The sequence below is a fragment of the Streptomyces sp. NBC_00353 genome (genome assembly GCF_036108815.1).
Taxonomy (GTDB): domain Bacteria; phylum Actinomycetota; class Actinomycetes; order Streptomycetales; family Streptomycetaceae; genus Streptomyces.
The window spans coordinates 4,922,479-5,036,344 of record NZ_CP107985.1; the positions used below are offsets into that span (position 1 = coordinate 4,922,479).

Annotated in this window: 105 protein-coding genes, 1 tRNA gene, 4 pseudogenes and 1 riboswitch (2 of these 111 running past the window's edge); of the genes and pseudogenes, 66 read left to right on the forward strand and 44 right to left on the reverse strand. The window is 69.9% G+C overall.

Going from position 1 to position 113,866, the window contains the following annotated elements:
• The 3 genes from OHA88_RS22195 to OHA88_RS22205 form a co-directional block, all read left to right on the forward strand.
• Nucleotides 1–964, forward strand: partial view of a DUF2891 domain-containing protein gene (locus OHA88_RS22195; protein WP_328626794.1) — the 3' portion only. The gene continues 65 nt to the left of window position 1, outside the view; 964 of the gene's 1,029 nt are visible here — the last part of the coding sequence; the start codon falls outside the window, past its left edge; it ends in the stop codon at nucleotides 962–964.
• A gap of 107 nt (nucleotides 965–1,071) precedes the next feature.
• Nucleotides 1,072–1,785 carry an HD domain-containing protein gene (locus tag OHA88_RS22200; RefSeq protein ID WP_267003421.1) on the forward strand — a complete coding sequence of 238 codons (714 nt, stop codon included), beginning with the start codon at nucleotides 1,072–1,074 and terminating at the stop codon, nucleotides 1,783–1,785.
• Nucleotides 1,786–1,880: 95 nt separating this feature from the next.
• Nucleotides 1,881–3,107 carry a Cmx/CmrA family chloramphenicol efflux MFS transporter gene (locus OHA88_RS22205; RefSeq protein ID WP_328626795.1) on the forward strand — a complete coding sequence of 409 codons (1,227 nt, stop codon included), beginning with the start codon at nucleotides 1,881–1,883 and terminating at the stop codon, nucleotides 3,105–3,107.
• A gap of 28 nt (nucleotides 3,108–3,135) precedes the next feature.
• Here the strand turns inward: OHA88_RS22205 and OHA88_RS22210 are convergent, their stop codons facing one another.
• Nucleotides 3,136–3,411 (reverse strand): DUF4031 domain-containing protein, encoded by a 276-nt coding sequence (locus tag OHA88_RS22210; protein ID WP_093779569.1) that lies wholly within the window; start codon nucleotides 3,409–3,411, stop codon nucleotides 3,136–3,138.
• On the reverse strand, nucleotides 3,408–3,776 hold the full coding sequence (locus OHA88_RS22215) for a hypothetical protein (RefSeq protein ID WP_328626796.1): 369 nt from the start codon (nucleotides 3,774–3,776) through the stop codon (nucleotides 3,408–3,410). The genes OHA88_RS22210 and OHA88_RS22215 overlap by 4 nt, the downstream gene beginning before the upstream one ends.
• Before the next feature lie 134 nt (nucleotides 3,777–3,910).
• Here OHA88_RS22215 and OHA88_RS22220 point away from each other — a divergent pair, with 134 nt between their 5' ends.
• The 3 genes from OHA88_RS22220 to OHA88_RS22230 all read left to right on the forward strand — a co-directional run bounded on the left by OHA88_RS22220 (nucleotide 3,911) and on the right by OHA88_RS22230 (nucleotide 7,466).
• Nucleotides 3,911–4,831 (forward strand): MurR/RpiR family transcriptional regulator, encoded by a 921-nt coding sequence (locus tag OHA88_RS22220; protein WP_267003431.1) that lies wholly within the window; start codon nucleotides 3,911–3,913, stop codon nucleotides 4,829–4,831.
• A gap of 62 nt (nucleotides 4,832–4,893) precedes the next feature.
• Entirely contained in the window at nucleotides 4,894–5,871 is a 978-nt protein-coding gene (murQ, locus tag OHA88_RS22225; RefSeq protein WP_326605084.1) for an N-acetylmuramic acid 6-phosphate etherase, read from the forward strand.
• Between the two features lie 53 nt (nucleotides 5,872–5,924).
• Complete coding sequence (locus OHA88_RS22230; protein WP_328626797.1) at nucleotides 5,925–7,466, forward strand: PTS transporter subunit EIIC; 1,542 nt, start codon at nucleotides 5,925–5,927, stop codon at nucleotides 7,464–7,466.
• A gap of 53 nt (nucleotides 7,467–7,519) precedes the next feature.
• Here the strand turns inward: OHA88_RS22230 and OHA88_RS22235 are convergent, their stop codons facing one another.
• The gene (locus tag OHA88_RS22235; RefSeq protein ID WP_267003437.1) at nucleotides 7,520–7,753 is read right to left on the reverse strand and encodes a hypothetical protein; all 234 of its coding nucleotides are present in this window, start codon (nucleotides 7,751–7,753) and stop codon (nucleotides 7,520–7,522) included.
• The gene (locus OHA88_RS22240; RefSeq protein WP_328626798.1) at nucleotides 7,743–7,994 is read right to left on the reverse strand and encodes a hypothetical protein; all 252 of its coding nucleotides are present in this window, start codon (nucleotides 7,992–7,994) and stop codon (nucleotides 7,743–7,745) included. Before OHA88_RS22240 ends, OHA88_RS22235 begins: the two co-directional genes overlap by 11 nt.
• A gap of 113 nt (nucleotides 7,995–8,107) precedes the next feature.
• Here OHA88_RS22240 and OHA88_RS22245 point away from each other — a divergent pair, with 113 nt between their 5' ends.
• The 3 genes from OHA88_RS22245 to OHA88_RS22255 all read left to right on the forward strand — a co-directional run bounded on the left by OHA88_RS22245 (nucleotide 8,108) and on the right by OHA88_RS22255 (nucleotide 10,258).
• Nucleotides 8,108–8,950, forward strand: a complete 843-nt coding sequence (locus tag OHA88_RS22245) for a helix-turn-helix domain-containing protein (RefSeq protein ID WP_328626799.1) — start codon at nucleotides 8,108–8,110, stop codon at nucleotides 8,948–8,950.
• Entirely contained in the window at nucleotides 8,931–9,143 is a 213-nt protein-coding gene (locus tag OHA88_RS22250; protein ID WP_328626800.1) for a DUF397 domain-containing protein, read from the forward strand. Before OHA88_RS22245 ends, OHA88_RS22250 begins: the two co-directional genes overlap by 20 nt.
• A 215-nt stretch (nucleotides 9,144–9,358) precedes the next feature.
• Nucleotides 9,359–10,258, forward strand: coding sequence for a hypothetical protein (locus OHA88_RS22255; RefSeq protein ID WP_443044271.1), 900 nt, complete (start codon nucleotides 9,359–9,361; stop codon nucleotides 10,256–10,258).
• Nucleotides 10,259–10,424: 166 nt separating this feature from the next.
• Here the strand turns inward: OHA88_RS22255 and OHA88_RS22260 are convergent, their stop codons facing one another.
• Nucleotides 10,425–11,699, reverse strand: coding sequence for an LAETG motif-containing sortase-dependent surface protein (locus OHA88_RS22260; RefSeq protein ID WP_328626801.1), 1,275 nt, complete (start codon nucleotides 11,697–11,699; stop codon nucleotides 10,425–10,427).
• Between the two features lie 460 nt (nucleotides 11,700–12,159).
• Here OHA88_RS22260 and OHA88_RS22265 point away from each other — a divergent pair, with 460 nt between their 5' ends.
• On the forward strand, nucleotides 12,160–12,828 hold the full coding sequence (locus tag OHA88_RS22265) for an HAD family acid phosphatase (RefSeq protein ID WP_328626802.1): 669 nt from the start codon (nucleotides 12,160–12,162) through the stop codon (nucleotides 12,826–12,828).
• 99 nt (nucleotides 12,829–12,927) lie between these two features.
• On the opposite strand, the gene groL is transcribed toward OHA88_RS22265, so the two are convergent.
• The 4 genes from groL to thrC all read right to left on the reverse strand — a co-directional run bounded on the left by groL (nucleotide 12,928) and on the right by thrC (nucleotide 17,201).
• The gene (groL, locus tag OHA88_RS22270; RefSeq protein ID WP_030933074.1) at nucleotides 12,928–14,550 is read right to left on the reverse strand and encodes a chaperonin GroEL; all 1,623 of its coding nucleotides are present in this window, start codon (nucleotides 14,548–14,550) and stop codon (nucleotides 12,928–12,930) included.
• Between the two features lie 351 nt (nucleotides 14,551–14,901).
• Nucleotides 14,902–15,108, reverse strand: a complete 207-nt coding sequence (locus OHA88_RS22275) for a cold-shock protein (RefSeq protein WP_003967346.1) — start codon at nucleotides 15,106–15,108, stop codon at nucleotides 14,902–14,904.
• Between the two features lie 454 nt (nucleotides 15,109–15,562).
• Nucleotides 15,563–15,841: a MoaD/ThiS family protein gene (locus OHA88_RS22280; RefSeq protein WP_030933077.1), complete on the reverse strand. Its 279-nt coding sequence runs from the start codon at nucleotides 15,839–15,841 to the stop codon at nucleotides 15,563–15,565.
• A 58-nt stretch (nucleotides 15,842–15,899) separates the two neighbouring features.
• On the reverse strand, nucleotides 15,900–17,201 hold the full coding sequence (gene thrC, locus OHA88_RS22285) for a threonine synthase (RefSeq protein ID WP_328626803.1): 1,302 nt from the start codon (nucleotides 17,199–17,201) through the stop codon (nucleotides 15,900–15,902).
• Nucleotides 17,202–17,218: 17 nt separating this feature from the next.
• Nucleotides 17,219–17,345: riboswitch (SAM riboswitch) on the reverse strand.
• Nucleotides 17,346–17,497: 152 nt separating this feature from the next.
• On the opposite strand from thrC, the gene OHA88_RS22290 reads away from it, so the two are divergent.
• Together OHA88_RS22290 and OHA88_RS22295 are read left to right on the forward strand one after the other, a co-directional pair.
• Nucleotides 17,498–18,448 (forward strand): glucosyl-3-phosphoglycerate synthase, encoded by a 951-nt coding sequence (locus tag OHA88_RS22290; RefSeq protein WP_326605075.1) that lies wholly within the window; start codon nucleotides 17,498–17,500, stop codon nucleotides 18,446–18,448.
• A 54-nt stretch (nucleotides 18,449–18,502) separates the two neighbouring features.
• Nucleotides 18,503–19,897, forward strand: coding sequence for an alpha,alpha-trehalose-phosphate synthase (UDP-forming) (locus tag OHA88_RS22295; RefSeq protein WP_328626804.1), 1,395 nt, complete (start codon nucleotides 18,503–18,505; stop codon nucleotides 19,895–19,897).
• A gap of 18 nt (nucleotides 19,898–19,915) precedes the next feature.
• Here the strand turns inward: OHA88_RS22295 and otsB are convergent, their stop codons facing one another.
• The 3 genes from otsB to OHA88_RS22310 form a co-directional block, all read right to left on the reverse strand.
• Entirely contained in the window at nucleotides 19,916–20,770 is an 855-nt protein-coding gene (otsB, locus tag OHA88_RS22300; RefSeq protein ID WP_328626805.1) for a trehalose-phosphatase, read from the reverse strand.
• 152 nt (nucleotides 20,771–20,922) lie between these two features.
• Complete coding sequence (locus tag OHA88_RS22305; protein WP_267003460.1) at nucleotides 20,923–21,201, reverse strand: DUF3263 domain-containing protein; 279 nt, start codon at nucleotides 21,199–21,201, stop codon at nucleotides 20,923–20,925.
• Nucleotides 21,202–21,233: 32 nt separating this feature from the next.
• Entirely contained in the window at nucleotides 21,234–22,499 is a 1,266-nt protein-coding gene (locus tag OHA88_RS22310) for an ABC transporter substrate-binding protein (RefSeq protein WP_443044274.1), read from the reverse strand.
• Between the two features lie 276 nt (nucleotides 22,500–22,775).
• Between OHA88_RS22310 and OHA88_RS22315 the strand changes: the two genes are divergently transcribed.
• From OHA88_RS22315 to OHA88_RS22335, 5 genes are all read left to right on the forward strand, one after another.
• Nucleotides 22,776–23,684 carry an SIS domain-containing protein gene (locus OHA88_RS22315; RefSeq protein ID WP_328626806.1) on the forward strand — a complete coding sequence of 303 codons (909 nt, stop codon included), beginning with the start codon at nucleotides 22,776–22,778 and terminating at the stop codon, nucleotides 23,682–23,684.
• A gap of 102 nt (nucleotides 23,685–23,786) precedes the next feature.
• Entirely contained in the window at nucleotides 23,787–24,719 is a 933-nt protein-coding gene (locus OHA88_RS22320; RefSeq protein ID WP_328626807.1) for an ROK family protein, read from the forward strand.
• Nucleotides 24,719–25,873: an N-acetylglucosamine-6-phosphate deacetylase gene (gene nagA / locus OHA88_RS22325; protein WP_328626808.1), complete on the forward strand. Its 1,155-nt coding sequence runs from the start codon at nucleotides 24,719–24,721 to the stop codon at nucleotides 25,871–25,873. Before OHA88_RS22320 ends, nagA begins: the two co-directional genes overlap by 1 nt.
• 167 nt (nucleotides 25,874–26,040) lie before the next feature.
• Nucleotides 26,041–26,970: a 1-phosphofructokinase family hexose kinase gene (locus tag OHA88_RS22330; protein WP_328629766.1), complete on the forward strand. Its 930-nt coding sequence runs from the start codon at nucleotides 26,041–26,043 to the stop codon at nucleotides 26,968–26,970.
• A 71-nt stretch (nucleotides 26,971–27,041) separates the two neighbouring features.
• Nucleotides 27,042–27,890: a class II fructose-bisphosphate aldolase gene (locus OHA88_RS22335; RefSeq protein WP_328626809.1), complete on the forward strand. Its 849-nt coding sequence runs from the start codon at nucleotides 27,042–27,044 to the stop codon at nucleotides 27,888–27,890.
• A gap of 112 nt (nucleotides 27,891–28,002) precedes the next feature.
• Here OHA88_RS22335 and OHA88_RS22340 read toward each other — a convergent pair whose 3' ends face one another.
• Together OHA88_RS22340 and cdgB are read right to left on the reverse strand one after the other, a co-directional pair.
• Nucleotides 28,003–28,998, reverse strand: a complete 996-nt coding sequence (locus OHA88_RS22340) for a CBM35 domain-containing protein (protein WP_328626810.1) — start codon at nucleotides 28,996–28,998, stop codon at nucleotides 28,003–28,005.
• 175 nt (nucleotides 28,999–29,173) lie between these two features.
• Entirely contained in the window at nucleotides 29,174–30,835 is a 1,662-nt protein-coding gene (cdgB, locus tag OHA88_RS22345) for a diguanylate cyclase CdgB (protein WP_328626811.1), read from the reverse strand.
• Nucleotides 30,836–31,219: 384 nt separating this feature from the next.
• Here cdgB and OHA88_RS22350 point away from each other — a divergent pair, with 384 nt between their 5' ends.
• The gene (locus OHA88_RS22350) at nucleotides 31,220–31,726 is read left to right on the forward strand and encodes a flavin reductase family protein (RefSeq protein ID WP_323181195.1); all 507 of its coding nucleotides are present in this window, start codon (nucleotides 31,220–31,222) and stop codon (nucleotides 31,724–31,726) included.
• 16 nt (nucleotides 31,727–31,742) lie between these two features.
• Here OHA88_RS22350 and arfB read toward each other — a convergent pair whose 3' ends face one another.
• A complete protein-coding gene (gene arfB / locus OHA88_RS22355; RefSeq protein WP_030979457.1) occupies nucleotides 31,743–32,168 on the reverse strand; it encodes an alternative ribosome rescue aminoacyl-tRNA hydrolase ArfB in 426 nt (141 codons plus the stop codon).
• 191 nt (nucleotides 32,169–32,359) lie between these two features.
• On the opposite strand from arfB, the gene OHA88_RS22360 reads away from it, so the two are divergent.
• From OHA88_RS22360 to OHA88_RS22375, 4 genes are all read left to right on the forward strand, one after another.
• Nucleotides 32,360–32,935 (forward strand): TerD family protein, encoded by a 576-nt coding sequence (locus OHA88_RS22360; RefSeq protein ID WP_030933124.1) that lies wholly within the window; start codon nucleotides 32,360–32,362, stop codon nucleotides 32,933–32,935.
• Between the two features lie 307 nt (nucleotides 32,936–33,242).
• Nucleotides 33,243–34,745, forward strand: coding sequence for a M4 family metallopeptidase (locus OHA88_RS22365; RefSeq protein ID WP_328629767.1), 1,503 nt, complete (start codon nucleotides 33,243–33,245; stop codon nucleotides 34,743–34,745).
• A gap of 192 nt (nucleotides 34,746–34,937) precedes the next feature.
• Nucleotides 34,938–35,459: a GNAT family N-acetyltransferase gene (locus OHA88_RS22370; protein WP_328626812.1), complete on the forward strand. Its 522-nt coding sequence runs from the start codon at nucleotides 34,938–34,940 to the stop codon at nucleotides 35,457–35,459.
• Nucleotides 35,460–35,595: 136 nt separating this feature from the next.
• On the forward strand, nucleotides 35,596–37,194 hold the full coding sequence (locus OHA88_RS22375; RefSeq protein WP_328626813.1) for a M4 family metallopeptidase: 1,599 nt from the start codon (nucleotides 35,596–35,598) through the stop codon (nucleotides 37,192–37,194).
• A gap of 24 nt (nucleotides 37,195–37,218) precedes the next feature.
• Here OHA88_RS22375 and OHA88_RS22380 read toward each other — a convergent pair whose 3' ends face one another.
• From OHA88_RS22380 to OHA88_RS22390, 3 genes are read right to left on the reverse strand one after another with little or no spacing between them, the layout of a single operon-like run.
• Complete coding sequence (locus OHA88_RS22380) at nucleotides 37,219–38,619, reverse strand: M1 family metallopeptidase (RefSeq protein ID WP_328626814.1); 1,401 nt, start codon at nucleotides 38,617–38,619, stop codon at nucleotides 37,219–37,221.
• A gap of 47 nt (nucleotides 38,620–38,666) precedes the next feature.
• Nucleotides 38,667–39,269, reverse strand: a complete 603-nt coding sequence (locus OHA88_RS22385) for an ankyrin repeat domain-containing protein (protein ID WP_328626815.1) — start codon at nucleotides 39,267–39,269, stop codon at nucleotides 38,667–38,669.
• A gap of 32 nt (nucleotides 39,270–39,301) precedes the next feature.
• Nucleotides 39,302–39,859: a GlcG/HbpS family heme-binding protein gene (locus OHA88_RS22390; protein WP_328626816.1), complete on the reverse strand. Its 558-nt coding sequence runs from the start codon at nucleotides 39,857–39,859 to the stop codon at nucleotides 39,302–39,304.
• A 252-nt stretch (nucleotides 39,860–40,111) separates the two neighbouring features.
• Between OHA88_RS22390 and OHA88_RS22395 the strand changes: the two genes are divergently transcribed.
• The 3 genes from OHA88_RS22395 (at nucleotide 40,112) to OHA88_RS22405 (ending at nucleotide 42,659) form a co-directional block, all read left to right on the forward strand.
• Complete coding sequence (locus OHA88_RS22395; RefSeq protein ID WP_328626817.1) at nucleotides 40,112–41,416, forward strand: sensor histidine kinase; 1,305 nt, start codon at nucleotides 40,112–40,114, stop codon at nucleotides 41,414–41,416.
• Nucleotides 41,413–42,039 (forward strand): response regulator transcription factor, encoded by a 627-nt coding sequence (locus OHA88_RS22400; protein WP_326628428.1) that lies wholly within the window; start codon nucleotides 41,413–41,415, stop codon nucleotides 42,037–42,039. The genes OHA88_RS22395 and OHA88_RS22400 overlap by 4 nt, the downstream gene beginning before the upstream one ends.
• A 122-nt stretch (nucleotides 42,040–42,161) precedes the next feature.
• On the forward strand, nucleotides 42,162–42,659 hold the full coding sequence (locus tag OHA88_RS22405) for a hypothetical protein (protein ID WP_267003488.1): 498 nt from the start codon (nucleotides 42,162–42,164) through the stop codon (nucleotides 42,657–42,659).
• 27 nt (nucleotides 42,660–42,686) lie between these two features.
• Here the strand turns inward: OHA88_RS22405 and OHA88_RS22410 are convergent, their stop codons facing one another.
• Nucleotides 42,687–43,388, reverse strand: coding sequence for a pentapeptide repeat-containing protein (locus OHA88_RS22410; RefSeq protein ID WP_328626818.1), 702 nt, complete (start codon nucleotides 43,386–43,388; stop codon nucleotides 42,687–42,689).
• A gap of 99 nt (nucleotides 43,389–43,487) precedes the next feature.
• Here OHA88_RS22410 and OHA88_RS22415 point away from each other — a divergent pair, with 99 nt between their 5' ends.
• Both OHA88_RS22415 and OHA88_RS22420 read left to right on the forward strand, forming a co-directional pair.
• Nucleotides 43,488–44,687 (forward strand): NAD(P)-binding protein, encoded by a 1,200-nt coding sequence (locus OHA88_RS22415; protein WP_328626819.1) that lies wholly within the window; start codon nucleotides 43,488–43,490, stop codon nucleotides 44,685–44,687.
• A 46-nt stretch (nucleotides 44,688–44,733) separates the two neighbouring features.
• A complete protein-coding gene (locus OHA88_RS22420; RefSeq protein WP_328626820.1) occupies nucleotides 44,734–45,735 on the forward strand; it encodes a zinc-binding dehydrogenase in 1,002 nt (333 codons plus the stop codon).
• Between the two features lie 17 nt (nucleotides 45,736–45,752).
• Here OHA88_RS22420 and OHA88_RS22425 read toward each other — a convergent pair whose 3' ends face one another.
• Nucleotides 45,753–46,226, reverse strand: a complete 474-nt coding sequence (locus OHA88_RS22425) for a GNAT family N-acetyltransferase (protein WP_267003496.1) — start codon at nucleotides 46,224–46,226, stop codon at nucleotides 45,753–45,755.
• 55 nt (nucleotides 46,227–46,281) lie between these two features.
• Complete coding sequence (locus tag OHA88_RS22430; RefSeq protein WP_425897865.1) at nucleotides 46,282–47,220, reverse strand: aminoglycoside phosphotransferase family protein; 939 nt, start codon at nucleotides 47,218–47,220, stop codon at nucleotides 46,282–46,284.
• A gap of 9 nt (nucleotides 47,221–47,229) precedes the next feature.
• On the opposite strand from OHA88_RS22430, the gene OHA88_RS22435 reads away from it, so the two are divergent.
• From OHA88_RS22435 to OHA88_RS22545, 23 genes are all read left to right on the forward strand, one after another.
• Nucleotides 47,230–47,892: a rhomboid-like protein gene (locus tag OHA88_RS22435; protein ID WP_326628437.1), complete on the forward strand. Its 663-nt coding sequence runs from the start codon at nucleotides 47,230–47,232 to the stop codon at nucleotides 47,890–47,892.
• An 83-nt stretch (nucleotides 47,893–47,975) separates the two neighbouring features.
• On the forward strand, nucleotides 47,976–49,376 hold the full coding sequence (locus OHA88_RS22440; RefSeq protein ID WP_267003498.1) for an NAD(P)/FAD-dependent oxidoreductase: 1,401 nt from the start codon (nucleotides 47,976–47,978) through the stop codon (nucleotides 49,374–49,376).
• 201 nt (nucleotides 49,377–49,577) lie between these two features.
• A complete protein-coding gene (locus OHA88_RS22445; RefSeq protein ID WP_328626822.1) occupies nucleotides 49,578–49,910 on the forward strand; it encodes a hypothetical protein in 333 nt (110 codons plus the stop codon).
• A 22-nt stretch (nucleotides 49,911–49,932) separates the two neighbouring features.
• Nucleotides 49,933–50,244: a pore-forming ESAT-6 family protein gene (locus tag OHA88_RS22450; protein ID WP_328626823.1), complete on the forward strand. Its 312-nt coding sequence runs from the start codon at nucleotides 49,933–49,935 to the stop codon at nucleotides 50,242–50,244.
• Between the two features lie 86 nt (nucleotides 50,245–50,330).
• Entirely contained in the window at nucleotides 50,331–50,723 is a 393-nt protein-coding gene (locus OHA88_RS22455) for a DUF6507 family protein (protein ID WP_326605050.1), read from the forward strand.
• On the forward strand, nucleotides 50,720–53,353 hold the full coding sequence (locus OHA88_RS22460) for an ADP-ribosyltransferase (RefSeq protein WP_328626824.1): 2,634 nt from the start codon (nucleotides 50,720–50,722) through the stop codon (nucleotides 53,351–53,353). Before OHA88_RS22455 ends, OHA88_RS22460 begins: the two co-directional genes overlap by 4 nt.
• A complete protein-coding gene (locus OHA88_RS22465) occupies nucleotides 53,350–53,766 on the forward strand; it encodes a hypothetical protein (RefSeq protein WP_328626825.1) in 417 nt (138 codons plus the stop codon). The genes OHA88_RS22460 and OHA88_RS22465 overlap by 4 nt, the downstream gene beginning before the upstream one ends.
• A 32-nt stretch (nucleotides 53,767–53,798) precedes the next feature.
• Nucleotides 53,799–54,200 (forward strand): hypothetical protein, encoded by a 402-nt coding sequence (locus OHA88_RS22470; RefSeq protein ID WP_328626826.1) that lies wholly within the window; start codon nucleotides 53,799–53,801, stop codon nucleotides 54,198–54,200.
• Nucleotides 54,201–54,202: 2 nt separating this feature from the next.
• A complete protein-coding gene (locus OHA88_RS22475) occupies nucleotides 54,203–54,610 on the forward strand; it encodes a hypothetical protein (protein ID WP_328626827.1) in 408 nt (135 codons plus the stop codon).
• 120 nt (nucleotides 54,611–54,730) lie between these two features.
• On the forward strand, nucleotides 54,731–55,063 hold the full coding sequence (locus OHA88_RS22480) for a hypothetical protein (RefSeq protein WP_267003501.1): 333 nt from the start codon (nucleotides 54,731–54,733) through the stop codon (nucleotides 55,061–55,063).
• Nucleotides 55,064–55,122: 59 nt separating this feature from the next.
• Nucleotides 55,123–55,434 (forward strand): pore-forming ESAT-6 family protein, encoded by a 312-nt coding sequence (locus OHA88_RS22485; RefSeq protein WP_328626823.1) that lies wholly within the window; start codon nucleotides 55,123–55,125, stop codon nucleotides 55,432–55,434.
• Nucleotides 55,435–55,544: 110 nt separating this feature from the next.
• Complete coding sequence (locus OHA88_RS22490; protein ID WP_326605050.1) at nucleotides 55,545–55,937, forward strand: DUF6507 family protein; 393 nt, start codon at nucleotides 55,545–55,547, stop codon at nucleotides 55,935–55,937.
• Nucleotides 55,934–58,819 carry a hypothetical protein gene (locus OHA88_RS22495; RefSeq protein ID WP_328626828.1) on the forward strand — a complete coding sequence of 962 codons (2,886 nt, stop codon included), beginning with the start codon at nucleotides 55,934–55,936 and terminating at the stop codon, nucleotides 58,817–58,819. The genes OHA88_RS22490 and OHA88_RS22495 overlap by 4 nt, the downstream gene beginning before the upstream one ends.
• Before the next feature lie 15 nt (nucleotides 58,820–58,834).
• On the forward strand, nucleotides 58,835–59,704 hold the full coding sequence (locus OHA88_RS22500; protein WP_319740391.1) for an immunity 49 family protein: 870 nt from the start codon (nucleotides 58,835–58,837) through the stop codon (nucleotides 59,702–59,704).
• A 200-nt stretch (nucleotides 59,705–59,904) separates the two neighbouring features.
• A complete protein-coding gene (locus OHA88_RS22505) occupies nucleotides 59,905–60,771 on the forward strand; it encodes an immunity 49 family protein (RefSeq protein ID WP_328626829.1) in 867 nt (288 codons plus the stop codon).
• Nucleotides 60,772–60,941: 170 nt separating this feature from the next.
• Complete coding sequence (locus OHA88_RS22510) at nucleotides 60,942–61,802, forward strand: immunity 49 family protein (RefSeq protein ID WP_093773454.1); 861 nt, start codon at nucleotides 60,942–60,944, stop codon at nucleotides 61,800–61,802.
• Nucleotides 61,803–62,129: 327 nt separating this feature from the next.
• Entirely contained in the window at nucleotides 62,130–62,360 is a 231-nt protein-coding gene (locus tag OHA88_RS22515) for a toxin-antitoxin system YwqK family antitoxin (protein WP_328626830.1), read from the forward strand.
• 666 nt (nucleotides 62,361–63,026) lie between these two features.
• A complete protein-coding gene (locus tag OHA88_RS22520; protein ID WP_030929537.1) occupies nucleotides 63,027–63,338 on the forward strand; it encodes a hypothetical protein in 312 nt (103 codons plus the stop codon).
• 108 nt (nucleotides 63,339–63,446) lie between these two features.
• A complete protein-coding gene (gene eccD, locus OHA88_RS22525) occupies nucleotides 63,447–64,787 on the forward strand; it encodes a type VII secretion integral membrane protein EccD (RefSeq protein WP_313938503.1) in 1,341 nt (446 codons plus the stop codon).
• Between the two features lie 54 nt (nucleotides 64,788–64,841).
• A complete protein-coding gene (locus OHA88_RS22530; protein ID WP_328626831.1) occupies nucleotides 64,842–66,380 on the forward strand; it encodes a hypothetical protein in 1,539 nt (512 codons plus the stop codon).
• 37 nt (nucleotides 66,381–66,417) lie between these two features.
• On the forward strand, nucleotides 66,418–70,392 hold the full coding sequence (gene eccCa / locus OHA88_RS22535; protein ID WP_328626832.1) for a type VII secretion protein EccCa: 3,975 nt from the start codon (nucleotides 66,418–66,420) through the stop codon (nucleotides 70,390–70,392).
• 88 nt (nucleotides 70,393–70,480) lie between these two features.
• Nucleotides 70,481–71,899 (forward strand): DUF6177 family protein, encoded by a 1,419-nt coding sequence (locus OHA88_RS22540; RefSeq protein ID WP_328626833.1) that lies wholly within the window; start codon nucleotides 70,481–70,483, stop codon nucleotides 71,897–71,899.
• Nucleotides 71,900–72,085: 186 nt separating this feature from the next.
• On the forward strand, nucleotides 72,086–73,429 hold the full coding sequence (locus OHA88_RS22545; RefSeq protein ID WP_328626834.1) for an esterase-like activity of phytase family protein: 1,344 nt from the start codon (nucleotides 72,086–72,088) through the stop codon (nucleotides 73,427–73,429).
• 322 nt (nucleotides 73,430–73,751) lie between these two features.
• On the opposite strand, the gene OHA88_RS22550 is transcribed toward OHA88_RS22545, so the two are convergent.
• The 3 genes from OHA88_RS22550 to OHA88_RS22560 all read right to left on the reverse strand — a co-directional run bounded on the left by OHA88_RS22550 (nucleotide 73,752) and on the right by OHA88_RS22560 (nucleotide 78,154).
• Nucleotides 73,752–74,894 carry a hypothetical protein gene (locus OHA88_RS22550; RefSeq protein WP_328626835.1) on the reverse strand — a complete coding sequence of 381 codons (1,143 nt, stop codon included), beginning with the start codon at nucleotides 74,892–74,894 and terminating at the stop codon, nucleotides 73,752–73,754.
• 754 nt (nucleotides 74,895–75,648) lie between these two features.
• A complete protein-coding gene (locus tag OHA88_RS22555) occupies nucleotides 75,649–76,665 on the reverse strand; it encodes a YncE family protein (RefSeq protein WP_328626836.1) in 1,017 nt (338 codons plus the stop codon).
• A gap of 724 nt (nucleotides 76,666–77,389) precedes the next feature.
• The gene (locus OHA88_RS22560) at nucleotides 77,390–78,154 is read right to left on the reverse strand and encodes a hypothetical protein (RefSeq protein ID WP_328626837.1); all 765 of its coding nucleotides are present in this window, start codon (nucleotides 78,152–78,154) and stop codon (nucleotides 77,390–77,392) included.
• A gap of 210 nt (nucleotides 78,155–78,364) precedes the next feature.
• Between OHA88_RS22560 and OHA88_RS44650 the strand changes: the two genes are divergently transcribed.
• The 3 genes and pseudogenes from OHA88_RS44650 to OHA88_RS22575 form a co-directional block, all read left to right on the forward strand.
• Nucleotides 78,365–78,703, forward strand: coding sequence for a hypothetical protein (locus OHA88_RS44650; protein WP_425898640.1), 339 nt, complete (start codon nucleotides 78,365–78,367; stop codon nucleotides 78,701–78,703).
• 374 nt (nucleotides 78,704–79,077) lie between these two features.
• Nucleotides 79,078–79,195: pseudogene (locus tag OHA88_RS22570) on the forward strand (helix-turn-helix domain-containing protein); the annotation flags it as partial.
• Nucleotides 79,195–79,856, forward strand: a pseudogene (locus OHA88_RS22575) (tyrosine-type recombinase/integrase); the annotation flags it as partial. The pseudogenes OHA88_RS22570 and OHA88_RS22575, both read left to right, overlap by 1 nt.
• A 48-nt stretch (nucleotides 79,857–79,904) precedes the next feature.
• On the opposite strand, the gene OHA88_RS22580 reads toward OHA88_RS22575, so the two are convergent.
• A tRNA-Thr gene (locus OHA88_RS22580) sits at nucleotides 79,905–79,978 on the reverse strand.
• A gap of 240 nt (nucleotides 79,979–80,218) precedes the next feature.
• On the opposite strand from OHA88_RS22580, the gene OHA88_RS22585 reads away from it, so the two are divergent.
• The 3 genes from OHA88_RS22585 to OHA88_RS22595 all read left to right on the forward strand — a co-directional run bounded on the left by OHA88_RS22585 (nucleotide 80,219) and on the right by OHA88_RS22595 (nucleotide 82,768).
• A complete protein-coding gene (locus OHA88_RS22585) occupies nucleotides 80,219–81,355 on the forward strand; it encodes an ABC transporter ATP-binding protein (RefSeq protein WP_267003535.1) in 1,137 nt (378 codons plus the stop codon).
• Nucleotides 81,356–81,590: 235 nt separating this feature from the next.
• Nucleotides 81,591–82,007, forward strand: a complete 417-nt coding sequence (locus OHA88_RS22590; protein WP_267003537.1) for a hypothetical protein — start codon at nucleotides 81,591–81,593, stop codon at nucleotides 82,005–82,007.
• A gap of 35 nt (nucleotides 82,008–82,042) precedes the next feature.
• A complete protein-coding gene (locus OHA88_RS22595; protein WP_267003539.1) occupies nucleotides 82,043–82,768 on the forward strand; it encodes a nucleotidyltransferase family protein in 726 nt (241 codons plus the stop codon).
• An 84-nt stretch (nucleotides 82,769–82,852) separates the two neighbouring features.
• Here the strand turns inward: OHA88_RS22595 and OHA88_RS22600 are convergent, their stop codons facing one another.
• The 7 genes from OHA88_RS22600 to OHA88_RS22630 form a co-directional block, all read right to left on the reverse strand.
• Complete coding sequence (locus OHA88_RS22600) at nucleotides 82,853–84,445, reverse strand: DoxX family membrane protein (protein ID WP_328626838.1); 1,593 nt, start codon at nucleotides 84,443–84,445, stop codon at nucleotides 82,853–82,855.
• Nucleotides 84,446–84,825: 380 nt separating this feature from the next.
• Entirely contained in the window at nucleotides 84,826–85,782 is a 957-nt protein-coding gene (rlmB, locus tag OHA88_RS22605; protein ID WP_030929505.1) for a 23S rRNA (guanosine(2251)-2'-O)-methyltransferase RlmB, read from the reverse strand.
• Between the two features lie 81 nt (nucleotides 85,783–85,863).
• A complete protein-coding gene (cysS, locus tag OHA88_RS22610; RefSeq protein WP_326605032.1) occupies nucleotides 85,864–87,267 on the reverse strand; it encodes a cysteine--tRNA ligase in 1,404 nt (467 codons plus the stop codon).
• A gap of 91 nt (nucleotides 87,268–87,358) precedes the next feature.
• Nucleotides 87,359–87,763, reverse strand: a complete 405-nt coding sequence (locus OHA88_RS22615) for a PPOX class F420-dependent oxidoreductase (protein ID WP_267003546.1) — start codon at nucleotides 87,761–87,763, stop codon at nucleotides 87,359–87,361.
• A gap of 241 nt (nucleotides 87,764–88,004) precedes the next feature.
• Complete coding sequence (gene ispF / locus OHA88_RS22620) at nucleotides 88,005–88,502, reverse strand: 2-C-methyl-D-erythritol 2,4-cyclodiphosphate synthase (protein ID WP_267003548.1); 498 nt, start codon at nucleotides 88,500–88,502, stop codon at nucleotides 88,005–88,007.
• Nucleotides 88,492–89,238 (reverse strand): 2-C-methyl-D-erythritol 4-phosphate cytidylyltransferase, encoded by a 747-nt coding sequence (ispD, locus tag OHA88_RS22625; protein ID WP_326628481.1) that lies wholly within the window; start codon nucleotides 89,236–89,238, stop codon nucleotides 88,492–88,494. The genes ispF and ispD overlap by 11 nt, the downstream gene beginning before the upstream one ends.
• Before the next feature lie 299 nt (nucleotides 89,239–89,537).
• Nucleotides 89,538–90,020 (reverse strand): CarD family transcriptional regulator, encoded by a 483-nt coding sequence (locus OHA88_RS22630; RefSeq protein WP_006380568.1) that lies wholly within the window; start codon nucleotides 90,018–90,020, stop codon nucleotides 89,538–89,540.
• Nucleotides 90,021–90,617: 597 nt separating this feature from the next.
• Here OHA88_RS22630 and OHA88_RS22635 point away from each other — a divergent pair.
• Entirely contained in the window at nucleotides 90,618–91,328 is a 711-nt protein-coding gene (locus OHA88_RS22635; protein WP_328626839.1) for a DUF461 domain-containing protein, read from the forward strand.
• 70 nt (nucleotides 91,329–91,398) lie between these two features.
• Here the strand turns inward: OHA88_RS22635 and OHA88_RS22640 are convergent, their stop codons facing one another.
• Nucleotides 91,399–92,079 (reverse strand): response regulator transcription factor, encoded by a 681-nt coding sequence (locus OHA88_RS22640; protein WP_030977814.1) that lies wholly within the window; start codon nucleotides 92,077–92,079, stop codon nucleotides 91,399–91,401.
• Nucleotides 92,076–93,350 (reverse strand): sensor histidine kinase, encoded by a 1,275-nt coding sequence (locus tag OHA88_RS22645; protein ID WP_328626840.1) that lies wholly within the window; start codon nucleotides 93,348–93,350, stop codon nucleotides 92,076–92,078. Before OHA88_RS22645 ends, OHA88_RS22640 begins: the two co-directional genes overlap by 4 nt.
• Nucleotides 93,351–93,544: 194 nt before the next feature.
• Here OHA88_RS22645 and phoU point away from each other — a divergent pair, with 194 nt between their 5' ends.
• The gene (gene phoU / locus OHA88_RS22650) at nucleotides 93,545–94,222 is read left to right on the forward strand and encodes a phosphate signaling complex protein PhoU (protein WP_267003557.1); all 678 of its coding nucleotides are present in this window, start codon (nucleotides 93,545–93,547) and stop codon (nucleotides 94,220–94,222) included.
• Nucleotides 94,223–94,770: 548 nt separating this feature from the next.
• On the opposite strand, the gene OHA88_RS22655 is transcribed toward phoU, so the two are convergent.
• Complete coding sequence (locus tag OHA88_RS22655; protein ID WP_328626841.1) at nucleotides 94,771–96,081, reverse strand: MDR family MFS transporter; 1,311 nt, start codon at nucleotides 96,079–96,081, stop codon at nucleotides 94,771–94,773.
• Between the two features lie 195 nt (nucleotides 96,082–96,276).
• On the opposite strand from OHA88_RS22655, the gene OHA88_RS22660 reads away from it, so the two are divergent.
• Nucleotides 96,277–97,038 (forward strand): phosphoglyceromutase, encoded by a 762-nt coding sequence (locus OHA88_RS22660; protein ID WP_326628486.1) that lies wholly within the window; start codon nucleotides 96,277–96,279, stop codon nucleotides 97,036–97,038.
• A gap of 80 nt (nucleotides 97,039–97,118) precedes the next feature.
• Here OHA88_RS22660 and OHA88_RS22665 read toward each other — a convergent pair.
• Nucleotides 97,119–97,682: pseudogene (locus tag OHA88_RS22665) on the reverse strand (tyrosine-type recombinase/integrase); the annotation flags it as partial.
• Nucleotides 97,683–97,864: 182 nt separating this feature from the next.
• On the opposite strand from OHA88_RS22665, the gene OHA88_RS22670 reads away from it, so the two are divergent.
• Nucleotides 97,865–98,041 carry a hypothetical protein gene (locus tag OHA88_RS22670; protein ID WP_328626842.1) on the forward strand — a complete coding sequence of 59 codons (177 nt, stop codon included), beginning with the start codon at nucleotides 97,865–97,867 and terminating at the stop codon, nucleotides 98,039–98,041.
• A gap of 372 nt (nucleotides 98,042–98,413) precedes the next feature.
• Here the strand turns inward: OHA88_RS22670 and OHA88_RS22675 are convergent, their stop codons facing one another.
• Together OHA88_RS22675 and OHA88_RS22680 are read right to left on the reverse strand one after the other, a co-directional pair.
• Entirely contained in the window at nucleotides 98,414–98,542 is a 129-nt protein-coding gene (locus tag OHA88_RS22675) for a hypothetical protein (RefSeq protein ID WP_328626843.1), read from the reverse strand.
• 348 nt (nucleotides 98,543–98,890) lie between these two features.
• Nucleotides 98,891–100,897 carry an Ig-like domain repeat protein gene (locus tag OHA88_RS22680; protein WP_328626844.1) on the reverse strand — a complete coding sequence of 669 codons (2,007 nt, stop codon included), beginning with the start codon at nucleotides 100,895–100,897 and terminating at the stop codon, nucleotides 98,891–98,893.
• Nucleotides 100,898–101,345: 448 nt separating this feature from the next.
• Here OHA88_RS22680 and OHA88_RS22685 point away from each other — a divergent pair, with 448 nt between their 5' ends.
• On the forward strand, nucleotides 101,346–101,747 hold the full coding sequence (locus OHA88_RS22685; protein WP_328626845.1) for a DUF4265 domain-containing protein: 402 nt from the start codon (nucleotides 101,346–101,348) through the stop codon (nucleotides 101,745–101,747).
• A 247-nt stretch (nucleotides 101,748–101,994) separates the two neighbouring features.
• Here OHA88_RS22685 and OHA88_RS22690 read toward each other — a convergent pair.
• A pseudogene (locus OHA88_RS22690) lies at nucleotides 101,995–102,261 on the reverse strand (tyrosine-type recombinase/integrase); the annotation flags it as partial.
• Between the two features lie 216 nt (nucleotides 102,262–102,477).
• Between OHA88_RS22690 and OHA88_RS22695 the strand changes: the two are divergent.
• On the forward strand, nucleotides 102,478–102,687 hold the full coding sequence (locus OHA88_RS22695; RefSeq protein WP_328626846.1) for a hypothetical protein: 210 nt from the start codon (nucleotides 102,478–102,480) through the stop codon (nucleotides 102,685–102,687).
• Between the two features lie 34 nt (nucleotides 102,688–102,721).
• On the opposite strand, the gene OHA88_RS22700 is transcribed toward OHA88_RS22695, so the two are convergent.
• Nucleotides 102,722–105,946 (reverse strand): FG-GAP repeat domain-containing protein, encoded by a 3,225-nt coding sequence (locus OHA88_RS22700; protein WP_328626847.1) that lies wholly within the window; start codon nucleotides 105,944–105,946, stop codon nucleotides 102,722–102,724.
• 305 nt (nucleotides 105,947–106,251) lie between these two features.
• Between OHA88_RS22700 and OHA88_RS22705 the strand changes: the two genes are divergently transcribed.
• The 3 genes from OHA88_RS22705 to OHA88_RS22715 all read left to right on the forward strand — a co-directional run bounded on the left by OHA88_RS22705 (nucleotide 106,252) and on the right by OHA88_RS22715 (nucleotide 108,721).
• Nucleotides 106,252–107,916, forward strand: coding sequence for a serine/threonine-protein kinase (locus OHA88_RS22705; protein WP_328629768.1), 1,665 nt, complete (start codon nucleotides 106,252–106,254; stop codon nucleotides 107,914–107,916).
• Nucleotides 107,917–108,233: 317 nt separating this feature from the next.
• Complete coding sequence (locus tag OHA88_RS22710) at nucleotides 108,234–108,482, forward strand: hypothetical protein (protein WP_030929472.1); 249 nt, start codon at nucleotides 108,234–108,236, stop codon at nucleotides 108,480–108,482.
• Nucleotides 108,479–108,721, forward strand: coding sequence for a hypothetical protein (locus OHA88_RS22715; RefSeq protein WP_313938475.1), 243 nt, complete (start codon nucleotides 108,479–108,481; stop codon nucleotides 108,719–108,721). Before OHA88_RS22710 ends, OHA88_RS22715 begins: the two co-directional genes overlap by 4 nt.
• 43 nt (nucleotides 108,722–108,764) lie before the next feature.
• Here OHA88_RS22715 and OHA88_RS22720 read toward each other — a convergent pair whose 3' ends face one another.
• Nucleotides 108,765–109,550: a hypothetical protein gene (locus OHA88_RS22720; protein WP_328626848.1), complete on the reverse strand. Its 786-nt coding sequence runs from the start codon at nucleotides 109,548–109,550 to the stop codon at nucleotides 108,765–108,767.
• 157 nt (nucleotides 109,551–109,707) lie between these two features.
• Here OHA88_RS22720 and OHA88_RS22725 point away from each other — a divergent pair, with 157 nt between their 5' ends.
• Nucleotides 109,708–110,721, forward strand: coding sequence for a phosphotransferase family protein (locus OHA88_RS22725; protein ID WP_328626849.1), 1,014 nt, complete (start codon nucleotides 109,708–109,710; stop codon nucleotides 110,719–110,721).
• 18 nt (nucleotides 110,722–110,739) lie between these two features.
• On the opposite strand, the gene OHA88_RS22730 is transcribed toward OHA88_RS22725, so the two are convergent.
• From OHA88_RS22730 to mshA, 3 genes are all read right to left on the reverse strand, one after another.
• The gene (locus OHA88_RS22730; protein ID WP_328626850.1) at nucleotides 110,740–112,431 is read right to left on the reverse strand and encodes a glycosyl hydrolase family 28-related protein; all 1,692 of its coding nucleotides are present in this window, start codon (nucleotides 112,429–112,431) and stop codon (nucleotides 110,740–110,742) included.
• A gap of 121 nt (nucleotides 112,432–112,552) precedes the next feature.
• A complete protein-coding gene (locus OHA88_RS22735; RefSeq protein WP_328626851.1) occupies nucleotides 112,553–113,062 on the reverse strand; it encodes a YbjN domain-containing protein in 510 nt (169 codons plus the stop codon).
• A 126-nt stretch (nucleotides 113,063–113,188) separates the two neighbouring features.
• On the reverse strand, nucleotides 113,189–113,866 hold the 3' portion of the coding sequence (mshA, locus tag OHA88_RS22740) for a D-inositol-3-phosphate glycosyltransferase (RefSeq protein ID WP_328626852.1). 675 nt of this gene lie beyond the right edge of the window; 678 of the gene's 1,353 nt are visible here — the last part of the coding sequence; its start codon lies off the right edge, out of view; the stop codon is at nucleotides 113,189–113,191.

Consider the following 113,866-nt stretch of genomic DNA (forward strand, 5'->3'; position numbering starts at 1 on the left):
ACGCGAGTACCCCAACGCCCCTGCCCACCTGTACGCCGGCCCCGAGGAACTGGTCGCGCCCCGCACCCTGCACCCCGCCTTCTACGGGGGGTACGACTGGCATTCCACCGTGCACATGCACTGGCTGCTCGTCCGCCTGCTGCGCCGCTTCTCCGCCACCGGCGACCTCCCGGCCACGGTCACCACCCGTGTCCACGAGGTACTGAACTCCCACCTCACCCCGGAGAACCTCGCCGTCGAGGCGGCGTACCTCCGCAAGCGCCCGCACTTCGAACGCCCCTACGGCTGGGCGTGGCTGGTGGCGCTGGCAGCGGAGTGCCGCGCGCTCGCCACCCCCGAGGGCGACCGCTGGGCCGACGCTCTCGCCCCCGCCGTGGAGACGGTCGGTGAACTCCTCACCGCTTGGCTGCCCAAGGCGACGTACCCGATCAGGCACGGAATCCACCCCAACAGCGCCTTCGGCCTGGGCATGGTTCTGGACGCGGGCGAGCGCGCCGGTCTGTCCCGCCCGGTGCTCGACGCGGTGGCGGAACGGCTGCGCACCTGGTTCGCCGAGGACCACGACGCCCCCGCCCACTGGGAGCCGTCCGGGCAGGACTTCCTCTCCCCCGCCCTGACCGAGGCGGACGCGATGCGCCGGGTGCTGCCCGTCGCGGAGTTCCGGACCTGGCTGGCCGGGTTCCTGCCCGGGCTGACGGACTCTCCGCTGCTCACCCCGCCCGTGGTCTCCGACCACTCGGACCCGCAGATCGGCCACCTCCTGGGCCTCACCATGAGCCGGGCAGCGGCCCTCCGTACGATCGCCGACGCGCTGGGCGAGGGCCCCGCCCACACCGCTCTGACCGCTTCGGCCGAGGCTCATCTCGCCGTCGGCCTGCCGTCGGTCTCCTCCGGTGACTTCAGCACGGACCACTGGCTGGCCACCTTCGCCGCACTGGCCCTGGACACCCCGCCCGGCCACTGACCGGTCCGGCACACCGCACAACGACCGGGGCGGCCCTCGACGGGCCGCCCCGGTCCCGGCGACGCGGCCCGGTCCTCCGGCGGCCGGCCGGCCCTTAGGGTCGTCCCATGACCGACAGCTCGCGCGAAAGCAGTGCCTCCGCGGCCGCCCACGAGGCGGGCAGCGTCCACGAGGCGGGAACTGCCGCCGACGTCCTCCGTGGCCGCTGGCACGCGGCCCTCGTCGCCGTCCGGGGCGGCGCCCCCACTCCCGATCCGCGCCCCTACGCCGACAACTTCCTTGCCCGTTGGGCCGAACCGCAGCGCCGCTACCACACCACGGCCCATCTGACGGCGGTCCTCGACCGCATCGACACACTGGCCGGCCACGCCGCCGACCCGGACGCCGTCCGCCTCGCCGCGTGGTTCCACGACGCGGTGTACCGCCCGGACCGCTCCGAGAACGAGGAGCGCAGCGCCGCTCTGGCCGAGCGCGCCCTGCCCGAGGCCGGTGTCCCGGACGACATCACCGCCGAAGTGGCGCGACTGGTCCGGCTCACCGTCACTCACGACCCGGCGGCCGGCGACACCAACGGCGAGGTGCTGTGCGACGCGGATCTGGCGATCCTGGCGGCCGCCCCCAAGGAGTACGCGGAGTACGCGGCGCAGGTACGGGAGGAGTACGGCTTCGTCCCCGACGACGCGTTCCGGGACGGCCGGGCAGCCGTACTGCGTCAGCTGCTGGGGCTGCCGAGGCTGTTCCGTACGCCGCACGGGATCGCGGAGTGGGAGCCGCGTGCCCGGCAGAACCTGCTCACGGAGCTCGAGCTGCTCACCCGTTGAGACAGTCGGCACGATCCGCCGATACGGGAATGTAACGGACTGCATCGTCGTTGGCACCTGTCATGCCCGACTCTGCCGTTCGTCATCGCACCCGTATGCCCTTGGCCGTATACATTTTGGGGCTCTCGGTTTTCGCCCTGGGTACGAGCGAGTTCATGCTCTCCGGGCTGCTGCCGCCGATCGCCGACGACATGAATGTGTCCATCCCCCGGGCCGGGCTCCTGATATCCGCCTTCGCCATCGGCATGGTGATCGGTGCACCCCTGCTCGCCGTGGCCACGCTCCGGCTGCCGCGCCGGACCACCCTGATCACACTGATCTCGGTCTTCGGCCTCGGGCAGGTCGCGGGTGCGCTTGCTCCGACGTACGAGGTGCTCTTCGCGTCCCGTGTGGTGAGCGCCTTCGCGTGCGCCGGGTTCTGGGCCGTCGGTGCGGCGGTCGCCATCGCGATGGTGCCGGTGAACGCGCGGGCCAGAGCGATGGCCGTGATGATCGGCGGGCTGTCGATCGCGAACGTCCTCGGCGTACCGCTGGGGGCGTTCCTCGGTGAGAACCTCGGCTGGCGGTCGGCGTTCTGGGCGGTCGGTGCGGCGTCGGCGGTGGCTCTGGCCGGTGTGGCGACGCTGATCCCACGCATCCCGCTCCCTGCGGAGAAGCCGCAGCTCAAGCGGGAGATGTCCATCTACCGTGACCGTCAGGTGTGGCTGTCGATCATGGTCACGGCGCTGGCGGCGGGCGGGGTCTTCTGCGCGTTCAGCTATCTCGCGCCGCTGCTGACGGATGTCGCCGGGCTGGACTCGGGCTGGGTGCCGACGGTGCTCGCGCTGTTCGGGGTCGGTGCGCTGATCGGCACGACGATCGGCGGCCGGGTCGCGGACGCGCACCTCTTCGGGGTGCTGATGAGCGGCATCGCGGCGTCGACGGTCTTCCTGGTCGCGCTGGCGCTGTTCGCCTCGAACCAGGTCGCCGCGGTCGGGCTCGCGTTCCTGCTGGGCCTGTCGGCGTTCTACACGGCCCCGGCACTGAACGCCCGGATGTTCAACATCGCGGGCGCGGCCCCGACCCTGGCGGGTGCGACGACGACTGCCGCGTTCAATCTGGGCAACACGGGCGGCCCCTGGCTGGGCGGCACGGTGATCGACGCGGACTTCGGGTTCGCGGCGACGGCCTGGGCGGGCGCGGCGATGACGGTGCTGGCGCTGGTGGGGGTGGTGTGCTCACTGCGGCTGCAGGGCGGGGGCAGGTCGCGCCGGGTGACCGGTTCGCCCGCGGCGGCGGCTTCGCCGGAGGCGTCCGTGGAAGCGCCTGCCCCGGCGGTGTGACCCCGGCGGCCGCGTCGGCCGCATCCGTTCAGCTGCCGGGAACCGGGCGTCCCTTGGGGCGTCGCAGCCCCGCGTCCGTCAGCCGGCGCACCAGTTCCTTGGAGCCGATCTCGCGGGCCCCGGCCCGCACCGCGTCCGCGTACCGGGTCTCCGGTACGTCGTAGTGGTCGCGCTCGAAGGCCTTCGGCGGGCAGCCGATCGAGGCGGCGAAGGCGTGCAGCTCCTCGAACGAGACATCGCTCACCAGGTGCGACCAGAGGCGTCCGTGACCCGGCCAGTCCGGCGGGTCGATATAGACCGTCACCGGCGCAGCACCCCGCTCAGCGCGCCGACGCGCGCCACCATCACGGTCGCCTTGGTGCATACCCAGCGCGGGTCCGGCCCCAGTTCGGGTTCGACGTCGAGGGCGTGCGGGTCGCCGGCGTCGCAGACCGGGCAGACCGGCCACCGGCCGTAACGCTCCAGCAGCGCGTCCTGGACGTCCTGGGCGACCAGGCCGACCAGGTACTCCACGCCGTCCGGCCACTGTTCGACCCACCAGCGCCGGTGCGTCACCGCGTCCTCGACGAGGGAGACGATTTCGGCCTCGGCGACGTCGCCGGCTGCGAGATCGGCCATCACCAGCGCGCGGGCGGTATGCAGCGCCTGCTCCAGGCGGTTCAACTCCATGGAGTCATTCTCACCCCGCATCCAACCGGCCTTCGCCGTAGGACGGCCTCCGTCACAGACAGATTCTCGGTACCGCCAGAGGTCGGGACCAAAGAGGGGTTGACGGGTCGCAGGGTTGAAAATATCTTTCAAATGTGACCAATGACCTGAAGGAAAGTTTCAGCGGTGATTCTCCGCCCGCACCGGCCGCCCTCGCGGCCAAGGTGCGGACGCTCGCGCCGTCCATGACCCGCTCCATGCAGCGGGTCGCCGAAGCCGTCGCCGGTGACCCCGCCGGCTGCGCCGCCCTGACGGTCACCGGTCTCGCCGAGCTCACCGGCACCAGCGAGGCGACCGTGGTCCGCACGGCCCGCCTCCTCGGCTACCCCGGCTACCGTGATCTGCGCCTCGCCCTGGCCGGGCTCGCCGCCCACCAGCAGTCCGGCCGCGCCCCCGCTGTCACGGCGGACATAGCGGTCGACGACCCGATCGCCGATGTGGTCGCCAAGCTCGCCTTCGACGAGCAGCAGACCCTCGCCGACACGGCCGCCGGGCTCGACACGGTACAGCTCGGCGCCGCCGTCGCCGCCGCGTCGACCGCCCGCCGGATCGACATCTACGGCGTGGGCGCCTCCTCCCTCGTCGCCCAGGACCTGGGGCAGAAGCTGCTCCGGATCGGCCTGATCGCGCACGCCCACATGGACCCGCACCTGGCTGTGACCAACGCCGTGCAGCTCCGCTCCGGCGATGTGGCGATCGCGATCACCCACTCCGGCTCCACGGTCGATGTGATCGAACCGCTCCGGGTGGCCTTCGACCAGGGGGCGACGACGATCGCGATCACCGGCCGCCCCGACGGCCCGGTGACGCAGTACGCGGACCACGTGCTGACGACCTCCACCGCCCGCGAGAGCGAACTGCGCCCTGCCGCGATGTCGAGCCGTACGAGCCAGCTGCTCGTCGTGGACTGCCTGTTCATAGGCGTCGCCCAGCGGACGTACGAGACGGCCGCCCCGGCGCTGGCCGCCTCCTACGAGGCGCTCGCCCACCGACACACCCCTCGCAGCACCCGCTGACCACAACGCCGTACCCGCTGAACCGCACGAGACACGAGATCGAGAAAGCAGAGCCGCTGTCCATGACCTCCACCACCGACGCCAACGCCGCGACGCCCGGCCGGGACTCCGAGTACGGGGAGCTGCGCGCCGAGCTCGCCACCCTCACCACCGAGGCGTTCCGGCCCGAGCTCGCCGAGATCGACCGGCTGGACACGCTGGAGATTGCCCGGATCATGAACGGCGAGGACCGGACCGTCCCGACCGCCGTCGCCGCCCGGCTGCCCGAGATCGCAGCGGCGATCGACGGCACGGCCGCCCGCATGGCCCGTGGCGGCCGGCTGATCTACGCGGGCGCGGGCACCCCGGGCCGGCTCGGCATCCTGGACGCCAGCGAGTGCCCGCCCACGTTCAACACCGACCCGTCCGAGGTCATCGGCCTGATCGCGGGCGGACCGTCCGCGATCATCACGGCCGTCGAGGGCGCCGAGGACAGCAAGGAGCTCGCCGCCGCCGACCTCGACGCCCTGGACCTCACCCCCGACGACACGGTGGTCGGCATCTCCGCCTCCGGCCGTACGCCGTACGCGATCGGGGCCGTCGAGCACGCCCGCGCCAAGGGCGCGCTGACCATCGGCCTGTCCTGCAACGCGGACTCGGCGCTCGGCGCCGCGGCCGAGCACCCCGTCGAGATCGTCGTCGGTCCCGAGCTGCTCACCGGCTCGACCCGGCTGAAGGCCGGTACGGCGCAGAAGCTCGTCCTCAACATGCTGTCCACGATCACGATGATCCGACTCGGCAAGACGTACGGAAACCTGATGGTCGACGTCCGCGCCTCCAACGAGAAGCTGCGCGCCCGCTCCCGCCGGATCGTCGCCCTCGCCACCGGCGCCTCCGACGAGGAGATCGAGGCCGCGCTCGCCGCCACCGACGGCGAGGTGAAGAACGCGATCCTCACCATCCTCGGCCAGGTCGACGGTCCCACCGCCGCCACACTCCTGTCCGCGTCCGACGGCCACCTCCGTGCCGCCCTCGCGGCTGCACCACGCACCACCACCTGACCCCATCCGGGGAACCGCTCCGACACCCCCCGCACAGCAAGGCACCACGCACCATGGCTACAGAAGACAAGAACCGCGCCACTGCCGCCGCGATCCTTCCGCTCGTCGGTGGCGCCGCGAACGTCAGCTCCGTCGTCCACTGCATGACCCGGCTCCGGCTGGGCCTGCACGACCGCTCGCTCGTCGACGACGAGGCCCTCAAGGCGCTCCCCGCCGTCATGGGTGTGGTCGAGGACGACACGTACCAGATCGTCCTCGGCCCGGGCACCGTCGCCCGGGTCACCCCGGAGTTCGAACAGCTGGTGCGGGAGGCCCGCGAAGCCGCCCCCGAACCGGCCACCGCGGCCGAGCCGGCCACTGCCACCGCCACTCCCACCGCGGCCGAACTCGCCGCCCAGGGCGCCGCGATCAAGGCGGCGCGGAAGGCGAAGAACGCCACCCCGTTCAAGCTCTTCCTCCGGAAGATCGCGAACATCTTCGTCCCGCTGATCCCGGCCCTCATCGGCTGCGGCATCATCGCGGGTCTCAACGGTCTGCTGAAGAACCTGGGCTGGCTGACGTCGGTGACGCCGGCGCTCGGCGCAATGGCGTCCGGCTTCATGGCGCTGATCGCCGTCTTCGTCGGCTACAACACGGCGAAGGAGTTCGGCGGCACGCCGATCCTCGGCGGTGCGGTCGCCGCGATCATCGTCTTCCCCGGCGTCGCGGACATCGAGGCCTTCGGCCAGAAGCTCTCCCCCGGTCAGGGCGGTGTGCTGGGCGCGCTCGGCGCGGCGGTCCTCGCGGTGTACGTGGAGAAGTGGTGCCGCCGCTGGGTCCCGGAGGCACTGGACGTCCTGGTCACCCCGACGCTGACGGTGCTGATCTCCGGCCTCGTGACGATCTTCGGCCTGATGTACGTGGCCGGTGAGGTCTCCACCGCGATCGGCGACTTCGCCAACTGGCTGCTGTCCAACGGCGGTGCGGGCGCGGGTCTGGTCCTCGGCGGCTTCTTCCTCCCCCTGGTCATGCTGGGCCTGCACCAGGCGCTGATCCCGATCCACACCACGCTGATCGAGCAGCAGGGCTACACGGTCCTCCTCCCGATCCTCGCCATGGCGGGTGCGGGCCAGGTCGGTGCGGCCCTCGCGGTCTACCTCCGTCTCCCCCGCAACGAGTCGATCCGCAGGACGATCAAGTCGGCTCTCCCCGCCGGTCTGCTCGGCGTGGGCGAGCCCCTGATCTACGGTGTCTCGCTCCCCCTCGGCCGCCCGTTCATCACGGCGTGCGTGGGCGGTGCGTTCGGCGGGGCGTTCGTCGGCTTCTTCAACCAGCTCGGCAGCGCGGTCGGCTCCACGGCGATCGGCCCGTCCGGCTGGGCCCTGTTCCCGCTCCTCGACGGCAACCACGGCCTGGGCACGACGATCGCGATCTACGCGGGCGGCCTGCTGGTCGGCTACCTGGCGGGCTTCGTCGCCACGTACTTCTTCGGCTTCAGCAAGGACCTGCTGGCGGAGTTCAACGTGTCGCAGGAGCCGGCGGTTTCGGCGGTCGCCGCAACCGGCGGCCCGGCTGCCCCGGTCACCGACCCGGCACCGGAGCCGGCCCGCGCCTGATCCCGTGACGCAACGGAGGGCGGCACCCGCACGGGTGCCGCCCTCCGTGTGTCTCACGGCAGCCGCCCCTCCCGGTTGACCTCCCTGACCCTGGCCCGCAGCGCATCCCCGGGCGAGGCCGGCTGCACGGACTCCGGTGGGCAGTCCCACTCGGCCCCTCCACCTGGCGGCCGCAGCTGCACGTACGGTCCGACGCACCCCATCACGCGCCCTACTCGCCCGTCCCGCGAGTCCACCGCGTACGTCCCGGGCTCCGGCGTACACGGTTCGAGTCCCTCACCCGTCATGACCGGCCTCCCCGTCACACTTCTTCTCCAGAACGGCGCTCAGCTGCAGCGCCGTGTCGATGTTGCAGCGCCCCAGATCCACCAGCGGCGCGGGCTCGTTCCCCGAGCACGACACCGGATCGATCCGCAACGACGGCAGCGTGAGCCCTACGCCCTTCAACCCCTGTCTCAGCGTCTCCACCGCGTCCTCCGCCTCCTGCACTCTTCCGGCGGCAACCCGTCGTCGCTCCGTACTGGTCATCCTGCACACCTTCCACGCTCGGTAATCGCAATGCCTACCCAGCGTGTCCGACGCCCGACTAGCCTGGAAGTGGCGCAGGTCCAACAACCGCAGGTGTGTCACAGGGAGTTGCCATGCCGGGCCCCAAGAAACTCGACCCGTCCTCCTCGCCCCGCGCCCTCCTCGGCGCCGAACTCCGCCACCGGAGGGACAGTGCCGGCCTCTCACAGGAAGAACTCGGGCTCCCGCTCTTCGTCAGCGGCTCGTTCATCGGCCAACTGGAGTCCGGTACGCGCCGGATGCAGTTGGACCAGGCCCAGAAGTTCGACGAGATCCTGACGACGGACGGGTTCTTCGTGCGGAACTGCGTCGCCCTGAAGAAGTCGAAGTACCCGGACCACTTCGCGGAGGCGGCGGAGGCGGAGGCCGTCGCGAGGACCATCAAGGAGTACGCGCCGCAGTTGATCCCCGGGCTGTTGCAGACGGAGGCGTACGCACGGGCGGTGTTCCGGGGAGGACTGCCGATGGCAGCGGAGAGCGCGGTCGACGACCTGACCAGAGTGAGGCTGGATCGCGCGCAGCTGCTTTCCGATCCAACAACGCCCTTGTTTTGGTCGGTGCTGGATGAGGCGGTCTTACGTCGGAAGGTCGGCGGACCGGCAGTGATGGCAGAGGCGCTCAACCACATCCTGAAGCTGGCACGCGAACACCGGATCATCGTGCAGGTACTGCCGTTCAACGCGGGCGCACACATGGCCATGGAAGGCCCGCTCAAGCTGATGTCCTTCGATGACGCGCCCCCGCTCGCCTACCTTCAGGGCCTGGGCACAGGGAAGTTGCACGACGATCCCGCCACCGTCAGGCACTACGAACTGACCTACGATCTGGTGGCGGCCAGCGCATTGTCACCGGAAGCGTCCCTGGCCCTGATCGAGTCGGTGGCGGAGGATTACGCCCATGAAGCTCAGCAGTTCTGACTACTACGACCTGGCCACGGCAACCTGGCACAAGTCCTCGTACAGCGGAGCAAGCGGTGGCGACTGCCTGGAAGTCGCCGACGGCCACCCCGGCGTCGTCCCCGTCCGCGACTCCAAGGTCCCCGACGGCCCGGCGCTCGTGTTCCGTACGGCGGCGTGGTCGTCCTTCGTCGCGGATCTCAAGCGCAACTGAGGCCCGGGGCTCAAGCCCCGTACTCCGAGCGCTCTTTTCGAGGAAGGGGTGGAGGGCTTCAACCCACCCACCCTCCCCAGCAGGCAAGTTCACTTTTCGTGACCGGCTTGCCACGCACGGTGCGGACGCTCTAGCGTTCCGAACAACGAACGACCCCTGCCGGTGCTGGAACACCGAACAGGGGCCTGACCAGCAAGATCGAAAAGAGCGATCCCATGGCTGACAGTCAGCTTAGTGCTGCCTCGTGCGCACCGCACGTACCCCCGCACAGCCCGCGCACACCGCCGCACCCGATGGCCAACCCGGGCTACGGCAAGCGGTCCGCGTCCGGCCAACGGCCCCGTACCGCACACGACTTCGCGCACCTTCCGCCGCGTGAGGCCGCCGTCACCGCCTATGTCGACCGGCTGCCGGACGGCGCCGACATCTCCGTGAAGACGCTGGCCAAGGTGTTGCCGTACGGGCAGTGCGCACTGCGGACCGCGCTGAACAACCTCCAGCGGGCCGGGCATCTGCGCCGAGGCAGCGAGCACGTCATCGGCTCGGGCAGCGCACGCTGGGTGACGCGTACGTTCTTCTCCCGCACGCCTCGCGACGACGGCTGGTGGGCTGCGTTCACCAGGGGCGACGTTCCGCCGGAAGAACGGCGGCCGACCCGTTCCCGGGCATTCGTCCTGCTGGCCGCGCTCGGCCGTACCGCACCCGCGCTGAGCCTGTCGTCGACGGACTGCACGGCGCTGGAGCCGTATGTCACAGCGTGGTTCGACCGGGGCGCCACCGAGGTACAGCTGCTGCACGCACTGACCGACGGGTTGCCGGTCCCGGTGCATCACGCGGCGGCACTGGTCCGCAGCCGCCTGACCACCAAAATGCCACCCGAACGGGCCGCTCCGCCCACCCCATCCGCCGCGCTGCGGGTCCTCGAGTGCGCGAAATGCGGCACACCGGGCCGGGCGGAGACGCTGCCCGGCGGCGAGTGCGGGCCATGCCGAGGTGAGCAGGCCTCCGTACCGCCGGGCAGCCGCGGGATCCCGGCCGACGGGGTCCGCGACCGGATGGCCGAGGTGCGGGCCGCAATGGTCCCCCGCCCCAACAGGCAGGGCGTAATCACGTGACGCTGAGGCCGCGACTCCGGACTCCGGGCCCGCAGGCGACGGTCTGCAGGTGGCTGCGCGCCGGGGCGGCCGTGTCACCGCAGCGGGCCCGACACCGCTCGGTGTCGGGCCCGCTGGACGGTCAACGCGTGGGCCGGGGTGCCTGGTCGGCACCCCGCCTCATGCGTCAGGCGTGGGAGCCGGCCTTGCGACGGCGTACGACAAACACCGCGCCCGCGCCGATCGCCAGGGCCGCGCCGCTCGCGAGGGCGAGCTGCGACGTCGCGGAGGACGAGCCCGTGGCGGCGAGGCTGCCGTTCACGGGGCTGGCCGACGCACCGCCCTGCGGCTCGACGTCCGAAGTGTTCGGCTCGGTCGTGCTCGGCTTGGCGTCGTCGACCTTGCCGGGCTTGCTGCCCGCGGCGGCGATCAGGAACTCGTAGCCCTCGAGGTCCGGGTTCCCGCCGCAGGTTCCGTTGTCGTTGAAGTAGTCACCGGCGACGAAGGTGACGCCGTTGCCCGCGGGGGCCGAGGCGTCGACGGTGAGGCGCATCTTGACGTCGGCGTGGGCGCCTGCCTTCAGCGGGCTGACGGCGTCCATGTAGTGCTCGTTGTCGACGGTCTTCCACGTCGAGGACGAGGCGGACGACCACTGCAGGTGCACCAGGTCGTCGATGTCCTTGAGCCCGCTCTTGTCGGTCGCGTGGACGTAGGCGAACGGAAGTACCTCGTCCATCGTCTTGTCGGTGCCGTTGGTCACCCGGAGATTGAAGGTGACCTTCGTACCGGCGACGACTGTGGACGGCAGACCCGTGACGACCGTGGTGAGCTTGGCCTCGGGGACGCAGTCCTCGCCGCCCTCGCCCGCCTCCTCCTTCGCCTTGGCCAGCGCCTCGTCGGCGGCGGTCTTGTCAGCGAGCGCCGCCTCGGTGGCCTTCTGCGCCTGGTCCAGCTTCCGGGTTGCGGCGACCCGCTCGTCGTCACGCGCGTCCAGGGCTTCCACGACCTTGGCATCGGCGGCGGTCTTGGCATCGGCAGCGGCTGCGGCGGCGGCTTCCGCCTCGGTGAGAGTCGTCGCCGCCGCGGTCTTCTCCTCCTCGGTGGCTGTCTCCGGGAGGGCGTCGACCGCCGCCTTGGCGTCGACGACCGCCTGGTCGGCGTCGGTCTTCGCGGTGGCGGCGTCGGCCGCCGCGGCCTCGGCGGCCTTGGCTGCCACGGCCAGGGGAGCGGTGTCGGACAGGACCGCTTCCAGAGCCGCGTAGGCGGCACTCTGGGCCTCTACGGCGTCGTCGTACGCCTCCTGCGCTGCGGCGGCGGCCTTTTCCAGCTCCGCGATGGACGGCTTCTCCTGCGTCTGCGCTGCCGGCTTGTCGTCGGCGAACGCGGGGGTGACCGACAGCAGGAGGACAGGCGTGGTCACTGCGGCGGCAACAGCTGTGGCAAGAATCCGGCGAATCTTCACAAGAGCCCTTCGGAGTCCGAGAAAGAGAAGAAGGGGTCGCAGCGGAATGGGACACGCAATGCGACTTGAGGCGATCGTATGCCCGAGGCAACGATCGACCGTCACGAGTTTTTCACCCGTTCCGATCAACACCACAACACCGGGAGAGACAGAAGAGACGAAAGGGTGTAGTTGCTTTCGCCGCCTGCACTTTCGCTGTGAGGAATGCCACATGGCCCTGGACGCGTCGTTCTACGCCTCTCCGGCCCGCCCCATCCGGCGAGCGCCTGCACCTTTGCGCAGGCAACCCCGCCGCCGCCACTGAGCTCACAACCTGGAGGGCCGGCAGGAGAGTTGGGGCGTTGGTGCGTCCATTTCATGGTGCGTCCATGAAAAGTTTCCTACCGGCCAGTAGACATGAGACTCGGCCTCATCGAGGGTTGGGCGCGTGCATGTCAACCTCGACACAGGAGGCACCCTCATGAGCCGAAGCCGTACCCGGTCCGCCCGTACGGCGGGCGTCGCCGCCGCGGCCGCCGTTCTCGCCCTCGTCGCGCCCGCCACGGCCGCCCAGGCCGCCCCCGTGTCGTCGCCCACCGCCGGGGCCACCACCGCGTCCTGGGCCCCCGGCGGCAATGCCGCCATCCTGGGCATCGACTACGCCACCTGGCAGCGCGATGTCGCCGCGGTCATCGACGTGGCCCGCCCCTACATCCAACAGCGCATCGCACAGACCCCCGCGGGCCAGAAACCGGCGATCGTCCTCGACATCGACAACTCGTCGCTGGAGACGGACTTCCACTACTTCTGGACGTTCCCGACCCCCGCGATCGCCAAGGTCCGCGATCTGGTCCGGTACGCCGACTCCCAAGGCGTCGCCATCTTCTTCGTCACCGCCCGCCCGGGCATCATCGCCTCGCTGACGCAGCACAACCTCACCGCGGTCGGCTACCCGGTGACCGGCCTCTATGTCCGCGACCTGCCCGACCTCTTCGACGAAGTCAGCACGTACAAGACCGCCAAGCGCGCCGAGATCGAGGCCCGGGGCTACACGATCATCGCCAACATCGGCAACAACGACAGCGACCTGGTCGGCGGCCACGCGGAGCGGACGTTCAAACTCCCGGACTACGACGGCAAGCTCTCCTGACCGCTGACCGGCCGTCACCGCCGCGGACATGGCATCGGCCCCCGGGACCAGTACAGGTCCCGGGGGCCGATGTGCGACCAAACTACTGATCCGTCAGGATCAGAAGTCCATGTCACCGCCCGGCATGCCGCCCGGAGCGGCCGCAGAGGCCTTCTCCGGCTTGTCGGCGATGACGGCCTCGGTGGTCAGGAACAGCGCGGCGATCGACGCGGCGTTCTGCAGAGCGGAGCGCGTGACCTTCGCCGGGTCGAGAATGCCCTCGGCGATCATGTCGACGTACTCGCCGGTCGCGGCGTTCAGACCGTGACCGATCGGCAGGTTGCGCACCTTCTCGACGACGACGCCACCCTCGAGACCACCGTTGACGGCGATCTGCTTGAGCGGGGCCTCCAGCGCCAGCTTGACGGCGTTGGCGCCGGTCGCCTCGTCACCCGAGAGCTCCAGCTTCTCGAAGACGGCGGAGGCCTGCAGCAGCGCCACGCCACCACCGGCGACGATGCCCTCCTCGACGGCCGCCTTCGCGTTGCGAACGGCGTCCTCGATGCGGTGCTTGCGCTCCTTGAGCTCGACCTCGGTGGCGGCACCGGCCTTGATGACGGCCACGCCGCCGGCCAGCTTCGCCAGGCGCTCCTGGAGCTTCTCGCGGTCGTAGTCCGAGTCGGAGTTCTCGATCTCGGCACGGATCTGGTTGACACGACCCTGAACCTGGTCGCTGTCACCGGCACCGTCGACGATCGTGGTCTCGTCCTTGGTGATGACGACCTTGCGGGCGCGGCCCAGCAGGTCCAGGCCGGCGTTCTCGAGCTTGAGACCGACCTCCTCGGAGATGACCGTGCCACCGGTGAGGATGGCGATGTCGCCGAGCATGGCCTTGCGGCGGTCACCGAAGCCCGGGGCCTTGACGGCAACGGACTTGAAGGTGCCACGGATCTTGTTGACGACCAGGGTCGACAGGGCCTCGCCCTCGACGTCCTCGGCGATGATCAGCAGTGCCTTGCCGGACTGCATGACCTTCTCCAGCAGCGGAAGGAGGTCCTTCACGTTGCTGACCTTGGAGTTGACGATCAGGATGTACGGGTCGTCCAGGGACGACTCCATGCGCTCCATGTCGGTGGCGAAGTACGCCGAGATGTAGCCCTTGTCGAAGCGCATACCCTCGGTGAGCTCCAGCTCCAGACCGAAGGTCTGGGACTCCTCGACGGTGATGACGCCTTCCTTGCCGACCTTGTCCATCGCCTCGGCGATGAGCTCGCCGATCTGGGTGTCGGCGGCGGAGATGGAGGCCGTCGAAGCGATCTGCTCCTTGGTCTCCACGTCCTTGGCCTGCTCCAGCAGAGCGGCGGAGACGGCCTCGACGGCCTTCTCGATGCCCCGCTTGAGGGCCATCGGGTTTGCACCCGCGGCTACGTTGCGAAGGCCCTCACGGACGAGCGCCTGGGCGAGAACGGTGGCGGTGGTCGTACCGTCGCCGGCGACGTCGTCCGTCTTCTTGGCGACTTCCTTGACCAGCTCTGCGCCGATCTTCTCGTACGGGTCCTCGAGCTCGATCTCCTTGGCGATGGAAACACCATCGTTGGTGATCGTGGGCGCGCCCCACTTCTTCTCGAGGACGACGTTGCGGCCCTTGGGGCCAAGGGTGACCTTGACGGCGTCGGCGAGCTGGTTCATCCCGCGCTCGAGACCGCGCCGTGCCTCCTCGTCGAACGCGATGATCTTGGCCATGTGAAGTGGTCCTCCCGGACAGGGGTGGATTTCTCCGGACCGAGTGGCGCCCGCGACGGACGGCCTGCCTGCCCGGTGGTTCCTTGCCCCACCAAGCCTGCGGGCCTCACCGGCCCGGTCCAAGTTCTGTCACTCTCACCTGGAGAGTGCTAACGCAATGATTAGCACTCGACCCCCACGAGTGCAAGCGCCCCCGGCGGTTGTGGACAACGTGCGGACCGGGCGACGGCGCGCGGGATGCCGCGGGCATGCCACGCGGGGCGACGGTCGGCATCACGCGTGAAGGGCCCGTCCCCCTGGGGGTACGGACCCTTCATGCGTGAGTGGTGTCGTTGGCCGACCGCGCCGAGCTCAGCCGACGGCGAGCTTGACCATGTCCGCCTGCGGCCCCTTCTGGCCCTGCGAGATCTCGAATTCAACTCGCTGACCCTCTTCGAGGGTGCGGTACCCGTCCATCTGGATCGCGCTGTAGTGGACGAAAACATCCGCACCACCGTCGACCGCGATGAAGCCGTACCCCTTCTCCGCGTTGAACCACTTGACGGTGCCCTGAGCCATGCCTAACTCCCCTATTACTGGCCCTTGCACAGGACCGCACTTCGCGGGCCCGGGTCAGAACTCACCCTCCGACAGGAGAGGGTGCGTGCGCCGGAACGCGTCGACCGCGGCCGAATGTATCTGCCCAACTGCCCTCTGCAACAGGTCAATCGGACGAGAATTCTGGGCAGCACCGAACGCCCGAATATGCGGAATTTATGCGATTCCAGGGCAACTCGGGCCGGGCAAAGGCCACTTATGGCGCAAGGAGTTCGAACACTTTGGCTGCATCTTGTCGCGGGCGGACGCATTCTCATATGCGGTCGGCACGGGCAGCGGAGGGGACTTCCCAACTGTACCGCGCTTAACCATGCAGAATTGCCCCCTCCGCTTACCTCGCAGAGGGGGCAATTCCGGTGACGCTGTGAAGTCGGCCGCGGGGCCCACGGAGAGTCCGCGCCGGGGCGACGGAAGGTCAGCAGCCGCCCGCGACGGCCGGGATGATCGAGATGCCGGCGCCGTCCGGGGTGGCCGCCTCCAGGCCGCCCTCGAAGCGCACGTCGTCGTCGTTGACGTACACGTTCACGAACCGGCGCAGCTTGCCCTGGTCGTCCAGGACACGCGCGGCGATGCCCGGGTGGTTCTGCTCCAGCGACTCGATCACCTGGGAGAGGGTCGCGCCCTCGGCCGGGACCTCGGCCTGACCGCCCGTGTAGGTGCGCAGGATGGTGGGGATACGGACCTTGACGCTCATGTGGGTGCCTTCCTTGCGTCTCGGGTGGACGTCACGGGTGGACGTCCCGGTGGTCGGATCAGCTGCGGGCCAGGCCGGCGTCGCGGAACGCGTCGAGGCTGGGCCGGATGGTCGCCGTCGGACCGGTGGTCGGGGCCACCGCGTCCAGCGTCTTCAGACCGTCACCGGTGTTGAGGACGACGGTGGTGAGCGTCGGGTCCAGCAGGCCGGCCTCGATCAGCTTCTTCGTCACGCCGACCGTCACCCCGCCCGCCGTCTCCGCGAAGATGCCCTCGGTGCGCGCCAGCAGCTTGATCGCGTCGACGACCTGCTCGTCGTCGACGTCCTCGACGGCGCCGCCGGTCCGGCGGGCGATGTCCAGGACGTACGGGCCGTCGGCCGGGTTGCCGATCGCCAGCGACTTGGCGATCGTGTTCGGCTTCTGGGGGCGCACGACGTCGTGACCGGCCTTGAAGGCGGTGGAGACCGGGGAGCAGCCCTCGGCCTGGGCGCCGAAGATCTTGTACGGCTTGTCCTCGACGAGACCGAGCTTGATCAGCTCCTGCAGACCCTTGTCGATCTTCGTGAGCTGCGAGCCGGACGCGATCGGGATGACGAGCTGGTCGGGCAGCCGCCAGCCGAGCTGTTCGCAGATCTCGTACGCGAGCGTCTTGGAGCCCTCGCCGTAGTACGGGCGCAGGTTGACGTTGACGAAGCCCCAGCCCTCGCCGAGCGGGTCACCGATGAGCTCCGAGCAGAAGCGGTTGACGTCGTCGTAGTTGCCCTCGATGCCGACCAGTTCACCGCCGTACACCGCGGCCATGACGACCTTGCCCTGCTCCAGGTCGTGCGGAATGAACACGCAGGACCGCAGGCCGGCCCGGGCGGCGGCCGCGCCCACGGCGCCGGCGAGGTTGCCGGTGGAGGAGCAGGAGAGAGTGGTGAAACCGAAGGCGCGGGCGGCCTCGACGGCGATCGCGACGACGCGGTCCTTGAAGGAGTGCGTCGGGTTGCCGGAGTCGTCCTTGACGTACAGGCCGCCGGTGACGCCCAGTTCGCGGGCGAGGTTGTCGGCCTTGACCAGCTTGGTGAAGCCGGGGTTGATGTTGGGCTTGTCCGCGACATCGGCGGGGACCGGCAGCAGCGGCGCGTAACGCCAGATGTTGTTCGGCCCGGCCTCGATGCGCTTCTTCAGCTCGTCCGGGGAGCCGCTCGGCAGGTCGTACGCCACTTCGAGCGGCCCGAAACAGGTCGCGCAGGCGAAAATGGGACCGAGCTCGAAACGCTCTCCGCACTCGCGGCAGGAAAGTGCCGCGGCGGGACCGAGGTCGACAGCTTCGGCGGAAGAATTAGTGCTCACTGCAACGGTCTGCGTAGCCATGATGGCGAGGCCCTTTCTCCTCATCTTCCTCGCGACGCATTTCGCCACGAGACGGAATTGGCACCTTCCCCACCTGACCTCGCGGTCGGCAGGAGGGTTGCCGGGACTTCAACGGGCCGTTCCCTCAGTCCCTCTGGATGAGCGCTGTGGCACTGGATCATCGATCCAGGCGTTTATCGGCGGAGGACCCCGGCATGCAAGGGTCATCCGCGTTGTTCAAGACTGTAACCGAAGCATCGGACGGTTGAGATAGCCGTCCGAACCGCGAGATGGATCACATACAGGGAGTATCGACCGTGCTGGAAGAGGTCGAACGCTGGCTGACCAGACGTTCCTGGTCGGCCGCCGACCGTCCGCTGGACCGGCTCGTCGCCGCCAGGGCCAGGGATCCGCGGCGCGGGAGTGTGAGCGTCGTGCTGCCCGCCCTGAACGAGGAGGCGACGGTCGGCGCGATCGTCGAGACGATCCGGGTCGAGCTCATGGAGAAGGTCCAGCTGGTCGACGAGCTGCTGGTGATCGACTCCGGGTCGACGGACGCCACCGCGGAGGTCGCCCGGAAGGCGGGCGCCCGGGTGGTGCACCGTGACGACATACTCCCCCGGATACCCGCGCTGCCCGGCAAGGGCGAGGTCCTCTGGCGATCACTCCTGGTCACCGACGGTGACATCGTCTGCTTCATAGACGCCGACCTGAAGGACTTCTCCGCGGATTTCGTCTCCGGCATCATCGGCCCGCTGCTCACCGATCCCGAGGTGCAGTTCGTGAAGGCGATGTACGACCGCCCGCTCGGAGACACAGCGGGCCAGGGCGGTCGCGTCACGGAACTGGTGGCCCGCCCGCTGCTCAATCTGCACTGGCCGCAGCTGGCCGGCTTCGTCCAGCCGCTGGGCGGCGAGTACGCGGTGCGGCGCTCGCTGCTGGAGCGGCTGCCGTTCCCGGTCGGTTACGGAGTGGAACTCGGCCTGCTCGTGGATGCGCTGCACACCGTGGGACTGGACGCGCTGGCACAGGTCGATGTAGGGGTCAGGAAACACCGCCACCAGGACGGGCAGGCGCTGGGCCGGATGGCGGCGGCGATCTACCGGACGGCACAACTGCGCCTCTCCCGCGGCCACTTGGTACGACCGTCCCTCACCCAGTTCGAACGGGGCGAGACCGGCTTCGTACCACGCACGCACGCCGTGGACACGGAGGAACGACCGCCGATGCAGGAGATCAGGGAGTACGTTTCGCGCCGCGCCGCCTGAGGTGGCCTGACTTCGCACGTTTGGGCGGTTCGCGATCGGGCTAGATTCCGCAACATGGTCTCCGAGCACGTGATCACATCTGCCGCCCAGGTACTCGTCGCCTCCAACCGCGGCCCGGTCTCGTACGCACTGAGCGAGGACGGCTCGATCAGCGCCAAACGGGGCGGCGGCGGACTCGTCTCCGGGCTGAGCGCCGTCGAGGACAAGCTGTGGGTCTGCGCGGCGCTCGGCGACGGGGACCGGGAGGCGGTCCGGCGCGGGATCGCCGAGCCGGGCGTACGGATGCTCGACATCGACGCCGATGTGCACGCCGACGCGTACAACGGCATCGCGAACTCGGTGCTCTGGTTCGTCCACCACATGCTGTACCAGACGCCGCTGGATCCCGTCTTCGACGTGGAGTTCCGCCGGCAGTGGGCGTCGTTCGAGGCGTACAACCTGGCCTTCGCACAGGCGCTCGCCGAGGAGGCGGGCGAGGGCGCGGCGGTGCTGGTGCAGGACTACCACCTGGCCCTGGTCCCCGGCATGCTCCGCGACCTCCGCCCCGACCTGCGGATCGGCCACTTCTCGCACACCCCGTGGGCCCCGGTCGACTACTTCCGCCTGCTGCCCGACGACATCGCGGAGCAGCTGCTGCGCGGCATGCTCGGCGCGGACCGGACGGCGTTCCTGACCCGGCGATGGGCGGACGCGTTCACCGCCTGCTGCACGGAGGTCCTGGGCGGCACCGGCCGGACGAGGATCGGCGTGCACGGCCTCGGCGCGGACGCGGACTTCCTGCGCCGTCGCGCGCACCAGCCGGACGTGGACGAACGCATGGCGATCCTGCGGGAGCAGGTGGGCGGCACCGGCCGGAAGACGATCGTGCGGGTCGACCGTACGGAACTGTCCAAGAACATCGTGCGCGGGCTGCTGGCGTACCGGGAGCTGCTGAACACCCGCCCGCAGTGGCGCGAGCGGGTGGTGCATGTCGCGTTCGCGTACCCGTCGCGGCAGGACCTGGCGGTGTACCGGGAGTACACGGCCGAGGTGCAGCGGCTGGCGGACGACATCAACGAGGCGTACGGAACACCCGATTGGACCCCGGTCCTGCTGCATGTGAACGACGACTTCGCGCGCTCGCTGGGGGCGTACCGGCTGGCGGACGTGGCGCTCGTCAACCCGATCCGCGACGGCATGAACCTGGTCGCGAAGGAGGTCCCGGTGGTCTCCGACCAGGGCTGCGCGCTGGTGCTGTCGCGGGAGGCGGGGGCGTACGAGGAGCTGGGCGCGGACGCGATCGTGGTGAACCCGTACGACGTGTCGGCGACGGCCGCCGCGCTGCACGAGGCGCTGACGATGCCGGACGGGGAGCGGGCGGAGCGGTCGAAGCGGCTGGCTGCCGCGGCGACTGCGCTGCCGCCGCAGCGGTGGTTCCTGGAGCAGTTGGAGGCGTTGCGGCGGGACTGACCGTTCGGCGGCGATCGTTCAGAGGCGCCGGGCGAGGGCCGCGAGGAAGTCGACCACGGCCGCCGGACCCGGCAGCAACAGGTCCGCCCGCTCGGCCAGTTCCGGCACTTCCGCGCTTCCGCTGCACACCAGCAGACCGGGGATGCCGTCGGGGCCCTCCGTGCGGAGCTTCTCCACCGCGGCGTACGCGGCGAGGTCGCCCAGGTCGTCCCCGGCGTACAGGACGGACTCGGCGTCCGTCTCCCGTACGTACTTCGCGAGCGCCACGCCCTTGTCCATGCCGGGCGGGCGCAGTTCCAGGACGAGGCGCCCCGGCTCGACGATCAGTCCGTGCAGGGCCGCGAGCTCGCCCAGCGGGCCGCGCAGCGCGTCGAATGCGCCCTGCGGGTCGGCGGCGCGGCGCGTGTGGACGGCGAGCGCCTGCCCCTTCTCCTCGATCCATGTGCCGTGCCAGGAGTCGAACCGGTGCAGAACGCCCGGGAGTTCGGCACGGACCGCCGCCACACCGGGATGCGGGGCGGGGGCGTGGACGGTGCCGGACACGGCGTCCCAGCGTTCGGCGCCGTAGTGGCCGAGCACGACGAGGTGGTCGAGGCCCGGGACGCCCGCGAAGCCGCCGTGCCGGACCGCGACGCCGGCCGGGCGGCCGGTGATCACGGCGACGGAGGCGACCTTCGGGGCGAGCGCGGCGATGGCCGGGACGGCGCCGGGGTGGGCGCGGGCCTGCTCCGGGTCCGGGACTATGTCGGCGAGGGTGCCGTCGAAGTCGAGGGCGACCACGGCACGGTCGGGACGGGCCAGGAGGGCGGCAAGGCCTTCACGGCCGGCCGGCGTGGTGGGGGTGGGGAGGGATCGCTCTGGGTTGCTGCCCATGGGGCGAGCCTATCGGGGGCGACGGAGCGCGGCTACGGCTGCACCTGCGGCAGGCCCGTTCCCCTGCCCCGCCCCTTCCCGGGACCCGGGGCTCCGCCCCGGACCCCGCACCTCGAACGCCGGAGGCCGGTCCTTCCGGAGCGACGCCCGGGCTAACGCCTCCCCCGCCGGGCCTCCCGCACGCGCCGCAGCCGGTTGACCGTCACCGGGTCCTCCTCCAGCGCCCGCCGGTCGTCCAGCAACGCGTTCAGCAGCTGGTAGTAGCGCGTCGGCGAAATCCCCAGCCCCTCGCGGATCTCCCGTTCCTTCGCCCCGGGCCCGGGCCACGACCGCCGTTCCACGGCCAGCACCGCACGCTCCCGCTCGGAGAGCCCCGGCTGCGTCGTGTCCGGGGTCTCCGCACCGTGGGAGTCGTTCTCGGAAGCGGTCATATCAGCCAACATAATGCCCGCGCCGCGGCCTGCTACTCCGCCGCTTCCGCCGTCGCCGCCCCCCGCGCGATCTCGGACAGCACACCCGCCGGACTGCCGCCCGGCTCCACCGCCTTGCCGATGTTCTGCTTGATCAGCTCGCTCGTCCGCGCCCACGACGTATTGCCGACGGGGTAGAACTCCGAGTTCGGCAGCGCCTCAAGGAACTTCCGCAGCGGCTTGTGCTTGGCGTCCGTCTCCATCACCGCGGACGCGCTGTCGGTGACCGGCAGCAGGTCGTACTCGTCGGCGAAGGCCACCACGTTCTTGTCCTCGAACATGTAGTCGAAGAATTTACCGATGGCTTCGCGGTGGTTGTTCTGCTTGAAGCCCATGATCCAGTCGGCGACGCCCATCGACCCCTCGGTCGGGCCGGTGATACCGGGCAGCGGCACCATGCCGACCTGGACGCCCTTCCGCTCGGCCTCCTGCATCAGCGTGGGGTGCCCGTTGAGCATCCCCACCTTGCCGCTCGTGAATGCCTCGAACGCCTGCGCCCGGTCCAGCTTTCCGGGGGCCACCGGACCGACCAGCCCCTTGTCGACCAGGTTCGTCTTCAGCCAGTCGAACGTCTTGATGTTCTCGGGCGAGTCGATGTCGTACGAGCCGACGTCGTCCGTGTAGCCGCCGCCCCCACTGAGCAGCCACATCATGGTCTCGGCCTGGGACTCCTCCTGACCGAGCGGCAGCGCGAACGGGTAGGTGACGCCACGCTGCTTGAGCACCACGGCGTCGTCACGGATGTCGTCCCAGGTCTTCGGGGCGTCCAGGCCCGCCCGGCTGAAGTACTTCTTGTTGTAGAAGAGCAGCCGGGTGCTGGCGACGAACGGCAGTCCGTACTGGGTCTGGTTGTACTGGCCCGCATCGGCCAGCCGGGGCAGGAAGTTCGCCTGCGTGCGGATGGCGAGCATGTCGTCGGCGCTGTAGAGCTTCCCGGCCTTGGCGTAGTCCGCGTAGGCACCGATCTGCGCGATGTCCGGGGCCTGCCCCTTCTTCACCATCTCGGCGACCTTGCGGTCGACGTCCTTCCACGAATAGACGTTGACATCGACCTTGATGCCGTCGTGGGACGCCTCGAAGTTCCTGGCGAGTTCGTCCCAGTACTTCGTGGAGCTGTTCGCCGCACTGTTGCCGTAGTCGGCCGCGACGAGTTTGAGGGTGACGTCCCCCGCTGCGCTGCCGGTGCCACAGCCCGACAACGTTGCCGCCATGCCGAGTGCGGCTACCGCCGCGGTCAGTGCCAAGTAGTGCCGCTGCACAGCCAGTCCATCCTCATCGATTCGGTGACCACCCGACCGTCCGGATGAGCTGCGATTTTTACCCATGTCGCCAAGGGCGGTCTACACCAGAGAAGTATCGCTTCTGCAACGTAACCGGACCTGTGTCCGGATGGTCCGGGGTGTCATTGCACGGGAACGGGACCCGCTGTTAAGTACATCTCGGCACACGGCACTTCGTGGTCTGTACCTTTCCGCGCCCACTGTTCCGCACCGCCCCGTCGTTACTGTTCCCCACGCACCGAGGAGCCGTCCAGCATGTCCCGTACCGCATCAGAGATTGCCACCCAGCCCAGTTGCTGGCGGCGCGCCGCGGAGGCAGGGGCCGCGTTCGACGGACTGCCGCGGCCGGGTGAGCGGGTCGCCGTCACCGGGTGCGGCACCTCCTGGTTCATGGCTATCGCGTACGCGGCGCTGCGCGAGGCGGCCGGGCAGGGCGAGACCGATGCGTTCGCCTCCTCGGAGTTCCCGGCGGGGCGTCCGTACGACCGCGTCGTGGCGATCACCCGCTCCGGCACGACGACCGAGGTCCTCGACCTCCTCGGTGAGCTGCGCGGCAAGGTGGCCACCGTCGCACTGACCGCCGACCCGAGGACGCCCGTGATGGACGCCGCCGACGCCGTGGCCGTACTGGACTGGGCGGACGAGGAGTCGGTCGTCCAGACCCGGTTCGCCACCACCGCGCTGGCCTTCCTGCGAGCCGGCCTGGAGGCGGCAGGTCCGCTTCCGGCGGGGGTGAAGACGGTCGCCGAGGCAGCGGTCGACGCGGAGCTCGCGGTGACGGAGCCGCTGGCGGAGGCGGTCGTCGCGGCCGAGCAGTGGACATTCCTGGGGCGCGGCTGGACGTACGGGCTGGCCCAGGAGGCCGGGCTCAAGATGCGCGAGGCGGCAGGTGCCTGGACCGAGTCGTACCCGGCGATGGAGTACCGCCACGGACCGATCTCGATCACCGGTCCGAACCGGGTCGCGTGGGTGTTCGGCGCACTGCCCGAGGGACTCGCGGGCGAGGTCGCGGGGGTGGGCGGCACGCTGGTGGCCCATGTCACGGCCGACCCGATGGCCGATCTGATCCGGGCCCAGCGGCTCGCGGTCGAGATCGCGGAGTCGAAGGGGTACGACCCCGACCACCCGCGCAATCTTTCGCGCAGCGTGATCCTGGCGCCCTGAGCCGGGGGCCGCGCCGACCGCTCTCATCGTTTTGTATGGATGCGCAACAAACAACGAGAGTGGACTAGACCTATCGGGGTCCGGCGGGCGAAACTGTTTCCCGTGAAACACGTCATCGCCCTCGATGTGGGCGGCACCGGAATGAAGGCCGCCCTGGTCGGGGCCGACGGCACCCTGCTGCACGAGGCCCGGCGCGCGACCGGCCGGGAGCGCGGGCCCGACGCCGTCGTGGAGTCGATCCTCGCCTTCGCCGCGGAGCTGCGCGCCCACGGCGAGGAACAGTTCGGCGAGAGTGCCGCCGCGGCCGGTGTCGCCGTGCCGGGCATCGTCGACGCGGAGAACGGGATCGCGGTCTACGCCTCGAACCTCGGCTGGCGCGACGTACCGATGCGGGACAAGCTCGGCGAGCGGCTCGGCGGAGTGCCCGTCGCGCTCGGCCACGACGTCAGGACCGGTGGCCTCGCCGAGGGCCGGATCGGCGCGGGCAAGGGCGCCGACCGCTTCCTCTTCGTGCCGCTGGGCACCGGTATCGCCGGGGCCATCGGCATCGCAGGCAGCATCGAGGCCGGTGCGCACGGATACGCGGGCGAAATCGGGCACATCGTGGTCCGGCCGGACGGGCCGGACTGCGGCTGCGGACAGCGCGGCTGTCTGGAGACCCTGGCCTCCGCCTCCGCGGTCAGCCGCGCCTGGGCCGCCGCCTCGGGCGACCCGGAAGCCGATGCGGCGGACTGCGCGAAGGCCGTCGAGTCGGGCGATCCCGCGGCCGTACGGGTCTGGCAGAACGCGGTCGACGCGCTCGCCGCCGGGCTGGTCACCGCGCTCACCCTGCTCGACCCGCGCACGCTGATCATCGGTGGCGGGCTCGCCGAGTCGGGGGAAACCTTGTTCGTACCACTCCGTGCGGCCGTCGAGGAACGCGTCACGTTCCAGAAGCTGCCCCACATCGTCCCGGCGGCCCTCGGGGACACCGCTGGATGCCTGGGCGCAGGGCTGCTCGCCTGGGATCTTCTCTCCACGGAGGTATCCGCCTGATGGCCGGACGCGCAGACAGCACGGTTCTCGCAGGGGCCAGGGTGGTTCTTCCCACCGGGACCGTCGAGAACGGGCGGGTGATCGTCGAGGGCACCCGGATCGCCGGCAGTCCACATGAAGACGCCCGGACCGTCGATCTGACCGGCCACTGGGTCGTGCCCGGCTTCGTCGACATGCACAACCACGGCGGCGGCGGCGCGTCCTTCACCTCCGGCACCGTGGACGAGGTCCTGACCGGCGTCCGCACCCACCGCGAGCACGGCACCACCACCCTGGTCGCCTCCACCGTCACCGGCGAGATGGACTTCCTCGCCCAGCGGGCCGGCATCCTCTCGGAGCTCGTCGAGCAGGGCGATCTGGCCGGAATCCACTTCGAGGGCCCGTTCATCTCGCCGTGCCGCAAGGGCGCGCACAGCGAGAAGCTGCTGCGCCACCCGGACCCGGCCGAGGTCCGCAAGCTGATGGACGCGGCGCGCGGCACCGCGAAGATGTTCACGCTCGCCACCGAACTGCCGGGCGGCATCGAGTCGGTGCGGCTGCTCGCCGAGCACGGGGTGATCGCCGCGATCGGGCACACCGACGCGACGTACGAGCAGACCGTCGAGGCGATCGACGCGGGCGCCACCGTCGCCACCCACCTGTTCAACGCGATGCCGCCGCTCGCCCACCGTGAGCCCGGCCCGATCGCCGCGCTCCTGGAGGACGAGCGGATCACCGTCGAGCTGATCAACGACGGTACGCATCTGCACCCGGCCGCCCTGGAGCTGGCCTACCACCACGCGGGCGCCGCCCGCGTCGCCCTGATCACGGACGCGATGGACGCGGCCGGCTTCGGTGACGGTCAGTACCAGCTGGGCCCGCTCGCCGTCGAGGTCAAGGACGGCGTCGCCCGGCTCGTCGAGGGCGGCTCGATCGCGGGCTCCACACTCACCCTGGACACCGCGTTCCGCCGGGCCGTCACCCTCGACAGGATCCCGGTCGACGACGTCGTGCAGTCCATCTCCGCCAACCCGGCGCGCCTGCTCGGCGTGTACGACAAGGTCGGCTCGCTGGAGCCGGGCAAGGACGCCGACCTGGTGGTCCTGGACGCGGACTTCACGCTGAAGGGCGTCATGCGCAAGGGCGATTGGGTCATTGAGCCCCATCTTGGCTGATTCGGCCCATTATTGACGACGGGTCGAATACGTAACGAAGAGAAGGCGGTTGGCCCCGAGGTCTGGGCCGACCGCCGTCTCTTTGGCATGATCGCTTCGTAAACAGCAGGGAAAGCGCGTTCTGGCAAGGGATCCGCGCTCCGGCACGGATCGAAGGGGTGACCGAGGTGATCCTCACGGTCACGCTGAACACGGCACTCGACCTGACGTACGGCGTACCGGCGTTGGTCCCGCACACCAGCCACCGCGTCGGCGACATCTCCGAACGCCCCGGCGGCAAGGGCCTCAACGTGGCCCGGGTGCTCTCCGCACTCGGCCACGAGACCGTGGTCACCGGCTTCGCCGGAGGCGCCACCGGAGCCGTCCTCCGCGACCTGCTGGCCGGCCTCCCGCCGCGCGACGCCCTCGTCGCCGTCGCCGGGAACACCCGCCGTACGATCGCCGTCGTCGACGCGTCCACCGGCGACACCACCCAGCTCAACGAGCCGGGCCCGCTCGTCACCGCCGGGGAATGGGGCGCCTTCCTCACCACGTACCGAAAGCTCCTCGGCGAAGCGGACGCGGTCGCCCTCTGCGGCAGCCTGCCGCCCGGCATCCACGTCGGGGCGTACGCCGAACTGGTCCGCCTGGCCCGCGCCGCCGACGTCCCCGTCCTCCTCGACACCAGCGGCGAACCGCTGCGCCGGGGCATCGCCGCCCGCCCCGACCTGATCAAACCGAACGCCGACGAACTCGCCCAGCTCACCGGCTCCCGCGAACCGCTGCGCGCCACCCGCGACGCCCGCCGCCGCGGCGCGCACGGCGTCATAGCCTCGCTCGGCGCGGACGGCATGCTCGCCGCCACACCCGACGGCACCTGGCGGGCCACGCCGCCCGCCAGGGTCGCGGGCAACCCGACCGGAGCGGGCGACTCCGCAGTGGCCGGACTGCTGTCCGGGCTCGTCGAGGGCCTGAGCTGGCCGGACCGGCTGCGCAGGGCGGTGGCACTGTCAACGGCGACGGTGCTGGCCCCCGCGGCCGGGGAGTTCGACCGGGCGGCGTACGAGGAGCTGCTGTCGCGCGTCCGTGTCGAGGAGTACGCACCGACGACGGCCTGAGCCGCGGAACCGCCCGGCACCATCCCTCAGTCCAGCACCATCCCGCACCATCAGAAGTTTCAGGGGGCAGCATGCCGCTCGTCAGCACCGGTGAACTCGTCTCGGCGGCCCAGGCCGACCGCCGCGGGATCGCCGCCTTCAACGTCATCACGCTGGAGCACGCGGAGGCCATCGCCGCGGGCGCGGAGCGCGCCGGGGCGCCCGCCATCCTGCAGATCTCCGAGAACGCCGTGAAGTTCCACGGCGGCCGGCTCTCCGCCGTCGCCGCCGCGGCGGCCGCCGTCGCCCGTGCCTCCAGCGCGCCGCTCGCCCTCCACCTCGACCACGTCGAGTCCGTCGACCTGCTGCACCAGGCGCACGCGGAGGGCTTCGGCTCGGTGATGTTCGACGCCTCGAAGCTTCCGTACGAGGAGAACGTGCAGGCCACGGCCGATGCGGTGGCCTGGGGCCACGAGCGCGGGATCTGGATCGAGGCGGAGCTCGGCAAGGTCGGCGGCAAGGAGGGCGAGGCCCCGCTCGACGCCCACGCCCCCGGCGTCCGCACGGACCCGGCCGAGGCAGCCGCCTATGTCGCGGCGACCGGCGTGGACGCGCTGGCCGTCGCGGTCGGCTCCTCGCACGCCATGACGGAACGCACCGCCGCCCTGGACCACGCCCTGATCGGGCAGCTGCGCGACGCGGTGACGGTCCCGCTGGTGCTGCACGGCTCCAGCGGCGTCCCGGACGACGAGATCCGCCAGGCGGTCGCCTCGGGCATGCGCAAGATCAATGTGGGCACCGCCCTGAACACGGCATTCACGGGCGCGGTGCGCGCCTACCTGGCCGAGAACCCGACGGGCGTCGACCCGCGCAAGTACCTCGTCCCGGGCCGCGAGGCGATGGCCGCGACGGTGGCGGGATTCCTGGCGCTGATGGGCTGAGGAGCCACCGGGCGGCCGGTCGGAAGAGCCGGCACAGAAGAACTGCCCTACGTCCTCGTCCGAACCGTCGCGGTTCGGAAGAAGGCGTAGGGCAGATCGGTTCCGGGAGTACTCAGCCCTTGGCCGACGTGACCTCGAGCCAGTCGAGGATCACGTCGCACTGGTTGCCGGTCTCGCACGAGATCTTGATCTCGTTGTCGCCCTGGTTCAGAGTCACCGGCGCCCACGTGGTCTGCCAGTTCTTCTCCCAGTTCGGGTCCGAGGACTTCACGAAGTTCTTCAGACCGATGGGCTGGCTGTTGGCCTTGCCGTTGACCGTCAGCGTGGCGTTGGCGTCCTTGGCCGGGATGGCGTACCGCACAGTCAGCCGGTACGACCCCGCCGTCTTCATGGACGCCTTCCAGGTCACCGAGGACCCCGGCTGGTTGAAGCCGGTGACGTACACGCCGTCCGCGCCCTCGGCGCCCTTGATGGTCTTCTCGACCGTGGCCGTGCCGCCCAGCTTCAGCGTCGCCGCGTCCTGCTTCGGCAGCTCCACCGGAGCTTCGGAGGACGACCCGGTGTCCTTCGGCTTCGGGGACTCGTCGACCTGACCGGCGGCACCGGCCGAGGTGGCGGCCTCGTTCTTCTTGTCGTCGTTGCCGTCGCCGGTCATCAGCGCGGCACCGATGCCGATGACCACGACCGCGACGACCGCGACCGCACCGATCAGCAGACCCTTGTTGTTGGGACCGCCCTTGCCGGGGCCACCGGTCCGGCCACGGCCGCCCTGCGTCGCGACCGGTGCGGTGGGCGCACCACCGGGGTAGGTCTCGGGGGCGGCGTACTGCGCATTCGGCCCGCCGTAGGGCGGCTGCGGCTGACCGTACGGTGCCTGCGGCTGGCCGTACGGCTGCTGCTGCGGCACCTGCTGCCCGTACTGGCGCTCGCCCACGGTCCGGACCTGGTTGTACGAGGTCCTCGGCACGCCGGGCTGCGAGACCGGACCCGGGTAGCCGTATCCGCCCTGCCCCGGCGACTGAGCGCCGGCCGCCTGTCCGTCCTCGTACAGGTAGCCGAACGGATCGTCGTCCTCGGGTGTGTTTGCGCCGTTGTTCCCGGCCGTCATCCCTGGGTCACTCCTCACCATGTCGCCAGCCGTCGCCGAAAAATCGCCAGCCGTGGCCGACCGGCCGAGCCTACCTCGAACGGAGCACACCAAGAATTGCCGTTGGCCTCCGGGGCCACTCACTCACCGTGGTGGGGGTACGGCGACGGATGCCGGAACGGACCTGTCGTGAACGTCAGCCGGCCCTGCGGTGAACCTTCGACCGGGACCGCTTTTCCACGTACATCCGCTGGTCGGCGGAGCGCAGCACCTCTTCGGCGGTCATGCCGCAGCCGGCCCAGCCGATCCCGAAGCTCGCCCCGACCCGCACCGCACGACCATCCACCCGAATGGGCGGAATAATGGCGTTTCGGAGACGTACGGCCAGATCCGCGGCATCTGCGGCGCCGAGCCCGTCCGCGAGGACGACGAATTCGTCACCCCCGAGCCGTGCGACGGTGTCGCCGTCGCGCACACAGGTGGTGAGCCGGCGGGCGACCTCGATCAGGACGGCGTCACCGGTGTGGTGCCCGAAGCGGTCGTTGATCGACTTGAAGCCGTCGAGGTCACAGAAGAGGACCGCGAGCCCCTTCGCCCCCTCGTCGCTCTCGTCGTCGGGTGCCACGGCGTGCACATGGTGGTCGTACGGGCCGCCGGCCACCGCGTCGGCCTCGAAGCCGTCGGCACGGAAGCCGTGCACGCGGCCCTCCGCGTCCTCGACGTCGCCGTAAGCCGCGTCCAGCGCCTCCACGGCGGTGGTGGTGGCCGCCGCGTGCGGGCGCTCGCAGAGCCGGGCGCTGAGCCGCGCGCGCAGCTCGGCACTGTTGGGCAGTCCGGTCAGCGCGTCGTGCGAGGCGCGGTGCGCCAGATGCAGCTCGTGGCGCTTGCGCTCCTCTATGTCCTCTACATGGGTGAGAAGGAAACGCGGGCCGTCGGCGGTGTCCGCGACGACGGAGTTGCGCAGCGAGACCCAGAGGTACGAGCCGTCCCGGCGCCCGAGCCGCAGCTCGGCGCGGCCGCCCTCGGCGGACGTCCGCAGCAGGGTGCCGACGTCCTCGGGGTGGACCAGGTCGGCGAAGGAGTAGCGGCGCAGTACGGAGGCGGGGCGGCCGAGCAGCCGGCACAGGGCGTCGTTGGTGCGCAGCAGCCTGCCGTGCTGGTCACCGCCCATCTCGGCGATGGCCATGCCGCTGGGGGCGTACTCGAAGGCCTGGCGGAACGACTCCTCGCTGGCCCGCAGCGCCGCCTGTTCGCGTTCGAGCCGGACCAGGGCGCGCTGCATGTTTGCTCGGAGCCGGGCGTTACTGATCGCAATGGCCGCCTGCGACGCGTACATCTGGAGAGCCTCGCGGCCCCACGCGCCGGGGCGGCGGCCGTTGCGCGGGCGGTCGACGGAGATGACGCCGAGGAGGTCCTGCCCGCCCCCGGACGCGTACATCGGGGCGTAGAGCCGGTCCTGCGGGTGCCACTCGTCCTCGAAGCGGGGCTCGGGGCCCTCGGTGTGCCACTGCGGTACGTCGTCGTCGAGGAGGACCCAGCCGTCGGTGTGCGGTATGAAGCGGAGCCCGTCCCAGCACTCACCCATGGCCAGCCGGCGATCCCACGAGGTGCGGGAGCCGACGCGGCCGGTGATCAGGGCTTCGGCGGCGGAGTTGCCCGCGAAGGCGGCGACGACGAGATCACCGTCGGGACGGACGAGGTTGACGCAGGCCAGCTCGTATCCGAGACCGGCGACGATTCCGTCGGCCACGGTCTGCAGTGTGTCGGCCAGGCTCCGCGCCGTATTGAGATCGGCGACGGCCTGATGCAGCTGCCGCATCGTCGCTAGACGGACGTACGGCTCCGACTCGGCCTCCATTGCTCGCACTCCCCGAGACCTCGACAGCACTCCACGTTTCTATCGACGTACTTGTTCGCAGTGTCACCGCCACTGAATCACAGTGAGCTGTGCACCCGGTACACAGGGTCAACAAATATTGCGCTCTGTGACTCAAGTCACAACAGATGATGAAGGGTTGCGAGCCGTGCACCCAGGTGGCCCGTCCGTTTCTTGAACGCAAATCTGTACGTTGCAGTACGTTGCACCGCGCCGTCCCGGCACGTCCCCGTCGGCCCGGAGTCCTAGGACCCCTCTGGTCCCCTGGCCCGATGCGGCGGCCCACGGCCCGCGGCTAGCGTGCCCGTTGTGTTGCAGACGAAGCCCCCCACCCCGCGGTCCGAGCCCATCCCCCATGCTGAGGGGGTGAGCAACGACGAGTTCCGCGGCGCCCTCGCCCGGCTGGCCGCCGGCGTGGTCCTGATCACCGCCCAGGAGCCGCCGCTCGACGAGAACGGGCGCGGCGAGGACGTCGGCATGACGGCGACCGCCTTCATGTCCGTGTCGCTGGACCCGCCGCTCGTCCTGGTGAGCCTGCGCAACGGCTCCCGGATGGACGACCTGCTCGACGAACAGCCGGTGTGGGCGGTCTCCGTGCTGTCGGAGAGCCAACGGCACATCGCGGGACGGTTCGCGATGAAGGGCCGGATCAGCGACCGGCTGCTGTTCCAGGACATCCCCTATGTACGGGGGGAGGTGTCGAGCGCACCGCTGATCGGCGGGGCCCTCGCCACCCTGGAGTGCCGTACGGAGCAGCGGGTGCCCGCGGGCGACCACACGCTGGTGATCGGACGGGTGCTGAGCGCGGCGCTGCCGAGCGCGGACGGCGGGCCGCTGACCTACTTCCAGGGGCGCTACCGGCAGCTGGGCTGAACCCCGGCGTCCTTGTTCACCAGTCGCGGCCGGAGCGGCCGCGCTTCGTGTCGCCGCGCTGCTTCTTCTCGCGCAGCCGGCGTTCGTTGATCCCACGCGGGATCCTGGTCTTGCGGCGCGGCTTGGGGGGCGGCGCCGTGGCCTCGGCCAGCAGGGATGCGAGACGGACGAGGGCGGTCTCGCGGTTGCGCCACTGGGAGCGGTGCTCCGACGCCCGCACCGTGACCACGCCGCCCACCAGCCGGCTCTCCAGCCGCTGGAGCGCCCGGTCCTTCCACACCTCGGGAAGCGCGTCGGTCGCCGCGAGGTCGAAGCGGAGCTCCACCTGGGAGTCACTGGTGTTGACGTGCTGACCGCCGGGCCCGGAGGACCGCGAGAAACGCCACATGAGCTCGGCCTCCGGCAGGGAGACCGAACCGCGGATGACATAGGGCCCGGACATGACACCCATGTTCCCTGGCCGCCGGCCGTCCCGTCACCTCCTTTTGCCGCATCCGGTCACCCGTTCGGCCGACAGTTCGGTAAAGAAAGTAAAGGGAGCAGGAACCTCCCGGTCCTCTGCCTGCGTTATGAGGTGTGACGGTAGCTTCGTGATGGCACGAAGCCCGCACACGACGATGAAAGGGACTTCCCATGGCAGTAAGCCTGTCCAAGGGCGGCAACGTCTCGCTCACCAAGGAGGCCCCGGGCCTGACCGCCGTCACGGTCGGCCTCGGCTGGGACGTCCGCACCACCACCGGCACCGACTTCGACCTCGACGCCTCGGCGATCGCGGTGAACCCGGGAGGAAAGGTCGTCTCCGACGGCCACTTCGTCTTCTTCAACAACAAGTCGACCCCGGACCAGACCATCGTCCACACCGGTGACAACGTCACGGGCGCGGGCGAGGGCGACGACGAGCAGATCAACGTCAACCTGGCGGGCCTGCCGGCCGACGTCGACAAGATCGTCTTCCCGGTCTCGATCTACGACGCCGAAACCCGCAGCCAGAACTTCGGCCAGGTGCGCAACGCGTTCATCCGCATCATCAACCAGGCCGGCGGCACCGAGATCGCCCGCTACGACCTGAGCGAGGACGCCGCCACCGAGACCGCGATGGTCTTCGGCGAGCTGTACCGCAACGGCGCGGAGTGGAAGTTCCGCGCCGTGGGCCAGGGCTACGCCTCGGGCCTGCGCGGCATCGCGCAGGACTTCGGCGTCAACCTCTGACGCAAGAGGGTTCATGGCCTGACCTGACAGACGGGAGCCCCCGGTCGATTCCTTCGGCCGGGGGCTCCCGTCTGCCATGCCGTCAGAAGGCCCACGTCCGGCCGCACGACGCCTGACGCATAACGCATAACGGACAGCACGACCCCATGAACGGACAAGATCCGGTCAAATGTTTGACGCGGCCCTGCCAAATTCGGCCGCATCGGTGCCAGTCTCACCGCACACCCCTCACGGAGCTCATGGACCGAGTGAAGGAGAACGAGTGAGAACCACTCTGCGTGCCGCCGCTCTTGCCGCGTCCGCCGCCATGGTCGTCGTCGGCGTACAAGCAGGCTCGGCCGATGCCGCCCAGGACCGCGCCGCCGGAGCCACCGCGCTGCCGATCAGCGCGTCCCAGCGGGCCGCGGCCATCGAGAAAGCCCAGGCCGGGGCCGCCTCGACCGCCGCGAAGATCAAGCTGGGCGGCAAGGAGAAGCTCGTCGTCCGCGATGTGATCAAGGACGCCGACGGCACCGTCCACACCCGCTACGAGCGCACCTACGCCGGACTGCCCGTCCTCGGCGGCGACCTCGTCACCCACACCAGGAAGGACGGCTCCCTCAAGGGGGTGTCCAAGGCAACCGACGCAAAGATATCCGTGGCATCGACGACTGCCACGGCCGCCGCCAAGTCCGGTGCCCGGAAGGTGATCTGGGCCGTCACGGGCAAGCCTGCGCTCGCCTACGAGAACGTGGTCAAGGGCACCCAGGCCGACGGGACGCCGAGTGAGCGCCACGTCATCACCGACGCCGCCAGCGGCAAGGAGCTCTACTCGTACGAGGCCATCGACACGGGGTCCGGCACCAGCCAGTACAGCGGCACCGTCGCCCTCGGCACCTCGGCCTCCGGATCCGGCTACAACCTGACCGACGCCGGACGCGGCGGCCACAACACGTACGACCTGAACGGCGGCACCTCCGGCACCGGGACCCTCTTCACCGACGCCGACGACATCTGGGGCAACGGTCTCGCGACCAACCGTCAGACCGCCGCGGTCGACGCCCACTACGGCGCCGCCATGACCTGGGACTTCTACAAGAACGAACTGGGCCGCAACGGCATCGCCGGCGACGGCAGGGCCGCCTACTCCCGGGTCCACTACGGCAACGCGTACGTCAACGCCTTCTGGCAGGACAACTGCTTCTGCATGACGTACGGCGACGGCTCGGGCAACCTCAAGCCGCTCACCTCGCTGGATGTCGCCGGACACGAGATGAGCCACGGTCTGACCGCGGCGACCGCGGGTCTGAAGTACAGCCGTGAATCGGGCGGCCTCAACGAGGCGACCAGCGACATGTTCGGCACCGCGGTCGAGTTCTACGCGGGCAACAGCAGCGACGCCGGCGACTACCTCATCGGCGAGAAGATCGACATCAACGGCAACGGCACCCCGCTGCGCTACATGGACAAGCCCAGCAAGGACGGCGGTTCGGCGGACTACTGGTCTAGGACGGTCGGCCGCCTCGACGTCCACTACTCGTCCGGGCCCGCCAACCACTTCTTCTACCTGTTGTCCGAGGGCAGCGGCGCGAAGACCATCAACGGTGTCGCCTACAACTCGCCGACCTCCAACGGCTCCACGGTCACGGGCATCGGGCGCGCGAAGGCCGTCCAGATCTGGTACAAGGCGCTGACCACGTACATGACATCGTCCACCGACTACGCGGCGGCGCGGGTCGCCACCCTGCAGGCGGCGACCGACCTGTACGGAGCAGGCAGCGCGGAGTACGCAGCCGTCGCCTCCGCCTGGTCCGCGATCAACGTGAACTAGTACGCCGTCCGGCACCACCGCCCGACGGCTCCTGCGGATCGCCCACGCGCCGCGCACAGCCACCGGTTTCCCGGAGATGTGCGCGGCGTCCGGCCGTTCCACGGGCGGTCGCGCTGTGGGTGGCCGCCGTACGGGTGGCTGCGCGCGGCGGCACCGCACGGCGGCACCGCGCGCCCGCATAGGCTGCGCCGAGTGATCATCGAACCGCTGCTGCCGGTGGCCGGCGCGCTTCCCGGCCCGCTGCTCGCCGAACTCACCGCGCTCTACGCGTCCGATCCGACGTTCCAGCAGCTCAGCGGCGACTTCCCGGACCCCCACGACATCCGGTCGGAACAGGTCGCGGCCTCGCTCGCCGAGGAGCTGGCGAACCCGGACACCGAGGTACTGCTCGCCCGGTCGCAGGGGCAGTTGGTCGGCGTGGCCATCACCCTCGCGCACCATCCGGACCCGGCCGACCCCGACCCGTGGATCGGACTGCTCATGGTCCACGCACGGCAGCACCGCTCCGGTTACGGGCGGCAGCTGGCCGGCCTCGTCGAGGAGCGGTTCCGGGCAGCCGGGCGGGACGGAGTCCGGCTGGCGGTCCTGGAGAACAACCCCAGGGCGCTCGCCTTCTGGACCGCGCTCGGCTACGAGGTCATCGACCACCGACCCGACCGCCAACTGGGCCGCCCCTGCGCGGTGTTGCGCAAGCTGCTGAAGCCCGCCGAATAACGGACACAAGAGCACCTCAGTCGGACAAGAAGTGGTCAAAAGAATGTGAGGCAATTGTCGGCACACCGTCAAACTCGGTCGTCCGATGGCACGCTCTCCGCTCGTAACCCCCCACGGAACGAACAACGGAGAACGCATGACCCCCCACATGACCACCCGTCGCTCCGCAGCCCTGGCCGCCGTGGCCACGATGGTCGTCGTCGGCGTGCAGTCCGGTGCGGCGACCGCGGCCCCGGGCAACGCCCACGACGGCGCCTCCGCCACCCGTACCACCAGCACGTCCGGCGCGAAGACCGCGATCGGCACGGACACCGCGTCGGAGCGGACCGCCGCGATCAAGTCGGCCCAGTCGGAAGCCTCTTCGGCGGCCGACTCGCTCGGGCTCGGCAGCCAGGAGAAGCTGATCGTCCGCGATGTGATCAAGGACGCCGACGGCACCGTCCACACCCGCTACGAGCGCACCTACGCCGGACTGCCCGTCCTCGGCGGCGACCTCGTCACCCACACCACCGCCGGCGGAAAGCTCAAGAGCGTCACCAAGGCCACCGGCGCCCGGATATCGGTTCCGTCCACGACGCCGAAGGTGAAGACCGTGGCGAGCGCCCGCAAGGTTATCTGGGCGGGCAGCGGCAAGCCCGTCCTCGCCTTCGAGACGGTGCGGACCGGCGTGCAGAAGGACGGCACGCCCAGCAGGCGTCACGTCATCACGGACGCCGTCACCGGCAGGACGCTGCACAGTTACGAGGCGATCGAGACCGGCGTCGGCAACAGCCAGTACAGCGGCAAGGTCACCCTGTCGACCACCGCGAGCGGCTCGGGCTTCGAGCTGACCGACGGCGACCGCGGCGGCCACAGGACGTACGACCTGAACCAGGGCGAGAGCGGCACCGGCTCGCTCGTCACCGACGCCGACGACACCTGGGGCGACGGCACCGGCAGCGACCGGCAGACCGCCGCGGTCGACGCCCACTACGGCGCCGCCATGACCTGGGACTTCTACAAGAACGAACTGGGCCGCAACGGCATCGCCGGCGACGGGAAGGCCGCCTACTCCCGGGTCCACTACGGCAACGCGTACGTCAACGCCTTCTGGGACGACAGCTGCTTCTGCATGACGTACGGCGACGGCGCCGACAACAAGAGCGCCCTCACCAGCCTCGACGTCGCGGGCCACGAGATGAGCCACGGCCTGACCGCGGCGACGGCCAAGCTCGACTACGCAGGCGAGTCCGGCGGCCTCAACGAGGCGACCAGCGACATCCTCGGCACCTCGGTCGAGTTCTTCGCCGACAGCAGCAGCGACGCCGGCGACTACCTCATCGGCGAGAAGATCGACATCAACGGCGACGGCACCCCGCTGCGCTACATGGACAAGCCCAGCAAGGACGGCGGTTCGGCGGACTACTGGAGCGCCGGCGTCGGCGACCTCGACGTCCACTACTCCTCCGGCGTCGCCAACCACTTCTTCTACCTGCTGTCCGAGGGCAGCGGCGCGAAGACCGTCAACGGGGTGCACTACGACTCCCCGACCGCCGACGGCTCGACCGTCACCGGCATCGGCCGGGACAAGGCGGTCCAGATCTGGTACAAAGCGCTCTCCGCGTACATGACCTCGTCCACCGACTACGCGGCCGCGCGCACGGCCACCGAGAAGGCGGCGACCGACCTGTACGGGGCGAGCAGTCCGGAGCTCGCGGCCGTGGACGCCGCCTGGTCGGGCGTCAATGTGAAGTAGTTCCCGGCGGGTTCCCGGGGCCGGTCAGCTCTTTTCCGGGGCGGGCCGGCCGTGGCCGTACAGCCAGGTGTGCCACAGATCCGTCAGGTCCTTCCCCGTCGTCCTCTCCACGTACGCGGTGAAGTCGGCCGTCGACGCGGTGCCGTACCGATGGGCCTTCGTCCAGCCCGCGACGAGCGCGAGGAACCGCCGGTCGTCGTCGACCGCCTGCCGGATCTTGTGGATCACCATGGCCCCGCGCTCGTACACCGGGTCCTGGGAGATGTCCGCGGCCGTGGGCGGATCGGCAGGCGGGAACGCCCAGTTGGCATCGTCGGCGAAGGCGGCGTCGAAACTGCGCCGGACGGGAACGCCCTCCTTGTCCGCCTTCCACAGCCACTCGGCGTATGTCGCGAAGCCCTCGTTGAGCCACATGTCGCGCCAGCTGGCGGGCGTGACGGAGTCCCCGAACCACTGGTGGGCCATCTCGTGGACGAGGAGTCCCACGGTCGGCGGCCCGGGGAAGTACGGCCGGTTCTGGGTCTCCAGCGCATACCCGGAGTCGTGCGGACGGCCGACGATCGCGCCGGTCGACGAGAACGGGTACGGGCCGAAGCGCTCGGCCTCCCACCGCACCACCTCGGGGATCCGGGCGAGGGTCCGGGCACTCGCCGCGGCCGCCTTCGGGTCCACGGCCGTGAACACCTTGATGCCGTCGGGGGTCGTCGACGCCTTCGTGTCGAAGCGGCCGACGACGAGCGTCGCGAGATAGCTCGCCATGGGTTCGGCGGTGTGCCAGTGGTACGTGGTGGTGGCGCCGGAGACCTTCCGGGAGGTCAGCTCACCGTTGGAGACGGCCGTCAGCCCCCGGGGGACGGTGGCCGTGAGGTCGTACGTCGCCTTGTCGCTCGGGTGGTCGTTGCCGGGGAACCAGGCCATCGACCCGACCGGCTCACCGAGCGCGACCGATCCGTCCGCCGTCCTCAGCCAGCCCTCCTTCGACCCGTCCGGATCGGTGAGGGTCAGCGGGGAGCCGGAGTAGTGGACGACCGTACGGAAGGTCCTGCCCTTGTGCAGATGGCTCTCCACCTCGGCGGCGGGGCGCAGTGTCAGCTCGCGGCCCGCCCGGTTGACGGCGGCCGGACGCCCCTCGACCTGCGCGGACTCGACGGTCAGCCCGGCCAGGTCGAGGTTGAAGGCGCTGAGGTCCTGGGTGGCGCGCGCGGTGATCACGGCGGTGGAGCGGATCCGCTGGGCGGCCGGGTCGACGTCGAAGGTGAGGTCGTAGTGCGTGACGTCGTAGCCGCCGTTGCCGGCCTTCGGGAAGTACGGGTCGCGCAGACCGGCGGCGCCGGGAGTGCCCTCCACACCTCCGGTCCCGCAGCCGGCGGCGAGGGAGACGACGGTGGCGGTGACGAAGGCCAGGAACAGAGCGGTGGGGCGCACACAGTGATCCTATGTGCGGAATGTCGGATTGACGGATCGGCGGATGCTCACCTCGGGTCCCTGTTCCGCAGCAGCGCCGCGATTTCCGCGAACCCGCGCCGCTCCGCATGTTCCAGCGCCGTCACCCCGTCGCCGTCCGGCAGACCGGGGGTCGCGCCCGCCGCCAGCAGCAGTTCGACGATCTCCTGGTGCGCCCGGCCGCCGTCGCCCAGGATCACGGCCTCCAGCAGGGCGGTCCAGCCGAGCCGGTTGACGTGGTCGACGTCGATGTCCGTGACGCGGAGCAGCTCGCGTACGTAACCGACGTGGCCGCGCTCGCTCGCCGGGATCAGCGCGATGCCGCCGAACCGGTTACGGAGCTTCAGGTCGGGACCGGCCGGCAGCAGGGTGTGCAGCATCGCGACGCTGCCGGTGACGCCGGTCGCCAGCCAGGGACTGTCCTCTCGCCGGTCCTGCGCATCCGGATCCGCGCCCGCCTCGACGAGCAGCCGGGCGAGCGGGACATGGTCGCCGTGCACGGCGAGGAGCAGCGGGGTGCGCCGCTCCTCATCGCGGACGTCGATGCGGGCGCCGCCCTCGATCGCGGTTCGTGCGGCATCGGTGTCACCGGTGCGCGCGGCTCGGAGGAGGTCCTGATCGAGGGTGTTCATCCGCGGTTTCTCCTGGGCTGTGGTCGGCTGTCCTACTTGGCGAGTGCGGCGACGCCCGCCCGGGCGAACTTCTCGTCGAGGTCGCCGCTGGGGGCACCGGCCACTCCGATGCCGGCCACCGGTGCGTCCTTGACCTGCACCGGGGCGCCGCCCGCGAGGAACAGGGTGCCAGGGATGTCCTTCAGGTTCGGGGCCTGCGCCAGGCGGCCCGCCAGCACGGAGGTGGGGGCGTTCCAGGAGACAGCGGTGTACGCCTTCTTCTCGGCGGACTCGTACGCCTGCGGGCCGGAGCCGTCGCCGCGCAGCGTCACGACGGTGTTGCCGTTCCGGTCGACGACGGCGACCGCCACACGCTGGTTCTCCTTCTCGGCGGCGTCGAGGGCGGCCCGCGCGGCCTTGATGGCGGCGGCGACGGTCAGATGGGTGGTCTGCTGGAGGTTCCGGTCCGCCGTGTCGGCCGTCACCGCGGCGGCAGGCGCAGCGGCGGGTGCGGAGGCGCTCGCGGACATGGCACCGAAGGTTCCGGCGCCGAGCGCGGCGACGGCGACGGCACCGGTGAGGACACGGGTGCGCAGCGGCATCTTCTTCATGGGGGGGCTCCTCGACGATTCGATGGCGTTCCGCCTGTGCGGTGATCCGGTCAGGCGGTCTCTGCGATCGATCCTCCGGCCGGATCCGGCCCCGTGACGTCGACGTACCGGCTCGACACCGCGCGCAGGACGGCTGACGGGCCCATCGGCCGATCGGTTGATGCGGGGGTGGCCGCCCCGGGTCACCATGGATGTATCCGCGCAGGTGAAGCAGCAGCTCTTGGGCAGTCGGCAGGGAGTAAGAGGTACGAGGTGGAGCACCGAACCGAAGCCACCGACCCGGATGCCCGGTGGCTCGCGCTGCTCATGCACGCCGCGTTCTTCCTGCTGCTCGGCGCGTCCCTGGCCCGCTTCCTGCTCCGCCACCCCGGCGAGGACCGAACCCCGTGGATCATCGCGCTGTCCGTCGCGCTCGCCGCGCTGTATCTGCTGGGCCCGGTGCCCGGTTCTCGCCCCACCCGGCGCCGGCTGGCCCGGCTCGGCGTGCTCGTGGCCGTGTGGATGGTGCTCGTCGTCCTCGCGCCGAGCTTCGCCTGGTGCGCGGTGCCGCTCTTCTACACCGGGCTGCGGCTGCTCCCGCCGCGCGCCGCGCTCGCCCTCGTCGCCCTGCTCACCGTGTTCGTCGTGGCCGCGCAGTTGCGGCTGGCCCACGGCTTCGACCCGAACCTGGTGCTCGCGCCCCCTGCCGTGGCAGCCACCGCGACCGCGGTCTTCGTCCACATGCAGCGCCAGGCCGCGCGCCAGCGCGAACTGATCGACGATCTGCTGCGTACCCGCCGCGAACTCGCCGCCACCGAACGCCGCGAAGGCACCCTTGCCGAACGCCAGCGGCTCTCCATGGAGATCCACGACACCCTCGCGCAGGGCCTGTCCAGCCAGCAGATGCTGCTCCAGGCCGCGGACCGCACCTGGGACGCCGACCCGGCGACCGCCCGCCGCCATGTCCGTACGGCCACCGGCATCGCCGAGCGCAACCTCGCCGAAGCGCGCCGCTTCGTCCACGACCTGGCACCGGCGGACCTCGCGGAAGGTGGCGGCCTGGAGGCGGCGCTGCGCGCACTGGCCACCCGCGAAACGGCGCAGGCCCACGGACTGTTCACCGTTCGCTGCCATGTGGAGGGGACGCCGCACGCGGCACTGCCCGACCGGGCGCAGTCCGCACTGCTGCGCATCGCCCAGGGCGCCCTGGCCAATGTGAGGGAGCACGCGGACGCCACGGAGGCCGCGCTGACACTGACCCACCTGGACGACCGGACCGTCCTGGACATCGCCGACAACGGCCGCGGCTTCACCCCGCCCGCACCGGCGGTGCCCCGTGGAAGCCACACACCGGCGTCGGCCCACCACGCCCCCCGGCGGCGCCTGCGCCGTACCTGGGGGGCGGCCGCCCTGCGTCCGCCGGCAGGCGTACGCGGCCACGGACTGCCCGCGATGCGCGCCCGGCTGCACCAGCTCGGCGGCACGCTCACGATCGAATCGGCACCGGGCGAGGGAACCGTCGTCTCCGCCGAGGTCCCCCTGCCCGCCCCCGCCCCCTCGCCGGCGGAACCCTCATGACCCCGCCCGCCGTACGGATCCTGCTCTGCGACGACCACGCCGTCGTACGCGCCGGACTGCTCGCCCTCCTGGGCAGCGAACCGGACATCGAGGTCGTCGGCGAGGCGGGCAGCGGCGAGGAGGCCGTCGCCCTGGCCGCCCGGCTGACCCCCGACGTCGTCCTGATGGACCTCCAACTGGGCGAAGGAATCGACGGCGTCGAAGCCACCCGCCGCATCGCGGTCACCGGCGTCCATGTCCTCGTCCTCACGACGTACGACACCGACGCCGACATCACCCGCGCCATCGAAGCGGGCGCCACCGGCTACCTGCTGAAGGCGGAACGCCCGGAGGAACTGTTCGCCGCGATCCGCTCGGCGGCCCAGGGCCGCACCACGCTCTCCCCGCCGGTTGCCAGCCGTGTCATGGCCCGCATGCGCAGCCCCCTGCCGACGCTCACGGACCGCGAACGCGACATCCTGGGCCAGCTGTCCCAGGGCCTGGGCAACCGGGAGATCGCCCGGGCCCTGTTCATCAGCGAGGCCACGGTCAAGACGCACCTGGGCCGCATCTACGACAAACTCGGCGTCGACACCCGCGCAGGCGCCGTGTCCGTGGCGAAGGAGCAGCGGCTGCTGCCGTGAGCCGGGGCCGCCCGCGGCGAGGACCACCGGGGCGCCGGGCGCCCACGGCCCCGGGGCAGTGGGGCAGTGGGGCACCCACCGCTCCGGCGTCGGCGCACCCCCGGGCATGACACCATCGAACTGTGCTCGACATCGGCTACTCCCTCTCCCGACGCTTCCCCGATCCCCCGCAGACCGACTACCGCCGCGCGGACGCCCACGCCCTGCGGCACGATCTCTTCTCCGGGGACGTCTACCTCGCGGACACCAAGGCGGACCGCGAAGTATCCACAGCCTGGGGATGGGTTCCCGTGCTCGACTTCGCCTGGGCGCTCTGCGACATCGTCGAGCAGATCGACCAGGACCCCCGCGGCAGCCGTTCGCACCGGCGGCAGTTCGCCGAGCTCGACTTCACCGAATCGTCCGACCGGATGCTCTTCGAGCGCCGCTTCGGCTGGGTCGACGTCGAGGCCGACTGGATGCCCGGCGACGAGCCCCCGCTGACCTTCAGCCACTCCCTCCTGCGCCGCGAGGCCCGCGACTTCCTGCACGACCTGATCGCGGACCTCGCCGACATGCACGAGGGGCTCGCCGACAACCCCCTGATCTGGGACCTCCAGGCCCGGTTCCCCCGCGTCTGACCTGTCCCGGAGGACCGGGGCAACCCTCTACGCCTCCACCCGCACCCCGATCTGTGCCGCGAAGGCTGGTGCCAGCTCCATCAGCTGCAGCGGGCTGATCACCGCCCCCGCCAGTCGCTCCACCCCCCGCGCGATGTCCAGCTCGGCGGCCGTCCGCAGATCCACCGCGTCCATCCGCGCGGAGCTGAAGTCGGCCCGCTTCAACACACAGTCCCGGAACTCCACCCGCACCAGCTGCGCGTCCCCGAAGTCCGGCTCGGACAGCACACAGCTCTCGAAGACCACGTCCGTCAGCCGCGCCTTCCGCAGATTCAGGTAGTCGATCTTCCCGCCTCGCACATGCACCCGCTCCAGCACCGCACCGTGCAGCTGCACCCCGCCCAGCCGTGCGTCCACCACCTCCACATCGCGCAGCGACGCCCCCGCCAGGTCGGTGCCGACACCCCGCACCCCGGTCAGTACCGAGTCGATGAAACGCGCCCTGACCAGCTCCGTACGGTCGAGACCGCACCCCTCCAGCGCGCAGTCCATGAACCGCGCGCCCGGCCCCGACCCGTCCGCGAGGTCCACCCCCTCGAACCGCACACCGTCGTAGTCGCCGTCCGGCTCCAGTCCCTCCCCGTCGTACGGAACGAGCGGCGGCAGCCGCACCTCCGGCCGCCGCGCCGCCGCCACGACGCCCTTCCCGCCCCGGCCATCACCCCTGCTGTTACGTGCCATGGGCCCCATCGTGACCCACGCCACCGACAACGCCCCGCGCCGATGTCACACATCGGCGCTTCCGGCCGTCCCCTCCATGACGCGTTCTTCGACCGAGGGGACCGGAACATGCAGCGCATCCACATCATCGGCGGCGGCCTCGCCGGGTTCACCGCAGCGATCACGGCCGCCGAGTCCGGTGCCCTGGTGACCGTCCACGAGGCCCACCACACCCTCGGCGGCCGCGCCAGGACCGCCGAAGGCCCGTATCGCACCAATGACGGACCCCACGCCCTCTACCGCCGCGGACCGCACTGGACCTGGCTCGCGCAGCGGGGTCTCCTCGGCCCGACCGTCACCGTGCCGCTGCGCCAGGCCGGCAAACTCCGCTTCCGGCTGGGCGGCGCCCTGCGCAGGACCCCGCCCCTCGCCCTCCTCCGGCTGACCCGCCGCCGGGCCGAACACGCCCCCGTCGACACCGATTTCCGCACCTGGGCCACCGCTCAGGTCGGCGAGGAGGGCGCCCGCACGGCCGCGCATTTCGCCGCTGTCGCGCTCTACCACCACGACCCCGGTTCGCTCTCCGCCGCGTTCGTCCAGGAGCGGCTGCGCCGCGCTGCCGCGCTGCCGCCCGAGGCCCGCTACCCGGTCGGCGGCTGGGCGCAGGTCATCGACCGGATGGCCGCGCGCGCCTGGAATCTGAGCGTCCGGATCGAGACGGCGACCCGGATCGACCCGAGCACCCTCGACCACCTGGCCCGCAGCGGCCCGGTCGTCGTCGCCACCTCCCTCGACGCCGCCCGCGGCCTGCTCCGCGACTCCACCCTGAAGTGGGACAGCGGCAGGACCGCACTGATCGACCTGGCGCTGCGCACCCGGCGCGGCGACGCGTTCGCCGTCTCCGACCTGGACGCCCCCGGCTGGACCGAACGCTTCACTGCCCAGGACCGCACCCTCGCCCCGGCGGGCCGGCAGCTCGTCCAGGGCCAGATTCCCGTCGCCCCCAGCGAGTCGAAGGCGGCCGGCATCGCCCGGGCCGAAGACCTCCTCGACCTCGGCTTCCCGGGCTGGCGCGACCGTGTCGAGTGGCGGCGCGAGGCCCTCGCCGGCGGCCGTACGGGCGCGGTCGACCGCCCCGGCACCACCTGGCGGGACCGGCCGGCCATCGACCGCGGCAACGGGATCTACCTCGCGGGCGACCAGGTCGCCGCGCCCGGACTGCTCAGCGAGGTCTCGTTCAACAGCGGCATGGAGGCCGCCGTGCTCGCGCTCGGAGCGAGCGAACGGCCGCGGCCGGCCCGTCGGCCACTTGACCTCAAGCGGAGTTGAGGTCAGAGGGTGAGCCCCGACAGCCAGTCGACCCGGGGAGCCCGCCATGCACGCCGTCCGCCTCCACACCTTCGGCCCCGCCGAGAACCTCACGTACGAGACGACCGACGACCCCGTACCCGGCCCCGGCCAGGTCCGTATCGCCGTCGCCGCGGCGGGCGTGCACCTCCTGGACACCGCCCTGCGCGAGGGCATGACGGGCCCCTTCCCGGCCCCCGCCGAGCTGCCCACCGTCCCCGGCCGGGAAGTCGCCGGAACCGTCGACATGCTCGGCGAGTCCACCGACCCCGGACTGCTCGGCAACCGCGTCGTCGCCCATCTCGGCACGGCCCCCGGCGGTTACGCCGAACTCGCCGTCACCGACGCCGACAGGCTCCACCGGATCCCGCCCGGCCTCGACGAAGCCGAAGCCGTCGCCATGATCGGCACCGGTCGCACCACACTCGGCATCCTGCAGTTCACCGACCTGGGCCCCGACTCCATCGCCCTGGTCCCGGCCGCCGCGGGCGGTATCGGCACCCTGCTCGTGCAGTACGCCAAGAACGCCGGGGCCACCGTCATAGGCCTGGCCGGCGGTCCCGCCAAGACCGCCGCGGTCAGGGCCAACGGCGCCGACCTCGCCGTCGACTACACACTCCCCGACTGGCCCCGGCGGGTCCGCGCCCACCTGGACGGCCTCGGCCGCCGCGCCACCGTCGTCTACGACTCCGTGGGCGGCGTCACCGGCCGCGCGGCCGTCGACCTCCTCGGCAAGGGCGGGCAGCACATCGTCTTCGGCTGGTCCGGCGAAGGACTCCACAACGGGTCCCCGCTCACCTTCACCGACGAGGAACTCACCGAACGCGGCATCACGTCCGAGAGCGTCCTCGGACCGGCGATGATGCAGAAGGCGGGCGGCCTGCGCGTCCTCGAAGAACGCGCGCTCGCCGAAGCCGCCGCCGGACGCCTGCGCCCCGCCGTCCAGCGCTTCCCCCTCGCCGAAGCGGCCGCCGCCCACCGCGCCCTGGAGACGCGCGGCACGATGGGCAAGGTCGTCCTCGTGCCGTAGGAGGTGCCCGGCAGAGGTCAGCTGCCGAGCTCCGCCAGCGCCCCGTCCGTCAGCCGGTACACCGTCCACTCGTCCTGCGGCCGCGCGCCCAACGAGTCGTAGAAGGCGATGGACGGGGCGTTCCAGTCCAGCACCGACCACTCCAGACGCTCGTAACCACGCTCCACACAGATCCGCGCCAGCTCCGTCAACAGCGCCTTCCCGTGCCCGCCACCGCGCCGGTCCGGACGTACGTACAGGTCCTCCAGGTAGATGCCGTGCACCCCGCGCCACGTCGAGAAGTTCAGGAACCACAGCGCGAAGCCGACGATCTCGCCGTCCTCGTCGGACTCGGCGATGTGCGCATACGCTGCGGGCCGCTCACCGAAGAGTGCCTCGCGCAGCTGCTCCTCGGTGGCGTTCGCCTCATGGAGCGCCTTCTCGTAGTCGGCGAGCTCGCGGACCATCGCGTGAATGACAGGGACATCGGCAGCGGTAGCGGTACGAATCATGAGGGCAGCGTAAACACGCGTCCGTCCTGTGCCGCCGCTCGCCCCTGCCCCTGCCTCACTCCCCCCGCCCCAGCAGCTGCCGGGCGATCTCCACCTGATCCGGTGGCAGCCGGTGTCCGCCCTCCGTCACACCCCAGAGGCCGTTCTGCAGCACCCGCCCCAGTGTCCAGGCCCGCGCCCGCTCCCGGTCCAGCCCCAGCGCCTCCGTCATCAGATCGAACCGCCACCGCACCGCCGACGCGTCGAACCGGTTGGCCAGGGCGGGCATCAGATCGAAACCGGGGTCCCCGGCCAGCGGCTTCGGGTCCAGTGCGATCCACTCGTGCCCCCGGCCCTCGTCGGCCCGCCCGGCCAGGATGTTGTCGTAGTGCAGGTCCCAGTGGAGCAGCCGGTCCCCCGGTTCGCCCGCCACCTCCCGTACCGCCGCCGCGCAGTCCCTCAGCAGCCGCCGTTCGTCCGCGTCCGCCAGCCCGGCCACCGCCCGCGCCACTCCGTCCAGCATCCGCTCCGCGGCATCCCCGAGCCGGCGCAGTCCGTCCGGCGCAGGCACGGACGTCAGCCGGACCAGGAGCCCGGCGAGCACCTCGACCGCCGCCCGCTCATCGGCCACCCCCGACAGCGGCCGCCGCTCGTCCAGCCGTTCCAGCAGCATCGTGCCGGTCCCGGGGTCGTGGTCGAGCAGCCCCACAGCTCCCGCACCGGCATCGCCCCAGACCCGCAGCGCGACCGGCTCCCCCGCCGTCTCCTCGTCCTGCGCCTGAAGCTTCAGCGCCGCCGGCCGGCCGTCCGACGTGCGCACCACCGGCAGCACCAGCGCACACACCCCGTACATCGCGGCCCCGTCCCGCCGCAGCCCCCACTCCCTCAGGAAGCGGTCCGCGAGCCCGGGCAGCGCGGCCACGAACGCCCGCCCGGCCTCCCCGTTGTACTTGGACCGGGTGGCGATCAGCGCGTCCGGAATGTCAATCACGCACCCGATCGTAGGACCGTGCATCAATCGACTATGGCCCCGAGCAGCCCCTCTCCACCCGCACACCCGGCCCCCGCGCGAGCCATCCGCGCCATCGGCTGCTGGATCCGCAGCGCCCCGGGCACCTACATCTGGCTGACGATCCTCTTCGCCACGACGTTCGTCGTGCACCAGATGTCACCCGACTTCGAAGAGGACTTCCTGCGCCAGCGCTCGACCAACATCCACGAGCTCCTCCGCGACCCGGTACGCGTCCTCATCTCCAGCGCCTTCTGGATCGAGGGCGGCCACTGGCTCACGTACGCCTTCCTCTTCACGGTCTTCCACGCCCCCGCCGAGCGCTGGCTCGGCACGCTGCGGTGGTTCGCGGTCGCCGCGCTCGCGCACGTCCTGGCCACGCTCGTCAGCGAGGGCGTCCTCGCCTGGGCCGTCCGCCACGGGCAGGCGCCCGTGTCCGCCGTCAACACCCTGGACGTCGGGGTCAGTTACGCACTCGCGGGTGTGGTCGCCGTCCTCACGTACCACGTCCCCCGCCCCTGGCGGCCGGTGTACCTCTTCGCCGTCCTCGTCGTCTACGGCGTCCCCCTGATCACCGGCCGCACCTTCACCGACCTCGGCCACTTCACCGCCGCACTCATCGGTCTCGCCTGCTACCCGCTCACCCGGGGGACGACGAAACCACCCCTCGCGCAGTAACGTCCCGCCACACAGGAACTCGGGCTTCACACAGCCCCGGGCTTCACACAGACTCGGCTTCACACCGGACAAGCAGGGGCAACATGAGCACCGTCAGCACGGTCAACGGCGGAATATCGTTCTGGTACGCGGATCAGGGCACCCCCACAGCCCGCGAACCCCTGCCCGGCGACACCACGGCCGACGTCTGCATCGTCGGCGGCGGATACACCGGCCTGTGGACCGCCTACTACCTCAAGAAGGCCGTCCCCTTCCTCAACATCACCGTCCTGGAAGCCAAGTTCTGCGGCTACGGCGCCTCCGGACGCAACGGCGGCTGGCTCTACAACGGCATCGCGGGCCGCGACCGCTACGCGAAACTCCACGGCCACGACGCCGCGGTCCGCCTCCAGAAGGCGATGAACGAAACCGTCGACGAAGTCGTACGCGTCGCCGCCGAGGAGAACATCGACGCCGACATCCACCGGGGCGGCGTCCTCGAAGTCGCGTACACCCCCGCCCAGCTGGCCCGCCTCAAGGACTTCCACTCCGTGGAGATCGCCTTCGGCGAGACCGACCGCGTCCTGCGCGGCGCCCGCGAGACCGCCGAACGCATCCGTGTCACCGGAGCCGTCGGCTCCACCTGGACCCCGCACGGCGCCCGCCTGCACCCGGTCAAACTCGTCAAGGGCCTCGCCGACGCCGTCGAAGCGCTCGGCGTCACCATCCACGAATCGACCCCCGTCACCGAGATCAAGCCCAAGCACGCCCACACCCCGTACGGCACCGTCCGCGCCCCGTACATCCTGCGCTGCACCGAAGGCTTCACCTCGGGACTCAAGGGCCAGCGTCGCACCTGGCTCCCGATGAACTCCTCGATGATCGCCACCGAGCCGCTCCCCAAGGAGATCTGGGACACCATCGGCTGGGACGGCCGCGAGACCCTCGGCGACATGGCCCACGCCTACATGTACGCCCAGCGCACCGCCGATGACCGCATCGCACTCGGCGGCCGGGGCGTCCCCTACCGCTACGGCTCCGCCACCGACAACGACGGCCGCACCCAGCCCGCCACCATCGAGGCGCTCCGCGACATCCTGGTCCGCTTCTTCCCCACCACGGCGGGCGTCCGCATCGACCACGCCTGGTCCGGGGTCCTCGGCGTCCCCCGCGACTGGTGCGCCACCGTCACTCTCGACCGCTCCACCGGCCTGGGCTGGGCCGGCGGTTACGTCGGCTCCGGCGTCGCCACCACCAACCTCGCCGCCCGCACCCTGCGCGACCTGATCCAGCAGGACTCCGGCCAGTCGGGCCCCACCGACCTGACGACCCTCCCCTGGGTCAACCACAAGGTCCGCCGCTGGGAACCGGAACCCTTCCGCTGGATCGGCGTCCACGGCATGTACGCGGCCTACCGCACCGCGGACCGCCGCGAACTCACCTCCCCCCGCCCGGGAACCGACCCCATCGCCAAGGCGGCGGACCGGCTGGCGGGGCGTCACTGACCGACGGAGATCCCGCGAAGACCTTCTGGAGATCCCGCGAACCCGCGAACTCACGATGACCCGAATATCCCCTTCGCACGCCTTTGATCACGCGCGGCCGTGCCATGCGGCGGCCAGGGCCGGGATCGCCGGTTGAACGGGCGCGCCGCGTTCGCGAGGATGGTCTCCTGTGCGATCACTCGGCCTGGCAGGGGGAAGCGAATGAAGTTCGACATGGGGGCGCAGGTTCTGTCGAATCTGACGTCGAAGTCGCTTGGTTCGAGTGATGACTTGGGCACGTTGATCCGTCAACTGGTGCAGGCGGCGGCGCCGTTGGAGGGGAAGTTCAACGGTGCGGGGCGGGTGGCGTTCGATTCGTTCAAGAACCGGTCGGACGAGATCACGGCGGCGTTGAACGGTTCGTTGTCGGCGCTGCTGGGTGGTCAGTCGGGCATGGAGCAGGCGTTCGGCTCGGGTGACCAGGAGCAGGGTGACAACGCGCGTCAGCAGATGGGCGCCGCGAACTTCGACGCGGCCCGCTTCGGCGGACGCTGAGCAGTAGGGGTTGGGGTTTCTGATGGCTGGTGGCAGTGATCGTCGTGCGTATGACACGGGTGCGTCGGCGGATGCGCAGGGCAACCTCCAGGTCGTGATCGCGCGTCTGGAGGAAGTCATCGCGGCGCGTGACGGCCAGGTGAAGGCTGCGATGGCGGACTTCACCGCGGACGGTGTGGCGGATGAGTACCACGGCAAGGAAATGCGGTGGAACCGGGCCTCGCAGGAGGTCAAGAGCATCATCCAGCTGCTGAAGACGACGCTGGAGAAGAACGACGGGACCGCGCAGCACACGATCACGCGCGCGAAGGCAGCCGTCGACAACATCGGCTGATACGCGGACGGAAGCCGCGGTGGACAACATCGGCCGACCTGGGTGCGGTTGGGCGCCGGTCGGTGACGGGGAGCATGGGGTAGGGCATGACCGGGTGGGATCTGAAGCCGCAGGGTATTCAGGGTGTGCTGAAGACGACGGGTGAGACGGCGGGGAAGATCGAGTCGTACGCGAAGTCGTACGGCAAGCATCTGACGTCGGCGGCGACGAGTGCGGGCACGATCACCGCGGAGGACGGTGGTGAGGGCGGGGAGAAGGCCGGTGGCGGCCTGGTCGCTCTCGCCCTGTCGCAGTACGCCGAACACGCCACGACGGACCTGAAGTTCATCGCCGCCCGGGCCGGAAAATCCCTGACCGGTGCGGTGGACGCGACGACCGCCTACCTCAACGGTGACCTGGAAATGGCCGCCGAATCGCAGCGCAAGGCTTTGGGCATCCCGGATCTGGACCTGACGAAGCCCGGGGTGCAGACCAAGTGATCAAGCCGGAAGCGATACCGCAGTTCACCGGCAACCTCGGCCAGCTGGAGAAGGACTACGGCGGCCTCAAAACCGATGCCGGGCACATCCGCAGCACCGGGTCCGACGTCCACACCCAGTTCCAGGGCCTGTCCGCCTACTACCAGGCACCCGAGGCGGAGAAACTCTTCGCGTCGACGAAACCGGTCCAGGACCGGGCCGACACCTTCGCCGACGACCTGGAAAAAGTCTCCACCGCCCTCTCCGACTACGCCACCGAAGTCCGTCCGCTGGCCGCGAAGCTCGAGCAGCTGAAAACGGACGCGACGAAGTTCGTCAACGCGAACAAGGACGACGACGAGTGGGAGTACGACGAGGACAAGGTCGACGAGCACAACCAGCTCCGCGACGACGTCACCGCGACCGTCGCCGCGTTCTGGGCAGCCGAACGCACCTGCCACAACAAGATCACCGCCCTGTTCGGCGGAACCCAGATGGTCGCCGGCGACGGATCCGACCGCAAAGACCAATACGGATTCAACGCCGACGACCTGAAAAACGCGAAACTCCCCTGGGGCGACCCGGTCGAGGAAAAGCACCACGTCTGGGAAGTCGGCCACTGGGTCAAATCGTTCGTCTGGGACGGACTGATCGTCGACGGGATCTGGGGCACCATCAAGGGCCTGGGCACCCTCGTCGGATTCGGCGGCTGGGACGCCATGGGCCAGGCATGGAAAGGCCTCGCCCAACTCGCCACCGGCCTCGCCATCACCGCGATCCCCGGCGCAGGCGCCCTGTTCTGGACCCTCCCCGACGACAAACTCCCCTCCTGGCTACGTGACTCACGCACCGCGATGAAAGAAACCGGCAAAGCACTCGTCGCCTGGGACGAATGGGGCAAGAACCCCGGACGCGCCGCCGGAGCCGTCACCTTCAACGTCCTGACCACCGTCTTCACCGGCGGAGCAGGCGCCGGAGTCTCCGGCGCCGGCAAAGCCGGCGCCGTCGCCAAGGTCCTCTCCGTCGCAGGCAAAGCCGGCAAGGTCATCGACCCCATGACCTACATCGCCAAAGGCGCAGGCGCCGGCCTCTCCAAAATCGGCGACATCACCAAAGGCCTCAAGGGCATCGGCAACATCGAGATCCCGAAGCTGCCCGACGGCTCGTTCCAGTTGCCCGACGGACACGTGCTGGACCCCAACGGCAACCTCATCCCCCCGACCGGCGCGCTCGACACGCCCTCGATCCCGCACGCCACGGTCCCCGGGACGTCGCTGCCCACCTCCTGGCAGATCCAGCCCACGTCGGTGCCCGGAGTCCATGCCGGAAGCGGCATCCCCGATGTGCCGCACACGGGTGGCGGCTTCGACAACGTGCCGGCCGGCGGGAGCAGCCATGTGCCCGGCGCTCCGGCATCCCACGTACCGAACGGTTCCTTCGGGCCCGCCCCGACAGCCTTCGACCCGGCGGGCCACGTACCGGGGAGCCCGGCGTCGCACGTACCGAACGGATCGTTCGGCCCCGCCCCGGCGGCCTTCGACCCGGCGGGCCACGTACCGGCCGGTCCTGCGGGTCACATACCGGGCACACCGGCAGGCCACGTCCCGAGCGGCTCGTTCGGCCCCGCCCCCGCGGCGTTCGACCCCGCAGGCCACGTACCCGGCGGTCCCGCAAGCCACGTACCCGGCGGACCGGCAGCGCACGTTCCCGGGGAGCACTTCCCGACGGCTGCGGGGCACGACGTACCGACCACGGGCCCGCACGGCCCGGGGCACGACGCACCGGGTACGCACGGGCACGACGCCCCGCACCACGGCGGGCACGCCGACGACGTGGCCGCACACGCCGACGACGCGGCGCACGCCGGTGACGCCGGCGGACATGTCGACCCGCACGGCGCTGTCGGAGACGCACTGCACGGCGCCGACGACGCGGTGACGGCCGGCCACCACGGTGTGGACGGGACGGATGTCGCCGGCGCGGCGGACGACTTCAAGTACACCCCGCACATGTCGGAAGCCGACTTCGACAATCTCACCACGGCCGAGAAGCACCAGGTCGCCGCCGCCGAACTGGCAGACGGAACAGTCCCGTTCGCCGACGACTGGGCAGCGATCGACTACGGCCGGGACTACTGGAACGACTACGTGCACGACCTGGACCCGTCCGCGAAGCAGGCGCTCCGGGACTACACGGGGGACACGTTCCCCTCGTACAAGGACATGAACGGCTACCTGCGGGGGGACCCCTACTACGGCCCCCGACCCGAGGTCCTGCACGACATCAGCGAGATGGACCGGGTCATGTCGACTCGGCCTGTCCCGGAAGACGTCATGGTCGTGCGCGGCACGGGCATCGGGCACCTCGACCTCGACTCGCCGCTGGAAATGATGGGCGGCACGTACGGCGATGAGGGCTACCTCTCCACGTCGCTCGGAAACCACCCGGTACCCAGCTTCGCGGGCAAGGACGCGATCCTCCACCTCCGCGTACCGAAGGGCACGCCCGCGCTCTGGCTGGAGAAGGTCAGCAAGTACGGCGTGGAGGAGCGTGAGATCCTGCTCGGGCGCGGCTCGGAGTACCGGGTGACCCGAGTCTTCGTGGACGAGGCCGGTAAAGCCCAGGTCTACGGCGAAATCCTGCCGAAGTGACAGAGGAAGAGTTCATGACCAGCGAAAACCGACCCAATCCGCGCTTCGAAGAAGACATGCAGTTCAAGCGCATCGCCGGGCCGCCCCGCTACAACCGTGTCGCACAGGGGCCTGTGCAGTACGTGCGGGTGGCCGCCGACAACGGCGTGGTGATCGGATATGTCTGGGCCAACGACGAGGGCGAAGCAGCCGGCTGGGTGGCGCCGCCGGGGCTGGGCGCCGCCGAGATCAATGCCGGCGCCGCATGGCTTCGGAAGCTGCGTGACGCGAAGGCACGCGAGATCGCCCCCACCGCCCTGCTCACCGAGCTGATCCAGGACACGAGCGACATCCAGGGAAGCCGCGTCGTGCCCGGCTCGCTGGCCGAATCCACGACTCTCGACGAACTCAAGGAACAGGCGAACAAGGGCTGACCCCCCATCGAGAAGTGACGGAGCACGACCGAATGACCGAGGTACAGCGATCCAACCCGCGCTTGAACGAGGATCTGCTGTTCAACGCAGCGCCCGGTGGACCACCGCGCTACAGCCATCTGTCCCAGACGCCCGTTCAGTACCTCACCGTCGCGGACAGAGACGGTGACGTGATCGGCTATGTCTGGGCGAACGACGAGGACGACGCCGCCGGGTGGGTGGTCCGCAAGGCGGGCGGCGACGAGGCATTCAACAAGGGCGCCAGATGGGCCAGGAAACTCCACGATGCGAAGGCGCGGGGCATTGCGCCTACCGCCGCCCTGGCGGAGATGATTCAGGAGTCGGACCCCACGAACAGCAGCCACGTCGTACCCGGGTCCTTGACCGAGGCGCCGAACGCCGACGTGGTCAGGAGACTGGCCAACCCGGAGTGAGGATGACCAGCGAAAACCCACCCAATCCGCGCTTCGATGAGGACCTGCACTTCGAGCGCAGCGACGGGCCCCCGGACTATGGCTACAGGACGGATGGTCCCGTCCGTCATTTTGCCGTGGCGGACGAAACCGGCACGGTACTGGGCTATGTGTGGGGTAACGACGAGGATGACGCGGCAGCCTGGGAGCCACGGTCGTCTGCCGGCCCCCGCGCATTCAACGGTGGCTTTCTGTGGGAGATGAAACTGCGCGAGTTCAAGGCGCGCGGTACAGCTCCTACGGTCGCCCTCGCCGAGATGATCATGGATTCGAGCGACATCGAATCGAGTCATGTAGTCGCTGGTTCGCAGGCCGAGGCGCCTACTCTTGCCGCTCTCAAAGAGTTGGCCGGGAAGCCGGACACGGCGTGACTGGTCACAGTCGGCTCTGTCATGCGTTGGTCACAACGGGCCGTCTCGGGTTGAACCGGGGCGGCTCGTTCGTCAGGATGGGCGTCGTAAAAGATCACTCGGCTTGGCAGGGGGAAGCGAATGAAGTTCGACATGGGGGCGCAGGTTCTGTCGAATCTGACGTCGAAGTCGCGTGGTTCGAGTGATGACTTGGGCACGTTGATCCGTCAACTGGTGCAGGCGGCGGCGCCGTTGGAGGGGAAGTTCAACGGTGCGGGGCGGGTGGCGTTCGATTCGTTCAAGAACCGGTCGGACGAGATCACGGCGGCGTTGAACGGTTCGTTGTCGGCGCTGCTGGGTGGTCAGTCGGGCATGGAGCAGGCGTTCGGCTCGGGTGACCAGGAGCAGGGTGACAACGCGCGTCAGCAGATGGGCGCCGCGAACTTCGACGCGGCCCGCTTCGGCGGACGCTGACCGCCTCTCGGTTTCTTGGGTTCCACAGATTTCACGGATTTCACGGGGAGTGTTTGTTGATGGCTGGTGGCAGTGATCGTCGTGCGTATGACACGGGTGCGTCGGCGGATGCGCAGGGCAACCTCCAGGTCGTGATCGCGCGTCTGGAGGAAGTCATCGCGGCGCGTGACGGCCAGGTGAAGGCTGCGATGGCGGACTTCACCGCGGACGGTGTGGCGGATGAGTACCACGGCAAGGAAATGCGGTGGAACCGGGCCTCGCAGGAGGTCAAGAGCATCATCCAGCTGCTGAAGACGACGCTGGAGAAGAACGACGGGACCGCGCAGCACACGATCACGCGCGCGAAGGCAGCCGTCGACAACATCGGCTGAGACTCCACCGCACCGGATATCCGGGGGTGCCGGCCCCGGGACCGTGGTGCGCGCGGAAACGTTTTGTTCGACTGTTCGTGGCGGGCTAGTTGGGGCACGGGGGTGTGCTGGTGACCGGGTGGGATCTGAAGCCGCAGGGTATTCAGGGTGTGCTGAAGACGACGGGTGAGACGGCGGGGAAGATCGAGTCGTACGCGAAGTCGTACGGCAAGCATCTGACGTCGGCGGCGACGAGTGCGGGCACGATCACCGCGGAGGACGGTGGTGAGGGCGGGGAGAAGGCCGGTGGCGGCCTGGTCGCTCTCGCCCTGTCGCAGTACGCCGAACACGCCACGACGGACCTGAAGTTCATCGCCGCCCGGGCCGGAAAATCCCTGACCGGTGCGGTGGACGCGACGACCGCCTACCTCAACGGTGACCTGGAAATGGCCGCCGAGTCGCAGCGCAAGGCGTTGGGCATCCCGGATCTGGACCTGACGAAACCCGGGGTGCAGACCAAGTGATCAAGCCGGAAGCGATACCGCAGTTCACCGGCAACCTCGGCCAGCTGGAGAAGGACTACGGCGGCCTCAAAACCGATGCCGGGCACATCCGCAGCACCGGGTCCGACGTCCACACCCAGTTCCAGGGCCTGTCCGCCTACTACCAGGCACCCGAGGCGGAGAAACTCTTCGCGTCGACGAAACCGGTCCAGGACCGGGCCGACACCTTCGCCGACGACCTGGAAAAAGTCTCCACCGCCCTGTCCGACTACGCCACCGAAGTCCGTCCGCTGGCCGCGAAGCTCGAGCAGCTGAAAACGGACGCGACGAAGTTCGTCAACGCGAACAAGGACGACGACGAGTGGGAGTACGACGAGGACAAGGTCGACGAGCACAACCAGCTCCGCGACGACGTCACCGCGACCGTCGCCGCGTTCTGGGCAGCCGAACGCACCTGCCACAACAAGATCACCGCCCTGTTCGGCGGAACCCAGATGGTCGCCGGCGACGGATCCGACCGCAAAGACCAATACGGATTCAACGCCGACGACCTGAAAAACGCGAAACTCCCCTGGGGCGACCCGGTCGAGGAAAAGCACCACGTCTGGGAAGTCGGCCACTGGGTCAAATCGTTCGTCTGGGACGGACTGATCGTCGACGGGATCTGGGGCACCATCAAGGGCCTGGGCACCCTCGTCGGATTCGGCGGCTGGGACGCCATGGGCCAGGCATGGAAAGGCCTCGCCCAACTCGCCACCGGCCTCGCCATCACCGCGATCCCCGGCGCAGGCGCCCTGTTCTGGACCCTCCCCGACGACAAACTCCCCTCCTGGCTACGTGACTCACGCACCGCGATGAAAGAAACCGGCAAAGCACTCGTCGCCTGGGACGAATGGGGCAAGAACCCCGGACGCGCCGCCGGAGCCGTCACCTTCAACGTCCTGACCACCGTCTTCACCGGCGGAGCAGGCGCCGGAGTCTCCGGCGCCGGCAAAGCCGGCGCCGTCGCCAAGGTCCTCTCCGTCGCAGGCAAAGCCGGCAAGGTCATCGACCCCATGACCTACATCGCCAAAGGCGCAGGCGCCGGCCTCTCCAAAATCGGCGACATCACCAAAGGCCTCAAGGGCATCGGCAACATCGAGATCCCGAAGCTGCCCGATGATGCGATCGTGCTGCCCGAGGGTGCGCTCAAGCTGCCCGACGGGGCCATACACCTCCCCGAGGGAGCAGTCATCCCGGACGGGGCGGTCAAACTCCCCGACGGCAACTTCAAGCTCCCCGACGACGTCCCGGTCCTGCCCGAGGGCGCCACCAAGCTGCCCACGGCACCCGGCGCACCCGCCCGCTACTTCGACAACGAGTACAACCTCCTCGACGAGAACGGCAACGTTCTCCAGAAGGTCGACGACGCCCGCGTCGAAGGCTCCCCCGACATCAACCCCGACACCGGCGCCGACACCAACACCCCGCACACCGAAACCCCCTCACCGGTCCGCGAACCGGCGCTGGTAGGCGCGGGCGCCCACACCGCCGAAACCACAGCCCACGTCGGCGCCAACGCAGGCGACCACATCATCCGCATCGGCGACAGCCTCGACAACAACCTCGGCGACATCGGCCGCACCGGCGACAACCTCCCGGGTGGCAACATCGGCGACAACCTCCCCGGCGGCAACGCGGGCAACCACCTGCCCGGCGGCGGAGTCGGCGACCACATGCCCACCGGCCACGCCGGCGACAACATGCCCAGCAACAACCTGGACAACGCCGCACCCGGCAGTCACGTCGGTGACCACGTGCCGGGGCCCCGCACCGAGACGCCGGGCACGGGTCCCGCCGTCGGCCACGACGTACCCGGCGGCTCAAACGCGGACAACGGGCTCCCCCACACCGGCGACCACGGCCCGATCGGCCCCGGCCGCCTGGACGACCTCGGACACACCGCGGACGACGCGAGCCATGGCGTGGACGACGCAGGGCACGTCGCCGACGACGGGGCCACGCCGGCGAACCACGCGGACGAGGGCACCGGAAACGGCGGCCACAACGGGGAGCGGGAGCTGACCCCCGCCGAGCGGAAGCAGATCCAGGACGAGCACATCCGGAAGGCCAACGACCCCGACAGGACGTGGTTCGAGAAGTACTACGACAGTCGGGGCCATCGATTGGACAAGTCCGCGAAGGAGAGCGGCGTCGAGCTGCCCATCCTGGCCAAGGACAGCAACGGTAACTGGATATCCAAGTACGACATGCCGCACGGACCGTCCGAGGTCAAGGTCGACCGGACGCCGCTCGGGCGGAACTCCGCCGATCCCGTACATCTCGGGGACCTCGACAACGCGGCGAAGAACCGTCATCTGGGCATGGAGCTCAACGACGCGCAAAAGGCATTCGACAACGCCCCGTCCGACACGACGAAACACGCGCTCGAAGCCGCGCAGGACGCCTACCGCGACCAACTCGGTGACATTCCCAACAACAGCAAGCTGGGCGAGCGGCTCGGTGAGGACGCCGCCGCGTTGCACGTCGTGCCCAAGGAGTTCCCGACAGCCCAGGTGGTCGACCTCCCGAAGACGCCCAATGGCGCCAACATGTTCGACCAGGTGTACAAGCTCAGCGATGACGGTGACTACCTCATCGTCGAGGCAAAGGCCCCTTCCGGGGAGCTCGACTGGCGTCAGGGCGTCGGCGACACTGCCCAGGGCATGAGGGTCAAACAGGGTACCAAGCTGTACATCCACACCATCCTGGCGGAGATGTGGAAGCGCGGCCCCGAGGACATCAAGATCGCGGACGACCTCTTCGATGCACTGGAGGATGGAAAGCTCAAGTACGTACTGGTGAAGGCGAACGACAACGCGGGCTCCTACGCTGGTGCCGTGCTGGAACATTTCAAGATCTGACAGAGGAGAGTTTCAGTGGTCACGAGCATTCCCCGCCACGATTTCCCGACGGAGGAAACCGCGGAGGCCATCGCGGCGCGGGCTCAGAGCACGAATCGGGTGATCGCTCGGCTCGAAGGGTCCGAGATGGCCGGCTCGCGCGCCCTGAGCAGCACTCTGACCGTGGCTAAGTCGTGCTGTGCGACCGATCCTGAGGCGACGAAGTTCGAGACGTGGGAGGCCTGGGTCACGGCCATGCAGGTCGGCTCGGCCCTGTTCGCCGCGGGCACCGCGCTCGAGGGCCCGGTGCCGTCCCGGATCGGGGTCGACGGCGAGGTGAAGAACCTTCCGGCGACCGGGCCGAAGCCGTACCTGCATGCGGGGGCCTGGCTGACCTCCTTCTACCTGGCGGTGATCTGCCGCGAGAACCAGCGTCTGGAGCAGCTCGCGCAGGTGCCCGTCTCGTTCCTGCGTGCTTCGGGTGCGGTGTTCGACGAGTTCATCTACGACTGGGTGGAGGCTCTGCAGAGCTTCTGGGCCGGTCGCGCTGAGGACATGTGGAACAAGCTCGTCGCTGCGGCGAAAGGCACCGCCCCCGAGACGATCGGCAACACCGACACGGAACTGGTGCTGAAGATCCTCTACCCTCCGATCAATCTCTTCGACCGCTACCAGCGTGTCGACACAGCACAGTTCAACGAGGCGCTGGTCGACGCCCTCACCTGGCACAAGCAGTACTGGACCGCAGACGAGGCACGCTCTCTCAGCAGCGACGGTCTGGTCGCTCTTGCCCCGCTCGCCCTGGCCTGCTTGGCCCGCGACGGGGGCATCCCAATCGAAGTCGAATCGGAGTACCTGCCCAAGGAGCTCCTGGAGTTCGGCTGGGCGGGCGAGGTCGATGCCTGAGCCGTCGGCGTGAGGGCTGTGACCGTCACCCTTCCCTTGCATGGTGTGCCAGGGCCCACCTCAGCGGCTCGAGTCCGCCCGAAACCCGATGTCGACGCCGCGACCGTCACCGCAGTCCCGATCCGTGATGTCACTCCTCATTGTGGGCCAGTGCCCCTGTTGACCCCCTGCATTCTCCTGGTCGACGAATGAGAGAACCAGTGGTCACGCACATTCCCCGCCACGACTTCCGCACGGACAACGCGGCTGCAACCATGGCGCCGATCATCAAGGCCGCCGAAGAGGTGCTCGACGATCTTGAGACGTCCGAGTTCGACCGCTTCGATGCCTTGGGCTACACCCTGGCTGCAGCGGCGTGGCACTGCTTGACGGACCCGATGGCCACGGAGTTCCCGACATGGGAGGCGTGGGTCACGGCCATGCAGGTCGGCTCCGCCCTGTTCATCTCAGGTACGGCGGCCGAAGGGCCCGTGCCGTGCCATATCGGCAACAGGGGCGAGGTGAAGAACCTGCCCGCGACCGGCCCACAGGATTACCTGCACGCGGGGGACTGGCTCACTTCCTTCTATCTGGCAACGATCTGCCGCGAAAACGAGCGTCTCAATCAGCTGGCGCAGGTGCCCATCTCGTTCCTTCGCGAGTCCGGCGCGGAGTTCGACGAGTACATCTACGCGTGGGTGGAAACCCTGCAGAACGCCTGGTTCGGGCGGCGGGAAACCTGGGACACCCTGGTCACGGCGGTCAATGGAACCGCCCCCGAGAGGGCACAGGTCGCCGGCAAAGAGCTGATGCTGAAGATCCTTTATCCGCCACTGGAGCTCTTCCACCGCTACCAGCGACAGGACGCCGAGAAGTTCAACGCGGCGCTGGTCGACGCTCTCACCTGTCACAAGGAGTACTGGACCGCCAACGAGGCGCGTTCTCTGAGTGGCGAAGGCCTGGTCGCTCTCGCCCCACTGGCCATCGCCTGTATGGCCCATGACGCCGGTATTCCGATCGAGATCGAGTCCGAATACCTGCCCAAGGCTCTCCTCCAGGGCAACTGGGTCGGCGAGTACGACACCTGAACGCAGACTCGCAGTTGATGACGTTGCCTTCCTCGGTGACAGCGGAGTGCGTCCCTGCCCTGCGGGAGCTCCGGACCAATCGAGCTTGCGGAATTCCCGTACCCCGTCGGTGTTATCCGCCGATCAATCTCTTCGACCACTATCAGCGATATCGCTGGACGGAGCACCCCGTGACCATCTCTGTTCCCCGGCATAGTGAGGCGGGGCCCAACTCCGCGCAGTGGGCCGAACTTCTCGGCGAGGGCCTGGCCGAATCCATCGATCGGCTCGAAGCATCGCCGACCATGATCGACTCCGCGTTCCGTACCGCCCTTCTCCATGTGGAGGCGCGTTGCACGGTCGATCCGCAGGCCGCGGAGCTGGAAACATGGGAAGCGGTGGTCGCCGCAATGCAGGTGGGGTCGGCGCTGTTCGCCGTGACGGGGGCGACCGAGGGGACCGTCGAGTGCCGCATCAATCGTGAGATGCGGACTCTCCCGGCCATCGGGCAGCGTTCGTTCGCCGACGCGGGAAACTGGCTGACGGCGTTCTGGCTGGCGATCGTGTGCCGTGACCAGAAGAGGATGACGCAGCTGTGTCAGATTCCGCTGGATCGTCTGCGTTCGCCCGAGGGAGAGTACGACGAGTACATCTACCACTGGGTGGATGCTCTGCAGGCGTACTGGCTACAGCGTCCTGGCCTGGTGGAGAAGCTGGTGGCTGCGATCGAAGGGTCCTATCCCGAAGCGGTCTCGGTCACTCCCCGGGATCTGCTCCAGGGAGTTCTGTACCCGCCGATCGGCCTGTTCCACCGCTTCGCACGGAAGGACGAGCAGGGTTTCAACCAGGCTCTGGTGGAGGCGCTTGAACTGCACAAGGCGTACTGGACGGCTGACGAGGACCGGGCCAAGGATCCCGATGGTCGTATCGCTCTGGGCCCTCTTGCCCTGGCCTGCCTCGCTCACGACGGCGAGATCCCTCTCGCAGTGGAGTCCGCCTACCTGCCCAAGCACCTCCTGCAACGCAGCTGGCTCGGCGAGTTCCCCACCTGAGCTCCAGGGGAGAACATGTGATCACGCACATTGGCGTCCGGCCCGGTTACGGGGGGCGAAGGTCCGATGCCGTGGGGAAGATGATGTCATCTCGCATCCGTAAGGGCTGGACGCCGCAGGAATTCCCTGCCGACCGAGCCGCCGCCGAACGACTGCGTGAATGGCTGCAGGAATCGGACGGTAAAGGGCTCGACGCCGTGGGTCTCGGCTTCGACGACCCCGAGGTCGATATGGATCCGGGACAGCGCGTGCTGTACCGGGGGGGAACTCTTCACGGGCGAGGCCGAAGAACGCCTGGGGGGCGTTGTTGTCAGCCTGGATTCCTACGTGGCCGGCGTGCAGGACGGTCCCAGCCGTGAGTGGTACAAGGACGGCACGCTCAGATCCGAGGGAACAGCCCGCATGGGGCTTCCTGTAGGGGTTTCCAAAGAGTGGCACCCGAACGGCACGCTCGCCGCTGAGCGCGTGTTCGCCGAAGACGGGTTGACCTTGCTGGCGGATCACCAGTGGGACGAAAAGGGTCGGCCCACGAAGAACTGGCGCAAGGGCGAGAGATAAGCCCCTCCCTGACATAGGCGGAGTCACCGGACTGGTTCATCTCTCCGCTGGGCGGCACGGCCGCGACCACCCGCATTCCGATCCAGGGTCCGCTCGATGACCTGGAGTTGCCCCCGCGTCTGCGCGCGGTACGCCCCGAGTGGCTCATCGGATTCCTCGGTGTTCGGGCAGGCACACGCGCGCACCGAAGCCGGTGCGTGAGCCACTGAGCCGCCCGACTCAGTGGGTGCAGGCCCACTGCGCCGAGCAGTACCGGTCGTTCATCGGCATGGTTGTGGACCGAGCACCCCCGGCGCCCCGCCGTTCCCCATCTCCTGCCCCACAACTCACCGGTGCACCGTCTGTATCGCCCTGATTCCTGTCCTTTGGCTCTGCTTCATGATTGTCCGGGGTCTGTCCCACTCCCGGCTCCGGGTTGTACTGCTGACTTGTCCATGCCTTATGTTGCGGAGGCAAAGCAAGGGGGATTTCCGTATGCCGCAACACACGCAGCCGACTGCAGCGCCGCGGACGACATCGGCCGGCGCCGACGCCCTGGCGCGCGTCGGGCGTGCCCGATGGGCAGTGGCCGGGCGAAGCAACGTTCATGCAGTGGACGCAGGACGCGGTACGCGCGACGGTTCACCGACGACCGAGGCAATGGACGACTGAGGCAGCGGACGACGAATGGCACGGGATTACGACAGCCAGCTTCTGGAGTCGGTGGCGGTACGCCGCCGCAGGATGCGGGACGCGCTGCTGTTCGGTGTGCAGCGGTCGCGGCGCACGGCGGACGAGCGGCTCGGGAAGGTGTTCGCCGGGATCGCCATCGCGGCCGTCCTGTGCGCGGGATGCGTCGGGTGGTCCTTCCTCCAGCACACGCTGGCGAAGCAGAAGGCCGAGCAGGAGAAGCAGCAGCGCCAGGAGCAGCAGTACGAGCAGCCGACACCCGCGGCGAAACCGGACAAGTCCGGGAAATCCAGCCCCGGTTCTCCGTAGTGCCGACCACCCGATGACGACTTCCGTGAACAGCACCATGGGCGCGTCCAGCCGGCCCCCGTCCTCAACGTCGCGACGATAGGTTCCCGTAAAGTGGTGAGCACAGCAATGACTTCCCGGGCTCAGCTGAGCCGGGTGACCCTGGTGGGCGAGCGACGCCGGGCCGACATCGTCCTGCCGTCCGACACACCGATCGGCCAACTGCTCCCGGACATATTGCAGTTGCTGGACGACCGGGCCGCATCGCGCCCGATGACACGCCAGTTGATCACATCGGACGGCTCCGCGCTGCCGCACGACAGCACCCTGTCCTCGGCCGAGATCGCGGACGGCGCCGTACTCCGGCTGGTCCGGGCCCACTCCGCGCCGCCCGCCCCCGTCGTGCACGACGTCACCGATCTGGTGGCCGACGACCTCGACCTCCAGGCGTGGCGCTGGCGTCCCGCCGCCCGCCGGGCCAGCGCGGGCGTGGCGACCGTGGCATTCGCGGTGATCGCGGCACTGCTCGCCCGCCGTGAGTTCGCGCTCGACGCCCTCGCGGGCGCGCTCGTCGCCGTCACACTCCTCCTCCTGGTGGCCGGCGCGCTCGTCGCCAGGATCGGTCAGGGCAACCGCGGCCTCGCGACCGCCCTGCTGCTCGCCTCCGGCGGCCTCGGCATCCTCACCGCCTGGACCGCCGCGGACGCCTACGACTGGTCGGGAACCGCACGGCTCGCGGCCGTCGCGGGCGCGCTCGTCCTCGTACTGCTGCTGCTCGGCTACTTCTCACCGCTCGGCCGCGGCGGACTCATCGGGGCCGTGGCGACCGCCGCGATCACCGTGGTGTGGGAAGCCGTCGCCGCCGTCCAGGACGACCTGTCCCGGCTCGGCGCCGTCATGGCCGTCTTCTCCGTGGTGCTGCTCGGACTGCTGCCCCGGCTCGCGCTGATGGCCTCCGGGCTGACCGCACTCGACGACCGTCGCTCCGGCGGCGTCTCCGTCAGCCGCCACCAGGTGGGCAACGCGCTCGCGGCCACCCACCGCGGCCTCGCTCTCGCGACGACGGTCACCGCCGTCTCCGCGGCGGCCGGCGGCTGGCTGCTCACCCAGGCGCAGACACCGACCGTGTGGACCGCGGCGCTCCCCGCACTCGTGGCCCTCGTACTGCTCTCCCGGGCCCGGGCCTTCCCGCTGGTCGCCGAGGTCGTGGCGCTCATCGCCGCCGCCGCGGTCCTCGTCGTACGCCTCGTCATGGTGTGGATGCAGCACTCCGGAGGCGCCGGGCCGCTCGCCGTGCTGTGCGCGGCCGCGGTCCTGCCGCTGCTCGTCCTGGCGGTACAGCCGCCCGAGCACGTGCAGGTCCGCCTGCGGCGCATGGCCGACCTGGTCGAGTCCATCGGCGTCGTGGGGCTCTTCCCGCTCGCCGTCGGGGCGTTCGGCGTGTACGGACAGCTGCTCAACAAGTTCTGAGTCCACGCTCAGGCGCTCCGAGCGGGGCAGCAGGGCGGAAAGAGGAAGGCTGACATGCCGAACGGAGACAACTGGCAGGGCGATGTGCTGCGCGACCTGCGCGGCGGCGCCGGCCGGCAGAGCAATCCGCAGCAAGGAGCGGGGCAGCAGGGCGCGCAGGGCCCCGCCGGACAGGCGCAGGGCGGCCCCACGCCGAACGCCGCCCCCGGGCACGCGGCACCCCAACAGGGCACCCCGGCACCGGAGTCCGGCTACGGGTACCCGCCGGCGCAGGGCACCCCCGCCGGATACGCCCAGCCCGCCCCCGCGCCGGACGCCGCATACGGGTACCCGCCCCAGCAGCAGGCCGGCCCCATACCCGACGCCCCGTACGGATACGCACCACAGCAGCAGGGCGCCCCCGCACCCGCACCGGACCCCGCCTACGGCTACCCGCCCCAGCAGGGCACCCCCGCAGGCTCCACCGGATACCCGCAGGCGGCCCCCGCCGCGTACCCGCAGGCCTCGCCCGCTCCGGACCCCACGCACGGGCACGCGCCGCAGCAACAGGCAGCCCCCGCACCGGACCCCGCCTACGGCTACCCGCCCCAGCAGGCCGCCCCCGCGCAGCAGCATCCCCGGGCCACGCCCGCGCACACCTCCGCCTACACCCCCACGACCCGCCCCCACCACACCCCCGACTCCCGGCCCGTGGTGGACAAGAGCCTGGTCACCGCAGGGCGCAAGCCCCGGCACGGGCAGTCGTTCGCCTCGCGTGCCACGCGCGCCCTGCGCCGTACCGTCTCCTCGTCGGCCGCGAAGGAGGTCGCCGAGATCACCCGGATCGCCGAGGTGCTCCAGCAGCCTGTGACGACCGGCCGGCAGATCTCCGTCACCTCCATCCGGGGCGGCGCCGGCAAGACGACGGTCGCGGCCCTGCTCGGCACCACGTACGCGCACTACCGGCAGGACCCGGTCCTCGTCGTCGAGGCCGATCCGGCGCTCGGCTCCCTGCCGCTGCGCCTCGGCGCGGAGACGCTGCGCTGGACCATCGGCGACTTCGCGGACATCGTCGAACCGCAGATGTCGCTGCTCGACATCACCGGCTACCTCGTCCAACTGCCTGGCAACGCCTGGCTGCTGCCCGGAAGCCAGGGGCAGATCGGCGCGATGCTGGGCAGCAAGGCGTACGAGGGCGTCATGGTCTCGCTGCGCCGCTACTTCGGTGTCACGGTCGTCGACTGCGAGACGCTGCCCGCCGAGGTCGCCCGGGTCGCGCTCTCCGCCTCCCAGGCCCGCGTCCTGACCGCCCCCGCCACGCTGGAGGGCGTCACCAGTACGTACTCGGTGCTCCAGTGGATGCAGGGGCTGCCGCAGCATGTCATCGCCGGCACGGTCGTCGTGCTCACAGAATTGGTGCCGCACCCGGGACTCGACCTGGCCGAGGCCGCAGAGAAGCTCAGGTCCACCGGGGCGAGCGTCCAGGCCCTGCCGTACGACCGGCACCTCGCGGCCGGCGGCCTGATCCGTACCGAGCTGCTCGCCCACTCGACCCGGGAAGCCGCCACCCGCCTCGCCGCGGACGTCTTCCAGCTCTCCCAGAAGCGCCACTGACCCAGATGCCGAGCCCGACCGTGAGTGACGGACGCCGATGAGTACCCGACTGATCCACCGCCCGGCGAGGACCACCCGGCCCGCGCCCCCCTCCGAGGCACGCACCATCGAGGCGCCGCCGAACCTCCCCGAGGGGAAGTCGGGCAACATCGCGATGTCGCTGCTGCCCGTCGCCGGTGTCATGTCGTCCGTCGTGATGATGACCGTCGTACGCAACAGTCAGTTCGCCGGGCTCGGCGCAATCATCCTCGTCGTCACCGTCATCGGCTCCGTCGCGCTCGTCTTCTCCCAGCGCGGCAAGGCCCAGCGCACCCGCCGCACCCAGCGCGAGGCCTATCTCGCCTATCTGGAGGACCTGCGCGAGGAACTCTCCGGCGAGGAACGCGAACGACGCGAACGCACCGAGATCCTCACGCCGCCGCCGGACGCCCTGTACGACATAGTCCGCGACCCGGCCCGGCTGTGGGAGCGCCGCCGCCTCGACGGCGACTTCCTGCGGGTCCGCGTCGGCACCGGCGAAATGCCCGTACGCGATCTGAAGGTCGCCCAGCAGGGCTCCTCGGTCCTCTCCCCGCCCGACCGCTTCATGCTCAACGAGGCGTCGGCGCTGATGTCCCGGTTCCGCACCGGCACCGAACTCCCGCTCACCGTCCCGCTCGACCGCGTCGGCAACGTCAGCGTGATCGGGCCCCGCGAGGACTGCCTGCGCGTCGCCCGCGCCCTGCTCGTCCAGACCGCCGCCACCCACGCCCCCGACGACGTGGCGATGGCCCTCGCCGTACCCGGCGACCGGCTCGCCGACTGGGAGTGGGCCAAGTGGATGCCGCATCTGCTCGACCCCGAGCAGCTCGACGGCCCTGTCGCCGCCCGCCGTATCGCCCCGTCCGCACCCCAGCTCGCCCGGCAGATCGGAGCGGAGCTGCGCCGCCGCGCCTCGTACGCGGCCGAGGTGCGCCGCGGCCTGTCCGGCAAGGACGCCCTGTCCATGACGTCCCGTCTGCTCGTCGTCGCCGACGGGCACGGCGAGGACGCCGTGGACCTGCCCTGCCCCGACGACGCGGTGGGCCTGCGCGAGATGAGCGTCACGATGCTGCACCTGCTCGAACAGCGGGTACAGGAGCCCGGACACGTCGGCGTACGCATCACCGTCGACGGCGACCGGGTGGTCATCGAGGACCTGCGCGAACAGGAACCGATCAGCGCCCACGGCACCGTGGACGAGGTCAGCATCCCGTTCGCCGAGGGTCTGGCCCGGATGCTGGCACCGCTGCGGCTCGCCGCCGAGTCCCTCGTCGACGCCCCGCTGTCCGGACCCGTCGACTTCGCCGACCTGCTCGGCATCGACGACGTCGCGCAGCTCGACCTCGCACGCCTGTGGGCGCCGCGCGGCGAACGCTCCTTCCTGCGCGTGCCGATCGGTGTCAGCGACGCCCGCGAGCCGGTGCTCCTCGACCTCAAGGAGTCCTCCGAGCTCGGCATGGGCCCGCACGGCCTGTGCGTCGGCGCCACCGGTTCCGGAAAGTCGGAGCTGCTGCGCACCCTCGTCCTCGCCCTGGTCGCCACCCACCCGCCGGAGGACCTCGCGCTCGTCCTCGTCGACTACAAGGGCGGTGCGACGTTCGCACCGTTCGCCGACCTGCCGCACGTCGCCGGTGTCATCACCAACCTGGAGAACCAGGCCGGTCTCGTCGAGCGCGTCCACGCCTCGCTCGCCGGTGAGGTCAAGCGCCGCCAGCAGGTCCTCAAGGACGCGGGCAACGTCGCCGACATCGGTGACTACGCCGCCCTGCGTTCCGACAGGCGACCCGACCTGGACCCGCTGCCGCACCTGTTCGTCGTCATCGACGAGTTCGGCGAACTCCTCACCGCCAAGCCGGACTTCATCGACCTGTTCCTGTCCATCGGACGCATCGGCCGCTCCATCGGTGTGCACCTGCTGCTGTCCAGCCAGCGCATCGAGGGCGGCAAGCTCAAGGGCCTGGACACCTACCTCTCGTACCGGCTCGGCCTGCGCACCTTCTCCGCCGACGAGTCCCGCACGGTCCTGGACACCACGGACGCCTTCCACCTGCCGCCGCTGCCCGGCTTCGGCTACCTCAAGGTCGACACCAGCCACTACGAGCGTTTCAAGGCGAGCTACGTCTCCGGTGCCTACCGCGGCCCCGTACAGCGCGCGGAAGAGGTGGAGACCGGGCCGCTCGCCCTCGAGTACGAGGCGTTCAACACCCTCGCGAAGAAGGAGAGTTCCGGCGAGCAGGAGCCGACCGTACGGCGTCGCGAGACCGGGCCGACCGAGATGGGCGTCATCGTCGGACAGCTGGAGAACGCCGCCGGTCCCGTACGCCGCATCTGGCTGCCGCCGCTGCCCGACGCCATCGCCCTGGACAAGGTCGCCGGCCCGCTCGACGTCGGCCCGCGCGGCATGCAGCTGGCCAAGCGGAGCGGACCACTCCGAGTTCCGCTCGGTCTGCTCGACGACCCCACCAAACAGTGGCAGGGCCAGTGGTACCTGGACCTCACGGTCGCGGGCGGCCACGCCGCCGTCATCGGCGGCCCGCAGTCCGGCAAGACCACCCTGCTGCGCACACTCGCCCTGTCGATCGCACTGACCCACACCCCGCAGGAAGTCGGCGTCTACGGCCTCGACCTCGTCGGCGGCGGCCTCCAGGCACTGGCGGACCTGCCGCACGTCGGCGGCGTCGCAGGCCGCGCCGACCGCGAACGCGCCGGACGCACCGTCGAAGAAGTACGCAACGCACTCGCCGCCCGCGAGGAACTCTTCCGCGAACACGGCATCGACTCCGTCGAGCAGCTGCGCACCCTGCACGCCGCAGGCCGGCTGCCCCAGCTGGCCTCCGCCGAGATCGTGCTCATCATCGACGGCTTCGGCGCACTCCGCGACGACTTCGAGGAGCTCGACGACGCCGTCGTCGACATCCTCAAGCGCGGCGGCGGCTACGGCATCCATGTCGTCGCAGGCATGCTCCGCTGGAACGACGTCCGCATCGCCACCCAGTCGAACTTCGGCACCCGCGTCGAGCTGCGCCTCAACGACCCCAGCGAGTCCAGCATCGACCGCAAGCTCGCCCAGACCCTGTCGCCCGACGAGCCCGGCCGCATCCTCACCGACAGCAAACTCTTCGCACAGGTCGCGCTCCCCCGTACGGACGGGCTCCCCGACACGTCCGACCTCGGCGCCGTCCTGGAACGGACGGCCCGCACCGTCCGCGCCACCTGGAGCGGTGACGTCGCCCAGCCCGTACGGGTCCTGCCGCACGTCCTGGAACCGCATCTGCTGCCCGGCCCGGTCGCCGAGCCCAAGCGGGTACCGATCGGCCTGGACCAAACAGCCCTCGCACCCGTCCTGCTCGACCTGTTCCACCACGACCAGCACCTGCTGATCATGGGCGACAGCGAGTGCGGCAAGACGAACCTGCTCAAAACCGTCGCCGGCGGACTCATCGAGCGCTACAGCGAGGACGAGCTGGTATTCGCCGTCATGGACCCGCGGCGCGGACTGCGCGGCGCGATCCCCGAGGAGTTCCGCGGCGGCTACGCGTACAACGCCAAGATGTGCGCCGGCCTCGCCGCCGGCATCGCCACCGAGCTGGAGAAACGGCTGCCCGACGACAGCGCGGACACCGAGGACCTGGAGCCCGGCAGCTGGGGCAGCGGTCCACGGATCGTGGTCCTCGTCGACGACTACGACGTACTGACCACCGCAGGGCTCGCCCCGCTCGCCCCCTTCCTGCCGTACATCCCCTCCGCGGTCGACATCGGGCTCCACTTCGTCCTGACCCGCCGCGTCGCGGGCGCCTCGCGCGGCATGTACGAGCCGCTGATGCAGGGCCTGCGGGAGTCCGGCGCCTCCGCGATCCTCATGGCGGGCGACCGCAGCGAAGGCCAGCTGTTCCCCGGGGTGTACGCCACCCAGCAGCCGGCCGGCCGCGGCGTGCTCATCCGCAGAGGCCAGTCGAACCGACTGATCCAGACCGTGTACACCGCCGGGTGACTCCCCCGGGAACCGTCCCGCGCACGGCGCCCATCGGCGGAACCGCACCGACATCCACGCCCCGCACCACGAAGGACCGGACGACCACATGACCAAGGACGTCATCGCCCTCACCCGGAGAATGCCCGACCCGCTGACCGTGCTCGCCGGTCTGCTCTCCGGAGGCCCCGACAAGCTGGTGGAGACCGTGGGCGAGGACGCCGTCGTACGGCTCTGCGACGAGCAAGGCCGCCCCCTCGTCTCCGTCGAGGCACCGCTGCTCGTACAGGTCGCCGGCGAGGCCGAGCGGCTGCTCGGGGCGACCGCACCCGCCGTCCCGTTCTGGTGGACCGAAGCACGCGCCACCACCGGCGTCGAGGAGGCCGAGCGGCTCGCGGGCACCTTCGCGGCCCGCCTCATCACCCTCGCCGGGGGCTCCGCCTGGCCACCGGAGGCCGCGCGCTCCGTCGCCGTGGTGAAGACCGACGGCGTCAGCGTCGCACCCACGCCCGCCGCGGCCCAGCCCGCGATCGACGCGCTCACCGACAAGGTGGCCGTCGTCATCCAGGACCGGCCGGTGGTCGCCATGACCGCCTGGCTCTCCGACGCGTTCCGGGCCACCGCCGACGCCGAACTCGGCCTCCAGATCGTCACCTCCCCGGGCACCACGCTCTCCCCCGCCGTACGCAACAGCCTGACCGGCTGGCCGTCGCGCTGGGTCGTGCAGGACGAGCGGGACGGCTACTACGACGGCCTGTCCGGCGCCGTGCTGAGCTGGCAGAACGGCATGTTCGCAACGGTCGAGGCGGCCGACGCGACGCCCGACGACCCACGCACCCCGGTGGCCGCCTCCTTCAAGGAGTTCGCCGACACCGGCGAGCGCCAGCTCGCCATCTCGTTCCGCACCGTCCACCCCGCCGACGACCGGCTGGTGCTCGGCGGCGCCCTGGAATCGGTATGGCGCGAGCTCACCGGCAACCCTCCGGCGGGCTGGGGCACCGCCGAGCCCGCCAACCTGCCCTGGTCACTGCGCCAGCTCACCGATGTCGCCCACGACAGGTCGCCCGCGCCGACCTGGGTCGTGGTGGTCGGCGGCCCCGACCGGCCCGGCCTCGCCACGGTCCGCATCAGCCGCACGACAGGGGGCGTGGAGGAGGACGTCACCCTGGCGTTCGGCTACGGGGCCGGCGAGGAGCCACCGGTGGACGCCCTGCCCCGGGTGGCAGAAATCCTCGCCACCCGCCACCACCTGCAGTCGATGCTGATCCAGCTCCGCAAGGCCCGCCGCGACCTGGCGGTACCGCCCCGCTTCGAAGGTCCCGGCGTGCCGGTGGCGTTCGTGCTCGGCGCGGAGGAGGTCCGCGAGATGCCCGGCGACCGCGCCCGGCGCACCCCGCTGTCCGAGCCCCCGGTCCAGCTCGGCCCGAAGACCCGCCCCGCGCTGTACTACCCGCTGCCCGGCGACCCTTCGGATCTGTCCGGCTGGCAGGACTTCGAACGCCTGATGCGGCACCTGAAGGGCGCCTGACCGGTCTCCCCCAGGGCAACTCGCCCTGGGGCAGCGCACGCACGGCGACCACCCCGCCGTTCCGCGTTCCCCGCGATCCTTATCGACGGGGGCGCGACGCCCTCGCTTCACCGCTCTGCTGACGGATGTTCATCACCGGTGTCCAACCTGGCCCTTCACTGTTTCCAGTTGTGGAGGTACCCACACATGACTCGACGGGCCCGCCGCCGGATCGCCGTCGCGGCAGTCTCGGCACTTGCCGTTTCCCTGCTGCTGCCGGCCGCGGCTGACGCCACCACCCAGTCGGGACCCGAGCGGGGTGTCTCCGGAAAGGTCGTCCGCACGTCCACCCTTCCAGACATCCCGCTCGCCACCTTCTCCAACGCCCTGCTGCATCACTCGGTGGCCGACGACCACGGCGTCGAGCTGGGCGGCATCGGCAGCGACCTCTTCCCGGCCGGGCGACCCGGAGAGTTCTGGACCGTCACCGACCGCGGCCCCAACGGCCAGATCAAGATCGACGGTGCCAACCGGCGGACCTTCCCGGTCCCCGGCTTCGACCCCGCGATCGTCAAGGTCGAGGTCGAGGGCTCCAGGCTCGAGGTCCTCAAGGCGCTCCCGATCAGAACGCGCAGCGGCGCACCCGTGACCGGCCTGTCCAACCAGAGCAGCCGTGACGAGATCCCGTACACCTACGACGCCTCCACCCCGCTGGGGTTCAACCCCGCCGGGCTGGACACCGAAGGCATCGTGCGATCTCACGACGGCACGTTCTGGCTGGTCGACGAGTACGGCCCGTCGCTCGTCCACGTCTCGGCGACCGGCCGGGTGCTCACCCGGTACGTCCCCAAGGGCCTGGCCCTGAAGGGCGCCGACTACCCGGTGGTCGAGGGTCTTCCGTCGGTGTTCCTCACCCGCAAGGGCAACCGAGGATTCGAGGGCCTCGCCCAACTTCCCGGCGGGGACCTGGTCATCGCCCTGCAGAGCCCGCTGCTCAACCCCTCCAAGCAGGTCGGCGAGGCGTCGGGGACCACGCGTCTGCTGCGCTTCTCGCCCCGCCGGGGCACGGTCACGGCCGAGTACGCCTACGCCTTCGACCCGGTCGGCACGGTGGACCCGGGCGAGGACGACCCGACCGAGCTGAAGGTCTCCTCGGTGGTCGCGATCGGCCCGGACACCCTGCTGGTGCAGGAGCGCACGGACCGGGCCGCCCGTCTCCACCGGGTGGTGCTGCGGCGCGAGAACAACATCCTGGGCACCGCCTGGGACTCGACCGCCACCACCCCGTCGCTGGAGGCACTGCCGAACCCGGCGGCCGCGGGGGTGCCGGTGCTGTCGAAGAAGCTCGTCGTCGACCTCGACACGGTGCCCGGCGCGCCGAAGAAGATCGAGGGCGTCGCCGTCGTCGACCCGCGGACGATCGCGGTCATCAACGACAACGACTTCGGCATGACCGACGGTGCCGGGGCATTCGGTCCCGACGGCCGCCTCGTCGACAGCGGCGTGGAGACCACGCTGGTCCAGATCCGTCTGGACGCGCGGCTGCGCTGATTCCCCGGCCGCCGACAGCGGCCACGAGCGGTCCCGGCCTGCCCGTGTGCGGGCCGGGACCGTCCCGGCGTCACCGGCCGACACCGGGATGGAGGGGGCGCCGTTCCCGACCGCGGGTCCGTAGTGGCGTGCGTGGGGTGCGTGGGGTGCTCCCATCCCGTACGCCATCGACCCACGCCCGCTCCAGGTGTATGGGTCGACGACGGACGGGATGGGAGCTGGGGAAGGTGGCGGGTTGAGGAGGTGGCAAGGTCCAGCGATCACCTTCGTCACAGTGCGCTGGGGGGTGACCGGACGCCCGCCGGGTTTGAGGCGTGAGGGGTCAGCCGACGCAGCCGGTGACGATGACGGGGCTGCCGTCGCAGTTGGTGGGGATGTTGTGCCGGATCTCTGACCGGTTCACCGTGAACTGGGTGCTGGAGTACACCCCGCCCGGCGCGTCGGTGGAGGCGTTGTTGTTCACCTCACTGTGATCGAGCGTCACCGCACCACCTTGGTTGTAAATGCCGCCGGCCTGTGAAGTGCCCGATCCGTTGACGCTGTTGCGGTTGACCGAGCTGTCCCGCAGCACCAGAGTGCCGCCGGTTTCCTGGAAAATGCCGCCGCCCTTGCCGCTGGAGTCTCCAACGACGTTACCGGCGACCTCGGTCTTGATGAGCGTCACCGAGGCTCGACTCCAGATCCCGCCGCCGCTTGCACCCGTCGTGGTGTTGTTGAGGATCTTGCTGTTGATGAACCGCGCGGTGCCGCCGTCGAGATCGATCCCGCCGCCGTCATTGCCGCTGGTGTTGTTCTTCAGGGTCGTGTTGCGGTAAACCGAGTCACCACTCTCGTGATCGATGGCACCGCCATAAAAGCTGGCGTAGTTGCGGTCGAACACGACGCTGTCGGTGGTGACGTCGCCGTCCGACTGCAGGCCTCCGCCCATGAGGCCCGTGTTGTTGAAGGTGAACTCGCTGCGGGTGATGTACGCCTTGGCTCCTGACTCGACATCGACGCCGCCCCCCTCGTTGTCGGCGTGGTTGTTGTCGAGGGTGACCTTGTTGAGCTTCAGTTTGCCGGAGCCGTCGACGAGGATTCCTCCCCCCGTTGTGGGCGTGTTGCCGCCGCGGATCGTGAGGTCGTCGAGCCGCAGATCACCGGTGGAGGTGACGTGGAAGATGCGGAAGACACCGGCCGTCAGCCCGTCACGGACGATCGTGGAGCCCCGGCCCTCGATGGTGAGTTGCCTGTCGATGGGGGGCAGTCCGTCGGCGCCGGCGTAGGCCGTGGTCAGGTGGTAGGTGCAGTGGCGGGCGAGGACGAGCGTGGATCCCGCCGGCGCCGTGGCGAGCGCGGTGGTCAGCGCCGTGGTGTCGCACGGCACCGGGATACCCGATCCTGCCGCGTCGGCCGGTACCGCGCTCACGCCGTTGACCACGAGCGTGGCCAGGGCGGCGATGCCGGACAGTGTGGTGTACCGCATGGCTCTCCTTGAAGTGCAGGAACCGCCGGAGCACCGACGGCCCCTCGTCCGCCTCCCGGACACAGGGAGCAGCAATGCCCCCTCCCGCACCACTTCCGGCGAACCGCAACACCTCCTCACCCAGACACAGCAGCAAATACGACCAATCGGCTGAATCCATTGCCCGACAGGACTGCAAGACGATGACACTTCCCCATCACACCCTCCCGGCGAGCTCCGCAGGCAGGCAATGGGGAACGACATTCGAACGTCTCAGAGCAGACCTCGCTCGCGTACAGCAGCGAGGTACAGCAACCACAGCGCCCCTCCCCGTCCCGCAGCACCCGCCGGAGACCCTGAGGCCACCTGCATGACCGTCACTGACCGATCTCTGTAAGAGCTACGGATCAGAAGGCCGCGGCGAGGCGGCCCGATGTATATCGGGCGGCCGCCTCCACGTTCGTTCTGTGGCTGCTCAGGAGCAGCAGTCACAGCCGGCTGGCAGCCGCAGGTGTCGGTTTCTGAGAGGGGTAGGGCTGCTGCCGTTGGCCCCCCGTTTGGCCCCCGCGCCTCGGCCAATCATCGGTTTGGCTGGTGCACGCTTTCCAACTGTCCGCATGACCGTGCGGAGGTGTCCGTGGGGGTTCACGCGGCAGGTCAGACGGGGTGCGCGTACGGCGATGAACGGAGGTGTCCGTCAGCGCACTGGACAAAGACCAGGACAACGACACCTCGTGTCAGTCGTTCCTGCGTTTCGGGGGTTTGTTCGCTGTCATCAGTGATGGCCGGGCTTCTTCGGTTCCTCGGGCTTGTGGGGCTTGTGGTTTCTGCCATTCCCCGGGGTGATCGCTACAGCGGCCGGGCCGGCGCCGACAGGGACGGTGGCGACGACGGTGTTGGTGGTGGTGTCGATCACCTGCACATCGTTCGAGCTGCCGACGGCGACGTAGGCGCGTCGGCCGTACGGGGTGATCGCGACACCGCCCGTGACGAAGCCGCTGACGGGGATGGTGGCGACGACGGCGTTGGTGGCGGTGTCGATCACCGACACGTCGTTCGTGCCGTTGTTGGCGACGATGTAGGCGCGTCGGCCGTTCGGGGTGATCGCGACATCGTGCGGGTTGGTGCCGACGGGGATGGTGGCGACGACGGTGTTGGTGGTGGTGTCGATCACCGACACATTGCCCGAGCCGAAGTTGGTGACGTAGGCGCGTCGGCCGTTCGGGGTGATCGCGATACCGATCGGGAAGGTGCCGACCGGGACGGTGGCGACGACGGTGTTGGTGGTGGTGTCGATCACCGACACATTGCCCGAGCCGAAGTTGGTGACGTAGGCGCGTCGGCCGTTCGGGGTGATCGCGATACCGATCGGGAAGGTGCCGACCGGGACGGTGGCGACGACGGTGTTGGTGGTGGTGTCGATCACCGACACGCCCGAGAGGACGTTGGCGACGTAGGCGCGTCGGCCGTTCGGGGTGATCGCGATACCGATCGGGCCGGTGCCGACGGGGATGGTGGCTACGTCGGTGTTGGTGGTGGTGTCGATCACCGACACAGTGTTCGAAGTTCGGTTGGTGACGTAGGCGCGTCGGCCGTTCGGGGTGATCGCCACACCCTGCGGGCCGCTGCCGACGGGGACGGTGGCGACGACGGTATTGGTGGTGGTGTCGATCACCGACACATTGCCCGAGCCGAAGTTGGTGACGTACGCGTCAGGAGATGGGTCAGCCCAGGCCGGGGATGAGGAGACGGCCGGCAGGGCCAGTCCCGCCAGCACAGCCAGCCCCGCCACGCACGCCCGTAGCCACGCCCAGGGCCCGCTCCTATTCGGCCCCGGACCGCGACGTGCACGTTTACCTGCCGGGTCGGTCAGATGCATCGCTGTCTCCTTGCAACTGGCGCCACGGCCCTGCGACCCCGACAGGAAGGGGGCCGCTCTGGGGATCAGAAGAACCGTGAACTGGGGAAATCGAAACAGACGACATATAGGGCGAGTTTTGACGGGAAGTCAGCGAGGCGCGCCCGGCTGCGGCCGTAAGAGATCCAGGTGCAGCGCGCCACCGCACGAACGATCTCAACTCCAGGGACCGCCTCTGCTCGGCCCTGCCTGTGGAGGCGGTGGACGGGATAGGAGCTCTGATTCGATCCGTTCGGGGACGTCCAAGGCGCTTTCCAACTGTGCGAGTGGCCATCCGTGAGCGTTCATGGACGGCCACTCGGCAGATCAGAGAGGGCTGGCGTACGTCGGTGAACCAAGGCGGGCGTGAGCGAACTGGACAAGGAACAGGACAACGAGCGGCGGTGAAGGAAGACTTGTCCTGTGGGTGCTGGCCCAAGCTCGCTGTCAGTGTGGTGCTCTGCGGCCTTCTGATCCGTAGGCGGGTGCGCCGTTGAGGCTGGCCAGCCTCTCGCGGGAGAAGTCTTGCCCGTGAGCGGACACCAGTACGTGCGTGGGTGCCGATGTACACGGCCGTTGATGTCAGGCGCTGATACCAGGCCCGCCAGCACCGCGGACATCACTTCACCACGACGTTGTCCCCGGACGACGTCGACGGCCCGGTGGTGGTGTTGCCGTAGTACACCCACCGCCATGTACCCGTCTTGGAGGCCTTCACGGTCGTCCTGAGATCACCCGAGCCGTTCGCGTACACCTTCTTCACCGTGGTGTAGGAGGCGGCGCCGGCAGGCTTGAACTGCAGGCTCACCAGGCGGCCTCCGTAGGAGGCGTACTTCCTCGTCTCCCAGTTGGCCCGCGTGACCTTTCCGGTCACGGTGATGGTCCTGTCCTTGGACACCGGTTCGGGCGAGGCGTTGACGGTCAGGCGGGAGTTGCGCTTGACGTGGACCGTCAGACCCTCGTCGTCGGTGTCACCACCGCCGCCCTCGAAGGACACCTCGGCCCCGACCTTCCAGGCCCCGGCCTCGCTGTTGCGCATGGCCCATATGCTCGGGTCGAAGTACATCGTCTCGTTGATGTCGCAGACGCCCGAGCTCACCTTGATGCAGTCGCTCGTCTCGATGGCGTGCCACAGCCGATCACCCGCACCACCGCGGTACAGGAACACCGCCGGCCACTTCCAATTGTGAGTGGTCGCCATCCGGAAGGAGGCGGGCACCGCCACCTCCTTCGACACCCCGATCACAATCGGCTTGCCGCCGTTCACCTGGACACGGGTGAACGAGACCCCACCCTCGGCCGCCCCGGCCGGCACCGCGGACACGGCCGTGAACACCGCCGCCGCACCACCGGCCACGACGACTCTCCAGACCTGCTTCCCCACCTGATCCCCAATCTCCGTACGGAAAGGCACCAAAGGCTCATCCATCCAGCGCCTTACAGACAGCCGGCATCCACACGGGGTTGTACACCCGCGCATCACAATGGGGCATCAGACAATCCCCGCCGCTCCACCCCAGGCGGGTGCACAGAGAAAGTTCTACCGCGCCGCGCCGCCCTGGAAGCGACGGGCCGGCCGTACGTGATGGAGAACGTGGCCGGCTCCGACGTCCGCAAGGACATCCGCCTGTGCGGGGAACAGTTCGGCCTCGGGGTGCTGATGCACCGCTACTTCGAACTCGGTGGCTGGACCTTCCCCCAACCCGTCCACCCCCGCCACCGCGGCTACGTCCGGGGCTACCGCCACGGCATCTGGCGCGACGGCCCGTACGTCGCCGCGTACGGCGTCCTCTCCGACCGACTCAAGCGTCTCCAACCGACGCTGGCCGCCCGGGGCGTCCTTATCGACTCGGGCCGCACTAAGGCGGGCCGCTACCTCGAAATGACCCGCACGGTCGCCCCGCCGACCCACGCGCAGGCGCGGGCGTTCTGATCCGCGATCCGCACGCTCAAGCGAACAGCAGGAGGAGCACATGCTCTTCTTGCTGTTCGGCGGAACGCCGCCCAAGGTCGCGCCGCCCAGCGGCTCCTTCTTCGCTCTGTAAGGCGCACCGAAGTACTACAGGCAGCCCCTTCTTTGTCCTAAGAGGGAAGACGCTGCGTCACCTGCGTCACCCGGTGACGCAGCCGATGACGCACCGGTGACGCAGCCCTGATCCGCCGCGTCACCCAAAGCCGCAGGTCAGAGCCTTAAGTGACGCTGATGACGCGGTGACGCAGAAATCCGCACCTCGGACACACACGGCTCAAGGGCCCACGCCCAACTCCAATGCAAGGCAATGCCGAACTGCCCTGGAGGCACCCCGGATGAGCACCGCGATTGCCGCCCCCGTTTGACCGGCTCCTGTACAAGCCCGAAGAAGCGGCCGAGGCACTCGCCATCGGCCGCTCCACCGTCTACGAGCTGATGGCCGAAGGCTCCCTGCCTGCGGGGCGCGCCTTCACCGTTTCGAGCCCTGCCCGCCGGACTGTGCCACGCACAGGGGCTACAAGCGCGGTTGCCGAAGCCGTGCACGGCGACCTGCGTCAAACACGCGAGTATCTGCCCCGACCGCAAGGGCGGAGGTCTGGCCTTCACCCGCCCCAAGACCAAGAAGAGCACCAACCCAGTACCGATCCCACCCGCCTTCATTCCCTACCTGATCGCGCACAAGGCACAGCAGGACGAACTGCGGAAGGCGGCCGGCGAACTCTGGCAGGAGCACCAGGCCGTGTTCACCCGGCCCGACGGACGCCCCATCGCCCCCCGCGACGACTGGGGAGAGTTCAAGGAGCTACTGGCGGAGGCGGGCATCGCGGACCGCCGCCTCTACGACGGAAGCCGCCACACGACGGGAACGATCTTGAACGAGCTGGGGGTGGACATGCCCACGATCATGGAGATCCTGCGGCACACCCAGATCAGCCAGACGCGCCGCTACGTGAAGGGTCGCTCGCATCTCTCGAAGGACGCGATGCGCCGCATGGGAGACGCCTTCCTACCCGCCCCGGAACCGGCGCCTAGGCCCGCGACTGAGACCAGAACTGAGACTGGAGACCGCCGCGCGGCCCGCTCCCGCGCCCGCCGCCGCCGCCGCATCCGCTAAAAGACAAAAGCCCAGCTCAGACAGTGTCTGGGCTGGGCTTTCCGGCTGAGCCCCCTGTCGGATTCGAACCGACGACCTACGCATTACAAGTGCGTTGCTCTGGCCAGCTGAGCTAAGGAGGCAACGCGCACACCAAAGCCGCGCGCGCAAGTTCCCTCACTCTACACAGCGGCCCGCCTCCTGATCCACGAAGTTCTTCCGCGTCCGCGACCACCTGACCAGTGCGAGATATCCGTCCCTCTCGAACTACTGACAGATTCTTGATGGCCAGGTAGCGTCGCTAAGGGTTCACGCAAGTGGACCAGACCACTCCCTTACTCGGATCGTCCGGCACGTTCCTGCCGGTGGAGGAGAAGATCAGCATGGCCAGTGTCACGTTCGACAAGGCGTCCCGCGTCTACCCCGGCTCCACCAAGCCCGCCGTGGACCAGCTGGAGATCGACATCGCGGACGGTGAGTTCCTCGTCCTCGTCGGTCCTTCCGGTTGTGGCAAGTCGACCTCCCTGCGCATGCTCGCGGGTCTCGAGGACGTCAACGGCGGCGCGATCCGCATCGGTGACCGCGACGTCACGCACCTGCCGCCGAAGGACCGGGACATCGCCATGGTGTTCCAGAACTACGCGCTCTACCCGCACATGTCCGTCGCGGACAACATGGGCTTCGCGCTGAAGATCGCCGGTATCAACAAGACCGAGATCCGGGCGAAGGTCGAAGAGGCCGCCAAGATGCTCGACCTCACCGACTACCTGGACCGCAAGCCGAAGGCGCTCTCCGGTGGTCAGCGTCAGCGTGTCGCGATGGGCCGCGCCATTGTGCGTGAGCCGCAGGTCTTCCTCATGGACGAGCCGCTGTCGAACCTTGACGCCAAGCTCCGTGTCTCCACCCGTACGCAGATCGCTTCGCTCCAGCGCCGCCTCGGCATCACGACCGTGTACGTCACGCACGACCAGGTCGAGGCCCTGACCATGGGTGACCGCGTCGCGGTCCTCAAGGACGGTCTGCTGCAGCAGGTCGACTCGCCGCGCAACATGTACGACCGCCCGGCCAACCTCTTCGTCGCCGGCTTCATCGGCTCCCCGGCCATGAACCTGGTCGAGGTCCCGATCACCGACGGTGGCGTGAAGTTCGGCAACAGCGTCGTCCCGGTCTCCCGCGAGGCGCTCACCGCCGCCGCGGACAAGGGTGACACCACGGTCACGGTCGGCATCCGCCCGGAGCACTTCGACATCGTCGAGCACGGTGGCGCCGCCGCCAAGACGCTCTCCAAGGACAGCGCCGACGCCCCGGCCGGCCTGGCCGTCTCGGTCAACGTCGTCGAGGAGCTCGGCGCCGACGGCTTCGTCTACGGCTCCGCGCAGGTCGGCGGTGCGGACAAGGACCTCGTCGTCCGCGTCGGCGGCCGCGCCGTGCCGGAGAAGGGCACCAAGCTGCACGTCGTGCCGCGCCCGGACGAGCTGCACGTCTTCTCGACCTCGACGGGCGAGCGCCTCGTCGGCTGACATCGCGCACAACGCCGTACGACGGCCCCGCACCCCTCGTGGTGCGGGGCCGTTCGCGTATCCGGGCGCACGCCGAGGTTTGGGCGGGGAGACCCCGGCGACGCCGCCAAATACCCCGATACTTCGGTCATTTCACCGGCGGTCGTCAACACGGGATTCGAAAAGCACCCTCGAACCATCCCCCGCGAGAGTGACGAAATGTCGCCAAATCATCACTGCCCGCTACGCTCGCTGCGTGACCCACACCGCGCGCCGCATCGGCCGAACTCTCGCTCTTGTCCTGCCCGTCGTCATGGTCCTCTCCGGGACCCTCGCGGTCACCCGTGTGCCGTGGGCAGCGCACAACTCCGAGTCGCAGGTACTCACCGCGTCGGCGGAGACCGTATCGAAGAAGTCCGCCGTGGCGCGCGCCCCGCAGGACGTGCTGCGCGACCGGCTGCTCGTGGAACTCCGGGAGAAGGACCCGGGTACCGCGCTGACGGATCTCCAGCGGGCCGTCGAGGGACGTCCGTCGCTCGCCCGGCACTGCATGTCGATCGCCAGGGCGCTGGGCCGGGCCGCGGTCGAGCAGTACGGCCCTGTGCGGGCGCAGCGGTTCTCCCGTCCCGTCTGTGACACGTCCTTCGCCTCGGGTGTCGCGCAGTTCAGCTGACCGGTGCGGGACGGGCACGGCATATCGTGCCTGGCATGCATACGTATCCGACGCAGGCCGTGATCCTGGCGGGTGGCCAGGGGACCCGGCTGCGCCCGTACACCGATGACCGCCCCAAGCCGATGGTCGAGATCCCGGGCACCGGGACCCCGATCATCGGCCATCAGCTTTCCTGGCTGGCCGCCGAGGGCGTGACCGATGCCGTCGTGTCGTGCGGTCATTTTGCCGAGGTGCTCCAGGAGTGGCTGGCCGAGGCCGTGTTGCCGCTCCGGGTGACCACCGTGGTGGAGTCGGAGCCGCTCGGCCGTGGCGGCGGTCTCAAGTACGCCGCCGCCCGGCTGCCGGATCCTTCGGAGCCCTGGTACGCCACGAACGGCGACATCTGGACCCGTTTTTCACTGCGCGAGATGGCGGCGTTCCATGCGGAGCGCGATGCGACCGCCACGCTGGCCCTGGCCCGTCCGCGGATCCCTTGGGGTGCCGTGGAGACGGATGCGTTCGGGCACATCACCGACTTCATCGAGGCGCCGCCGTCGCCGTATCTGATCAACGCGGGTGTGTACGTCTTCTCGCCGACCTTCACGACGCTGCTGCCGGACCGGGGCGACCATGAGCGGACGACGTTCCCACGGCTGGCCCGTGAGCGTCGGCTGGCCGGGTATCCGTTGCCGCTGGGGGCGTACTGGCGGGCCATCGACACGGCGAAGGACCTCACGGAGGCGGCGCGGGAGCTGGACGTGGACGGCCCGCAGGCCCGCTGAGGCGGATCGAGGACGACGGATACGGAGGGGGCGGTCGCCGGGAACCCGGTGACCGCCCCCTCCGTGTCTGTCGGACGCCGGCCCTCAGCCGAGCAGGCCACCGATCGGATTGCGGCCGCCGCCCGACGTGCCGCCGGACGTCGAGCCCGTGGAGCCGCCGTCGGTCGAGCCGCCGCCGGTGGAGCCGCCGCCCGTGCCGGTGGAGCCGGACGAGGTCGGTCCGGAGCTGGTGGCCGGGGGCGGCTGCGGGGTCGTCCGCTGCGGGGGCTGCTGGCCGGTGCCCTGCGTCTGGCTGGGCTGTCCTGCGCCGGCGGCCTGGCCGGACTCGCGGACGGTGTCCGTACCGGGCGTGGACGCCTGCGCGGACGGGGTGGCGGAGCTGGACAGGGACGGTGACGGCTTCCGTCCGGCGGGGGTGTGCGATGCCTGGCCGCCGGTGGACTCCTGCGGGAGCGGGGTTCCCGGCAGCTGGTTGGTCGGGTTGCCGTCGGGGCCGGGCACGGTGACGACCCCGGAGGAGCGGACGGCGCCGCCGAGCATCGAGCCGACCAGAAGTGTGAGCCCGACGACGACGGTGGCGACGACTGCGCCGCGGCGCAGTACGCGGCGGCGCAGGTCCCAGATCGTGGAGCGCGGGCCGAGCCTGCGCCATGCCTCGCCGGCCAGCCGCCCGTCGACGGAGTAGACGGGGGCGCCCGCGATGATCAGCGGGCTCCAGGCGGCGAGGTAGATGATGTCCGGCGCGTCGTAGACGGCGACGGTGCGCCAGCTGACGGTGACCAGCAGCGTGGCGGAGAGCAGGGCGCCGACGGAGGCGGCGACCCGCTGCCACAGGCCGAGGACGGTGAGGACCCCGACGACGACCTGGAGGAAGGCGACGGTGAGCCCGGCGCCGACCGGGTGGGAGAGCGCGAAGTCCCGCAGTGGTTCGGCGAGCGCCCAAGGGTGCAGTGACGTCAGCCACTTGACCATGGAGCCGCGGTCGCCGCCGTCGAAGTACACGGGGTCGCAGAGCTTGCCCATGCCGGCGTAGATGGAGATGAAGCCGAGGAAGACCCGCATGGGGAGGAGTACGACCCCGAGGTTCATCCGGCGGCCGGGGTAGTACGCGTGCCGGACGGTGTCCGCGGCGTGGCGGTGTGGCCTGCTCCCGACGGTCTCGTCGAACTCGCCTTCCCCGTAGGGCTCTTCCGCGTACGGCCCCTGCTCGTACGGACCGGTGTCGACGGCGTCGTAGGCGCCGACCGCCTGCCGCATGGGCGGCAGCAGCGGGCCGTTGCCGGTGCGGCCGGGCTGGTGGGGTGCCGTGATGACGGGGTTCGGCTGGGTCTCGTCCAGGCGTGGGATGACCTGCGTGGCGCCCGTACCTCGTCCGTCGTCGAACTCGGAGCCGTACGAACCGTACGATCCGTACGAGTCGGCGGGGCGGCCCGCGGTGGAGTTCCGTACGGCCTGGAGGAGTCCGGTGGCGCCGGGGTCGCCGGGGGCGGACTTGCCGCTCCACACGACGGGCGAGCGCCTGCCGCGCCCCGCACCGGGGCCGCTCATGGCGGGGATCCTGACCGAACCCGCGGGAGCGGCACCACGCAGCCGTGCTTGCCGGCCGGGCGCGAGCTGCACCCGGAAGCTGGCGTGGTTGACGATGACCTGCGCAGGGTCGCAGTCCACCTTGGTCATACTCAGGGCGGGTAGTTCGTCGAACCGAGGCGTTCTGGTGTCCACACTCATCTAACCGAGTGATGTGTGTTTAGGACACTGCCTTGACGGACCCGATGTGTCCGAGGCCCGTCAACAGGTGGTGGCGGCTGCACCCTCCGTCGGCCGACGTCCGACCGGGTGCTTTTCCGTGGAGCGCTTACTCGCGTTACTGCGGCGGGCGTACGGGAATTGGCCCTCCCGCCCCGTCGGCGCGAGGAGCGCCTGCGATGACTTCCCCGGCCTGCGGTCTCCCGGCGCACCGGTTCGTTGCTGCTGGTCGGCCCTGCCGACGGTGCCACGCCGACCGTCGGGAGGCTCCGCCGACCGGTCCGGTCGGCCCGGACCGGTCACCCGGCGCGTCAGGCGCGGCGGCGTGCCGTCTCGTACAGCACGATGCCTGCCGCGACACCCGCGTTCAGCGACTCCGCGCCACCCGGCATCGGGATCCGCACCCGGTAGTCGCAGGTCTCGCCGACCAGGCGGCCCAGACCCTTGCCCTCGCTGCCGATCACGATGACGACGGGGCCGCCGAGGGCCTCCAGGTCCTGCACGGTGTGCTCGCCGTCCGCGGCGAGGCCGACGACCGTGATGCCGGCCTTCTGGTAGCCCTCCAGGGCGCGGGTCAGGTTCGTCACCCGGGAGACCGGCGTACGGGCCGCCGTGCCCGCCGAGGACTTCCAGGCGCCCGCCGTCATCCCGGCCGCGCGGCGCTCCGGCACGACCACGCCGTGGCCGCCGAACGCGGAGACGGAGCGGACGATCGCACCCAGGTTGCGCGGGTCGGTGACCCCGTCGAGCGCGACGATCAGCGGGTCCTCGCCGTTGTCGTACGCGGCGGCGGTGAGGTCCTCCGGGTGCGCGTACTCGTACGGCGGGACCTGGAGGACGAGGCCCTGGTGGTTCAGGCCGTTCGTCATCCGGTCGAGCTCCGGGCGCGGCGCCTCCATCAGGTTGATGTTGCCGCGCTGGCCGGCGAGCTGGAGCGCCTCGCGGACCCGCTCGTCGTTGTCGATGTACTGCTGGACGTAGAGAGTGGTCGCCGGGACGCCGTCGCGCAGCGCCTCGTAGACCGGGTTGCGGCCCACGACCATCTCGGACGTGCCCTTGGCGCCACCGCGCCGTGGGGCGGGCCGGCGGACTGCGGCCTGCCGGGCCTGGGCGTTCGCCACCCGGTTCTTCTTGTGTCCCTTGCGGGCGGAGGCGGGCGGCGTCGGTCCCTTGCCTTCGAGACCACGGCGTCGCTGGCCACCGCTGCCGACCTGCATGCCCTTCTTGTTGGACGTGCGGCGGTTCCTGCGCTGGCTGTTCCCGGCCATGACCTACCTGTTTCGTTGCTTCAGACGTGCGTACGTAATGAAAGTGTGCCGCCCGGATCGCCGGGCGGCACACGGTGAGGACTACTGGCGCGGGCCGAGCGTCCATCGTGGGCCGGTCGGGCTGTCCTCGATGACGAGGCCCGACTGGTTGAGCTGGTCGCGGATCGCGTCGGCGGCGGGCCAGTCCTTGCGGTCGCGGGCCGACTGACGCTGGTCCAGGACGAGCCGTACGAGCGTGTCGACGACCCCGTGCAGGTCCTCGCCGCGGTCGCCCTCGCCCGCCCAGTGCGGGTCGAGCGGGTCGAGGCCGAGGACGCCGAGCATGGCCCGTACCTCCGCGAGCCTTGCGACGGCCGCTTCCTTGTCGTCGGCGGCGAGAGCGGAGTTGCCCTGCCGGACCGTGGTGTGGATGATCGCGAGCGCCTGCGGGACGCCCAGGTCGTCGTCCATCGCCTCGGCGAACGCGGGCGGCACCTCGGCGGCGGCCGCGACCTCGCCGCCCGCCTTCTCGATGACGCGCTGCACGAAGCCCTCGATCCGCGCGAACGCGGACTCGGCCTCGCGCAGTGCCTCCTCGCTGTACTCGATCATCGACCGGTAGTGCGGGGTGCCGAGGTAGTAGCGCAGCACGATGGGGCGCCATGCCTTGACCATCTCGCTGACCAGCACGGAGTTGCCGAGCGACTTCGACATCTTCTCGCCGGACATGGTGACCCAGCCGTTGTGCACCCAGTACTTCGCGAACTCGTCGCCGTAGGCCTTGGCCTGGGCGATCTCGTTCTCGTGGTGCGGGAAGATCAGGTCGATGCCGCCGCCGTGGATGTCGAAGGCGGTGCCGAGGTACTTGTGCGCCATGGCGGAGCACTCCAGGTGCCAGCCGGGCCGGCCGCGGCCCCACGGGGTCTCCCAGCTCGGCTCGCCGTCCTTGGCGACCTTCCACATCGCGAAGTCGCGCTGGTCGCGCTTGCCGGTCTCGCCGTCGCCGGACGGCTGACGCAGATCGTCCAGGTCCTGGTTGGAGAGCTCCAGATAGCCGGGGAACGACCGCACGTCGAAGTAGACGTTGCCGTCGGCCTCGTAGGCGTGACCGCGCTCGATGAGGCCGCGCATCATCTCGATCATCTCGGTGATGTGGCCGGTCGCGCGCGGTTCGTAGGTGGGCGGGAGGCAGCCGAGGGCGTCGTAGCCGGCGTTGAACGCACGCTCGTTCTCGTAGCCGATCGACCACCAGGGTCGGCCCTGCTCGGCCGACTTGTTGATGATCTTGTCGTCGATGTCGGTGACGTTCCGGATGAACGTGACGTCGTAGCCGCGGTACTCGAACCAGCGGCGCATGATGTCGAAGTTCAGACCGGACCGGATGTGCCCGATGTGCGGGGCGGCCTGGACAGTCGCGCCACAGAGGTAGATCGAGACACAGCCCGCTGCGAGCGGGACGAAGTCACGGATCTGCCGGGCGCTGGTGTCGTACAGGCGAATAGTCACCCCTCAAGGGTAGTGGGCCCGCACCAGTGCCCCGCGACCCATTGGGGATCGCGAGGGCAACTTGTGACAGGGACGATCCCTGAACGGGTCCTCAGATACGCCCGACGATCTTCTCCGGGGTGATCCGGACGACGACACGCTCGTCGTCGTCGCCGGAGGCGGGGTTGAATTCCGCGTACTTCTTCCCGGTGTACTTCACGGACAGTTCGTCGATGAGTTCGTCGCCGCCCTCGGTGGTGAGAGCGGCGACGCCGCGGATCTCGGCGTAGGTGTACGGGGCGGCGAACGGCTGGACAACGACGGAGACGCGCGGGTCGCGGCTCAGGTTCTCCTCCTTGCGGCGGCCGCGGGTCGTCGAGAAGAGGACGTCGTTGCCGTCCCTCTTCACCCAGACAGGGGACAGCTGGGGGCTGCCGTCGGGCTGGATGGTGGCGACGGTCACGAAGACGGGGGTGTCGAGAAGGGACCTGAGCTCTTCGGAGAGTTCGGCGGTCATGGCGTACGTCCTCCTGGAGACGGGAGTGTGTGCAGTGCTCCTACACGTACCCCGACCGGGCAACGCCGCCCCGGCTTCCCGCACCGCCCACCCGGAAGGTGGCTGCCCCTTGTTCCCGCAGGTACTGGCGCACGTGGCGGGTTCGTCCTCGTTGCCGGTTTCCGTGCCGGTTCCGAGGAGACCCCCGGAGGGGCGCCGCCCGCCACCCATCGGGCGCGGCGGCGCCCGACCGGGTGCGGCGTCAGCCCGTCCGGTAGACCAGGGCCGTCGCGAGCCCCGCGAGGCCCTCCGCGCGGCCCGTGAAGCCGAGGCCGTCCGATGTGGCGGCCGACAGCGAGACGGGGGCGCCGACCGCCGCCGACAGCACCTTCTGCGCCTCGTCGCGCCGCTTGCCGATCTTCGGCCGTACGCCGATGACCTGGACCGCGACGTTCCCGATCTCGAACCCCTCGGCCCGGACGATCCGTGCCGCCTCCGCCAGCAGGGTGACACCCGCCGCGCCCGACCATTCGGGGCGCCCCGTGCCGAAGTGTTGGCCCAGGTCACCGAGACCGGCCGCGGAGAAGAGCGCGTTGCAGGCGGCGTGGGCGACGACGTCGGCGTCGGAGTGGCCGGCGAGGCCGGGGCCCTCGCCCTCCCAGAGCAGGCCCGCGCACCACAGCTCGCGGCCCTCCTCGAAGGCGTGGATGTCCGTGCCGATGCCGACCTGCGGAATCACCGGTGCGTGCTCAGAACCCATCGTTCGCCCTCCTGCGCGCGAGAACCGCCTCGGCCAGCACCAGATCCAGCGGCCGGGTCACCTTGAATGCCTCTTCGTGCCCGGGTACGACCACGACGGGCGCCCCGAGCTGTTCGACCATCCCCGCGTCGTCGGTCGCGCCCTCGCCGTCGACGGCGACCGTCGCGTGGGCGCGGACCAGGGTGTCCCGGTCGAAGCCCTGCGGGGTCTGCACGGCGCGCAGCCTGGCCCGTACGGGTGTGCCGAGCACCGGTTCCGGCTCGCCGGGCGCGCCGGGCTCGACCTCCTTGACGGTGTCGGCGAGCGGCAGTGCGGGTACGACGGCGGGCGCCCCGTCCCGTACGGCCTCGATCACCGCGTCCACGGTGTCGACGGGCACCAGCGGGCGGGCCGCGTCGTGGACGAGGACGACGGAGATGTCCTCGGGCAGGGCGTCGAGGCCGAGCCCGACCGATTCCTGGCGGGTTTCTCCGCCCGGCACGACGACGTAGTCGGTGCGTTCGGGCAGGGCGTGTTCGTCCAGCAGGTTCTTGACCTCGGGCGCGCCGTCCGGTGGTGCGACCACCACCACCAGGGAGACGGACCGGGACGCCGCCATGGCCCGTACCGCGTGGATGAGCATGGGCGTCCCGCTCAGCGCGCGGAGCGCCTTGGGGGCGCCCGGGCCGAGCCGAACGCCGCGACCGGCGGCGGGAATCACCGCGGCGGTGCGGTACGGACGCGATTGATCAGACATCGGTTGCACTCCGAAGCATCAGCATGTTTGTTTCCACGGCCGACATGGGTATGGCCACAAGCGAGCCGGGCGCGACGCTTGACTCGACCGGGACCCTTTCCGTGATCCCCGGTCGGGGTCGGGGCAGCCGCATCGGCCACTCGGGGTCGGCTGTGCAAGATCGCAAGCAAGATATCGAAAGGTATCGACGAGGTGGTCCGGACCGATTCCGGACATGCCGCAGCGCCCGACGACACACCGTGAATACGGCTGGTCAGCGGGCACCGCGGCACATTTATTAACGACCGGTGCGATCCGGGTCAGGACGCGAGGACCTCGTCGAGCAGAGCCTCGGCCTTGTCTTCGTTCGTGTTCTCCGCGAGAGCGAGCTCACTCACCAGGATCTGCCGAGCCTTGGCGAGCATGCGCTTCTCACCTGCGGAGAGTCCACGCTCGCGCTCACGACGCCACAGGTCGCGCACTACTTCGGCGACCTTGATGACATCGCCGGAGGCGAGCTTCTCGAGATTTGCCTTGTAGCGCCGGGACCAGTTCGTCGGCTCTTCGGCGTACGGCGCGCGCAGCACCTCGAAGACCCGGTCCAGCCCCTCCTGCCCGACCACGTCGCGCACGCCCACGAACTCCGCATTGTCCGCCGGCACACGAACCGTCAAGTCGCCCTGGGCGACCTTGAGCACCAAGTAGGTCTTGTCCACGCCTTTGATCTGGCGAGTTTCGATAGCCTCGATCAGCGCGGCCCCGTGATGGGGATAGACCACGGTGTCGCCAACCTTGAACGTCATGTGACAGGTACCCCTTCCGTGGCTATCCAGAGTAACACGAGAACGGCTTCTCCTGAATGGCGTTTTCGCAGGTCAGGGCATATCTCGGGGCTTGACAACAGCAACACGAACGTGCTGCGGAAGGCTTCCGGGAGACGGTATTCGCAGGTCGGAGCGGCTGTACGGGGGAGGCGAAACGCGCACGTTACGTATCCTCGAACCCACTCCAAAGTGGTTGAACGTCCCGGTTTGCCGGATTCCAGATGGCGGACTTTCCCTACTCCGTTCGGAGATCGATCACCCGTACGGACCTAAGTGCCGATGGCCAATGAAATTGATCACCGCCCGGCCACTGCGGAGATTATGTGCAAGGAATGCGCCAAGGTCCGGAGAATTGATCAAGCCCGTTATGTGAACGGCCTGCAAATCGCGAGGCGGGGGCCGTGGCGGGGACCCGGTGAGGGCTCCGGTGGTGATGCCCGGGGCAGTAGGGGCGGGTCGGGTGCGGGGCGGGGACGGCGGCTCGGTAACCTAAGGCCGCTGACACACCCTTAGGGCGGCTTTACGCCGCTCGCCCCTCCGTCCGTGAAGTCGTACGTTCAAGGAGTTGCCGCAGCCGTGAGCCGCAGCCTTCGACGCGGCGCCCTTGCCGCCGCCGCCATCGTGATCTCGATCGGCGCACTTTCCGCGTGTGGTGCCGGCAATGACGCGCAAACGCTCGAGATCAAGCCGGACAACGCTGCCACCACCCTCGGTGACATCAAGATCCAGAACGCGAACGTCATCACCCAGCCGGAGCACGGCGCCGAGGGTCCGGCCGTCATCGCGGCGACGGTGTTCAACAACGGCACCAAGCGCCAGACGCTCGACGCCATCACCCTGCCGGGCTCCGACGTCTCGGTGCAGCTGCACGCCGCCGAGGGCGCGGGACCGGTCGTCGTCCCGGCCGGCGGCAGGGTCGTCCTGGGCGGTGAGGGCAACGCGTCCGCCGTGATCGAGAACGGCCGCGAGGCCGCGCAGACCGGCAACGTGCAGGCGGTCGTCTTCAAGTTCAGCGAGACCGGCGACGTCCCGCTCGGCGCGTTCGTCGTCCCGGCCACCAGCTTCTTCAAGGGCTTCGGCCCGAGCTCGCTGCCGGTGGCACCGGCAAAGACGCCGGCCGCCTCGCCGGCCGCGTCCGAGACCCCGGGCGCGCCGTCCGAGGAGGCGGGCGCCGCGGGCAGCGAGAACGCCCCGGACGACGGGACGGGCGCCGCGGGCAGCGAGAACGAGACCACCCCGACCGACGCGGCCTCCGCGTCGGTGTCGACGGACACGTCGACCGACTGACGTGACACATGCATGACGCAGGCGCCTCCCGGACGGGGGGCGCCTGCGTCATGTGTGCGTGGTGGCCGGTTTACGGCTCGAACTTGTACCCCAGGCCTCGCACCGTGACCAGGAAGCGCGGCGCCCCCGGGTCCGGCTCGATCTTGGCGCGCAGGCGCTTGACGTGGACGTCGAGGGTCTTGGTGTCGCCCACGTAGTCCGCGCCCCAGACGCGGTCGATCAGCTGCATCCGGGTGAGCACCCGGCCCGCGTTGCGCAGCAGCATCTCCAGCAGGTCGAACTCCTTGAGCGGGAGGTCGACCTTGCCGCCGGAGACCGTGACGACGTGACGGTCCACGTCCATCCGGACCGGACCCGCCTCCAGGGCGGCCGGCGTGACCTCCTCCGGCTCGCCGCGGCGGCGCAGCACCGCGCGGATGCGGGCGACGAGCTCCCGCGAGGAGAACGGCTTGGTCACATAGTCGTCGGCTCCTATTTCCAGGCCGACGACCTTGTCGATCTCGCTGTCCTTGGCCGTGACCATGATCACGGGGACGTTGGACCTGCTGCGCAGCTGGCGGCAGACCTCGGTACCGGGCAGGCCCGGCAGCATCAGGTCGAGGAGGACGAGGTCGGCGCCGTTGCGCTCGAACTCGTCGAGCCCGTCCGGGCCGGTGGCCGCGATGGCGACCTCGAAGCCTTCCTTGCGAAGCATGTAGGACAGGGCGTCGCTGAAGGATTCCTCATCCTCGACGACAAGCACTCGGGTCACGGAAGGACCTCCGGGGCAGGGAATGTTTCAAGGGAGTCGGGGTTGGCGGTCCGGTAGGTCCCGTCGTCACCGTTGACGATGAGCGATCCGCCGGATGCACGGTCTCGGTCCCGTACGGAACCCGCTTCGGGCAGCCGCAGGGTGAAGGTGGAGCCCTGGCCCTCCGAGCTCCACACGGTGACCTCCCCGCCGTGCGAGGCGGCCACATGCTTGACGATGGCGAGGCCGAGACCGGTGCCACCGGTGGCCCGTGAGCGGGCCGGGTCGACGCGGTAGAAGCGTTCGAAGACCCGCTCGCGGTCCTTCTCCGAGATGCCGATGCCCTGGTCGGTCACGGCGATCTCGATCTGGTCCCCACCCGGTACGGCCAGGCGCCTCGCGGCGATGCCGACGCGGGTGCGGGCGGGGCTGTAGTTGACGGCGTTCTCGACGAGATTGCCGAGTGCCGCGGCGAGCTGGCCGCGGTTGCCCCAGATGCGGAGCTCCGCGGTGCCCCCTGCGGCCATGGTGATCTGTTTCGTTCCGGCCTGCTGGCGGCAGCGGTCGATGGCCTCGGCGACCAGTTCGTCCACCCGGACCGGCTCGGCGTCCTCCAGCGGGTCGTCGTTCTGCACCCGGGAGAGGTCGATCAGTTCCTGTACGAGGTTGGTCAGCCGGGTCGCCTCGATCTGCATCCTGCCCGCGAACCGCTCCACCGCCTCCGGGTCGTCGGAGGCGTCCATGACGGCCTCGGAGAGCAGCGAGAGCGCACCGACCGGGGTCTTGAGCTCATGGCTGACGTTGGCGACGAAGTCGCGTCGCACCGCTTCGATACGGCGCGCCTCGGTGAGGTCCTCGACCAGCAGGAGCACCAGCCGGGAGCCCAGCGGGGCGACCCGGGCGGAGACCGCGAGGGCCTCGCCACGGCCCGTACCGCGCCGCGGGAGGTCCAGTTCGACCTGCCGTATCTCACCGTCCCGGCGGGTGTCCCTGGCCATGTGCAACATCGGCTCGACGGCCAGCCGGCCGCCCCTGACCAGGCCCAGCGCATACGCGGCGGAGCTGGCCTTGACGACACTGTCGCTCTCGTCGAGCACGACCGCGGAGGACGAGAGCACGGAGAGGACCGTGTCGACTCCGGGGGGCAGTGCCCCGTTGCTGTCGGGCCGCAGGGACGTGCGCGTCGGCTTCTTCTGGTCGCGCTCGCTCCAGCGGAACGCCAGCATGGCGATCACACCGGTACACAACCCGGCGATCGCTGCAGCTGCGGCGACCGCCGCGTTCACGTCCATACCTAAAGGTTAAGCGGGTGCGACCCCTCTCTCCCAGCCGTCCGGGTGCCTACTCGAACACTCGTCGCCCAGAGTTCACCGAGGGGCAAGGGTTGGTTCACTTGGTCGGCCGGATCCGGACGCGTACGCCACGCAGGGTGAGAGCGTGGGGTTCAGACTGGCCCCGGCCTTAGTGAGGACTGGAGAGGACTTCCATGCGCGACGCTTACCACGAGGAACTCGACTCGATCGGCGAAGGCCTCGTCGAAATGGCCCGGCTCGTCGGGTCGGCGATCGGGCGGGCGACGACGTCCATGCTCGACGCCGATCTCAAGCTCGCGGAGAGCGTGATCGCCGCGGACCAGAAGGTCGACGACCTCCAGCACGACCTGGAGGCGAGGGCGATCGCCCTGCTCGCGCGCCAGCAGCCCGTAGCGACCGACCTGCGGATCGTGGTCACCTCGCTGCGGATGAGCGCCGATCTGGAGCGCTCGGGCGACCTCGCCCAGCACGTCGCCAAGCTGACCCGGCTGCGCTTCCCGGAGTCGGCGGTGCCGCACGACCTGCACGCCACCATTCTGGAGATGGGGCAGCTGGCGCAGCGGCTGATGGCCAAGGCGGCCGAGGTGATCATCACGAAGGATGTCGACCTGGCGCTCCAGCTGGAGCAGGACGACGACGAGATGGACCTGCTGCACCGCACGCTGTTCCAGCACCTGATGGACGACCGCTGGAAGCACGGCATCGAGACGGCCGTCGACGTCACGCTGCTCGGCCGTTACTACGAGCGCTTCGCCGACCACGCGGTGTCGGTCGCCAAGCGGGTCGTCTACCTGGTCACGGGCGAGCACGCCGATGACCTGCAGACGCCGACCCCGGTCGAGGGCGCGTAGCGAAGACCGGGCGGCTTCTGCGCTTGTGCGCCGTCGGTGCGCCGTTCACATACGGGTCCGACTGGGCATGCAATGGGATGGGGCGGCACGCCGACGTCGTACGCCCCGGTCGTACGGCGTCGTCGGTCGTACGACCCTGTCGTACGCCTGGATGTACGTCCTTGAGGAGGAACGATGGCTGACTCCCCCACGACCGACCCACAGCAGGAGACACCCGCTGAAGTGGTCCACCTGACGGTGCTCGGCGCCTGTGGCTGCGGCTCGGGCTGCGGGTGCGGCTGCCAGTCGGGCGCCCCGTGCCAGTGCGGCGGCTAGCTGCGACTGACCGGACGCATGCGTGCAGACGGCGCCCCGCGCGGAACTCCGCGCGGGGCGCCGGTCCATGCCGTTTCAGGCGGCGGTGACGACACCGGTGTACCTCCTGTGGGCCCGCCGGGGCGAAGCGGCACCGGTCCCCGACCGGCGGGCCGCACCGCGCGGGCCGGCCGCCACCGCGTAGCGAACGCCGTGCGGGGGCGAGCACACCCGCACCCGCCCCCCATTGCCGGTCAGACCGCCGGCTCGACCACGCCCTTCGGCGCACCCGAGGCCGTGTCCGGTTCGGCCTCCGCAGCCGTCACCGCCATCACCTCGGTCGCCTTCTCCTCCGGCGGAAGCCCACGCATGAGCATCCAGTACCCGAGCGCCGCCACGGTCCCCAGCACCCCGCACATCCCCCACAGCCACTTCGCCCCGTAGTGGTCGATCACCAGACCGGACATCAGTGGGGCGACCAGCGCGGCCGCCGACCACGACATCGTGTACATGCCCTGGTAGCGGCCCCGGCCGTGGCCCGGGGAGAGGCGGACGAACAGGTTGCTCTGGACCGGTGCGTTGATGATCTCGCCGATCGTCCAGACACAGATCGTCAGCGCGTACACGGCGACCGATCCGGCGAACGCGGTGAGCCCGAATCCGTACCCCGCCAGCAGCGACGACACGATCAGCAGCCGGCGCGGGTCGCGGTGCTGGATGAAGCGGCCGACCGGGATCTGGAGTGCCACGATCATCACACCGTTGACGGCGATGGCGGTGCCGAAGTCGGAGCTGGAGAGCCCGTCCGTGCCCATCGCGACCGGCAGCCCCACGTACCCCTGCTGGAAGATCAGCGCCACCACGAACGACAGCCCGACGACGCTCATGAACCGGCCGTCGCGCAGCACCGTGGAGAGCCGGACTTCGGGCTCGGTCGGCAGCGTGCCGCCGACCGCCGCGGGCGCCTTCTGCGGCCGGGACTCCGGCACCTTCAGGAAGACGACGACCGCGCAGAACAGCGTCATCGCGGCCTCGACCATGAACCCGGCGAGATAGCTGTACTCGGCGATGAACCCGGCGCCGGCGGAGGAGACCGCGAAGCCGAGGTTGACCGCCCAGTAGTTCAAGGAGAACGCCCGCACCCGGTCCTCGGGGCGGACGATGTCGGCCATCATCGCCTGCACGGCGGGCCGCGACGCGTTGCTGGCCATACCGACGACAAAGGCGACGGCGGCGATCGCGACCGGGTGGACCATGAAGCCGAGCACGGCCACCGACACGGCGGTCGAGCTCTGCGCGATCAGCATGGTGGGCCGGCGTCCGAGCCGGTCGGTCATCACCCCGGCACCGAGCGAGGAGACGACCCCGCCCAGTCCGTGCAGCGCGGCGACCAGACCCGCGTACGAGGCGGAGTAGCCGCGGTCCAGGGTCAGGTAGAGCGCCATGAACGTGGCGACGAACGCCCCGAGCCGGTTGACCAGGGTGCTGGTCCACAGCCACCAGAACTCTCTGGGGAGACCGGAGACGGTCTCGTGTGCGGCCCGTCTGAGACCGGCGACAGACATACGGGTTCCCCCAGGGACGTACGGAACGGATGCGGCCGGTAAGTGTCCCGACTGCAGTCCGAACATTACGAAGCAGGGGTTCCGGACCGCCACTCGATTGACGCGCGCCGTCAATCGTCCCCGGCCGCCCCCTTGCGCTGTCCGCCCTGTGACCGGGGGAGCGAGGGCCCCGGGGCTTCGATTACGCTCAGGCGCATGGCCGACGCACCGTACAAGCTGATCCTCCTCCGCCACGGCGAGAGCGAATGGAACGCGAAGAACCTGTTCACCGGTTGGGTGGACGTCAACCTCACCGAGAAGGGCGAGAAGGAGGCAGTCCGCGGCGGTGAGCTGCTCAAGGACGCCGGTCTGCTCCCCGATGTCCTGCACACCTCCCTCCAGAAGCGCGCCATCCGCACCGCCCAGCTCGCGCTGGAGGCCGCGGACCGCCACTGGATCCCGGTCCACCGCTCCTGGCGGCTGAACGAGCGCCACTACGGCGCCCTCCAGGGCAAGGACAAGGCGCAGACGCTCGCCGAGTTCGGCCAGGAGCAGTTCATGCTCTGGCGCCGCTCGTACGACACCCCGCCGCCGGCCCTCGAGGACGGCACCGAGTTCTCGCAGAGCGACGACCCGCGCTACGCCACGATCCCGAGCGAGCTGCGCCCGCGGACCGAGTGCCTCAAGGACGTCGTCGAGCGCATGCTGCCGTACTGGTACGACGACATCGTCCCGGACCTGCTGACCGGCCGCACGGTCCTGGTCGCCGCCCACGGCAACAGCCTCCGCGGCCTGGTCAAGCACCTCGACGGCATCTCCGACGCCGACATCACGGGCCTGAACATCCCGACCGGCATCCCGCTCGCCTACGAGCTGGACGCCGACTTCCGCCCCCTGAAGCCGGGCGGCACGTACCTCGACCCGGACGCGGCAGCGGCCGCCATCGAGGCCGTGAAGAACCAGGGCAAGAAGAAGTAGTAGGCCGAAAGAAAGCCCCCTACCTGCGGTTTCTCCGCGAGTAGGGGGCTGTTTGCTGCCCTGGGGCCGTCGCTGGGCCGTCAGGTGCTTGATTGGGCCGTCTCGAAGATGGCGGCCACAGCCGACCGCGTGCGCTCCTGACTGGAGGGCATCAGGTGCGCGTACACGCGAAGCGTCAGCCCAGGGTCAGAGTGGCCGAGGTACTCCGCGAGTGCCTTGACGTTCTCTCCCGCGTCCAGAAGCACCGAGGCGTAGAAGTGGCGCAGAGCATGCATTCCGTTCTCCCGCGACTCGGCGTACGGCTTGCCCCGTTCCGGGACCGGGATGATGCCGGCAGCGGCCAACGACGGCTTCCACGCTTCGTCGTTGAGGGAGGTACGCCAGACGTGACCACCGCGCGGACCGAAGAAGATCAGGTGCTTGGTCACGAGCGGCCCGTCCGCGGTCTTCCACGGCAAAGTGACCTCGGCGGGCGGGAAACGCTTCATATGGGCCCGCAGGGAGGCGGCGACAGGGGCCGGGAGCGGGACGTCCCGAAGTTTGCCGCCCTTGGGCGGTGCGAAGACCGGTTTGCTGCGACTGAGCTTGAGCTGCTGGCCGACGTGCAGCGTGTCCGACTCGAAGTCGATCGCATCCACGGAGACGGTCGACGTTGACAGACCCCCGTGATCGACCTGATAAGGATGAGGCTGCACCTCAAAGCCTCTGTACGACAGGGGCGCCGTCCTCAACTCATGGACGGCGCCCCGCTGGATTGGCTGAGCCATTGAGACTCCACCGACCTCGCGTGATCGTTATGGTGCGTACCACCGACAGGGGAGGTCTCATGGCTGACTACGCCACCCACGCTCAAAACGCCCGCGAAATACTCCAATTGGTTGATGCGAAGTCTGCGGCCAAGAAGCGTCAATACGAAAGAGCCCTCGCGGCCGCCCAGGTCGAGGCGATCTTGGCCCTTGCCGCAGCCGTAGCCGAGCAGGGGAAAGGTGCAGACGCACGCTGAGCCAGCGCGTCAAACTGCTGTACAGCATCGGAGTACAGCAACCACGCCGACCCGCTATGAACGCCCTGGATCCTCAAACGCTGACCCACCAGGCCCGCAGACCTCCGCGACCCTCCCGCCCGTAGTTCGCATCGAGGGGCGATCTGACAACGGCAGCCGTGCCCGTTGCGTGCCCGGTCCGACGGGACGCAGCGGGGACTCACGGGGAACAGCGGCACCGAACAGGCCTCAGCCCAGGTCAGCGAGTTGCCAGGTCAGCCGCTATCCGCGTACGGCGTCTTCCGAACTGGGGCTTCACTGGCCCCGCCCGACGAGGATGGTGTCCTCGTGGATCACCTTCCCGTTGAAGTACGTGCATGGGTCGGGGCGCCGTTAGGGGGTGCCGCTGCCCTGCCGATTGCCACCCGTGAACTGGCCCACCATCATCACGATGAGGCCGGCCAGCAGAATCGCGCCGCCGGTCAGGTTGCCCCACTGCCGGGTGTCGGAGTCGCTGATCACTGGCGTACGACGACGGCAGCATCGACTGTTGGTCAGCCTACGACGATCTGTACGAGGCACTCCGCGGTCTGTAGCGGCATGCGGGCTGAGCACACCAGGCGCCCTGGCTCATGACCGGCCCGGGCCGTCTCAGGGCTGTCGGAGGGTGCTCAACGACGACCAACGCTGAATTCCTCTGCCGCTCAAGATCCGAGTGCTGATACATCACCGCGGCCCGCTCCGAGGAGTGGCCGGCGCGCGCCATCGTGTCCTTGAACGTGGCACTCGGCTGTATCGCATCCCCTGAGGAAGATGTGTCCCAAGGCCCGGCGCGTCATCGGATGCGCCGGGCCTTGGGGGCGGGCGGCCTCAGCTGGTGAAGGTGAAGTACTTCCAGGAGCCGTGCGTGGTCGAGTTCACGGTGTCGCCCGAGGAGTCGTTGATGTAGGACGACCGCACGCGCATCGAGTAGCCGGTCTGGTGCGTGCCGCCCAGTTCCACCACCGACTTGCCCGTGGAGTCGAGCTTGAAGTACTGGGACCCCGCCGACCGCCAGGCGCCGTCGTAGTAGATCTGGAACTGCAGCCTCTGCGAGCGGCCGGGGTAGGCCGTCATCGTGGTCGTGAGGAGCGGATTGGTCGTCTTCCGGAAGTAGTACTTGGTGTGCCCGCTGACCGTGGCCGTCTTGTAGTAGCGGCTAAGGCTCAGCGACACCTTGGCCTTCGCGCCCACCCAGCTCGTGGCCGTCTTCGGGGCGGTCCGCGCGTCGCCGGAGAAGGACGCGCTCACCGTGGTGTCGCGCTTCAGGGTCAAGGTGACCGACAGGCTGCCCTCGCTGTTGACCGTGCCGGTCTTGACCAGGTACTTGCCCTTGCCGTCGCCCGCGGTGTCCGCGTAGAGCGAGAGCGTCCGGTTCTTGTACGTCGTGCCGAGGTGGGCGGTGAACGTCACGTTGCTGACGTAGGCGTAGACGTTGCCGTTCTTGTTCACTGTCAGGGTCGTGGAGTTCCGGGAGACCTCGACCGTGTCGGAGGCGGAGGCAGTCGTGCGATCGGCGTCGCCGGCATACGAGATCTTGTACGTGACCTTGCCGCCCGCGGGCGGGGTGTCGGTGAAGGAGAAGGTCCCGTCCGCCTTCACCGTCGCGGCCGGGAGCGCCTTGCCGTTCGGGGACTCCAGGTCCGTCCGGGTGACCGCGACGGTGGTCCCCCCGGGCAGCCCGAGCGTGTTCGTGACCTTGCCGGAGACGGTCAGCGACTTGGCACGGTCGGCCGTCGCCGGGGCGTTCACCGTGATGGTGGTGACGGCCTTGCTGGGGTCGGTGACGACGCGCAGGCGGTACTTGTTGATGAGGTCGTGTGTGACCGCGAAGAGCCGGCTGCTGTCGGGCGCGAAAGCGAGGTCGCCGTGGTCGAGCAGGGTCTCTTGGGCGATTCCATTCTGGTAGTCGGTGAAGTTGGCGGTCCGCCTCGGGGTCGTGCTACCCGGCTTGTAGATGGACACATGGGGCCGGTTGAAGGAGGCGTAAGTGTCGGTGCCCCCCGCGACGAGGCCGTCCGGCGCGACATCCACCGACCGTTGTTCCCAGTAGCTGCTCGGATACCTGATGGTCTCTGACAGGTCTGAGGTCCGAAAGACCTGCTGGAATTCGCCTGCTGTGGTGGCCACCACGAGCTCTGTGCCATCCGGGGTGAGCGCCAGGTCCTCCGCGGTGTTGCCGATGGCCGCGTCCTGCCCGCCGAGGAACGCGGTCCGGCTGGCCGTGCCGGACGACACGTCATAGATGCCGAGGGTGAAGTAGTACTGGCGCGAGCCGGCCGCCAGGGTGTCGGGAGCGCCGGGTGCCGAGTCCAGCAGGGGAGCGTCCTTCCACGTCCCCTCGGCCTCCTGGGCGAGGGAAACCTGCGGCTGCCCGCCGGACAGGTCGAGTGAGCCGATGTTGCCGTGGCCGACGCTGCCATAGCCGAACCAGAGTTTGCCGCCCGCGAGCGCCAGGTGCTGCGGATCTGTGCCGTCACCCGTCGCGTACCGCCCGGCCTCGGTGAGCGTCGCCGTGTCGATGGCCACGATCTCGTCAGCTCCCGGCACGGCGACGTAGACCGTTGCCGAGTCGGCGGAAAGCTCCAGGCCGTCAGCCTGCGGCAGCGAGGTGATCGTCCCGATGACGGTGCCGTTGTAGTCGGTGGCGACGACCTTGCCTCCCGACGGGTCACTGATGAAGACCCGCTGGTGAACGCCGTCCACGATGATGTCGCCGCTGGACGTGATGGGCAGCGCGGCGCTGCTGTCGGCGACAGCAGCGCCCGCCGCCGACCCGATCAGGGCGACAGAACCGAGAGTGACCGCGAGCGCTGTTACGGCCGAAATGCTGCGCACACGCACAGTGATGCAACCCCCACTAGGAAGACAGTTGCCCACAAGACCCCTGGAGCCCCTTCAGGGTTGTACGGCACACCTGCGCAAGTTTCCGCAGGTCCTACTGGATGCCGCCCAGGAGCCGAGCACCTTCCTACGGCAGGCGCGCACTCGGTATGACTCGGTCCAACGGTGGTGAGTGTCCAACTGCGTGACAACGCTGGCGAACAGCCCCAGACAAGCACGGACGGTGGCGGACCATCGCAGCAGGTCAGCGGCACACTCGCCCCTACTTGAGCCCCCTTCGGGTTGCTTCGGGACGAAGAGGTCGCCATCGAAAGAGGCCCCCTCCAGGCGGCCTGTTTGTCGCGTGCATCCTGGCAGCATGACGAATCCCGGCGGCCCGTACGTCAAGGTGCACTTCCGGCTTGAGATAGAGGACGACTGACCTCCGGCATCGGTGGAGAGCTTGTGGGCGATCGACCAGGGTGACGGCACCGTGCAGCTCGACAACATCCCCTGGTTCATCCGAGGCATCGCCCGCGGCGACGTCGTGGTCACGGAGCCCGACGAGGAAGGCGTGCGATGGGCCGGCGAGGTGGTTCGGCGTTCGGAGAACTGCACCATCCGCCTCATCGTGTTCCGTGACGGCGGCTCGGGAGCTGCACGGCAAAGCGTGATCAACGCGTTTCAGCAACTTGGCGTCGACGGCGAGGGCATAGAACGGTTCGGCATGGTGGCCTTGGACGTTCCGCCCACCGCTGATCTCGCCAAGGTGCAGAGGCTGCTCAACCACGGCGCAGCCGAGGAGTGGTGGGACATGGAAGAGGGGTGCATCACGGCGCAGTGGCGGGCCACTTCCGCTGGCTGACGCCGACCACGTGGGCCAAGGCTGGGCCGTCCCTGGGCCGTCCGAGGCCGATCGACAGTGGCCAACAACGACCAATGGCGACCCCTGAGCCATGGCGGACCAGCGTCCCGACCTGCAAAATCCCAGCGTCTCAAGATCCCCGACAAGACCCAGGGCAAGAAGAAGTAGCCGTTTTTGATCATGCCTCCCACCTGCGCAACCGGCGCGGATGGGAGGCATTTTCGCGGCCTGGGCCTTCTTTGGGCCCTCAGGCCCCCGGGTCCTGCGGCCGGAGCGCTCGTCCGAGAGCCTTCCGGGCCCGGTCCCGGCTGCTCGGCATGAGGTGCGCGTACACCTTGAGCGTCAGTCCCGGATCGGAGTGCCCGAGGTACTCAGCGAGGGCCTTGATGCTCTCCCCGGCGTCCAGTAGGACGGACGCGTGGAAGTGACGCAGTGCGTGCATGCCGTGCTCGCGGGCGGCGGCGTGCCGGCGGCTCTTGGCCTTGGGGATGACGCCCACCTTCGCGAGCGCGGGCGGGCGGGGAGGTAGGCGGGATAGTCGGCCGGACGGGGCTGGGTGGTGATCTCGCACGCGGTCTCGGGGTACACAAAGGGCTCCCTTCAACGCATCGGGCGGCACCCGTGGTGGTGGGTGCCGCCCGACACGCTGTGACGGTGCGTGGTCGTAGTGGCTACTGGCTAGTGGCTACTGGCTACTGGCAAGCGAAAAAAGGCCTGTTGGGACCCCTGGTTGCCAGTAGAGGGGCGTTCTACCCACGCCCGGCACGGCCTGGCCGCCTACGAGCGGCACTACAACGAGCACCGCCCCCACCGAGCACGCAACCAACTACCTCCGGGCGCCGACCAGCAGCCCATCACCGTGCACGACCTCGAAGTCCGCAGACTCCTGCGCCCCCGCATCCTCGGCGGCGCCATTGACGAGTACCGCTATGCGGCTTGACCTGCAGCGACGACTTTCCGAGCCCCACAGGTTGCTAGGAGAGGGCCTTGTACCCGCCCCAGCCGGTGGCGATCTGGGTACGGGACCCGAACGACCCCTTCCCGTCACCGTAGTTGCGGTACAGCTTGCCCGCGCTGTCCCGGACGACGATGTCCGCCTTGCCGTCACGGTTGAGGTCGCCGACACCGACGACGGCGTTGTACGTGCCGCCCCAGTTGCCGAACACCTTGGCGCGGGCGCCGAACGTGCCCTTGCCGGTGCCGTTGTAGCGGTACAGGGTGTTCGAGGTGTCCTGGACGACCAGGTCGCCGATGCCGTCACCGTTGAGGTCACCGGTGCCGACGATCTTCTTGTAGCCCTTCCAGCTGTCGTACAGCTTCACGCGCGCGGACAGCTTGCCCGTGCTGGTGCCCTTGTACAGGTACACCGCGCCGGTCGAGGCGTTGCGCGCGATCAGGTCGGGCCGGCCGTCACCGCTGATGTCACCCGGAGAGGTCAGCACGTCGTACTGGGTCCAGCCGCTGGTCGCCAGCGTGGTGTACGACGTCGTCGGCTTGAGCGCCGCGCCGCAGCCCGGCTTGTACAGGCGCAGGGCCCCGCTGCTGTAGCGCACCAGGACGTCGTTGCACCGGTCCCCGCTCAGGTCGCCGAACGGGACAGCCTTGACGCTGGTCGCCCAGCCGCTGCCGCTGACCTTGCTCGAGAACGTCCCCGTGCCCGTGCCCCTCTGGAAGGTCAGGGCGCCCGAGGAGTTGAGGGTCAGCAGGTCGCCAGTGCCGTCCGGGCCGTCGGGGCTGCCGAAGTCGTGCCGTACCGGTGCCCCGTTGTTGAGGAAGCCGCTGCCGGTCGCCACGGTGGTGGCGGTGGACGTGTTCAGGCCCGTCGCCTTCAGGGTCCAGGTGAACCGGCCGTTGGGGAAGCGGGCCCCGCTCGCGGTCTTGCCGTTCCAGCCCGCCGAGACCCGGGCGGCGCTCGCACCGCCGGTGACCGAGCGGCTCGCCTTTCCGGTCTCGCCGCTCTCCACCGAGGTGAAGGTGAGCGACCAGGAGCCGACAGGGCGGGACAGCAGCCACGAACCCGTCCAGGAGTCGGCGGTGGAAGGCGCGGCGTAGCTGTCGGCGCTCGAGTCGAACGCGGTCAGGGCGGACGGGGTCACGCCGGTGGTGGCGACGTGCGTCTGCTCGAACGCGTCGAACCAGGCGACCAGGCCCGTGTACTCGTCGACCGTCCAGCGGTAGCGGCGGTCGGCGGCCAGGCCGGTGTCCGGGACCTTCGCGGCGACCACGCGGGTGGCGCCGGTGGCCGCGTCGGTGAGGACCAGCTCGTCGGCGGCGTGGTCGTGGCGGACGGTGAAGCCGTCGCCGAGCAGCACGTCACCGGGGGCCACGGCGGCGGACGTGCCGGCCTTGGTGTCGTACACGCCCGCTGAGGCCGTGCCGCAGGCCCAGTACAGCCAGCGGCCCGCCGCCTGCAGCTCGGTCGGCACACAGCCGGCGTCGGGGACCGTGACCGTGGTGAGGGTCTTGTCCGTGGTGAGGCTGTAGGAGGTGACCTGGCCGGCGGTGGCGGTGGCGCTCCACAGGACGGGCCCGTTCAGGGCCGCGGCGCGGACCGAGCGCTTCAGCTTCTGGCCGTAGCCGAAGTGGCCCACGTACTGCATCGGGGCGGAGCCGCCCGAGTTGTAGACCGCGTAGTCGTCGGACACGTCGACGATCGCGCCCTTCTCGGTGCCGAACTCAAGGTCGGGAACGCCCGAGCCGTCGCCGACGCGGGCCACCCGGTCCGCGTCCGACAGACCCGATCCGCCCTCGTCGGCGTCGTAAAACGTCTCGAGGTAGGCGTCCCGGGGGGCGGTGACCTTGTTGCCCCACATCGCCGAGCAGGAGGTGCCCGGGTACGGGCACACGGCCGAGACCTTGTCGCCGGCCGTGGCGTCGGACGCGGTGAGCGTGGTGCTGCCGTTCGTCGTCAGCGTGCGCACGGACGTGGCGTCCATAGTGCTGCTGACGGCGGGGTCGCGCTCCGCCACGCGCAGGCTGCCCCGGCTGAGCGCGAGGCCCGTCTTGGGGTTCTCGTACGGCGGCACCTTGGCCACCTTCTCCAGCCGCGGGGTGCCGTCGGCGCCCTGGACGACGCGCTGCACCCACCAGTCGGTGGTGCTCGTGCCGCCGGTGACGAGGGCAGAGCCGTCGGGGGCGGCGACGGGGTCGCCGTACGAGCGGGTCAGCAGGGTCTTCGTGGTGCCGTCGGTCAGCGAGACGGCCGTGACGGGGCCCCGGTCCGCCACCAGGACGAGCCAGTTCCCGACGAGCACAGGGGAGCCGGCCGTGCCGTTGCCCGCCACCGGGACCGTCTCCTCGGCGGCGAGGTCCGCGCGGGACCGGAGGTGCAGGCCCGCGGCCGGGGTGTACCAGCCGATCCGGTCACCGGAGAGGGAGAGTGACAGCCCGCTCCCGGCGCCGGAGAAGACCTGGGTGAGCTCCGCGGTGGCGAAGTCGAGGTAGTGGATGTCGAAGGTCGCGGCGCCGGTCGAGTCGGCGGCGCCCGGGTACGCGAGCAGCGCGCCCTTGGCGTCTCCGGTGCGCACGGAGGTGACGCCCGTCTTCCAGACCTTGTCGGCCGGGCCTCCGGTCACCACGCGGGTGCGCTGCTTGCCGTCGACGTAGTCCAGCAGTTCCAGCCCGGTGCCGGGCCGGGGCGAGCCGTCGACGCTGGTGTTCTGCTCGGCCGCCACGACAGTCCCGCCGTACGTGCCGACGTAGTCCAGCCGCGGCATGTCCAGCGTGCGCAGCGTGCCGCCGTCCGCTCCGCCGGGCGTCCACAGTGAGACGGGTTCGGTGTACGACCGGTGCGGGAGCGCGACGGTGTCGGCGCCCTGTCCGAACGTGCCCGAGGGACAGGTGGCGCTGATGTCGTAGCAGCTGGTGGTGGTCGGCTGGTACGGCTGGCCCGCACCGGCGTTGCCGGGCGGGGTGGTGACGGTGGTGGTGCCGCCGTCCTCGTAGTTCGTCCAGAGCAGCCCGGCTCCACCGGCCTGCCGGTGCAGGAAGCCGGTCTCGCCGGCCGCGAGCACGCGGTCCGAACGCGTCGTTTCCGTGCGCGGGTCCTGAAGGAGAATCTCCGTCGTTCCCGCTGTCTGTGCGGTGGCCGCGCGGGCCGGCTCGCCGCCCCCCGAGACCATGGTGACGGCCGCGACGGCGACCGAGAGTGCGGAGACGGCGACGGTCAGACCGCCCCGTCCCAGGGCATGTCTGCCCACGTGAGAGTCCCTCCCGGCGAGGGCCCCCTGCCCCGCCCAAGTGAGCGGACTTTACCAGCCTCTTGCCATTCTCTTACCAGGAGCCTGGGTGTTCACGTCGTCGGCCCCACGCCCCCGGCGGCTGCCGGGCGGATCGCCGCTGGTCGGCCGACGGCACCTGGAAAGCCGTGCCGAACGGCGCTCAGGCCATCACCGTGATCATCATCCGGCTCCGCGACAAGGTCCGAGCCATCGGTAACGGCCTAGGCTACTGCTCGTCGGTCAGCAGCAACTCGCTTGTCGACCGGGGGATCAGGGGGGACGAAATGGCGAGGTGCGATGCGCCCGGGGTGTTCCAGCCGCTGCAGGCGGACGATCCGTCCGTGGTGGCCGGTTACCGTTTGGCCGCGCGGCTCGGCGCAGGCGGCATGGGGCGGGTCTATCTGTCGCACACGCAGGGCGGCCGACCGGTGGCGATCAAGGTCGTCCGGCCCGAACTGGCCGACGACCCCGCCTTCCGGCGGCGTTTCCGCCGGGAGATGGAGGCCGCCCGGCGGGTCAGGGGCGCGTACACCGCGGAGCTGATCGACGGCGACGCGGACGGCGCACCGCCCTGGCTGGCCACGCTGTACGTACCCGGACCCTCGCTGGCGGAAGTTGTCGGACGGGGCGGGGCGCTGCCGGTGCCCGCGGTGCTGTGGCTGATGGCCGGAGTCGCCGAGGCTCTCCAGGCCATCCACGGCGCGGGGATCGTGCACCGCGACCTGAAGCCGTCGAACGTCCTGCTCGCGTCCGACGGACCGCGCGTGATCGACTTCGGCATCTCGCTGGCCACGGGCGTCAGTTCGTACACCGCCACGGGGGCCACCATCGGCACGCCCCAGTTCATGGCTCCCGAGCAGGCGTCCGGGGGCACGGTCACGGCGGCGACCGACGTGTTCGCGCTCGGCCAGACCGCGGCGTTCGCGGCGCTCGGTGAGCCGCTGTACGGGGATGGTCCCGGGGTCGGCGTGCTGTACCGGATCGTGCACTCCGAGCCCGATCTGTCGCTGCTGCCCACTCGGCTCCGCCCGCTGATCGCCCGCTGCCTGGCCGCCGATCCGGCGGAGCGGGCCACCCTGGCGGAGGTCGTGGAGTGGTGCCGGCAGCAGCTGGGCGGGGACGCCGACGCGGGCGCGGGGCCGACCGTCTGGCGAGAGGTCATGGGACCGGAGGTGACGGTGCCGCCACCGGTGCCCGATCCCACGCCGGCACGCACGCTGCCGCTGGTGGCCACCGGGCCGCAACAGGCGCGGGATCCGTGGGCGGCGCCGACGGACCCGGGCAAGGCGCCGTCACGAAGACGCGGGACCAGGCTGGCCATGGGCGCGGCCGTGACGGCGGTCGTGCTGGTGCTCACGGTCCTTGCGTGGACGGTCATGGACGCGACGGGCGTGTTCCGTGGCCGGGACGATGGCCACTCGGGTGGTACGGGCTCGGTGGCGGGGGCGTCGACCTCCCCCTCCCCGTCCGCCCCTGGGGCGAAGTCGGGGACCGATGGCGATGGGGCGGGCAAGGGGCCGGGCGCGGCGTCGGGAGCAGCGCACCCCTCCGCGACCGCACCCGAGTCGACTCAGGGCGAACCCAACTCCCAGCAGTGGCTGGACGCGAAGAACTCACTGAGCTTCAAGAAACCGGTCCAGCGCAAGGACCGCGCGGGGGACATCCGTTTCACCTGCGCGAAGGAGATCAGCTGCACGCTGGAGAGCGACACCAGCGTGTTCACCATGGTCTTCGGCGAACCGGTCGCGGGCGTCGACGAATGCCGCCTCCTCACCAACGGTCAAACGGCCCATCGCCTCCCGCTCGCCGCGGCGGCGTCCGGCAGCGAGATCTGCGTCCGGCACCGCAACGGGGACATCGCGCTGCTCGTGATCGTGACGAAGTCGACCGCGATGCCGGAGGGCGCCTTTGTGACCGCGGACATGACGGTGTGGCGGCGGGCGGGCTAGGGCTGGTGGGCCGATCCGGAGCTGTACTCGACCGTCTTCGCGCTGCGCGGCGAGCTCGAAGTGACACAGTTCGGCCGTGACGCGACGTCGGGCGCACACGAACTGACGCTGTGCGACAGCTCGCGGCCCATGACGCCAAGGCCGTCCAGCGTCCCTTGCCACATCAGCTTGTCGGGATCACCGTGGGGAAGTCGTCAGCACTGCGTCCACGGTTACTTGGCTCTGCGTCCATTCCGGCGTGACCATTCCCTTTCACGCTGAAGGGCGTTACAGCCCTTGGATCGGGGCGCGCGCGTTGAGAGATCGGGAGAACGAACATGGGTGAGCCTCTCAAGACCTTTGTCGGCGGCACCGAAGTCGAAGTGCCCAACAGCATCCCGGACATCCGTGCCACGCTCCCCGAGGACAGACGCGAGGAGTTCGACCACGCCATCAACGAGGCCGGGGTGCACGAGATCCAGGCGGTCATGCGGCACTGGATGCTGGAGGCCGTGCCCGATCCCGAGGCCGAACGGATCCTGGACCGGCTGGCGCAGGACGAGGCGGAGAGGCGGAGCGTCTCTTGAGTTTCCGCATCTCCTACGCCCCGCCCGCCGACGACACCCTGGCCAAGATGCGGGAGAGCGGTACGTTCCGCGACGAGATGGCGCGGACCTTGGGGCGCGACCCGTACGGGCACGGGTCGTCGGCCGTCAAGAGTGAGCACGACCGGCGCGAGGCGACGGTCCTCGGGGCCATCGTGCTCTATTACGTCTCCGGGTCCGTTCTCACGGTCACCGTGGTGCGGCTCGTCCCGCTGCCCTGAGGCCGTTCGCCCCAGGGCCCGTTGCCCGGACGAGTCCCGCTGTTCAGACCAGCTTCGCGAGCTGTGCGTCGACCACCGCGGTCGGCAGTCCGAAGTCCTTGCCCGTGCCGGACGCCGCCAGGTTGAGCGATGTGAACGAGGCGATCGTGGCGCCCTGGCGCACGACCACCAGCTTGAACGGGGCCTTCTCGCCGTCCTGTTCCACCGTCACCGTCCAGGCCGCGGCGTCCTCGCCGCCCGAGATCTTCTCCTCCTCGATCTTGACGACCTTCTGCTTGTCGCCGGCCACAGTGAGGCCGAAGCCGCCGGAGCAGGCGGTGGCCGCGGTGCGCAGGCCGTCGATCGTGTCCTGGGCGCCCTTGCCGTCGTAGGAGGAGAGGGACGTCATCGTCGTCGTGATGTCGAAGGCCGCGATGAACGCCTCCTCCGCGTCCGCGCTGTCCTGCTTCTCCTTCTGGTCCTTCTTGGGCTCGCTGACGACCTTGCGCTGGTTGGCCGCCACAGGCTTGCCGACCCGGGCGCCCAGCAGTGCGTCGGCGAAGGTGTCACAGGCCTTGTTGTCCACGGTGACGGCGGACGCCGCGACGGCGTCGTCCTTGCCCGCCTTGCTGACCTTGTGTCCCTTGACGTCACCCTGGACCAGCGCCACCTTGTCCAGCTCGGCGGCGGTCAGCGCCTTGGCCACGGCGGGCTCGGCCGCAGCGCCCTCCTTGCCCTTGCCGTCCGCGCCTCCGCTGCCGGAATCCGAGCTTCCGCAGGCGGTGGCGGCCAGAGCGAGGGAGGCCGCGCAGGCGGCAACGGCGGCGCGACGTATGACAGTAGGTCTCATGGCCCAACTCTATGAGCCAGCCGTGGTTTGACGATCAACCAACTCGGGCACAGGAGTTGATCGTAATTGCGTTGTGATCACGCCGCGAAGACGCCGGGCCGGTGACCGGGTCGGTGCAGAACAGTCCGGTCCACAACCGGCGTAGAGGGGCACGCACATGCAGAGCCGAGCAACCGTCTCGACCGTCCTCGACGACATCGGAATCGGGGCGGACCACATCGCGGCGCGCAGCCCCCTCACCGGTGGCACATACAACGCCGTCACCCGCGTCACGCTCACCGACGGGCGGGACTGGGTGGTGAAAATACCGCCGCCGCCGACCGCCGCGGGGATGAGCTACGAGCGCGACCTCCTGGTCAACGAGGTCACCTTCTACGCGGCAGCGGCGGCGACGGGGGACGTCGCGGTCCCCGGTGTCGTGCACAGCCGGCTCGATCCCGGCTCCGCGACCGGACCGTACCTGATCATGTCGGCCTGCCCCGGGCAGCCCTGGTACGGGATCAGCCCGGTTCTGGCGGACCGCGAGGAGCGGCGGCTCAGGCATGAGCTGGGACGGCTCGTCGGGCGGCTGCACTCCGTCACCGGGCCCGGCGGATTCGGCTATCCCGCCCAGGCGCTGGGCCCGTTGGCCCCGACCTGGCGGCAGGCGTTCACCGCGATGACGGACGCCGTGCTCACCGACGCCGACACGTACAGCGCCCGACTGCCGCGCCCGACGGACCGGATCCGCGCGCTGCTCGCCGCCGCGGCGCCCGTACTCGACGACGTCATCCGGCCCGCTCTCGTCCACTTCGACCTGTGGCAGGGCAATCTGCTCGTCGACGGGGAGCCGGGGGCCCGGACGATCGGCGGGATCATCGACGGGGAGCGGATGTTCTGGGGCGACCCGGCCGCCGACTTCGTCTCGCTCGCCCTGCTCGGGGATGTGGAGAAGGACGAGGATCTCCTCGCCGGATATGCCTCGTCGGCGGCGGACGGGGCCGTGGTGTTCGACTCGTCCCTGCGGCTGCGGCTCGCGCTCTACCGCTGCTATCTCTACCTGATCATGCTGGTGGAGACCGTCCCCCGCCGCTCCCCCGCCGAGACGCGGGAGTGGGTACGGCGCGAGGTGGGGCCGCAGCTCGAATCGGCCCTGGTGGACGTCGAGTCGGCGCTGCGGACCCGGGAGTGACCACAGCGCCGACGCCCGTCAGCGCACCAGCGCCCGCTGTGCGTCGTGCAGGTTCGGCGGCCACACCGCTTCCGGTGTGCCGTACGCCTCCAGCCGCGTGTGCAGGTCGCCGGTGAAGTCCGGGACGTCGATCTGGTCGAACTCCGTCACCTCGCTGACGCCGACCGTCGCGCTGTACGGGGCCAGCCCGTCGATCCGCATCAGGCCGGCCCGCCCGTTGGTGACCCGGATGTTCCAGTGCGTGAAGCGGGCGCCGAAGAGCGGTCCCGCGCTCGCGTCGCCGCCGTGCCGGCCGTTGTTGTTCACCGTGATGTCGGTGCGGACATTGGCGAACGGCATCCCGCGGTGCGAGTCGAACGTCCCCATCTCCATCTCGCCGCGCGACCAGACGTTGTAGCTGGACAGCCCCTCGACGTTGATGCCGTGCAGCTGCGTCCCCGCGGGCGCCGGGACGGTGCGCTGAGCGATGGTGAAGTCCTCGATCAGGTTGTCGTGCGAGCCCTCACGGCAGTAGTACGGGTGGTGGGAGCCGCGGCCCTCGACCCGTGTGCGGCGCAGGGTGCAGGCGGACGCGCCGATCAGCCCGAAGCCGTTGTCGACGTGGCGGACGGTGATGTCGTCCGCCCAGCAGTCGTACGCGCACTGGAACGCGACCCCGTTGTATCCCTTGTCGAGCAGGTGCTGCGACTGCGGGGTCTCGACCGCCTCGAGGGTGAGCCCCTCGACGCCCGAACCGGTCAGCGGGGTGGCGAGCGTGGTCAGGCGCGGGTCCCACTCGGGGCGTACATCCAGCGGAAGCGGGCGCTCCAGGGTGACCTCGCGCCCGTGTACGGCGGTGATGCGGACCGGCCACTCGTAGGGAACGTACGAGGTCAGCTTGGTCTTGTCGTCCCAGTAGTACGCCTCGGGGCCGGGGCCGCCGCCCGCCATGTGCTCCAGGAGGGTGTGGTCGGCGTCGTCGGCGAGGCGGAGCAGGACGAGCCCGCCGCGCTTCAGCTGCTTCGTGGACTCGACGGTGATCGACCGGTCGCCGCGGCGAGCGGGTGCGACCGTCGTCAGTGTCTGCCACTCGTCGCGCTTGTTGCCGGTCCAGCCCTCGAAGGGCCAGGCCTTCGCCTTGATGGCGTCGGTGAGCGAGGTCCAACGGTCCTCGGGGCAGAGCCAGATGAGGCCGCCGGCCCAGGACCAGCTGGACTTGTCGCCGCCGTAGCGGCTGCCGTACACGCCGATCAGCTCGGTGAGGTTCTTGGTCGCGTACAGCTTCGTGCGTCCGCTGCCGGCACCGCGCACCACCACATTGCTGTGGCCGATCCGGATGATGTCGTCGATGCGGTACGTGCCTGCGGGGATGAGCACCGTGCCACCGCCACGCTCTCCGGCAGCGGCGATGGCACGGTTGATCGCGGGGGCGGCGTCGGCGGAGCCGTCCGGTTCGGCGCCGTAGTGCAGGACGTTGGCGACGACAGCGCGGTGCCGGGGGAGGTCGGAGCCGCCCCGGTAGCCGGCCCGGCCGATGAACGGGACCTGGGCGTGGGTGAAGGGGGTGGCGGCGAACTCGCGCCAGAGGGGGGTGACTCCGCCCGAAGCATGACCGCCCCGGGTGGCCGCCCGGGCGGTGCCCGCGACCGTCACGCCGGTCGCCGCGGCTGCGGCCACGGCCACCGCGCTGCCGAGCAGTCCACGTCTGCTGATGTGCCCCACAGAAGCCATCGAACCGACCCGCCTTTCATACATGTGAACGACGTTCATGTTTGCGTCGGCGGCGAGCATGCCACGGCGCGGCGGCGCAGCGAAAGAGTCGTGCGCCGCCGAATTGGATGGACAGAGAAGGTCAGCTGGCGGGGCGCTGGGTCAGATGCGTGAACGCGTCCAGATTCCGTGTGGACTCGCCGCGCGACACCCGCCACGCGTACTCCTTACGGATCGCGCTTGCGAAGCCCAGCTCCAGCAGTGTGTTGAAAGAGCCGTCGGCCGCTTCGAGGACGACGCCGAGCAGCCGGTCCAGCTCCTCGGGGGTGACCACGGAGAGCGGCAGCCGGCCGACGAGATAGATGTCGCCGAGCCGGTCGATCGCGTAACTCACTCCGAAGAGACGCAGGTTGCGCTCCAGTAGCCAGCGGTGGACCGCCGCGTCGTTCTCGTCCGGGTGGCGGATGACGAACGCGTTGAGGGAGAGCGAGTGCGCGCCGACGATGAGGGAGCAGGTGGTGGACAGCTTGCGGGTGCCGGGCAGCTTCACGACGTAGCTGCCGGACTCGGGGCTCTCCCACTCGAGCTCGGCGTCCTTCAACGTCGCCTCGATGACCTGCGCTGTTGCCGCTGCGGCGGATACGTCAGCCATGGGGCGAGCGTACGTCAGCGCCGGCTGCGCGCGTACGTCAGCCGGGAGGCGCGCATGGGTGCGGGCGTGGGCGCGCGTGGGTCTGCCGTGGCGCACGCCTGCCTCGACCATGGGCTCGCGCGTGCGTCAGCCGTGGTGCACGCGTACGCGACGGCGGTGCTCGTGCAGCGCGGCCGTGTAGACATCGGCGGTCGCGGACGCCGCCGTGTCCCAGCCGAAGCCCTGCGCATGCGCGGCGGCCGTCGCACCCATCCTGGCGACGAGCTCCGGCGACTCGGCGAACCGGGCCAGCTGCTGCGCGTACGCCTGCGGGTCGTGCCCGGGGATCAGGAAGCCGCTGGCCCCGTCCCGCACCGCCACCGGGAGTCCGCCGACGGCCGCCGCGACGACCGGGGTGCCGGCCGCCTGCGCCTCTATGGCGACCAGGCCGAACGATTCGCTGTACGAGGGCATGACCAGCACGGACGCCGCCCGGAACCAGTCGGCGAGCTGGTCCTGCCCGACCGGCGGGTGAAACCGTACGACATCCGTGATCCCGAGCCGCGCGGCCAGCTTCTGCAGTCCCTCCGGCTTGGCGAGCCCGCTGCCGCTGGGACCACCGACCACCGGTACGACCATCCGGGACCGCAGCGACGGATCGCGGTCCAGCAGCACGGCCACCGCACGCAGCAGCACATCGGGGGCCTTCAGCGGCTGGATACGGCCGGCGAAGAGCGGGACGAAGGCGTCTTGGGGCAGTCCGAGGCGGGCCCGGGCGGCGGCCCTGCCGTCGGCGGGGCGGAAGCGTTCCAGGTTGACCCCGGG

Coding starts and splice junctions, on each gene's coding strand:
- OHA88_RS22595 (WP_267003539.1), top strand. CDS start 82,043: ATGCATACGTATCCGACGCAGGCCGTGATCCTGGCGGGTGGCCAGGGG.
- OHA88_RS22540 (WP_328626833.1), top strand. CDS start 70,481: ATGACCAAGGACGTCATCGCCCTCACCCGGAGAATGCCCGACCCGCTG.
- thrC (WP_328626803.1), bottom strand. CDS start 17,201: ATGGCTACGCAGACCGTTGCAGTGAGCACTAATTCTTCCGCCGAAGCT.
- OHA88_RS22400 (WP_326628428.1), top strand. CDS start 41,413: ATGACCCCGCCCGCCGTACGGATCCTGCTCTGCGACGACCACGCCGTC.
- OHA88_RS22420 (WP_328626820.1), top strand. CDS start 44,734: ATGCACGCCGTCCGCCTCCACACCTTCGGCCCCGCCGAGAACCTCACG.
- OHA88_RS22445 (WP_328626822.1), top strand. CDS start 49,578: ATGAAGTTCGACATGGGGGCGCAGGTTCTGTCGAATCTGACGTCGAAG.
- OHA88_RS22585 (WP_267003535.1), top strand. CDS start 80,219: ATGGCCAGTGTCACGTTCGACAAGGCGTCCCGCGTCTACCCCGGCTCC.
- OHA88_RS22530 (WP_328626831.1), top strand. CDS start 64,842: ATGCCGAACGGAGACAACTGGCAGGGCGATGTGCTGCGCGACCTGCGC.
- OHA88_RS22670 (WP_328626842.1), top strand. CDS start 97,865: ATGGCTGACTACGCCACCCACGCTCAAAACGCCCGCGAAATACTCCAA.
- OHA88_RS22305 (WP_267003460.1), bottom strand. CDS start 21,201: ATGACCGCTTCCGAGAACGACTCCCACGGTGCGGAGACCCCGGACACG.
- murQ (WP_326605084.1), top strand. CDS start 4,894: ATGACCTCCACCACCGACGCCAACGCCGCGACGCCCGGCCGGGACTCC.
- OHA88_RS22485 (WP_328626823.1), top strand. CDS start 55,123: ATGGCTGGTGGCAGTGATCGTCGTGCGTATGACACGGGTGCGTCGGCG.
- groL (WP_030933074.1), bottom strand. CDS start 14,550: ATGGCCAAGATCATCGCGTTCGACGAGGAGGCACGGCGCGGTCTCGAG.
- OHA88_RS22215 (WP_328626796.1), bottom strand. CDS start 3,776: ATGGAGTTGAACCGCCTGGAGCAGGCGCTGCATACCGCCCGCGCGCTG.
- OHA88_RS22710 (WP_030929472.1), top strand. CDS start 108,234: ATGGGTGAGCCTCTCAAGACCTTTGTCGGCGGCACCGAAGTCGAAGTG.
- OHA88_RS22375 (WP_328626813.1), top strand. CDS start 35,596: ATGACCCCCCACATGACCACCCGTCGCTCCGCAGCCCTGGCCGCCGTG.
- OHA88_RS22645 (WP_328626840.1), bottom strand. CDS start 93,350: ATGGACGTGAACGCGGCGGTCGCCGCAGCTGCAGCGATCGCCGGGTTG.
- OHA88_RS22265 (WP_328626802.1), top strand. CDS start 12,160: ATGAGCCGAAGCCGTACCCGGTCCGCCCGTACGGCGGGCGTCGCCGCC.
- OHA88_RS22660 (WP_326628486.1), top strand. CDS start 96,277: ATGGCCGACGCACCGTACAAGCTGATCCTCCTCCGCCACGGCGAGAGC.
- OHA88_RS22435 (WP_326628437.1), top strand. CDS start 47,230: ATGGCCCCGAGCAGCCCCTCTCCACCCGCACACCCGGCCCCCGCGCGA.
- OHA88_RS22600 (WP_328626838.1), bottom strand. CDS start 84,445: ATGACCAAGGTGGACTGCGACCCTGCGCAGGTCATCGTCAACCACGCC.
- arfB (WP_030979457.1), bottom strand. CDS start 32,168: ATGTCCGGGCCCTATGTCATCCGCGGTTCGGTCTCCCTGCCGGAGGCC.
- cdgB (WP_328626811.1), bottom strand. CDS start 30,835: ATGGAGGCCGAGTCGGAGCCGTACGTCCGTCTAGCGACGATGCGGCAG.
- OHA88_RS22255 (WP_443044271.1), top strand. CDS start 9,359: ATGGCTGACAGTCAGCTTAGTGCTGCCTCGTGCGCACCGCACGTACCC.
- OHA88_RS22410 (WP_328626818.1), bottom strand. CDS start 43,388: ATGGGGCCCATGGCACGTAACAGCAGGGGTGATGGCCGGGGCGGGAAG.
- OHA88_RS22415 (WP_328626819.1), top strand. CDS start 43,488: ATGCAGCGCATCCACATCATCGGCGGCGGCCTCGCCGGGTTCACCGCA.
- OHA88_RS22280 (WP_030933077.1), bottom strand. CDS start 15,841: ATGAGCGTCAAGGTCCGTATCCCCACCATCCTGCGCACCTACACGGGC.
- OHA88_RS22205 (WP_328626795.1), top strand. CDS start 1,881: ATGCCCTTGGCCGTATACATTTTGGGGCTCTCGGTTTTCGCCCTGGGT.
- OHA88_RS22545 (WP_328626834.1), top strand. CDS start 72,086: ATGACTCGACGGGCCCGCCGCCGGATCGCCGTCGCGGCAGTCTCGGCA.
- OHA88_RS22390 (WP_328626816.1), bottom strand. CDS start 39,859: ATGAAGAAGATGCCGCTGCGCACCCGTGTCCTCACCGGTGCCGTCGCC.
- eccCa (WP_328626832.1), top strand. CDS start 66,418: ATGAGTACCCGACTGATCCACCGCCCGGCGAGGACCACCCGGCCCGCG.
- ispF (WP_267003548.1), bottom strand. CDS start 88,502: ATGGGTTCTGAGCACGCACCGGTGATTCCGCAGGTCGGCATCGGCACG.
- OHA88_RS22425 (WP_267003496.1), bottom strand. CDS start 46,226: ATGATTCGTACCGCTACCGCTGCCGATGTCCCTGTCATTCACGCGATG.
- nagA (WP_328626808.1), top strand. CDS start 24,719: ATGGCCGGACGCGCAGACAGCACGGTTCTCGCAGGGGCCAGGGTGGTT.
- OHA88_RS22240 (WP_328626798.1), bottom strand. CDS start 7,994: ATGACCAGTACGGAGCGACGACGGGTTGCCGCCGGAAGAGTGCAGGAG.
- OHA88_RS22230 (WP_328626797.1), top strand. CDS start 5,925: ATGGCTACAGAAGACAAGAACCGCGCCACTGCCGCCGCGATCCTTCCG.
- OHA88_RS22725 (WP_328626849.1), top strand. CDS start 109,708: ATGCAGAGCCGAGCAACCGTCTCGACCGTCCTCGACGACATCGGAATC.
- OHA88_RS22235 (WP_267003437.1), bottom strand. CDS start 7,753: ATGACGGGTGAGGGACTCGAACCGTGTACGCCGGAGCCCGGGACGTAC.
- OHA88_RS22475 (WP_328626827.1), top strand. CDS start 54,203: ATGACCAGCGAAAACCCACCCAATCCGCGCTTCGATGAGGACCTGCAC.
- OHA88_RS22630 (WP_006380568.1), bottom strand. CDS start 90,020: ATGACGTTCAAGGTTGGCGACACCGTGGTCTATCCCCATCACGGGGCC.
- OHA88_RS22245 (WP_328626799.1), top strand. CDS start 8,108: ATGCCGGGCCCCAAGAAACTCGACCCGTCCTCCTCGCCCCGCGCCCTC.
- OHA88_RS22385 (WP_328626815.1), bottom strand. CDS start 39,269: ATGAACACCCTCGATCAGGACCTCCTCCGAGCCGCGCGCACCGGTGAC.
- otsB (WP_328626805.1), bottom strand. CDS start 20,770: ATGGGCAGCAACCCAGAGCGATCCCTCCCCACCCCCACCACGCCGGCC.
- OHA88_RS22440 (WP_267003498.1), top strand. CDS start 47,976: ATGAGCACCGTCAGCACGGTCAACGGCGGAATATCGTTCTGGTACGCG.
- OHA88_RS22200 (WP_267003421.1), top strand. CDS start 1,072: ATGACCGACAGCTCGCGCGAAAGCAGTGCCTCCGCGGCCGCCCACGAG.
- OHA88_RS22730 (WP_328626850.1), bottom strand. CDS start 112,431: ATGGCTTCTGTGGGGCACATCAGCAGACGTGGACTGCTCGGCAGCGCG.
- OHA88_RS22615 (WP_267003546.1), bottom strand. CDS start 87,763: ATGACCGCCGAACTCTCCGAAGAGCTCAGGTCCCTTCTCGACACCCCC.
- OHA88_RS22315 (WP_328626806.1), top strand. CDS start 22,776: ATGTCCCGTACCGCATCAGAGATTGCCACCCAGCCCAGTTGCTGGCGG.
- OHA88_RS22360 (WP_030933124.1), top strand. CDS start 32,360: ATGGCAGTAAGCCTGTCCAAGGGCGGCAACGTCTCGCTCACCAAGGAG.
- OHA88_RS22480 (WP_267003501.1), top strand. CDS start 54,731: ATGAAGTTCGACATGGGGGCGCAGGTTCTGTCGAATCTGACGTCGAAG.
- OHA88_RS22250 (WP_328626800.1), top strand. CDS start 8,931: ATGAAGCTCAGCAGTTCTGACTACTACGACCTGGCCACGGCAACCTGG.
- rlmB (WP_030929505.1), bottom strand. CDS start 85,782: ATGGCCGGGAACAGCCAGCGCAGGAACCGCCGCACGTCCAACAAGAAG.
- OHA88_RS22520 (WP_030929537.1), top strand. CDS start 63,027: ATGGCACGGGATTACGACAGCCAGCTTCTGGAGTCGGTGGCGGTACGC.
- OHA88_RS22430 (WP_425897865.1), bottom strand. CDS start 47,220: ATGCACGGTCCTACGATCGGGTGCGTGATTGACATTCCGGACGCGCTG.
- OHA88_RS22295 (WP_328626804.1), top strand. CDS start 18,503: ATGGTCTCCGAGCACGTGATCACATCTGCCGCCCAGGTACTCGTCGCC.
- OHA88_RS22340 (WP_328626810.1), bottom strand. CDS start 28,998: ATGACGGCCGGGAACAACGGCGCAAACACACCCGAGGACGACGATCCG.
- OHA88_RS22450 (WP_328626823.1), top strand. CDS start 49,933: ATGGCTGGTGGCAGTGATCGTCGTGCGTATGACACGGGTGCGTCGGCG.
- OHA88_RS22455 (WP_326605050.1), top strand. CDS start 50,331: ATGACCGGGTGGGATCTGAAGCCGCAGGGTATTCAGGGTGTGCTGAAG.
- OHA88_RS22335 (WP_328626809.1), top strand. CDS start 27,042: ATGCCGCTCGTCAGCACCGGTGAACTCGTCTCGGCGGCCCAGGCCGAC.
- OHA88_RS22655 (WP_328626841.1), bottom strand. CDS start 96,081: ATGTCTGTCGCCGGTCTCAGACGGGCCGCACACGAGACCGTCTCCGGT.
- OHA88_RS22275 (WP_003967346.1), bottom strand. CDS start 15,108: ATGGCTCAGGGCACCGTCAAGTGGTTCAACGCGGAGAAGGGGTACGGC.
- eccD (WP_313938503.1), top strand. CDS start 63,447: ATGACTTCCCGGGCTCAGCTGAGCCGGGTGACCCTGGTGGGCGAGCGA.
- OHA88_RS22365 (WP_328629767.1), top strand. CDS start 33,243: ATGGTCGTCGTCGGCGTACAAGCAGGCTCGGCCGATGCCGCCCAGGAC.
- OHA88_RS22470 (WP_328626826.1), top strand. CDS start 53,799: ATGACCGAGGTACAGCGATCCAACCCGCGCTTGAACGAGGATCTGCTG.
- phoU (WP_267003557.1), top strand. CDS start 93,545: ATGCGCGACGCTTACCACGAGGAACTCGACTCGATCGGCGAAGGCCTC.
- ispD (WP_326628481.1), bottom strand. CDS start 89,238: ATGTCTGATCAATCGCGTCCGTACCGCACCGCCGCGGTGATTCCCGCC.
- OHA88_RS22735 (WP_328626851.1), bottom strand. CDS start 113,062: ATGGCTGACGTATCCGCCGCAGCGGCAACAGCGCAGGTCATCGAGGCG.
- OHA88_RS22705 (WP_328629768.1), top strand. CDS start 106,252: ATGGCGAGGTGCGATGCGCCCGGGGTGTTCCAGCCGCTGCAGGCGGAC.
- OHA88_RS22720 (WP_328626848.1), bottom strand. CDS start 109,550: ATGAGACCTACTGTCATACGTCGCGCCGCCGTTGCCGCCTGCGCGGCC.
- OHA88_RS22550 (WP_328626835.1), bottom strand. CDS start 74,894: ATGCGGTACACCACACTGTCCGGCATCGCCGCCCTGGCCACGCTCGTG.